Origin of the sequence: Sphingobacterium siyangense (genome assembly GCF_007830445.1) — a bacterium.
Taxonomy (GTDB): domain Bacteria; phylum Bacteroidota; class Bacteroidia; order Sphingobacteriales; family Sphingobacteriaceae; genus Sphingobacterium; species Sphingobacterium siyangense.
This window is the reverse complement of record NZ_VLKR01000003.1, coordinates 1-115,343: the sequence shown is the minus strand read 5'-3', so window position 1 is coordinate 115,343 and position 115,343 is coordinate 1. Positions and strand designations below refer to the sequence as shown.

General features: G+C 39.2%; 119 protein-coding genes (1 of these 119 running past the window's edge). 77 read left to right on the top strand and 42 right to left on the bottom strand.

Features of this window, described 5'->3' with window-relative positions:
• Nucleotides 1-790 carry the 3' portion of a glycoside hydrolase family 88 protein gene (locus IQ31_RS04405; protein ID WP_145327171.1) on the top strand. It extends 458 nt beyond the left edge of the window, so the window shows 790 of its 1,248 coding nt (coding positions 459-1,248); its start codon lies off the left edge, out of view; its stop codon occupies nucleotides 788-790.
• 195 nt (nucleotides 791-985) lie between these two features.
• On the opposite strand, the gene IQ31_RS04400 is transcribed toward IQ31_RS04405, so the two are convergent.
• A complete protein-coding gene (locus IQ31_RS04400; protein ID WP_145327170.1) occupies nucleotides 986-4,861 on the bottom strand; it encodes a hybrid sensor histidine kinase/response regulator transcription factor in 3,876 nt (1,291 codons plus the stop codon).
• A gap of 136 nt (nucleotides 4,862-4,997) precedes the next feature.
• On the opposite strand from IQ31_RS04400, the gene IQ31_RS04395 reads away from it, so the two are divergent.
• From IQ31_RS04395 to IQ31_RS04360, 9 genes are all read left to right on the top strand, one after another.
• Nucleotides 4,998-8,279 carry a SusC/RagA family TonB-linked outer membrane protein gene (locus IQ31_RS04395; protein ID WP_145327169.1) on the top strand — a complete coding sequence of 1,094 codons (3,282 nt, stop codon included), beginning with the start codon at nucleotides 4,998-5,000 and terminating at the stop codon, nucleotides 8,277-8,279.
• Between the two features lie 13 nt (nucleotides 8,280-8,292).
• Complete coding sequence (locus IQ31_RS04390; protein WP_145327168.1) at nucleotides 8,293-10,053, top strand: RagB/SusD family nutrient uptake outer membrane protein; 1,761 nt, start codon at nucleotides 8,293-8,295, stop codon at nucleotides 10,051-10,053.
• Between the two features lie 167 nt (nucleotides 10,054-10,220).
• Complete coding sequence (locus IQ31_RS04385; RefSeq protein ID WP_145327167.1) at nucleotides 10,221-11,489, top strand: DUF2264 domain-containing protein; 1,269 nt, start codon at nucleotides 10,221-10,223, stop codon at nucleotides 11,487-11,489.
• A 43-nt stretch (nucleotides 11,490-11,532) separates the two neighbouring features.
• Complete coding sequence (locus IQ31_RS04380; protein ID WP_145327166.1) at nucleotides 11,533-12,807, top strand: glycoside hydrolase family 88 protein; 1,275 nt, start codon at nucleotides 11,533-11,535, stop codon at nucleotides 12,805-12,807.
• 121 nt (nucleotides 12,808-12,928) lie between these two features.
• Nucleotides 12,929-13,057, top strand: a complete 129-nt coding sequence (locus IQ31_RS28050) for a hypothetical protein (RefSeq protein ID WP_280176844.1) — start codon at nucleotides 12,929-12,931, stop codon at nucleotides 13,055-13,057.
• 146 nt (nucleotides 13,058-13,203) lie between these two features.
• Nucleotides 13,204-15,231, top strand: a complete 2,028-nt coding sequence (locus IQ31_RS04375) for a CBM96 family carbohydrate-binding protein (protein ID WP_145327165.1) — start codon at nucleotides 13,204-13,206, stop codon at nucleotides 15,229-15,231.
• Between the two features lie 523 nt (nucleotides 15,232-15,754).
• Nucleotides 15,755-16,390 (top strand): hypothetical protein, encoded by a 636-nt coding sequence (locus tag IQ31_RS04370; protein WP_088160087.1) that lies wholly within the window; start codon nucleotides 15,755-15,757, stop codon nucleotides 16,388-16,390.
• A 158-nt stretch (nucleotides 16,391-16,548) separates the two neighbouring features.
• On the top strand, nucleotides 16,549-16,902 hold the full coding sequence (locus IQ31_RS04365; RefSeq protein ID WP_088160088.1) for a DUF7674 family protein: 354 nt from the start codon (nucleotides 16,549-16,551) through the stop codon (nucleotides 16,900-16,902).
• A 142-nt stretch (nucleotides 16,903-17,044) separates the two neighbouring features.
• Complete coding sequence (locus IQ31_RS04360) at nucleotides 17,045-17,998, top strand: helix-turn-helix transcriptional regulator (protein ID WP_075990871.1); 954 nt, start codon at nucleotides 17,045-17,047, stop codon at nucleotides 17,996-17,998.
• Between the two features lie 338 nt (nucleotides 17,999-18,336).
• Here IQ31_RS04360 and IQ31_RS04355 read toward each other — a convergent pair whose 3' ends face one another.
• Nucleotides 18,337-18,807, bottom strand: a complete 471-nt coding sequence (locus IQ31_RS04355) for a DinB family protein (protein ID WP_075990872.1) — start codon at nucleotides 18,805-18,807, stop codon at nucleotides 18,337-18,339.
• Nucleotides 18,808-19,146: 339 nt separating this feature from the next.
• On the opposite strand from IQ31_RS04355, the gene rplC reads away from it, so the two are divergent.
• From rplC to IQ31_RS04185, 34 genes are all read left to right on the top strand, one after another.
• Nucleotides 19,147-19,764 carry a 50S ribosomal protein L3 gene (gene rplC / locus IQ31_RS04350; RefSeq protein WP_046674864.1) on the top strand — a complete coding sequence of 206 codons (618 nt, stop codon included), beginning with the start codon at nucleotides 19,147-19,149 and terminating at the stop codon, nucleotides 19,762-19,764.
• 5 nt (nucleotides 19,765-19,769) lie between these two features.
• Nucleotides 19,770-20,399: a 50S ribosomal protein L4 gene (rplD, locus tag IQ31_RS04345; protein WP_075990873.1), complete on the top strand. Its 630-nt coding sequence runs from the start codon at nucleotides 19,770-19,772 to the stop codon at nucleotides 20,397-20,399.
• A gap of 1 nt (nucleotide 20,400) precedes the next feature.
• The gene (gene rplW / locus IQ31_RS04340) at nucleotides 20,401-20,691 is read left to right on the top strand and encodes a 50S ribosomal protein L23 (protein WP_075990874.1); all 291 of its coding nucleotides are present in this window, start codon (nucleotides 20,401-20,403) and stop codon (nucleotides 20,689-20,691) included.
• A gap of 6 nt (nucleotides 20,692-20,697) precedes the next feature.
• Nucleotides 20,698-21,525 (top strand): 50S ribosomal protein L2, encoded by an 828-nt coding sequence (rplB, locus tag IQ31_RS04335; RefSeq protein WP_046674867.1) that lies wholly within the window; start codon nucleotides 20,698-20,700, stop codon nucleotides 21,523-21,525.
• Nucleotides 21,525-21,791, top strand: a complete 267-nt coding sequence (gene rpsS, locus IQ31_RS04330; RefSeq protein WP_002997495.1) for a 30S ribosomal protein S19 — start codon at nucleotides 21,525-21,527, stop codon at nucleotides 21,789-21,791. Before rplB ends, rpsS begins: the two co-directional genes overlap by 1 nt.
• Before the next feature lie 6 nt (nucleotides 21,792-21,797).
• A complete protein-coding gene (rplV, locus tag IQ31_RS04325; protein ID WP_070570408.1) occupies nucleotides 21,798-22,232 on the top strand; it encodes a 50S ribosomal protein L22 in 435 nt (144 codons plus the stop codon).
• Between the two features lie 11 nt (nucleotides 22,233-22,243).
• Entirely contained in the window at nucleotides 22,244-23,035 is a 792-nt protein-coding gene (gene rpsC, locus IQ31_RS04320) for a 30S ribosomal protein S3 (protein ID WP_075990875.1), read from the top strand.
• A gap of 59 nt (nucleotides 23,036-23,094) precedes the next feature.
• A complete protein-coding gene (rplP, locus tag IQ31_RS04315; RefSeq protein WP_046674870.1) occupies nucleotides 23,095-23,517 on the top strand; it encodes a 50S ribosomal protein L16 in 423 nt (140 codons plus the stop codon).
• Nucleotides 23,518-23,609: 92 nt separating this feature from the next.
• Complete coding sequence (rpmC, locus tag IQ31_RS04310) at nucleotides 23,610-23,828, top strand: 50S ribosomal protein L29 (protein WP_046674871.1); 219 nt, start codon at nucleotides 23,610-23,612, stop codon at nucleotides 23,826-23,828.
• Between the two features lie 14 nt (nucleotides 23,829-23,842).
• Entirely contained in the window at nucleotides 23,843-24,097 is a 255-nt protein-coding gene (gene rpsQ, locus IQ31_RS04305; RefSeq protein WP_046674872.1) for a 30S ribosomal protein S17, read from the top strand.
• 1 nt (nucleotide 24,098) lies between these two features.
• Complete coding sequence (gene rplN, locus IQ31_RS04300; RefSeq protein WP_046674873.1) at nucleotides 24,099-24,467, top strand: 50S ribosomal protein L14; 369 nt, start codon at nucleotides 24,099-24,101, stop codon at nucleotides 24,465-24,467.
• A 2-nt stretch (nucleotides 24,468-24,469) separates the two neighbouring features.
• Nucleotides 24,470-24,814, top strand: coding sequence for a 50S ribosomal protein L24 (gene rplX / locus IQ31_RS04295; RefSeq protein WP_070570406.1), 345 nt, complete (start codon nucleotides 24,470-24,472; stop codon nucleotides 24,812-24,814).
• The gene (rplE, locus tag IQ31_RS04290) at nucleotides 24,814-25,383 is read left to right on the top strand and encodes a 50S ribosomal protein L5 (protein ID WP_046674875.1); all 570 of its coding nucleotides are present in this window, start codon (nucleotides 24,814-24,816) and stop codon (nucleotides 25,381-25,383) included. Before rplX ends, rplE begins: the two co-directional genes overlap by 1 nt.
• Entirely contained in the window at nucleotides 25,376-25,645 is a 270-nt protein-coding gene (gene rpsN, locus IQ31_RS04285) for a 30S ribosomal protein S14 (RefSeq protein ID WP_028071569.1), read from the top strand. The genes rplE and rpsN overlap by 8 nt, the downstream gene beginning before the upstream one ends.
• Nucleotides 25,646-25,784: 139 nt before the next feature.
• Nucleotides 25,785-26,183 (top strand): 30S ribosomal protein S8, encoded by a 399-nt coding sequence (gene rpsH / locus IQ31_RS04280; protein WP_046674876.1) that lies wholly within the window; start codon nucleotides 25,785-25,787, stop codon nucleotides 26,181-26,183.
• A 21-nt stretch (nucleotides 26,184-26,204) separates the two neighbouring features.
• Nucleotides 26,205-26,759 (top strand): 50S ribosomal protein L6, encoded by a 555-nt coding sequence (gene rplF / locus IQ31_RS04275; protein ID WP_088160090.1) that lies wholly within the window; start codon nucleotides 26,205-26,207, stop codon nucleotides 26,757-26,759.
• A 5-nt stretch (nucleotides 26,760-26,764) separates the two neighbouring features.
• The gene (gene rplR / locus IQ31_RS04270) at nucleotides 26,765-27,118 is read left to right on the top strand and encodes a 50S ribosomal protein L18 (RefSeq protein WP_088160091.1); all 354 of its coding nucleotides are present in this window, start codon (nucleotides 26,765-26,767) and stop codon (nucleotides 27,116-27,118) included.
• A 12-nt stretch (nucleotides 27,119-27,130) separates the two neighbouring features.
• Nucleotides 27,131-27,649 carry a 30S ribosomal protein S5 gene (gene rpsE, locus IQ31_RS04265; RefSeq protein ID WP_075990876.1) on the top strand — a complete coding sequence of 173 codons (519 nt, stop codon included), beginning with the start codon at nucleotides 27,131-27,133 and terminating at the stop codon, nucleotides 27,647-27,649.
• Nucleotides 27,650-27,654: 5 nt separating this feature from the next.
• The gene (gene rpmD / locus IQ31_RS04260; RefSeq protein ID WP_046674880.1) at nucleotides 27,655-27,834 is read left to right on the top strand and encodes a 50S ribosomal protein L30; all 180 of its coding nucleotides are present in this window, start codon (nucleotides 27,655-27,657) and stop codon (nucleotides 27,832-27,834) included.
• A gap of 119 nt (nucleotides 27,835-27,953) precedes the next feature.
• A complete protein-coding gene (rplO, locus tag IQ31_RS04255) occupies nucleotides 27,954-28,400 on the top strand; it encodes a 50S ribosomal protein L15 (protein WP_070570400.1) in 447 nt (148 codons plus the stop codon).
• A gap of 3 nt (nucleotides 28,401-28,403) precedes the next feature.
• Entirely contained in the window at nucleotides 28,404-29,741 is a 1,338-nt protein-coding gene (secY, locus tag IQ31_RS04250) for a preprotein translocase subunit SecY (protein WP_046674882.1), read from the top strand.
• Between the two features lie 9 nt (nucleotides 29,742-29,750).
• Nucleotides 29,751-30,533: a type I methionyl aminopeptidase gene (gene map / locus IQ31_RS04245; RefSeq protein WP_046674883.1), complete on the top strand. Its 783-nt coding sequence runs from the start codon at nucleotides 29,751-29,753 to the stop codon at nucleotides 30,531-30,533.
• 74 nt (nucleotides 30,534-30,607) lie between these two features.
• Nucleotides 30,608-30,826 (top strand): translation initiation factor IF-1, encoded by a 219-nt coding sequence (gene infA / locus IQ31_RS04240; RefSeq protein WP_002997456.1) that lies wholly within the window; start codon nucleotides 30,608-30,610, stop codon nucleotides 30,824-30,826.
• 45 nt (nucleotides 30,827-30,871) lie between these two features.
• The gene (ykgO, locus tag IQ31_RS04235) at nucleotides 30,872-30,988 is read left to right on the top strand and encodes a type B 50S ribosomal protein L36 (protein WP_013665024.1); all 117 of its coding nucleotides are present in this window, start codon (nucleotides 30,872-30,874) and stop codon (nucleotides 30,986-30,988) included.
• Between the two features lie 30 nt (nucleotides 30,989-31,018).
• Nucleotides 31,019-31,396 carry a 30S ribosomal protein S13 gene (gene rpsM, locus IQ31_RS04230; RefSeq protein WP_046674884.1) on the top strand — a complete coding sequence of 126 codons (378 nt, stop codon included), beginning with the start codon at nucleotides 31,019-31,021 and terminating at the stop codon, nucleotides 31,394-31,396.
• Nucleotides 31,397-31,406: 10 nt separating this feature from the next.
• Nucleotides 31,407-31,796 carry a 30S ribosomal protein S11 gene (gene rpsK / locus IQ31_RS04225; protein ID WP_046674885.1) on the top strand — a complete coding sequence of 130 codons (390 nt, stop codon included), beginning with the start codon at nucleotides 31,407-31,409 and terminating at the stop codon, nucleotides 31,794-31,796.
• Between the two features lie 60 nt (nucleotides 31,797-31,856).
• Nucleotides 31,857-32,465, top strand: a complete 609-nt coding sequence (rpsD, locus tag IQ31_RS04220) for a 30S ribosomal protein S4 (protein ID WP_046674886.1) — start codon at nucleotides 31,857-31,859, stop codon at nucleotides 32,463-32,465.
• Between the two features lie 96 nt (nucleotides 32,466-32,561).
• Nucleotides 32,562-33,554, top strand: a complete 993-nt coding sequence (locus IQ31_RS04215) for a DNA-directed RNA polymerase subunit alpha (RefSeq protein WP_046674887.1) — start codon at nucleotides 32,562-32,564, stop codon at nucleotides 33,552-33,554.
• Between the two features lie 108 nt (nucleotides 33,555-33,662).
• On the top strand, nucleotides 33,663-34,166 hold the full coding sequence (gene rplQ, locus IQ31_RS04210) for a 50S ribosomal protein L17 (RefSeq protein WP_088160092.1): 504 nt from the start codon (nucleotides 33,663-33,665) through the stop codon (nucleotides 34,164-34,166).
• Nucleotides 34,167-34,323: 157 nt separating this feature from the next.
• Complete coding sequence (locus IQ31_RS04205) at nucleotides 34,324-35,469, top strand: aspartate aminotransferase family protein (protein ID WP_088160093.1); 1,146 nt, start codon at nucleotides 34,324-34,326, stop codon at nucleotides 35,467-35,469.
• 144 nt (nucleotides 35,470-35,613) lie between these two features.
• On the top strand, nucleotides 35,614-36,576 hold the full coding sequence (locus IQ31_RS04200) for a Rossmann-fold NAD(P)-binding domain-containing protein (RefSeq protein ID WP_075990879.1): 963 nt from the start codon (nucleotides 35,614-35,616) through the stop codon (nucleotides 36,574-36,576).
• A 51-nt stretch (nucleotides 36,577-36,627) separates the two neighbouring features.
• Nucleotides 36,628-37,425 carry an acetylglutamate kinase gene (argB, locus tag IQ31_RS04195; RefSeq protein WP_075990880.1) on the top strand — a complete coding sequence of 266 codons (798 nt, stop codon included), beginning with the start codon at nucleotides 36,628-36,630 and terminating at the stop codon, nucleotides 37,423-37,425.
• A 27-nt stretch (nucleotides 37,426-37,452) separates the two neighbouring features.
• Entirely contained in the window at nucleotides 37,453-38,259 is an 807-nt protein-coding gene (gene proC, locus IQ31_RS04190; RefSeq protein ID WP_075990881.1) for a pyrroline-5-carboxylate reductase, read from the top strand.
• Entirely contained in the window at nucleotides 38,249-39,313 is a 1,065-nt protein-coding gene (locus tag IQ31_RS04185; RefSeq protein WP_088160094.1) for a M20 family metallo-hydrolase, read from the top strand. Before proC ends, IQ31_RS04185 begins: the two co-directional genes overlap by 11 nt.
• Before the next feature lie 35 nt (nucleotides 39,314-39,348).
• Here the strand turns inward: IQ31_RS04185 and IQ31_RS04180 are convergent, their stop codons facing one another.
• On the bottom strand, nucleotides 39,349-39,822 hold the full coding sequence (locus IQ31_RS04180; RefSeq protein WP_046674894.1) for an Lrp/AsnC ligand binding domain-containing protein: 474 nt from the start codon (nucleotides 39,820-39,822) through the stop codon (nucleotides 39,349-39,351).
• Between the two features lie 387 nt (nucleotides 39,823-40,209).
• On the opposite strand from IQ31_RS04180, the gene IQ31_RS04175 reads away from it, so the two are divergent.
• Entirely contained in the window at nucleotides 40,210-41,256 is a 1,047-nt protein-coding gene (locus IQ31_RS04175; protein WP_046674895.1) for a hypothetical protein, read from the top strand.
• On the opposite strand, the gene ruvC is transcribed toward IQ31_RS04175, so the two are convergent.
• Nucleotides 41,257-41,823: a crossover junction endodeoxyribonuclease RuvC gene (ruvC, locus tag IQ31_RS04170; protein ID WP_088160095.1), complete on the bottom strand. Its 567-nt coding sequence runs from the start codon at nucleotides 41,821-41,823 to the stop codon at nucleotides 41,257-41,259.
• Nucleotides 41,824-41,923: 100 nt separating this feature from the next.
• Here ruvC and IQ31_RS04165 point away from each other — a divergent pair, with 100 nt between their 5' ends.
• Together IQ31_RS04165 and IQ31_RS04160 are read left to right on the top strand one after the other, a co-directional pair.
• Nucleotides 41,924-42,898 carry a lysylphosphatidylglycerol synthase domain-containing protein gene (locus tag IQ31_RS04165; protein WP_145327164.1) on the top strand — a complete coding sequence of 325 codons (975 nt, stop codon included), beginning with the start codon at nucleotides 41,924-41,926 and terminating at the stop codon, nucleotides 42,896-42,898.
• A complete protein-coding gene (locus IQ31_RS04160) occupies nucleotides 42,882-44,012 on the top strand; it encodes a glycosyltransferase family 2 protein (protein WP_232475666.1) in 1,131 nt (376 codons plus the stop codon). Before IQ31_RS04165 ends, IQ31_RS04160 begins: the two co-directional genes overlap by 17 nt.
• 7 nt (nucleotides 44,013-44,019) lie before the next feature.
• On the opposite strand, the gene IQ31_RS04155 is transcribed toward IQ31_RS04160, so the two are convergent.
• Nucleotides 44,020-44,754, bottom strand: a complete 735-nt coding sequence (locus IQ31_RS04155) for a lysophospholipid acyltransferase family protein (RefSeq protein ID WP_088160097.1) — start codon at nucleotides 44,752-44,754, stop codon at nucleotides 44,020-44,022.
• A gap of 123 nt (nucleotides 44,755-44,877) precedes the next feature.
• On the opposite strand from IQ31_RS04155, the gene IQ31_RS04150 reads away from it, so the two are divergent.
• Genes IQ31_RS04150 through IQ31_RS04135 form a run of 4 tightly spaced genes read left to right on the top strand, consistent with a single transcriptional unit; the run spans nucleotide 44,878 to nucleotide 47,674 of the window.
• Nucleotides 44,878-45,177, top strand: a complete 300-nt coding sequence (locus IQ31_RS04150; RefSeq protein ID WP_088160098.1) for a DUF2089 family protein — start codon at nucleotides 44,878-44,880, stop codon at nucleotides 45,175-45,177.
• A gap of 45 nt (nucleotides 45,178-45,222) precedes the next feature.
• A complete protein-coding gene (locus IQ31_RS04145; RefSeq protein WP_088160099.1) occupies nucleotides 45,223-45,714 on the top strand; it encodes a hypothetical protein in 492 nt (163 codons plus the stop codon).
• Nucleotides 45,704-46,288 carry a hypothetical protein gene (locus tag IQ31_RS04140; protein WP_145327163.1) on the top strand — a complete coding sequence of 195 codons (585 nt, stop codon included), beginning with the start codon at nucleotides 45,704-45,706 and terminating at the stop codon, nucleotides 46,286-46,288. The genes IQ31_RS04145 and IQ31_RS04140 overlap by 11 nt, the downstream gene beginning before the upstream one ends.
• 12 nt (nucleotides 46,289-46,300) lie before the next feature.
• A complete protein-coding gene (locus tag IQ31_RS04135) occupies nucleotides 46,301-47,674 on the top strand; it encodes an alpha/beta hydrolase family protein (RefSeq protein ID WP_145327162.1) in 1,374 nt (457 codons plus the stop codon).
• Nucleotides 47,675-47,833: 159 nt separating this feature from the next.
• Here IQ31_RS04135 and IQ31_RS04130 read toward each other — a convergent pair whose 3' ends face one another.
• The 3 genes from IQ31_RS04130 to IQ31_RS04120 all read right to left on the bottom strand — a co-directional run bounded on the left by IQ31_RS04130 (nucleotide 47,834) and on the right by IQ31_RS04120 (nucleotide 49,878).
• Nucleotides 47,834-48,541 carry an SDR family NAD(P)-dependent oxidoreductase gene (locus IQ31_RS04130; RefSeq protein WP_145327161.1) on the bottom strand — a complete coding sequence of 236 codons (708 nt, stop codon included), beginning with the start codon at nucleotides 48,539-48,541 and terminating at the stop codon, nucleotides 47,834-47,836.
• Between the two features lie 2 nt (nucleotides 48,542-48,543).
• The gene (locus IQ31_RS04125) at nucleotides 48,544-49,458 is read right to left on the bottom strand and encodes a lysylphosphatidylglycerol synthase transmembrane domain-containing protein (protein ID WP_075990891.1); all 915 of its coding nucleotides are present in this window, start codon (nucleotides 49,456-49,458) and stop codon (nucleotides 48,544-48,546) included.
• A gap of 87 nt (nucleotides 49,459-49,545) precedes the next feature.
• Nucleotides 49,546-49,878, bottom strand: a complete 333-nt coding sequence (locus IQ31_RS04120) for a hypothetical protein (RefSeq protein WP_046674904.1) — start codon at nucleotides 49,876-49,878, stop codon at nucleotides 49,546-49,548.
• A 54-nt stretch (nucleotides 49,879-49,932) separates the two neighbouring features.
• Between IQ31_RS04120 and IQ31_RS04115 the strand changes: the two genes are divergently transcribed.
• From IQ31_RS04115 to IQ31_RS04105, 3 genes are all read left to right on the top strand, one after another.
• Nucleotides 49,933-50,487: a lipocalin family protein gene (locus IQ31_RS04115; protein ID WP_075994619.1), complete on the top strand. Its 555-nt coding sequence runs from the start codon at nucleotides 49,933-49,935 to the stop codon at nucleotides 50,485-50,487.
• A 248-nt stretch (nucleotides 50,488-50,735) separates the two neighbouring features.
• Nucleotides 50,736-51,887, top strand: coding sequence for a GDP-mannose 4,6-dehydratase (gmd, locus tag IQ31_RS04110; protein ID WP_046674906.1), 1,152 nt, complete (start codon nucleotides 50,736-50,738; stop codon nucleotides 51,885-51,887).
• A 99-nt stretch (nucleotides 51,888-51,986) separates the two neighbouring features.
• The gene (locus IQ31_RS04105) at nucleotides 51,987-52,913 is read left to right on the top strand and encodes a hypothetical protein (RefSeq protein ID WP_088160102.1); all 927 of its coding nucleotides are present in this window, start codon (nucleotides 51,987-51,989) and stop codon (nucleotides 52,911-52,913) included.
• A 297-nt stretch (nucleotides 52,914-53,210) separates the two neighbouring features.
• Here IQ31_RS04105 and IQ31_RS04100 read toward each other — a convergent pair whose 3' ends face one another.
• The 5 genes from IQ31_RS04100 to IQ31_RS04080 all read right to left on the bottom strand — a co-directional run bounded on the left by IQ31_RS04100 (nucleotide 53,211) and on the right by IQ31_RS04080 (nucleotide 61,445).
• Nucleotides 53,211-56,957: an ATP-binding protein gene (locus tag IQ31_RS04100; RefSeq protein ID WP_115047049.1), complete on the bottom strand. Its 3,747-nt coding sequence runs from the start codon at nucleotides 56,955-56,957 to the stop codon at nucleotides 53,211-53,213.
• Between the two features lie 169 nt (nucleotides 56,958-57,126).
• Nucleotides 57,127-57,900: a succinate dehydrogenase/fumarate reductase iron-sulfur subunit gene (locus tag IQ31_RS04095; protein ID WP_172840644.1), complete on the bottom strand. Its 774-nt coding sequence runs from the start codon at nucleotides 57,898-57,900 to the stop codon at nucleotides 57,127-57,129.
• A 14-nt stretch (nucleotides 57,901-57,914) separates the two neighbouring features.
• The gene (locus IQ31_RS04090; RefSeq protein ID WP_075990894.1) at nucleotides 57,915-59,849 is read right to left on the bottom strand and encodes a fumarate reductase/succinate dehydrogenase flavoprotein subunit; all 1,935 of its coding nucleotides are present in this window, start codon (nucleotides 59,847-59,849) and stop codon (nucleotides 57,915-57,917) included.
• A 57-nt stretch (nucleotides 59,850-59,906) separates the two neighbouring features.
• Nucleotides 59,907-60,677 (bottom strand): succinate dehydrogenase cytochrome b subunit, encoded by a 771-nt coding sequence (locus IQ31_RS04085; protein WP_046674909.1) that lies wholly within the window; start codon nucleotides 60,675-60,677, stop codon nucleotides 59,907-59,909.
• Nucleotides 60,678-60,848: 171 nt separating this feature from the next.
• Nucleotides 60,849-61,445, bottom strand: a complete 597-nt coding sequence (locus tag IQ31_RS04080) for a porin family protein (RefSeq protein WP_145327160.1) — start codon at nucleotides 61,443-61,445, stop codon at nucleotides 60,849-60,851.
• 87 nt (nucleotides 61,446-61,532) lie between these two features.
• Between IQ31_RS04080 and IQ31_RS04075 the strand changes: the two genes are divergently transcribed.
• From IQ31_RS04075 to pruA, 6 genes are all read left to right on the top strand, one after another.
• Nucleotides 61,533-61,742, top strand: a complete 210-nt coding sequence (locus IQ31_RS04075) for a hypothetical protein (protein ID WP_070561956.1) — start codon at nucleotides 61,533-61,535, stop codon at nucleotides 61,740-61,742.
• On the top strand, nucleotides 61,739-62,080 hold the full coding sequence (locus IQ31_RS04070) for a tRNA-binding protein (protein ID WP_075990896.1): 342 nt from the start codon (nucleotides 61,739-61,741) through the stop codon (nucleotides 62,078-62,080). Before IQ31_RS04075 ends, IQ31_RS04070 begins: the two co-directional genes overlap by 4 nt.
• Before the next feature lie 9 nt (nucleotides 62,081-62,089).
• Nucleotides 62,090-62,557: a nucleoside deaminase gene (locus IQ31_RS04065; RefSeq protein WP_115047051.1), complete on the top strand. Its 468-nt coding sequence runs from the start codon at nucleotides 62,090-62,092 to the stop codon at nucleotides 62,555-62,557.
• A gap of 101 nt (nucleotides 62,558-62,658) precedes the next feature.
• Nucleotides 62,659-63,267 carry a superoxide dismutase gene (locus IQ31_RS04060; protein WP_115047052.1) on the top strand — a complete coding sequence of 203 codons (609 nt, stop codon included), beginning with the start codon at nucleotides 62,659-62,661 and terminating at the stop codon, nucleotides 63,265-63,267.
• 155 nt (nucleotides 63,268-63,422) lie between these two features.
• Nucleotides 63,423-64,082 carry a peptide-methionine (S)-S-oxide reductase MsrA gene (gene msrA / locus IQ31_RS04055; RefSeq protein WP_115047054.1) on the top strand — a complete coding sequence of 220 codons (660 nt, stop codon included), beginning with the start codon at nucleotides 63,423-63,425 and terminating at the stop codon, nucleotides 64,080-64,082.
• Between the two features lie 168 nt (nucleotides 64,083-64,250).
• Complete coding sequence (gene pruA, locus IQ31_RS04050) at nucleotides 64,251-65,888, top strand: L-glutamate gamma-semialdehyde dehydrogenase (protein WP_075990900.1); 1,638 nt, start codon at nucleotides 64,251-64,253, stop codon at nucleotides 65,886-65,888.
• 65 nt (nucleotides 65,889-65,953) lie between these two features.
• Here pruA and IQ31_RS04045 read toward each other — a convergent pair whose 3' ends face one another.
• From IQ31_RS04045 to IQ31_RS04020, 6 genes are all read right to left on the bottom strand, one after another.
• Nucleotides 65,954-67,135 carry a metallophosphoesterase family protein gene (locus IQ31_RS04045; protein ID WP_115047056.1) on the bottom strand — a complete coding sequence of 394 codons (1,182 nt, stop codon included), beginning with the start codon at nucleotides 67,133-67,135 and terminating at the stop codon, nucleotides 65,954-65,956.
• Between the two features lie 19 nt (nucleotides 67,136-67,154).
• Complete coding sequence (locus IQ31_RS04040) at nucleotides 67,155-67,922, bottom strand: endonuclease/exonuclease/phosphatase family protein (RefSeq protein ID WP_075990901.1); 768 nt, start codon at nucleotides 67,920-67,922, stop codon at nucleotides 67,155-67,157.
• 191 nt (nucleotides 67,923-68,113) lie between these two features.
• On the bottom strand, nucleotides 68,114-69,139 hold the full coding sequence (gene recA / locus IQ31_RS04035) for a recombinase RecA (RefSeq protein WP_046674918.1): 1,026 nt from the start codon (nucleotides 69,137-69,139) through the stop codon (nucleotides 68,114-68,116).
• A gap of 67 nt (nucleotides 69,140-69,206) precedes the next feature.
• A complete protein-coding gene (nth, locus tag IQ31_RS04030; RefSeq protein ID WP_115049429.1) occupies nucleotides 69,207-69,884 on the bottom strand; it encodes an endonuclease III in 678 nt (225 codons plus the stop codon).
• A gap of 165 nt (nucleotides 69,885-70,049) precedes the next feature.
• Nucleotides 70,050-70,241, bottom strand: coding sequence for a hypothetical protein (locus tag IQ31_RS04025; protein WP_145327159.1), 192 nt, complete (start codon nucleotides 70,239-70,241; stop codon nucleotides 70,050-70,052).
• 80 nt (nucleotides 70,242-70,321) lie between these two features.
• Nucleotides 70,322-71,947, bottom strand: a complete 1,626-nt coding sequence (locus IQ31_RS04020) for a S8 family serine peptidase (RefSeq protein ID WP_115047058.1) — start codon at nucleotides 71,945-71,947, stop codon at nucleotides 70,322-70,324.
• A gap of 324 nt (nucleotides 71,948-72,271) precedes the next feature.
• Between IQ31_RS04020 and IQ31_RS04015 the strand changes: the two genes are divergently transcribed.
• Nucleotides 72,272-74,377 carry a S9 family peptidase gene (locus tag IQ31_RS04015; protein WP_115047060.1) on the top strand — a complete coding sequence of 702 codons (2,106 nt, stop codon included), beginning with the start codon at nucleotides 72,272-72,274 and terminating at the stop codon, nucleotides 74,375-74,377.
• 25 nt (nucleotides 74,378-74,402) lie between these two features.
• Here the strand turns inward: IQ31_RS04015 and IQ31_RS04010 are convergent, their stop codons facing one another.
• Nucleotides 74,403-74,666, bottom strand: a complete 264-nt coding sequence (locus IQ31_RS04010) for a hypothetical protein (protein ID WP_075990905.1) — start codon at nucleotides 74,664-74,666, stop codon at nucleotides 74,403-74,405.
• A 575-nt stretch (nucleotides 74,667-75,241) separates the two neighbouring features.
• On the opposite strand from IQ31_RS04010, the gene IQ31_RS04005 reads away from it, so the two are divergent.
• From IQ31_RS04005 to argC, 3 genes are all read left to right on the top strand, one after another.
• A complete protein-coding gene (locus tag IQ31_RS04005; protein WP_070561978.1) occupies nucleotides 75,242-75,958 on the top strand; it encodes a GNAT family N-acetyltransferase in 717 nt (238 codons plus the stop codon).
• Nucleotides 75,959-76,119: 161 nt separating this feature from the next.
• Nucleotides 76,120-77,304 carry an argininosuccinate synthase gene (gene argG, locus IQ31_RS04000; RefSeq protein ID WP_075990906.1) on the top strand — a complete coding sequence of 395 codons (1,185 nt, stop codon included), beginning with the start codon at nucleotides 76,120-76,122 and terminating at the stop codon, nucleotides 77,302-77,304.
• A 102-nt stretch (nucleotides 77,305-77,406) separates the two neighbouring features.
• Entirely contained in the window at nucleotides 77,407-78,420 is a 1,014-nt protein-coding gene (gene argC / locus IQ31_RS03995; RefSeq protein WP_145327158.1) for an N-acetyl-gamma-glutamyl-phosphate reductase, read from the top strand.
• Between the two features lie 186 nt (nucleotides 78,421-78,606).
• On the opposite strand, the gene IQ31_RS03990 is transcribed toward argC, so the two are convergent.
• From IQ31_RS03990 to IQ31_RS03975, 4 genes are all read right to left on the bottom strand, one after another.
• A complete protein-coding gene (locus IQ31_RS03990; RefSeq protein ID WP_145327157.1) occupies nucleotides 78,607-79,293 on the bottom strand; it encodes a pirin family protein in 687 nt (228 codons plus the stop codon).
• A gap of 10 nt (nucleotides 79,294-79,303) precedes the next feature.
• Nucleotides 79,304-80,026 carry a dioxygenase family protein gene (locus IQ31_RS03985; RefSeq protein WP_075990909.1) on the bottom strand — a complete coding sequence of 241 codons (723 nt, stop codon included), beginning with the start codon at nucleotides 80,024-80,026 and terminating at the stop codon, nucleotides 79,304-79,306.
• Between the two features lie 75 nt (nucleotides 80,027-80,101).
• Nucleotides 80,102-80,791: a LytR/AlgR family response regulator transcription factor gene (locus IQ31_RS03980; protein ID WP_075990910.1), complete on the bottom strand. Its 690-nt coding sequence runs from the start codon at nucleotides 80,789-80,791 to the stop codon at nucleotides 80,102-80,104.
• A 61-nt stretch (nucleotides 80,792-80,852) separates the two neighbouring features.
• Complete coding sequence (locus IQ31_RS03975; RefSeq protein ID WP_088160116.1) at nucleotides 80,853-82,007, bottom strand: sensor histidine kinase; 1,155 nt, start codon at nucleotides 82,005-82,007, stop codon at nucleotides 80,853-80,855.
• A 429-nt stretch (nucleotides 82,008-82,436) separates the two neighbouring features.
• Between IQ31_RS03975 and IQ31_RS03970 the strand changes: the two genes are divergently transcribed.
• A complete protein-coding gene (locus IQ31_RS03970) occupies nucleotides 82,437-83,729 on the top strand; it encodes a DUF3472 domain-containing protein (RefSeq protein ID WP_145327156.1) in 1,293 nt (430 codons plus the stop codon).
• A gap of 105 nt (nucleotides 83,730-83,834) precedes the next feature.
• On the opposite strand, the gene IQ31_RS03965 is transcribed toward IQ31_RS03970, so the two are convergent.
• Entirely contained in the window at nucleotides 83,835-84,671 is an 837-nt protein-coding gene (locus IQ31_RS03965; RefSeq protein WP_145327155.1) for a hypothetical protein, read from the bottom strand.
• Between the two features lie 272 nt (nucleotides 84,672-84,943).
• On the opposite strand from IQ31_RS03965, the gene IQ31_RS03960 reads away from it, so the two are divergent.
• The 4 genes from IQ31_RS03960 to IQ31_RS03945 are packed head-to-tail and all read left to right on the top strand — an operon-like array spanning nucleotide 84,944 to nucleotide 87,270.
• Nucleotides 84,944-85,459, top strand: a complete 516-nt coding sequence (locus IQ31_RS03960) for an RNA polymerase sigma factor (RefSeq protein WP_075990914.1) — start codon at nucleotides 84,944-84,946, stop codon at nucleotides 85,457-85,459.
• Nucleotides 85,460-85,500: 41 nt separating this feature from the next.
• Nucleotides 85,501-86,190 (top strand): hypothetical protein, encoded by a 690-nt coding sequence (locus IQ31_RS03955; RefSeq protein WP_145327154.1) that lies wholly within the window; start codon nucleotides 85,501-85,503, stop codon nucleotides 86,188-86,190.
• Between the two features lie 6 nt (nucleotides 86,191-86,196).
• The gene (locus IQ31_RS03950) at nucleotides 86,197-86,718 is read left to right on the top strand and encodes a DUF4252 domain-containing protein (RefSeq protein ID WP_120333165.1); all 522 of its coding nucleotides are present in this window, start codon (nucleotides 86,197-86,199) and stop codon (nucleotides 86,716-86,718) included.
• 6 nt (nucleotides 86,719-86,724) lie between these two features.
• Nucleotides 86,725-87,270, top strand: coding sequence for a DUF4252 domain-containing protein (locus IQ31_RS03945; protein WP_075990917.1), 546 nt, complete (start codon nucleotides 86,725-86,727; stop codon nucleotides 87,268-87,270).
• 93 nt (nucleotides 87,271-87,363) lie between these two features.
• Here IQ31_RS03945 and hemL read toward each other — a convergent pair whose 3' ends face one another.
• The 6 genes from hemL to IQ31_RS03915 all read right to left on the bottom strand — a co-directional run bounded on the left by hemL (nucleotide 87,364) and on the right by IQ31_RS03915 (nucleotide 94,601).
• Nucleotides 87,364-88,674, bottom strand: coding sequence for a glutamate-1-semialdehyde 2,1-aminomutase (gene hemL, locus IQ31_RS03940; RefSeq protein ID WP_145327153.1), 1,311 nt, complete (start codon nucleotides 88,672-88,674; stop codon nucleotides 87,364-87,366).
• Nucleotides 88,675-88,761: 87 nt separating this feature from the next.
• The gene (locus tag IQ31_RS03935) at nucleotides 88,762-89,154 is read right to left on the bottom strand and encodes a hypothetical protein (RefSeq protein WP_145327152.1); all 393 of its coding nucleotides are present in this window, start codon (nucleotides 89,152-89,154) and stop codon (nucleotides 88,762-88,764) included.
• Nucleotides 89,155-89,296: 142 nt separating this feature from the next.
• A complete protein-coding gene (gene hemB, locus IQ31_RS03930) occupies nucleotides 89,297-90,265 on the bottom strand; it encodes a porphobilinogen synthase (RefSeq protein ID WP_070561999.1) in 969 nt (322 codons plus the stop codon).
• A gap of 90 nt (nucleotides 90,266-90,355) precedes the next feature.
• A complete protein-coding gene (hemC, locus tag IQ31_RS03925; RefSeq protein ID WP_145327151.1) occupies nucleotides 90,356-91,942 on the bottom strand; it encodes a hydroxymethylbilane synthase in 1,587 nt (528 codons plus the stop codon).
• A 358-nt stretch (nucleotides 91,943-92,300) separates the two neighbouring features.
• Nucleotides 92,301-93,542, bottom strand: a complete 1,242-nt coding sequence (hemA, locus tag IQ31_RS03920) for a glutamyl-tRNA reductase (RefSeq protein ID WP_075990921.1) — start codon at nucleotides 93,540-93,542, stop codon at nucleotides 92,301-92,303.
• Between the two features lie 219 nt (nucleotides 93,543-93,761).
• Nucleotides 93,762-94,601: a flagellar basal body-associated FliL family protein gene (locus tag IQ31_RS03915; RefSeq protein ID WP_075990922.1), complete on the bottom strand. Its 840-nt coding sequence runs from the start codon at nucleotides 94,599-94,601 to the stop codon at nucleotides 93,762-93,764.
• Nucleotides 94,602-94,822: 221 nt separating this feature from the next.
• Between IQ31_RS03915 and IQ31_RS03910 the strand changes: the two genes are divergently transcribed.
• Nucleotides 94,823-95,221, top strand: a complete 399-nt coding sequence (locus IQ31_RS03910; protein WP_145327150.1) for a hypothetical protein — start codon at nucleotides 94,823-94,825, stop codon at nucleotides 95,219-95,221.
• Between the two features lie 136 nt (nucleotides 95,222-95,357).
• On the opposite strand, the gene IQ31_RS03905 is transcribed toward IQ31_RS03910, so the two are convergent.
• Genes IQ31_RS03905 through rbfA form a run of 4 tightly spaced genes read right to left on the bottom strand, consistent with a single transcriptional unit; the run spans nucleotide 95,358 to nucleotide 98,140 of the window.
• Nucleotides 95,358-96,008 (bottom strand): hypothetical protein, encoded by a 651-nt coding sequence (locus IQ31_RS03905; RefSeq protein ID WP_088160126.1) that lies wholly within the window; start codon nucleotides 96,006-96,008, stop codon nucleotides 95,358-95,360.
• A gap of 2 nt (nucleotides 96,009-96,010) precedes the next feature.
• A complete protein-coding gene (locus IQ31_RS03900; protein WP_145327149.1) occupies nucleotides 96,011-97,099 on the bottom strand; it encodes an aminotransferase class V-fold PLP-dependent enzyme in 1,089 nt (362 codons plus the stop codon).
• On the bottom strand, nucleotides 97,092-97,739 hold the full coding sequence (gene aat, locus IQ31_RS03895; RefSeq protein WP_088160128.1) for a leucyl/phenylalanyl-tRNA--protein transferase: 648 nt from the start codon (nucleotides 97,737-97,739) through the stop codon (nucleotides 97,092-97,094). The genes IQ31_RS03900 and aat overlap by 8 nt, the downstream gene beginning before the upstream one ends.
• A gap of 29 nt (nucleotides 97,740-97,768) precedes the next feature.
• Nucleotides 97,769-98,140, bottom strand: a complete 372-nt coding sequence (gene rbfA / locus IQ31_RS03890; protein ID WP_088160129.1) for a 30S ribosome-binding factor RbfA — start codon at nucleotides 98,138-98,140, stop codon at nucleotides 97,769-97,771.
• Nucleotides 98,141-98,813: 673 nt separating this feature from the next.
• On the opposite strand from rbfA, the gene argH reads away from it, so the two are divergent.
• Nucleotides 98,814-100,145, top strand: a complete 1,332-nt coding sequence (gene argH, locus IQ31_RS03885; RefSeq protein WP_075990928.1) for an argininosuccinate lyase — start codon at nucleotides 98,814-98,816, stop codon at nucleotides 100,143-100,145.
• Between the two features lie 84 nt (nucleotides 100,146-100,229).
• Here the strand turns inward: argH and IQ31_RS03880 are convergent, their stop codons facing one another.
• On the bottom strand, nucleotides 100,230-101,288 hold the full coding sequence (locus IQ31_RS03880; protein WP_145327148.1) for an aldose epimerase family protein: 1,059 nt from the start codon (nucleotides 101,286-101,288) through the stop codon (nucleotides 100,230-100,232).
• A 250-nt stretch (nucleotides 101,289-101,538) separates the two neighbouring features.
• Between IQ31_RS03880 and IQ31_RS03875 the strand changes: the two genes are divergently transcribed.
• Nucleotides 101,539-102,897 (top strand): deoxyguanosinetriphosphate triphosphohydrolase, encoded by a 1,359-nt coding sequence (locus tag IQ31_RS03875; RefSeq protein WP_075990930.1) that lies wholly within the window; start codon nucleotides 101,539-101,541, stop codon nucleotides 102,895-102,897.
• A 110-nt stretch (nucleotides 102,898-103,007) separates the two neighbouring features.
• The gene (locus IQ31_RS03870) at nucleotides 103,008-105,119 is read left to right on the top strand and encodes a type IA DNA topoisomerase (protein ID WP_088160130.1); all 2,112 of its coding nucleotides are present in this window, start codon (nucleotides 103,008-103,010) and stop codon (nucleotides 105,117-105,119) included.
• 32 nt (nucleotides 105,120-105,151) lie between these two features.
• On the opposite strand, the gene IQ31_RS03865 is transcribed toward IQ31_RS03870, so the two are convergent.
• The 4 genes from IQ31_RS03865 to IQ31_RS03850 are packed head-to-tail and all read right to left on the bottom strand — an operon-like array spanning nucleotide 105,152 to nucleotide 107,328.
• Complete coding sequence (locus tag IQ31_RS03865; protein WP_145327147.1) at nucleotides 105,152-106,042, bottom strand: TIGR01777 family oxidoreductase; 891 nt, start codon at nucleotides 106,040-106,042, stop codon at nucleotides 105,152-105,154.
• A 27-nt stretch (nucleotides 106,043-106,069) separates the two neighbouring features.
• On the bottom strand, nucleotides 106,070-106,450 hold the full coding sequence (locus IQ31_RS03860) for a hypothetical protein (protein ID WP_145327146.1): 381 nt from the start codon (nucleotides 106,448-106,450) through the stop codon (nucleotides 106,070-106,072).
• 4 nt (nucleotides 106,451-106,454) lie between these two features.
• On the bottom strand, nucleotides 106,455-106,817 hold the full coding sequence (locus IQ31_RS03855; protein WP_088160132.1) for a hypothetical protein: 363 nt from the start codon (nucleotides 106,815-106,817) through the stop codon (nucleotides 106,455-106,457).
• A 4-nt stretch (nucleotides 106,818-106,821) separates the two neighbouring features.
• On the bottom strand, nucleotides 106,822-107,328 hold the full coding sequence (locus tag IQ31_RS03850) for a GbsR/MarR family transcriptional regulator (RefSeq protein WP_075990935.1): 507 nt from the start codon (nucleotides 107,326-107,328) through the stop codon (nucleotides 106,822-106,824).
• A gap of 222 nt (nucleotides 107,329-107,550) precedes the next feature.
• On the opposite strand from IQ31_RS03850, the gene IQ31_RS03845 reads away from it, so the two are divergent.
• The 3 genes from IQ31_RS03845 (at nucleotide 107,551) to IQ31_RS03835 (ending at nucleotide 109,900) form a co-directional block, all read left to right on the top strand.
• On the top strand, nucleotides 107,551-108,534 hold the full coding sequence (locus IQ31_RS03845) for a hypothetical protein (RefSeq protein ID WP_088160133.1): 984 nt from the start codon (nucleotides 107,551-107,553) through the stop codon (nucleotides 108,532-108,534).
• A 115-nt stretch (nucleotides 108,535-108,649) separates the two neighbouring features.
• Nucleotides 108,650-109,054, top strand: a complete 405-nt coding sequence (locus IQ31_RS03840; RefSeq protein ID WP_157698359.1) for an energy transducer TonB — start codon at nucleotides 108,650-108,652, stop codon at nucleotides 109,052-109,054.
• A 78-nt stretch (nucleotides 109,055-109,132) separates the two neighbouring features.
• On the top strand, nucleotides 109,133-109,900 hold the full coding sequence (locus tag IQ31_RS03835) for a suppressor of fused domain protein (protein ID WP_198386028.1): 768 nt from the start codon (nucleotides 109,133-109,135) through the stop codon (nucleotides 109,898-109,900).
• Between the two features lie 60 nt (nucleotides 109,901-109,960).
• On the opposite strand, the gene lat is transcribed toward IQ31_RS03835, so the two are convergent.
• The gene (gene lat, locus IQ31_RS03830) at nucleotides 109,961-111,250 is read right to left on the bottom strand and encodes an L-lysine 6-transaminase (protein ID WP_145327145.1); all 1,290 of its coding nucleotides are present in this window, start codon (nucleotides 111,248-111,250) and stop codon (nucleotides 109,961-109,963) included.
• Between the two features lie 19 nt (nucleotides 111,251-111,269).
• The gene (gene amaB, locus IQ31_RS03825; protein ID WP_075990941.1) at nucleotides 111,270-112,799 is read right to left on the bottom strand and encodes an L-piperidine-6-carboxylate dehydrogenase; all 1,530 of its coding nucleotides are present in this window, start codon (nucleotides 112,797-112,799) and stop codon (nucleotides 111,270-111,272) included.
• Between the two features lie 125 nt (nucleotides 112,800-112,924).
• Here amaB and IQ31_RS03820 point away from each other — a divergent pair, with 125 nt between their 5' ends.
• Nucleotides 112,925-114,097 (top strand): acyl-CoA dehydrogenase family protein, encoded by a 1,173-nt coding sequence (locus IQ31_RS03820; protein WP_145327144.1) that lies wholly within the window; start codon nucleotides 112,925-112,927, stop codon nucleotides 114,095-114,097.
• Nucleotides 114,098-115,343 lie beyond the last annotated feature (1,246 nt).

Genomic DNA, 115,343 nt, shown 5'->3' with positions numbered 1-115,343 from the left:
CTATAGTCCAACTACCAAAACGATTCGTTCTTGGGATCACGGATCATGGCAGTATCCGGTTATAATCGATAATATGATGAACCTGGAGTTTTTGACACAGGTGTCTAAAATGACTGGAGATAAAAAATTCTATGATATTGCGGTATCTCATGCTGAAACAACCTTGAAAAATCACTTCAGAAAAGATTATAGCTCATACCATGTGATCGATTATGATAAAAACACAGGTAAGGCGATTGGTAAAAAGACCCATCAGGGCGCATTTGATGAATCGGCATGGTCAAGAGGACAAGGATGGGCGCTGTATGGTTATACCATGATGTACCGCGAGACAAAGAAGAAAGAATTTTTGAAGCAGGCCCAGCAAATCGCAAAGTATATCCTAAGCAATCCGAATTTGCCTGCTGATCTGGTTCCTTACTGGGATTTTGATAAAGATAAAATTGCGCAGTCAGATAAAATGTATCCGAATAAGGATCTGCGGGATGTATCTGCGGCGGCATTATATGCATCTGCTTTGTTAGAGCTCTCACAATACACAAAGGGAAGTGAAGCTTTGAATTATTTTGATAAAGCAGAAACGATTCTTAAGAACCTGTCGAAGGCACCTTATCTGGCACCTTATGGTCAAAATGGTGGGTATATCTTACAACACAGTGTTGGAGCGCTGCCATTAAATTCGGAAATCGATGTGCCGTTGACCTATGCCGATTATTATTATGTGGAGGCCTTGGTTCGTTATCAGCGCCTATTGTCCGGAGAACCTATGATCAAAGAGATCGCTAAATAAGGTTGTCAACAGTTAAAAGCTTATTTTAGTGGGATCAGATCGTTTAAAAAATGATTTGTTTTAAGTAAGGCTCAAACTTGATTAAAAACGTAGTTAAAGCTAAAAGACAGAGGTGGCTATGCCACCTCTGTCTTTTTATTGGGAATTACAGCGTTTATTGAGCATTACGGGGACCACAGTTCGATATAACAGGGTTTAGCTATTCTGGTTGGGCGTAGCGGTTTGTTCCGACGGATTGTATCCAAACTGTTTTTTAAATTCCTTACTAAAGTACTTCCTGTCCGAAAACCCGACAGTATAGGCGATCTCACTGATGTTCATGTCAGAATTCAGTAGTTCTTTCGCTTTGTTTAGCCTATACGTTTTAACATAATTATTGAGCGATAAATTGGATATTGCCTTCAGTTTACGATAGAGAATTGGAGCGCTCATTCCCATTTTACGTGATATAAAATTAACATCAAAGCCATCTGACTGGATATTTTCTTCGATCAACTCATTTAGGGATGAGATGAATTGCGCATCAAGTTCATTGTCGAATGAAGCTGTTTTGACCTGAAATTCTTTACTCTTTTTGTGGCTGATAGCCATGAGATTCTGAGCGGAGAGAAATAGTTGTTTATTGTCGAAGGGTTTTGTCAAATAGATATTGGCGCCCAGTTCTAGTGCTAAGGTTTGTGAATGGCTATCGGTTACGGCCGTCAGCAAAATGAACGGAATGTGGCTTGTTACCATATTTGTTTTAATGGCCTGACACAATTGAGCACCGTCCATGTAAGGCATCATGAGGTCTGAAATAATCAGATCAGGGATATATTCCAATGCTTTGGAAAGAGCCTCTTCACCATTGTTTGCTGTAATGATCGTGTAGGTATCCTGAAATAGATTGACAACTGTTGCTAATAATTCTTTATTGTCTTCTACAATTAAAATAGTTTGTTGTAAGGAAGTATCAAGCGTGCTTGGTACAGGTGTGCTAACGTCTTCTGTTTCCTTTCCAAGGAGGCCTATTGCTTGCAGCTCTACTTTCTCGCCAGCTTGTTTCGGTAAGGTTACCGTAAATACCGTCCATTTTCCTTTTTCATCGTCCTGTGAAAAACAACGAATGTCTCCCTTGTGTTGCAGCACAATTTGTTTGGTAAGTGCCAATCCAATGCCTGTGCCGATCGCATCATTAGCTTGTTCTTCACGATAGTATTCTTCAAATATTTTAAACTGATTGTCTGTAGCAATGCCAATGCCGTTATCAACTATGTTTATGGAAAACGAGTCATCACTTTCGATCAACTCCAAGTAAACTGTACCATAATCGGGTGTGTATTTGATGGCATTGGATAGTAGATTAAACATCACTTTATCAAACTGCAGGGTATCAATGGATTGTAATCCTACTGCGACCAACTGACGTATATAATAGTTGAGATGTTTTGTTTTGGCAAGGTCATTCAGTAGGTAGAACGTGTCTTCTATGTATTCTCTAAAAGAGATGTCGGTTTTCTTCAGTACAAAGTGTTTGTCATCGAATTTTTTAAAGTCCAGCAGCTCGTTGATAACACCAAGGAGCTTACTGGCATTCTTTTTTATCCGTTTTACTTTGTTTTGTGTAGAAGTCAGATTGGCCGTTTCGGAAATAATTTCGTCTAATGGAGCTGTAATCAAAGTCAACGGTGTGCGAATTTCGTGCGATATCTGTGTAAAGAATTTTATTTTCTTTTCCTGTTCCCGTTCTGAATTGATCAACATCTCACGTTCGACAACAAACTTGATGACAAAATGTACACCCAAGGTGAACAAGCCCACATACAACAGATAGGCCCACCAGGTTCTCCAAAAGGGAGGTTTAATATCGATGTTGATCCGTAGGGGGATACTGCTCCAAATGCCATCGTTGTTACTGGCGAATATGGTCAAGGTATGCATTCCGACCGGAATGTTGGTATATCGTATTGACGGAGTACTTGTTTCAACCCAATCCTTGTCAAAACCATCGAGCTTGTATCGGTATCTATTTTTTAGTGGTTTGATGAAATTAGAACCTGAGAAATTAATCGTAACAAAGTTTTCATCATGTCGGAGTTTGAGCTGATAGCTATTGGGATCTGTCGTTTTCTGAATCCGTCCGTAGTTCAAGGGTGTCTCTTCGAGAAAGATATTTCGGAAGAGTACCTCGGGTATAGTCTGATTGAAAGTTATTTTTCGGGTATCCAGGGCAACTACACCATTGAGTGTTGTGACGAATAGTGTTCCTGTTTTGCTGGCAAAGACTTTGGCTCCAAGTAGATTTTTGACCGGTAAACCGTCATATTGATTCAGGAGGTAGCTATGTTTTGTTTTGGGATTATAGCATATTAATCCATTTTTACTGGTAAGCCATACCTGATTGTTCACAAAGATGGGCCAGCCTAGCGAATTGTTCGGAAAGCGAGATACCTTGGTTAAGTGATCATGCTGATCAAAATGATATAAGTATTCTTTGGATGTCAGCCAGATGTCCCCGTTCGGATGAACATAAAATCCGCCTAGCGTCAATGTATCTAGCTGTTTTATTGGTTTTATGTTTGATTCATTCGGTTTTTTGCGAAAAAGTGTACCTCCTCTGAGCAAATAAGTATGCTGTTTATTGTCCGCTTGGATATCATCAATTGTACCTGTTTTTAATGCAGCGTTATATGCTGCAGGTTTTCCAGGATCGACGATGTAAAGCCCTTTATTGGTTCCGAGGTAAATGCGGTGAACGGGATCGACATAAATGCTATAAATATTGTTTTTGAGATTCAGGAGATCTTTTTCCAGGTAAAAGTGTTGTGTGTTTCCAGATTGTGCATCGATAATGGAATAGCCCCCGCCATACTGTGCCGCATAAATTTTGTTATCTCTAACGTATAGATCCTTGATCAGGTTTGACTGGGTTAATTTAGACAAAGGGGAGGTCATTTCTGTTCTTTTGTCAATTTTGTTTATTCCTTCTTCTTCTGTTCCAATCCAAAACGCATTTTCTGACTCTGCGAAACTGCCGGTGATATCGCTATTGAGGCTGAGACCTGGACGCGAACGTGTTGAATAATGCTGTATGGGGGTCAGATCGGGGTAGATGGCATTGATTCCTCCAAAATAAGTTCCTATCCAGGTGATCTGTTGTCGATCAATAAAGATATCATAGATAGAGTTTTGACTCAATGAGTTTTTGACGGAGGTATTATGTTTATAGTTTAAGAAATGTGGTGCCCCATTAAAGATGGAGAGTCCTTTTAATGTACCGATCAGTATGTCTCCTTGTTTAGTTGGGACAATTTTCCTGATGTTATTGCTGAGCAGATTGCTATTTGTTTCTGTTAGGTTATTCCATTTTTTATCAACGAAGTTGTATTGGAATATTCCATGCAATTTTGTACCAACCCACAGGATGTTTTTATGAAGATACATTGTGCTGAAAATCTGCTCTTTTAACGGCAGGGGAGATGCTATAAGATTCTGGTTCGTAGAAATTTGATTATTTTTCAAAGAAAAAGACGTTATGCCATTCATGCTCGCCATGATATAGGTTTCTGGTCCTGTCTGAATAATCGATTGTACTCGGGATTGGTTAATGAGTTTTTTGAGATTGTAGGTACCTGCTGTGGGGATAGCCTGATAGAGACCTTTGTCGGTGCACAGAAATATTTTGTCTGAAAGGAGCTGTATGTCGGCGACAGTAATTTTTTCTTGAAAAGGTTTTCCTTGTTTAAATACCGCTTTGCGTTTGTCGATATCGAAAATAAATAACTGCGTTGCTGTAGCAATGAAAAGGTCATTATTTGCGTTGATGGCAATCTTGTTAATGTAATCTACCTTTTTAAATACGGTATCCTGTACGAGAATATTAGTGATATTCTGGGAGTCGTATACAAAAAGGTTGGCTCCGCCGCCGAACCAAAGTTTACCTTGTTTATCTTGAGCAATTGTTAATACCGCCTGTTTATCCAATACGTTCTCCTGGCTTAGTGTCTCAAATTTTAAATTCTGTGCATGACAAAGGGAAATGATGGATATCAACAGCAGAAATTGTCGCGATAAAATAGGTAGTATGCTCATGGTTATGGGGTATTTGTGTCAAATTTAAGATTTTACCCCCAAATATTTATGAATTTTACCCCTCTTAATTTGCTCATAAACCCATCTTTGGCCTATTAAACAACCAATTTTTATTATAAAACTAATTTCCTAAAGTATGGCAAAGTTTTACAAAGTTGGACTGTCTGCTATGATGATGTTTACTGTGGGTGCGAGTATGGCACAACAGAAAATTTCAATTACGGGGCGGATTACAGACAGTCAAGGAGCACCTTTATCGGGTGTAACGATTCGAGAAAAGGGTGGAAGTGTTTCTACTTCTACAAATGCAAACGGTACCTATTCATTGTCAGTTGGCTCCAATGCAACCATCTTAGTTTCCTATATCGGTTATCAAAATCAAGAGGTTGTTGTCAATGGTCGCAATGTCGTCAATGTAACTATGAACGGTGCAAGTGCTGCCATTGATGAAGTTGTAGTCGTGGGGTACGGACAACAGAAGAAGGCGAAATTGTTAGGGTCGGTTGCGACGATTGATGGCAAGAAGCTTGAAAGTAGAGCGGTAACGAACGTATCTTCGGCACTTTCGGGGCTTGCAGCCGGTGTCCAAGTCAAAGTCGGTAATGGTAAGCCTGGTAGTGATGGAGCAACCATTCGCGTACGCGGTACAGGTACCATGAACAATAATGATGCTCTTGTCATTATTGACGGTATTCAGGGGGTAATGGATGCAGTAAATCCGGAAGATATTGAAACAATATCAGTATTAAAAGACGCGTCTTCGGCAGCTATCTATGGTGCGCGGGCCGCGAATGGAGTTATTGTCATTACAACAAAGAAAGGAAAAGGCGGACAAGCGCCGCAAATAAAATATTCAGGTTTGTTTTCGAGAACAACGCCAAGCGCAAAGCCTGAATTTGTAAGCGATTATTTGAGACATATGAGCTTGTTCCAAGAGGCCGCAGAAAATATCGGCGAGAAAGGCCCATATACGCAAAGTGCTATTGATACTTGGACGGCGGCAAATGCTGATCCAAATGGTTTGACTGCTCAGGGCATACCAAATTATGTCGCATATCCCAATACAAACTGGGGCGATTGGATTTATGAGAATGCCTGGTTAAAAAGTCATAATGTCAGTGTTTTGGGGGGGAGTGAAAATATCCGCTACAATCTATCTGGAAGAATACAGGATAACCCTGGCATTATGCACAATACAGGGATGAAACGCTATGAAGGGCGGGTGAATCTGGAGACAGATGTTACCAACTTCCTGACCGTGGGTACACAGACATTTGTTGTTAAAGAAGAACGTTCTATGGCTTCAGATGCCAATCTGTATAATTTTTTGCGGCAAACTACACCAGGTATTTACCCAATGTATGACAGTAAGTTTGGAAGCGCTGTGCTCAGCTCCGGAGAATCATCTCAGCTGAACAATTTATTGACCTACCTTTACGATAATAAAGGAAGTAATGAACGTACACGGCTCAACGCAACCTTATTTGCAAATGTTAAACTTTGGAAGGGTTTGACATTTGAAACGAAATTTAATTACCAGAGCCGATTTGATGAAGTGAAAACCTGGTCTGATCCGTCACCACGGTATGACTTTTCAACCATGACGATTACGTCGACTCCTGTTAACCTTGCGACCTCGACGACTGGACAGTCCTATAATAAAATTTACAGAAAATCTTTTGATAACGTATTGCGTTATAACACGACGATTGGTAAACATACGATTGGTGCATTAGTTGGTCATAATGAATTTTATTACAACGATTCTGGATTTAGTGCTTCTACAAAAGGATTGATAGATGCTACCATTACTAATATCGGTACAGGAACCGAGATGAATAGCATCTCCGGCGCAGAATCTGATAACTCCATGCGTTCTTTTTTCGGTCGCTTTAGCTACGATTATGATGGGAAATATTTAGCCGAATTTAGTTTACGCCGAGATGGTTCATCAAAATTTGGTCTTGGCAAGAAATATGGTACTTTCCCTTCTGTTTCGTTAGGATATATATTGTCTAAGGAATCATTTATGAAGGCGGTAGATCCTTATTTGCAAGATATTAAAATTCGTGGATCGTGGGGTAAATTAGGGAATGATGGCGGAGACGATCTGAACGTATATGGATGGCATGGTGTGTATGGCCAGGTAGGTTATTCTTTCAACGGCGCGCAGGCTAATGGTCTTAGATTGTCACGTTTTGGCAATAACTTGTTGCAATGGGAAGATTCCGAAAATAAGGAGCTTGGATTGGAATTTGCAACATTAAACCGACGCGCATCCGTGGAACTAAGTTTATACGATCGTAAAACTTCAAATATTATTCGTACAGCGCAGATGCCAATTACTGCGGGTACTGCTAGTGCTCCCTTTTATAACCAGGCCGCTATGCGTAATAAAGGAATTGAGCTTAACCTGAACTGGCGGGATAAGATCGGGGATTTCAGTTATAACATTGGTGGTAATTTCTCGTATAATAAAAATAAAGTTACGGAATACGAGGGTAAGCTGGTTCAAGGTATGGTTGATGACGGAACGGGAAAAATGGTATGGCAGACTAATTTAGGTGATGTATCTACAGGTGGTGTAAACCGAAGACTTGAGGGATACCAGTTGGATGAATTCTATTTACGTCAAGTATATAGAGGAAATGGTAGTTATTTTAATTCCGACGGATCCGTCAATGTTAACGGTGGACCTACTACAGGGATGATCCGTACGGATCAGGATTACGAGTGGGCAAAAGCGATGAAAGCTGCTGGTTATTCTTTTGTAACCTCATCCCAAGCCATTGCGGATAGCTATGGTTCGAATGCACGGATGTATTATGGAGACTTGATCTATGCCGATCTGAACGGAGATGGTATTTATGGAAATAATGCCGACCAGTACTTTACCGGAACGTCGACAAGTCCTAAATATATCTATGGATTTAATCTCGGATTCTCTTATAAAGGTCTTGATATGTCTATGATTTGGGCAGGAGAGGCTGGAGGACAGTATTATTGGACAGATGCTGGTTATAATAACAATGTGTTGATCCTTGGTAACCAGGTAACCACTCGTATTGCAGATGACCATTATTTCTATAACCCGGCGGCACCAAATGATCCACGTACCAATCAAAATGGATATTTCCCTAGATTGAAATACGGAACTTCTGCAGAAAATATCAATAATCAGGCAAGCGATTATTGGTTGTATAATGCAAATTTTTTAAAGCTTAGAAATTTGCAAATAGGTTATACGTTTGATAAGAAACTAACTGAAAAAGTTAAAGTACGTAGTTTAAGGGTATTTTTCTCTGGAGAGAACCTATTGATGTTTACTGATTTTCCGGGGTTAGATCCAGAAGTTGGTGCAGGAGCAGAATATCCAACAATGAAACAGTTTGCTTTTGGTTTGAATATTGGATTCTAAAAAGAGAAAGATTATGAAAAATAATATAAAAAAATATAATTTGTGGAGTAAAAAAATATTGCTTAGCGTGACTCTCGGTTCAGCAACATTGTTTTCTGCTTGTCAGAAGGATTTATTGGATACAGTACCTAAAACACAGGTATTGACCAATAATATGTGGCTAACTGAAAACCTTACGGACCAAGGTGTAAATGGTGTATATCAAGGTTTGCGCCTCGGTCAGATGCTTTATGTATATGATTCCTATGTTACTCTCCAAGGCCGGGATAATTCAACCTTGATGAATGCAACTGCCACAAGTTCATCCGGGATTTTTTCATCCACTTGGCAAAATTTATATGAAGGTGTTCATCGGAGCAATAATGCGATCTATGGGATAGCCAATGTGTCACCAGTGGGAGCAGAGAAAAAGGCTAAATTAACTGCAGAAGTAAAATTCTTACGCGCCTATTACTATTATCGATTGAATCAGTTGTATAAAGGAGTGCCTATTTATACCGATCCAATCGAATGGGACAAAGTTGATAAACCAAGGAATACTGAACAGGAAGTTTGGAGCTTTATCATTAAAGATCTCACGGATTGTATCAACGAAGCTCAGTTACCAAATCGCTATGATAAAGGAAATGCAAACTTTGGCCGGGTGACAAAATCTGCCGCTTATGCGCTCCGTGGTAAGGTTTATATGTATACGCAAGAATGGGCAAAAGCAATCGCTGATTTCGAACAAGTCAAAAGCCTGGGACACAGTTTATTTAGCGATTATGCATCTCTATTTAAAGGAGATAATGAACAAAGTCCCGAAATTATATTTAGCATCCAAAATATGGCTTTGGCAGGATATGGCTCCGATTACCAATTTAGATTCGGATCACGTTCAGCATTTGGGTCCAATTGGAATACTTATTTAGTACACCCTGATGCTGCAGACCGCTATCAACGCAAAGATGGATCTAAGTTTAATTGGGACGATTACTTGCCAGGCTATAATCAGATGTCACCGGGCCAAAGGGAGGTGTTTTTCCTTCGGAATAATTTGACCGCTACTGAAATATCTAATATTGACAAACGGACTACAAACAAGCTTGATATGTCTTTGTATTTGCCTACCGGTAATGAAGAACGCCTGAAGAAAGCCTATGAAGATCGTGATCCTAGACTAGCAAGTAATGTGATTTTACCTTACTCTACATTTGTGGGAGCCAATGGTGCAACAGATCAAACCTTTACGTCAAGATGGCCATATAGACAGGAGTTTGGTGGCGTATTTGATTTGAGAACGGATATCGTCCCTAATTTTTACTACTACCCACGTAAGTTTGTTTACGAAGGTGCTAATCCAGGTATACCAAATAGAGAAGCTGGCGCATATGATTATATCGTCATGCGTTATGCGGATATCCTTTTGTTATGGGCGGAGGCATTGAATGAGTCGAAAAAACCAGGCGAAGCTGTGCTTAAGGTAAATGAGGTCAGAAAGCGTGCAGGAGTTGGAGAGTTATCGTTAGGAATCGGTGAGCAGGATCTTCGGAAAGAAATTCGTGAAGAACGCCGTCGTGAGTTGATGTGTGAAGGTGTTATTTATTTTGACGAGTTGCGTTGGAAAACATTGAAAGAGACTTCTTTTTATACAGGAAATGGTATTAAACAAGCATGGGGAGGAGTCGTTTCTCCGTATGACTGGAGAGGTGATCAGCTCTATACATGGCCAATTCCACAAGTGGAACGGGAACGAAACACAGCCTTGACACAAAATAGTGGCTGGGACGATTAAGAAATAGGAGAAGATTTTTCTGTCTCCTGTAAAGAAGTTGTTATCAATCGCTCATGCAATCGTTTGCTCGAGCGATTGATTTCTTTTTGTTTGTTTTTTTTAGTTAAAATAAAGATTTTTAATGTTTTGTGTAACACTTCGATTGTGTTCGTTATAAACCAATGTCAATGAAAAGAAGACTCTTATTAAAACTATTGGGCGGTGCCGGAATGGGCGCACTGGCGACATCTTTTGCTGGTGAAGCGAATGCCAATGTTGCCGCGTCGGAAAGAAATAATTACAGCGAGAACGATCGTGCCTATTGGGTATCTATTTTACATAAGATGGCTGCTCCAATATTAAGCAATATCAGTAAGCAACAATGGCGTAAAAATATGCCGATGGAAGTGAGTCCTACTTTCGATAGTAGAGACCCTGGAGTCGGATACCTGGAAGCTTTCGGTCGTTTGTTGGCAGGTATGGCTCCTTGGTTGGCCTTACCGGATGACGCAACTGAAGAAGGTCAATTGCGTAAAAAATTACGTGACCAAGCATTACTGGGTATACAATATGGTGTAGATCCTAAATCGCCGGATTATTTTACCTGGCGAGGCCCTTCATCCCAAACACTCGTAGATGCGGCGCATCTTGCACTGGCTTTTTTGAGGGCCCCACAGGCTTTATGGCATCCTTTGGACCAAGGCACTAAGAAAAGAGTCGTTGAAGAATTCAAACTATTGCGCAATATTAAACCGAATGAGAGCAATTGGCTGCTTTTTGCGGCAATGACAGAAACATTTCTTTACAGCATAGGAGAGGAATGTGCACGGGAAAAGATCGATTATGCGGTCAATAAATTTGATCAGGAATGGTATGTGGGGGATGGCTGGTATAGTGATGGTGCCCATTTTAGTTTTGACCACTACAATGGTTATGTGATCCATTGTATGCAGGTGGAGTCACTGCGTCATAACATTTCAGCGGGAGGAAAATACAAGGAAATGTATGAGCGAGCTTATAAACGAATGCAGCGTTATGCGCATCACCTGGAACGCATGATCTCTCCGGAAGGGCATTATGTCGTTGTTGGACGCTCCTCAACTTATAAAAATGCCGCATTCCAGCCTCTAGCGACTGTTGCTCTAGAAAATAAGCTGCCCGAAGATATTTCGAAGGGTCAGGTCAGAGCCGCATTGACCACGATACTCCGCCATATTTATATTGACAAAACCTTTGCACCCTCAGGATGGCTGCGTATGGGCGTAGTGGGTGATAAACAATCCAATCTCGCAGATTACTATACAAACGCAGGCTCGATGTATGTGGCCTCTCTGTCATTCTTGCCATTGGGGTTACCGGCAGACGATGAGTTCTGGACCTGTGCTCCGCAACCCTGGACTTCCCAAAAATGCTGGAATGCTGAGCAATTTCCCAAGGACTATTATGTAAGTTATTAAACGAAAAAAGAATAAAAAAGCAAAAGATTAAGGACTGGATAAAATGAAGATACAACACTATATTACGGGGGCTTTAATGATCGGACTAGGAATGCAGGGAATTTCCTGTTCCAGTCAGCGAAACTTAGGGACAGTGAAATTGGGGCTTGACAAAGAATTTGTCCGTACCAATTTAGAAGATGCACACAAGCAGATCGCCTACCTCGCAGCATCGATCGATGAATCGGATATGCCTACAACCTTTAAAGATGGTAAATATGTGAATTGGGGTTCAAGCTGGTGGTGTTCTGGATTTTATCCCGGTACAGTGCTCTATCTCTATGAATATACCAAAGATGAGAAGCTATTAACGGAAGCCAAAAGTAAGTTGAAGGAACTCGAGAAGGAAAAGAACAATAAGGGGACACATGATTTGGGTTTTATGTTGTACTGCAGCTTTGGTAATGCATTACGCTTGACGGGAGATTCGGCTGCTTATAAGGAAATTTTAAGTACCGGAGCAGCCTCATTGGCGACCCGTTTCCACGAAGCACCCAAAACTATCCGTTCATGGGATGGGGGCAAAAACTGGGATGGCCAGCCTTGGACTTACCCAGTGATTATTGACAACATGATGAACCTGGAGTTTCTGACGGAAGTTTCCAAAATGACAGGTGATAAGCGTTATCGTGATATTGCGGTGCAACATGCCAATACAACGATGGTCAATCACTACCGAAAAGATTACAGTTCCTACCATGTCGTGGATTACAATCCAAAGGATGGAAGCATTATTTCGAGAAAGACTGCTCAAGGTGCGTTTGATGAGTCTGCATGGGCTAGGGGACAGTCTTGGGGACTGTATGGTTATACGATGATGTACCGCGAGACCGGCGACAAGAAATATTTGGAGCAAGCTCGACATATTGCACAGTTTTATCTGAATCATCCCAATCTTCCAAAAGATCTGATACCTTATTGGGATATGGACCAGAACAAGCTTACTCCGGATAGTAAATATTATAGCCAGAAAGATCTTCGTGATGTGTCGACCGCTTCGGTGACCGCTTCGGCTTTGCTGGAACTGGCGCAATACACAACAGGTGGTGAAAGCCAGCTGTATATCTCAAAGGCTGAGCAGATGTTGCGGTCTTTATCATCTAAACCCTACAAAGCAGATTATAAAGAAGCCGGTGGCTATATTTTAAAACATAGTGTTGGTTCGATTCCACATAAAACAGAGGTTGATGTTCCTTTAACCTATGCTGATTACTATTATGTAGAGGCATTGGTTCGGTATGATCGGTTGCTCCAAGGAGAAAAGGTAATCAAGCCATAGAAACTATCATAAGTGCCTAGTCTTTGAAACAATGTTTGATTTATTGTTTCAAAGACATGATAATAATTCTATTGAATACTACAATTTTTAGAGCGAATTTTTTATTAGGTCACAATAGATCATGAACCATAAACATATATCAAATCCTGCTCCTTTGATATGGAAAGATGGTTCAGTTCTTATCGTTTTTAAAGGACGTAGCCGTGGAAAGAACTATCCATTTCAGAGCGAGCTAAAAAGAGGTAAATAGCCAAGAGAAATTTTCATTGGGAGGATCTCTTGTTCAGGGCTGTTCCATTAGTAGCAATAGATAAACAATATGATCTACATCTCCCGGATGTATTAGAGGCATATTGTTCCAATTATAAACTACCAATATCATAAATCTAACAAAGAATGAGAACAACAAACAGTAAACTCAGATTCATTGCAGTCGCACTGATGAGCACACTTTCGGCAATGATGGCCTGTCATAAGGATATGCTAAAGCCCGAAAGCTCTATTGCTCAGCTGCAAAAAAAAGCAGCTACTTTTGATTCCGCAAATGAGGTCAGCCTTTTGCCCGTCGCAGATGCGTATGTTCAGGATGGGACTAACGCCAGTACCAATTATGGTGATAATAGTTGGCTGATTGCCAAAGATGATGCTCCAGGTTATCGAAGGGATATCTATCTGCGTTTTGATCTGACCGCATTGCCCAGCAATGTTGCTAGTGTACAGTCAGCACGTGTTGAATTGGCTGGTGGGGTTTCCAGTGCTGCGGATACAGCAAATGCCAAGTGGCTGTACTACACAACGCTTGAAAAAGATTGGGGTGAGAAAACGATCAATTGGAATAATGCGCCAGCGACAGGGACAAAGCTTGGAGAAGTCAATGGAAAACTAAAAGTTACAAATGGAATTGTCTATCTCGATATTCCCTCCTCAGTGATTCAAGAAGCTTTGGATTCGGACAGAAAATTGTCTATTAAGATTGTCGCACAGCGAAAAACCTCCGGTTCTACTTCATTTTATTCCGACTTTCAGTCTAAAGAAGCACAGGATGTGGGACTTCGACCAAAATTGAAAATTGATTATACAGCATCGGGGCCAAACTTTTATAGCAACCTAGTCATGGATAAAGTAACCTTTGACTCCATTCAGCTTGATCTAGCAACATTATCCGCCGCCCAAACGCTAATAAACAATCAAGTTACTGTTAAAGCAAATGATGCATTGAATACAGTTCCTGTTCCGGTTGCAAAAATTTCAGATCCCGATGGCAAGAATAAAGTGCAGACTGATGCAGCTAAGGTGTATTCGTTGGCGCTACAATATTTTTTGTTTCAGGAGCAGGCAAATGCAGGGCAATATGTTGATAAGGCGAAGGAATTTCTTCTTTCTTGGGCAGCCGTTAACGCAGCAACAAGCCAAACTCCCGATGAAAGTATATATCTTCCATTTCTTACAGGATATTCACTTATTCGTGCAAAAATTGATGCTAACAGCAGGATGACGATCGACAATTGGTTACGGACAAGATATAACTTTTACAAAACTCAATCGGTCAGAACCAATAATTGGGAAACTATCCGTAATCTGTTGATGATTGATATCGCTTATATACTGAATGATGGAGCGCTTATCAACCAAGCGACGTCAGATTTTAGTACTCATCATAATAAAAATTATCGTGCGGATGGGGCTAGCATAGATTTTCTTGGCAGGGATGCCTTTGCCTATCATGTGTATGATCTAGAGTTTATCGGACAGATTGGTCGCACTTTTTATATCAAACGAGGCCGGCATATGCTTGATAGTTTGGTAAATCACCGTGCTACAAAATGGGTTAATTTAAGAATTAATCCCAATGATACGCCAGTCTTGGGTGGATCTATTAGGGATGCGGTCTCTTTTATGGCCCCTTATGTCTTGGATCCTGACAATAATATTCATCTTGAATTTGTCAACACCGAATGGGCTCCTGACAAAACTAGAGCTGATTATAATAAACCGTTTAATGCGGCAGGATCCAGCTATGCTTTTGTCCAGATGGCATCCATTATGAAGGGCGAGATGTTCGGTTTCCTGAAAAAGTTAAATCCTAGTTTCAACAGATATACTGATTTGCGTTACTATATTAACTCTTATGGGCCATCGTTAAGTACTTCGCCTATGACCAATGTGACATTGTATGGTGATACTCCTTTCCGTGGCTGGTATAAACAGCTTGGCATTGGAAGTTACAGTCTTACTGATTTGCAAGGACTGGGTGTTACGAACGACCAACTGAGCAGTATTAGTATTCCAAAAGGTTTTAAGGTTACACTCTATGAAAATGGAGATTTTACAGGAGATTCTGCGCTATTAACTGGACATACCATTGATTTGTCAATCTTAAACTTTAACGATAAGACATCTTCGCTGTTGATTGAATATCTTTAGTCAATTTATCTAAATGAAAAGGTGTTTTTTGTAATTATAGTGTGTGCTTGACCTATGTCCATTTCTTCTATGTAGAAACATTGGTGCGATATGACCGGTTGCCCCTTGGAGAAAAGGTAATCAAGCAATAAGAGCTATTTTTTTGAGTTTTCAACAAAGTTATTAACACGATGTGGAAAAGTGAAGTATGTAAGGTACTTCACTTTTTTTGTTTTATAGGATTGAACCCGCTCTATCTTACGACATGTTTCTTCATGTCGTATTTGATCCTATTCTCTGTCAAATACAGGCTCTTTCGTCTAGTGCACATAACAATATCTAGCTTATATCAATTTCTATATTAACAGGGCTTTTATAGGGGTATAACAGGGGATTAGCAGGGGGTTAACAGGGGTATTACCCCTGTTAACCCCCTGCTAATCCCTAGTAAAAATAGTGTTACTCCTCTTTTAATAGGGAATTTGGTGTTATCTTGGTAATAATTTATATACCAATTAATTATAAACAAAAGGAGAGAAACTTTATGGCAATTTTACAAAATGGTCCGAACGGCCCTATTGTTGGGAAATTTGGTTCGGTGAATGCTTACCTATTGAATGGCCAAAATATCATACGCGGCGGTAAAAGAAAACGAACGTCTCCGCCTAGCGAGGCCGAGCTATTAAATAGAGAAAAACAGAAAATTGCAGGTAAGTTTGCCGCATGGAATAAAAGAATTCTTGAGTTTGGCTATCAGTCTCTAGCGAAAAAGGGAAGTCGTGTAGGTGCTTTCCAATTGGCACAGCGCCACATTTTTAAAGAAACTCTTGAATTAGATGAAGAGAATAAGCCTTTTGTTAACCTTGAAAAGCTATTGCTGTTTTCGGGTCCGCTTACCCCATTAGCCAACTGTCAAGTAAGCTTGGATGGCGACCAGATTGATCTTAGCTGGACTGTAGATGATCAGTATAAAAGTAGCATATATAAAATCAATCTGGGATTGATAAGCTTAGATGCCGAGTCGCATCTAAGAACCTCTATTGCCAATGTCAATCAGGGCACCTGCTCGTTGCAATTTGAGGAGATAAGCAGAAAAACAGGTGATCTCCATGTTTATGTTGGTGTGTGGGATACACTGGAGGGAGACTTCTCGAATTCCATCTATTGTGGGGTTATATAGTTGTTTTCGACGGAATCCATAAGCTGGCTTAGAAAGATGTTATGTGCAAAGATAAGATTAGTGGCAAGGCTTTATAATTTAAAGCTTTGCCATTTTTGAGATTATTCAACTTAAATAGAGCTAGAAGATATATGAATAATATGTTTTGATATTGTGCTATGAAAAATAAAGATTTATTTATCGCCGATTTGATTAGGATATTTCCAAATTTAGAAGAAGAAATTCTGGATGAAGATTATAGTTTTTCTATTACTTTACAAATGGGAAGTCTTAAACGGTATATTCAGAAAGCTATAGATGATGACAACTCAGATCTATTTGATGCTGTGGTAGCTTTTCTTAACGAAAATTTGCCTTTGGTTGATAAGAAGGTACAGAATACAATTTTTATTAGCTTTTTAGAGAAATTAGACTTCTCAGGTACACCCAAATTTAAACAGAAGCTAGTTGGAACCTTAAGAAGAGCTCATGGTTACTGGAAGTTACACGATCGGAAAAAAATACCTGGTTAAATTAAGATTGGACTATGGATATGAATTTAGAATATGATAGTTGTAATTGTAGTTTTCGAATAGCGAATTATCATTATGTTTGAGAGCTAACTTTGCACTTTAAAGCTTAAATCGGTGTATTTTTTGTTGTACTTTTATCCCAATGACCGATATTCAAAAGAGATTCGACCGCATACTTGCTATTTATATGCATCTACAGGCTAAACCTGTGGTCACTGCTGCTGCTTTGGCAGAACGCTATGAAGTAAGTCCGCGTACGATTTATCGTGATATCAGATCCCTGATGCAAGCAGGGATTCCGATTTACGGTGAAGCGGGAAGCGGTTATTCTTTGGTGGAGGGATATAAAATGCCACCTCTGCAATTTACCCGAGAGGAGGCATTGAGTTTTGTGGCAGCGGAGAAACTGGTGGAAAAGTATACAGATCGGAATCTTGCGCATCATTTTACAACAGCATTGCTAAAAATGAAAGCCATATTACGGGGTAACGAAAAAGAACAGGTAGCCTTAGTTGGGGATAACTTTCTGGTGCGCGGTGGGCGTCATCAATTCAATGAGAAGCTAACCCATGGCACCAATATACTGATCGAAAGCATCGCTGCTAAAAAATGTGTGGAAATCTATTATTCCAAACCTTCGGATAAAACTCCAGAAAGGCGTGAAATCGAAGCTGTGGGTATTTTTGTGGAGAGCAAGTTTTGGTATGTCCTCGCTTTTTGTAGATTACGACAAGATTACAGGCAATTCCGTTTGGACAGAATAAACAATATTAGAATACTTGCCGAAGATTTTGGAAAAGAGCATCCCGAGTTATCTTTCTTTCTGAATAAACGTCATGACGTTCCCACGACAAAAGTCGTTGTGCAAGTAGATAAGGATATGGCCCGCTATATGGAATGGGATCGTCACTATTTTGGTTTCCAAAAGGAAACTGTCACCGATAATTATGTAGAGATGCATTTCGAATGCATTAATATGGAGAACGGCTTTGCGCGCTGGTATCTGATGTTTGCTGATAAAGGAACAATTATTGAACCCGAATCGTTAAAAGAGGTCGTAAAGCGTCTGCTTTCATCGGCTTTGGAACAAATCTAAAAGATACTATCCATAACCTAATTTACAGTTGTTTTTTGAGCAACTGCGGATGCAGAGATTCGATATGCCTTCGGTATCTGTTCGAGCCTGCTTCGTGTCAGAGTAAGCTTGTATCCGCGGTGAGTCTGACATGAGTCCGTGGTGACTCCGAGTTTAACTCGGAGTCACCACGGTTGTACTTCTTTCTCACCCCGCATTTATGTGCGATAGGGCACGAATCAGACCAGAAAGAGGGGCGAATAGAAATCGAAGGATGCTCAAATAGTGGGAATAACACGGACTCAAGATCGGCGCAATGGATAATCGGTGCGAGTATGAGTTTTTGAGGAGGTGACTAACTACCCTCTTTCCCAAAAAAATGGAGGTTCTATACCAAGTAATCTTAGATAAACAAATCCTTGGCCACGGTGGTGGATTTCATTATCGATAAAATAAAGGATGCTGTGAATGACTGGCGATTTGTACTGGCCGAATAGGTTGAATTCTTCGGCAAAGCGTTCTTCTGGAATTTGATTGAACAATTCACTGATCTGAGGAGTAGCTTCATCCCAGGCCTGAAGCAATTGTGCTTTGGTCGAATAACTGAGATTCTCATTGAGTTCGCCGCTCTTGTTGGTGACAATTTCTTGGAGACCTGGCGCAGCAATACCTAATAGCTCCTTAATCATATCTGCAAAAGTGCGCATGCCTTCTACTTTGTAATTGAACAATCCTTCTTCTGGAAATTTTTCAATAGTCTGTCTTGTCAGGTTTCTGTGGCCTAACCAATGCTGAAGTAGCTCGTTTTTGGAAATGATTTCTGTTTTCATGATTCTCGTATTTTAAAGTTTTTATAGTAAGCAATACATCGCCTTCTGCGTTGTACGATAGTTCAAAATTAGGGTGATCTGTGACAACTGTATGGCAGCAGAAATAAATGCAAGTAATTTTATTTTTCTGGAGGTGATTTAATCGGAGCGGAGAGCTGGATAGGTATTATTCGGAAATTTGACGCGGATAAAGAAAAGATCTAGAAAATAAAAAAAATAATTCACTAATTATTTGACAGTTATAAAAATGTTTGTAACTTTGCAGTCCCTTAATGGGAATAGTATGTCTTGAGCGAAGCCCTACTGCTTCGAAGGACTTTTAATTAATTAATTTACAACATGTCAGGTATTATTGGAAAAAAAGTAGGAATGACGAGCCTGTTTAACGCTGATGGGAAAAATATTCCTTGTACAGTGATTCAGGCCGGGCCGTGCGTGGTTACGCAGATACGTACGGAAGAAAAGGATGGCTACTCGGCAATTCAACTTGGTTTCGACGAAGCTAAGGAGAAAAACACGACAGCTCCTTTGAAAGGGCACTTTGCGAAAGCAAACACAACGCCTAAGCGTAAGTTGGTAGAGTTTAAAACTTTCCCAGATGCAAAACAACTTGGTGACGTAGTTGACGTTACTCTTTTTGAAGAAGGTGAGTACGTAGATGTAGTCGGTACTTCAAAAGGTAAAGGTTTCCAAGGTGTAATGAAACGTCATGGATTTGGTGGTGTAGGTGGTGCGACTCACGGTCAGCACAACAGATTACGTGCTCCAGGTTCATTAGGTGCTTCATCATGGCCTTCACGCGTATTCAAAGGTATGCGCATGGCTGGTCGTACAGGTGGTGACAGAGTTAAAGTTCAAAACTTACAGGTGTTGAAAGTTTACGCTGAGCAAAACCTTATCGTTGTTAGTGGTTCCATTCCAGGAGCTAAAGGTTCTTATGTAATCGTAGACAAATAGTAGAGATGGAAGTTAAAGTTTTAAATTTATCAGGTAAAGAAACAGGTGCCAAGGTGCAACTTCCTGAGTCGGTATTTGGGTTAGAGCCTAACGATCATGCGATCTATTTGGATGTGAAACAATACTTAGCGAACCAACGCCAAGGAACTCACAAATCTAAACAACGTAACGAAATCGCGGGTTCTACTCGTAAATTACACAAACAAAAAGGTACTGGTGGTGCTCGTGCGGGTTCTATCAAATCTCCATTGTTTAATGGTGGTGGTCGTGTATTCGGTCCTCAACCTCGTGACTACTCGTTCAAATTGAACAAAAAATTGAAACAAGTAGCACGTAAATCAGCATTGTCTTACAAAGCAAAAGATAATAACATTGTGGTATTGGATGAAGTAAAATTCGATGCTATCAAAACTAAAAACTATGTTGCTTTAATCAATGCGTTGAATGTAGCTGATGAGAAAACATTGTTGGTATTGCCAGCTTACGATGAAATTGTTTATAAATCAAGCAGAAACTTGAAAAAAGCAAAAGTTATTGTTGCATCTGATTTAAATACATATGATGTATTGAACGCAACAAAATTATTGTTGACTACAGATTCTGTTAAATCTTTGGAGGAAGCATTAGCTAAGTAATATGGAAATTATTAAAAAACCTATCTTGACTGAGAAAGCTTCTATGTTAACGGAGAAATTAAACCGTTACGCTTTCAAAGTAGATCACAGAGCAAACAAAATCCAGATTAAAGCAGCTGTTGAGGCTATGTTTGGTGTTACAGTTCTTGCTGTAAACACTGCAGTAGTAGCTGGTAAAGCAAAAAGCCGTTACACAAAAGCAGGTTTCGTATCTGGTAGAGCTCCTAAGTATAAAAAGGCTGTCATTACTATTAAAGACGGCGAAACTATTGACTTTTACAGTACTATATAATAAAAAATGGCAGTTAAAAGATTCAAACCGGTAACCCCTGGTACTCGTTTTAGAGTAGGCGCTGACTACTCTGATGTTACTACAAACGTTCCTGAAAAATCGTTAGTAGTAAAAATCAACAAGAAATCAGGCGGTCGTAATAACTCCGGTAAAATGACTATGCGTTATCTCGGTGGGGGACATAAAAAAGTATACCGATTAATTGATTTCAAACGCGATAAAAAAGATATCCCTGCAAAAGTAGCTACTATCGAGTACGATCCAAACCGTACTGCTCGTATTGCCTTGTTGCATTACGCTGATGGTGAAAAACGTTACATCCTTGCTCCAGCTGGTTTAGTAGTTGGTCAAACTGTAATCGCAGGTGATAAAGTTGCCCCAGAAGTTGGTAATACATTACCATTAGCAAACATTCCATTGGGTTCTATCATCCACAACATTGAATTAAATCCTGGTCAAGGTGGTTCAATTGCTCGTTCGGCTGGTACTTATGCTCAATTGTCTGCTCGTGATGGTAAATATGCCATCATCAAATTGCCTTCGAGCGAAACACGTATGATCTTATTGACTTGTGTTGCTACAATTGGTTCAGTATCGAACCATGAAAGATCTAACCAAGTGTTAGGTAAAGCAGGTCGCAAACGTTGGTTAGGTCGTCGTCCAAGAGTTCGTGGTGTTGCGATGAACCCAGTAGATCACCCTATGGGTGGTGGTGAAGGCCGTACTTCAGGAGGTCACCCACGCTCACGTACAGGTGTATTAGCTAAAGGCTTCAAAACACGTTACAAGAAGAAAACATCGAATCGTTACATCATTGAGAGAAGGAAAAAATAATGGCTCGTTCAATTAAAAAAGGTCCTTATATCGATCACAACTTAGAAAGAAAAGTTCTTTCTATGAATGAAACTAACAAAAAGTCAGTTATCAAAACATGGTCTCGTAGATCAATGATTTCACCTGATTTTGTTGGCCATACCTTCGCAGTGCACAACGGGAATAAATTTATCCCTGTTTATGTAACAGAGAATATGGTAGGTCACAAGCTTGGTGAATTCGCGCCTACGCGTACATTCAGAGGCCACGCAGAAAAGAAAAAATAATAGGTAATGGAAGCAACAAAAAAACTTAAAAAGTCTGTCTTAATTAGACAACGCAAAGAGCAAGAGAAAGCTCAAAAAGGAGGAGCTTCGGATGCCAAATTATTGAACTGCCCTACTTCGCCTCGTAAGATGCGTTTAGTGGTAGACTTAATTCGCGGTCAACGTGTTGAAAATGCATTATACATTTTGAAACACTCAAGTAAAGAAGCTGCTGCTCGTGTAGAAAAATTATTATTATCTGCAATCAAAAACTGGGAAGCCAAAAACGAAGGTAAATCAGTGGAAGAAAGCGAACTAATTGTAAAAGAAGTATCAGTAGGTGGCGGTCGTCAATTGAAAAGATTGCGTCCAGCTCCTCAAGGTCGCGGATACAGAGTTCGTAAACGTTCAAATCACGTTACGTTGGTAGTTGATAGCAAATTAAACGTTGAACAAAACTAATTTATTGAGAAATGGGACAAAAAGCAAATCCAATAGGTAGCAGATTAGGAATCATCAAAGGTTGGGATTCTAACTGGTTCGGAGGTAAAAACTATTCCGATAAATTAGTTGAAGACGAAAAAATCAGAAAATATCTTTCTGTTCGTATTGCAAAAGGTGGTGTAGCTAAAGTTGTTATCGAAAGAACTTTAAAACGTATCACTGTTACAATTCACACTGCTCGTCCAGGTATCGTTATCGGTAAAGGTGGTCAAGAAGTTGACAAGATCAAAGAAGAGTTGAAAAAACTGACTAAAAAGGATGTTCAAATCAACATTTTCGAGATCAAACGCCCTGAGTTAGATGCTAAGTTAGTAGCTGAAGGTGTCGCTAAACAATTAGAGGCACGTATTTCATTCCGTCGTGCAATGAAAACTTCAATCGCTTCTACCATGCGTATGGGTGCAGAAGGTATCAAAATCATGTGTTCTGGTCGTTTAGGTGGTGCTGAAATGGCGCGTACTGAACAATACAAAGAAGGAAGAACTCCTTTACACACATTGCGTGCTGATATCGACTACGCTTTAGCTGAAGCATTGACTACATACGGTAAAATCGGTATCAAAGTTTGGATCTGTAAAGGTGAGGTTTACGGTAAACGTGACTTATCTCCAAACATTGGTCAAGCATCTGGTGTAAAATCACGTGGCAACCACGAAGGTGGTGGCGAGCGTCGTGACAACCGTAACAACAAAGGTGGTCGCGGTGGAAACAACCGTGGTGGAAACCGTGGTGGAAACAACCGTGGTCCGAAAAAAGATTAATAGTTATTTAGATTACAACAAAAACCTGCTGAAAAAGCAGATTTAAAAAGTATACGAACATGTTACAGCCAAAAAGAACGAAGTTCAGAAAGATGCAGAAAGGCCGCATGAAAGGTAACGCTTCTCGTGGAGCGGAGTTAGCTTTCGGTTCTTTCGGTATCAAAACAATGGAGCAAGCATGGATCACTAGTCGTCAAATCGAGGCAGCTCGTATTGCGGTTACACGTTATATGAAACGTGAAGGTCAAGTTTGGATTCGTATTTTCCCTGACAAACCTGTTACGAAAAAACCTGCAGAGGTACGTATGGGTAAAGGTAAGGGTGCTCCAGAATACTGGGTAGCAGTAGTACGCCCAGGCCGTATGTTATTTGAAGCAGAAGGTGTGCCTTTGGAAATTGCCAAAGAAGCTTTACGCCTTGCAGCGCAAAAACTTCCGGTTCAAACTAAGTTTGTGATTCGTAGAGACTACGTTGAAGCATAAAAATCTTGGTAATGTCATCATTTAAGCGTTAGGGCCGTTACCCCTAACGCTATATATAAAGCGATGATAACCCAAATAACAACTGAAAAAACATGAAAAATTCAGAAATTTTAGAATTATCTAATGAGGACTTAAAAGCTCGTCTTGTAGAAGAGAAAACAGCCCTTACAAAATTGAAATTTGCACATGCTGTTTCAGCTATTGAGAACCCTAACGTGATCAAAGCAGCACGCAAAACTATCGCTCGTATCAGTACAGAGATCAGTGCACGCAAAGCTGCAGCTAAAAATGAAACAGCCTCTGAGGCGTAAAATTTAAAGTCGAAATGGAAAGAAATTTAAGAAAAACAAGAATCGGCTTAGTAGTTAGCAACAAGATGGACAAATCTATCGTGGTATCAGTGGAACGTAAAGTGAAACACCCGATCTATGGTAAGTTCGTTAAAAAAACTACTAAATTTAAAGCTCATGACGAAACTAATACCTGCGGTATCGGCGATACGGTATTAATCATGGAAACTCGTCCGCTGAGTAAAACAAAAAACTGGAGATTAGTAGAAATTATAGAAAGAGCTAAATAACATGGTACAACAAGAATCAAGACTTAATGTAGCTGACAATAGCGGTGCTAAACAAGTTTTAGTAATCCGTGTATTGGGCGGTACGCGCAAGCGTTATGCATCAATCGGAGATAAGATTGTTGTATCGGTGAAAAGCGCTATGCCTTCAGGAAACGTGAAAAAAGGTTCCGTTTCTAAAGCAGTAGTGGTTAGAACGAAAAAGGAAATCCGTCGTAAAGATGGTTCATATATCCGTTTCGATGACAACGCCGCTGTATTATTAAATAATAATGATGAACCACGTGGTACACGTATCTTTGGCCCTGTTGCCAGAGAGTTGCGTGAGAAACAGTTCATGAAAATTGTATCATTAGCACCGGAGGTTTTATAATTATGGCACAGAAAACAAAAACAACTACGCACAAAATCAAAATTAAAAAAGGTGATTTAGTGAAAGTTATCGCTGGTAACTCTAAAGGTGTTCAAGGAAAAGTATTAACTGTTTTAGTGGATAAAAATAGAGCTATCGTTGAGGGCGCTAACATCGTAAAAAAACACACTAAACCAAGTGCAGCTAATCCTAATGGTGGTATCATTGAGAAAGAAGCTGGTATTCACATCTCTAATTTAGCTGTTATCGATCCTAAAACAGGTGCAACTACACGTGTAGGTCGTAAGTTAAATGCAGATGGTAAATTAGTTCGTTACGCTAAAAAATCAGGGGAGGAAATTAAATAATGACTTACGTACCAAGATTAAAAGTGAAATATGCGGAAGAAATCCGTAAAGCACTTCAAGAAAAATTTCAGTATAAAAGTATTATGCAGGTTCCTAAACTTGAGAAAATCGTTGTTTCACAAGGCGTAGGAGCTGCAACAGCTGACAAAAAATTAATCGATAACGCTATCGCTGAGTTGACTTTAATCACAGGTCAACAAGCCGTTGCTACAAAATCGAAAAAAGATATTTCAAACTTTAAATTACGTAAAGGTATGCCTGTAGGGGCACGTGTTACTTTACGTGACAACAATATGTTTGAATTCTTGGATCGTTTGGTAGCAGTATCGCTTCCACGTATTCGTGACTTCCGCGGTATCAACGATAAAGGTTTCGACGGACGTGGTAACTATAACTTAGGTATCACTGAGCAAATCATTTTCCCTGAGATCAACATTGATAAAATCAACAAGATCCAAGGTATGGATATCACTTTCGTGACTTCTGCTCAAAATGATGTTGAGGCTTTAGAATTGTTGAAACAATTCGGTTTACCATTTAAAAATCAAAATACTAATAACAATGGCTAAAGAAGGATTAAAAGCACGCGAAGTAAAACGCGCTAAATTGGTAGCTAAATATGCGGCAAAACGTGCAGAATTAAAAGCTGCTGGCGATTACGTTGCATTAGATAAATTACCTAAAAATGCTTCTCCAGTACGTTTACACAATCGTTGTAAATTGACTGGCCGTCCTAAAGGATATATGCGTCAATTCGGTATCTCTCGTGTGACTTTCCGTGAGATGGCTTTAGATGGCAAAATCCCAGGGGTGAAAAAAGCTTCTTGGTAATTAAAAAAAAATACTTAATTTTGCCCGGGCAATTCAACTGAGGATTGCCGGGGTTTTTGCATTTTAAAATTGTTTAACAGATAGAAGGTCCCATACCAATGGTTGGGAGGGAAACCGCTGTCACAAATTTTCATATATAATGACTACAGATCCAATTGCGGATTACCTTACACGAGTAAGGAATGCCATCAAGGCCAACCACAGGGTTGTTGAAATTCCTGCATCGAACCTAAAAAAAGAGATCACTAAAGTTCTTTTTGATAAAGGTTACATTGCTAATTACAAATTCGATGAGAATGGCGTACAGGGTACGATCAAAATCGCATTGAAATATAATCCAATTAGCAAAATTCCGGCTATTCGTACGTTGACACGTGTGAGTAAACCTGGTTTAAGAAAGTATGCAAGCGTTGATACTATGCCTCGTGTTTTGAACGGTTTAGGTATTGCTATCTTGTCAACATCGAAAGGTGTAATGACAGATAAAGAAGCTAGACTTCAAAATGTTGGTGGTGAAGTTTTATGTTACGTTTATTAATCTAGGTAAAAGCACAAAGAAATGTCAAGAATTGGAAAAGCGCCTATCGCTATCCCTGCTGGGGTAACTGTTACTATTTCGGACAAAAACTTAGTTTCAGTAAAAGGTCCTAAAGGCGAATTAACACAACAAGTTGACCGTGACATCACGATTGCTCAAGAAGAGGGCAATATCGTTGTAACACGTCCAACTGATCAAAAGAAACACAAAGCATTACACGGTCTATACCGCTCCCTGTTGGCTAACATGGTTCACGGTGTGACTGAAGGTTACAAAACTACGCAAGAGTTAGTCGGTGTAGGTTACCGTGCTTCAAGTACTGGTAATGTATTAGAGTTAACTTTAGGTTTCTCTCACCAGATTGTTTTTGTATTGCCAAACGAGGTTAAAGTATCAACTACTGCTGACAAAGGTAAAAACCCTACAATCACTTTAGAGTGTGCTGACAAACAATTGATCGGTCAGGTAGCGGCTAAAATCCGTGGCTTCCGTAAACCAGAACCTTACAAAGGAAAAGGTGTTAAGTTTGCAGGTGAAGTATTGAGAAGAAAAGCAGGTAAATCAGCTAAAAAATAATAATCATGGCAGGACAAAAAGCATCTCGTAGAGAGAGAATCAAAAAAGGAATCAGAAAAAACCTTGCTGGAACGTCTGAACGTCCACGTTTATCGGTTTTTAGAAGTAACAAAGGTATCTATGCGCAAATCATTGATGACAATGCAGGTAAAACATTAGTTGCTGCATCTAGCTTGTCAAAAGAGTTTGTTGCATCTGGTAACAAGGTTGATCAATCTAAAGCTGTAGGTAAATTGGTGGCTGAAAAAGCAGTAGCAGCAGGTATTAATAAAGTAGTTTTTGACCGTAATGGGTACTTATACCATGGCCGTATCAAATCTTTGGCTGAAGGTGCTCGCGAAGGCGGTTTAGACTTTTAATCATAGAAAGAAATGGCATTAAGCAATATAAAAAGAGTAAAATCAAGCGAAATTGAATTAAAAGATCGCTTAGTAAGTATCCAACGTGTAGCTAAAGTTACTAAAGGTGGTCGTACTTTCAGCTTCTCTGCAATTGTTGTAGTAGGTGATGAAAACGGTATCGTAGGTTACGGTTTAGGTAAAGCTAAAGAGGTAACTGAAGCAATCACGAAAGGTATCGATGACGCAAAGAAAAATTTGGTAAAAGTTCCTATTATCAAAGGTACTGTTCCTCACGCGCAATATGGTAAATATTCTGGTGGTTCAGTTTTGATTAAACCAGCTGTAGGTGGTACGGGAGTTTTAGCAGGTGGTGCAATGCGTGCAGTATTGGAGTCTGCTGGTATTAAAGATGTATTGGCTAAATCATTAGGTTCTTCTAACCCACACAACGTGGTAAAAGCAACTGTAACTGCTTTAGCAGAAATGCGTGATGCGTATACAGTAGCACAACACCGCGGTGTCGATTTGAATAAAGTATTTAACGGTTAATTATCATGGCAAAAATCAAAATCACCCAGATAAAGAGCGTTATCGACAGAAGCGAGCGCCAAAAGAAAACTATTGAGGCATTGGGTTTGAAAAGAATCAACCACTCAGTAGAAGTTGAAGCTACTCCATCAATTATTGGAATGGTACGTAAAGTAAACCATTTAGTAGCTATCGAAACTATTTAATATTAGCATATGGAAGAGGTCTTTGGGCTTCTTCCATTACTTGTTATTAATAATCATTATTTTTTAATCGCTAGTACCTGTTTAGTGAGAGCGAAGGGCTAGCACAATTTAGTTTAAAAATGAACTTAAGTAATTTAAAACCTGCAAAAGGTGCAGTAAAAAGTAGCAAACGTATTGGCCGTGGTACTGGTTCTGGTCGTGGTGGTACTTCAACGCGTGGTCACAAAGGTGCTGGTTCTCGTTCAGGTCACTCTACGAAAATCGGTTTCGAAGGTGGTCAAATGCCTTTGCAACGTCGTGTGCCTAAATTTGGTTTCAAAAACATCAACCGTGTTGAGTACAATGGTGTAAACCTAGATACTTTACAAGCGTTGATCGAGAAACACAATTTAACAGCTGTAGATTTCGACGCATTGAAAGCTCATGGTTTAGTGTCTAAAAATGACAAAGTTAAAATCTTGGGTCGCGGTGAATTGAAAGCTAAAGTTGAAGTAACAGCGCACGCGTTTACTGCTTCTGCTCAAAAAGCTATTGAAGCTGCAGGCGGTTCTATCGTTAAAATTTAATAAATGAAGAAACTAATCACAACCTTAACCAATATTTGGAAAATCGATGATTTACGTACGCGTATTCTAAATACCTTACTTTTTCTTTTGATTTACCGTATTGGATGTCACGTGGTATTACCAGGTGTAAATCCTCATGCTTTGGCCTCTGGTCAAAAAGAGGGTTTATTGGGCTTACTGGATATGTTTGCGGGGGGATCTTTCTCTCGTTCGGCTATCTTTGCTTTAGGGGTAATGCCATATATCTCGGCATCCATTGTTGTTCAATTGCTGGGCATCGCGGTTCCTTACTTCCAAAAGATGCAGAAGGAAGGGGAAAGTGGTCGTCAAAAAATGAATCAAATTACTCGCTATTTAACTTTAGGGATTACTTTGCTTCAGGCTTTTGCTTATGTACGTACTCAAATCGAGCCAAGTGCTAAGACAATAGCTGACCCATTATTCACTATTCTAACTGCTATAGTTTTGACAGGCGGTACTTTATTTGTGATGTGGTTAGGGGAAAAAATTACTGATAAAGGTATCGGTAATGGTATTTCTTTGATCATCATGACTGGTATTATCGCTCAATTGCCAAGTGGTATCACTGCGGAATGGGTTTCTAGAATGGCGAAAGGTGGTGGTGGTCCAATTCCATTGTTGCTTGAATTTGTAGCTTTGTTCTTTGTTGTGATCTTTACGATCTTGATCGTACAAGGTGTTCGTAAGATCCCTGTACAATACGCGAAGAAAATCGTTGGAAACAAGCAAGTCGGTGGAGTACGTCAGTATATACCGTTAAAGGTAAATGCTGCAGGTGTAATGCCTATCATTTTTGCGCAGGCAATCATGTTTGTGCCAATGAGTTTAGGACAGTTCTTCCCAAATCTTCAGTCGGAATTTTTGACTTCGTTGAGTAACTATACGTCTGTAGCATATAACGTGACATTTGCGGTGTTAATTATCGCATTTACGTTTTTCTATACAGCGATTATGGTGAACCCACAACAGATGTCGGACGACATGAAGAAGAACGGAGGTTTTGTACCGGGTATTAAACCGGGATTGGAAACTAGTAATTTTATAGACCGCGTAATATCAAATATTACATTTCCAGGTGCAATTTTCTTAGCGATCATTGCTATTCTACCTGCTATTGCAAGTTTGTTTGGTATTAATAATCAATTTGCGCACTTCTACGGTGGTACGTCATTATTGATTTTAGTAGGTGTGGTGTTGGATACTTTGCAACAGATCGAATCTCATTTATTGATGCGTCATTACGATGGATTAATGAAAACAGGTCGTATTAAAGGTCGTTCGGCCGCGTCTGTTGAGGGAATGGATCATTCGGCAATTTAATTTCTTTAGATGTCTAAAGTATTTTATAAGTCAGCAGAAGATATAGAGCAATTGCGGAAGTCAGCAGATGTGCTTTCGCAATTGCTTGGTGAAATCGCAAAAGTGATTAAACCTGGGGTAAAGACTATATCTCTTGATAAATTAGCTTATGAGTATATTCATGATAACGGCGGGACGCCTGCGTTCTTAAATTATCAGGGATTTCCATATTCTTTGTGTATATCTGTCAACGATCAAATTGTACACGGCTTTCCAAGTGATTATGAAATTAAAGATGGAGATCTTGTTTCGGTCGATGGTGGTGTCAATCTGAACGGCTTTATCAGTGATTCCGCATACACCTTTGGTGTAGGTGAAATATCTGAGGAAGCACAGTTGTTATTGGATGTAACAAAGGAATCATTGTACAAAGGTGTTGAACAGGCGGTGGCTGGTAAACGTGTTGGGGATATTTCTTCAGCTGTTCAGGAGTATGTGAGCAAATTCGGATTCGGAATTGTTCGCGAGCTGGTTGGACACGGAGTTGGTTATCACTTACATGAAAAACCTGAGGTTCCTAATTATGGAAAACGAGGTGCTGGTCCTAAATTGGAAGAAGGTTTGGTTATTTGTATCGAACCGATGATCAATGCGGGGCGTGCGGGTGTTCGTTTTTGGGATGATGGTTGGACAGTAAGTACAGTGGATGGGAAATTATCGGCGCACTTCGAACAGATGGTTGCAATCCGAAAAGGAGAACCAGATGTGTTGCTGACATTCGAACATGTAGAGAAAGTTTTGAACAAAAAGTAGTTGGTTTTCAATTATTTTTATTTATCTTTGCACTCCTGTTCGCAGGCTTTTAAATTAAATTTAATCGAGAATATATGGCTAAACAAGCCTCAATAGAACAAGACGGTATAATTAGAGAGGCACTTTCTAATGCTATGTTTAGGGTAGAGTTGGAAAATGGACATGAAATCATTGCCCATATTTCTGGTAAAATGCGCATGCACTATATCAAAATTTTACCTGGTGATAAAGTTAAATTGGAAATGTCTCCGTATGATTTGACTAAAGGAAGGATTACTTATCGCTATAAATAGCTGTAAGCCCTTGTATTAGCGCAAGCTTTTGAAAAAATAAATATCATGAAAGTAAGAGCATCAATAAAAAAACGTAGCGCGGACTGTAAGATCATCCGTCGTAAAGGTAAAGTTTTTGTAATCAACAAAAAGAACCCAAAGTTTAAACAACGTCAGGGTTAATTCATTAAAAAAATAATAGCTTAATATTATATGGCAAGGATAGCAGGTATTGATTTACCTAAAAACAAAAGAGGTGTGATCGGCCTTACCTATATTTTTGGTATCGGTCGTACAAGAGCTGAATATATCTTGGAAAAAGCTGGTATCAGCGAAGATGTGAAGGTACAAGAGTGGAATGATGAGCAATTGGCAGCAATTCGTACCATCATTAACGACGAATTGAAAGTGGAAGGTGCATTGCGTTCTGAAATTCAATTAAACATCAAACGTTTAATGGATATCGGTTGTTACCGTGGATTGCGTCACCGTAAACACTTACCAGTTCGTGGTCAACGTACTAAAAACAACTCACGTACTCGTAAAGGTAAACGTAAGACAGTTGCAAACAAGAAAAAAGCTACTAAATAATAAATAAGAAATGGCTAAAACTAAAAAAGCTGCAAAAAAGCGTATCGTTGTTATCGAACCTGTAGGTCAGGCTCACATTAACGCAACGTTTAACAATATCATTGTAACTTTGACAAATAATCAAGGTCAAACTATTTCTTGGTCTAGTGCTGGTAAAATGGGTTTCCGTGGTTCTAAAAAGAACACTCCATACGCTGCTGGTCAAGCTGCACAAGACTGTGGAAAAGTTGCTCACGACTTGGGTTTACGTAAAGTTGAAGTGTTTGTTAAAGGACCTGGTGCTGGTCGTGAATCGGCAATCAGAACATTGCAAACAGTAGGAATCGATGTGACTACTATCAAAGATATCACTCCACTTCCTCACAACGGTTGTCGTCCTCCAAAACGCAGAAGAGTTTAATTAATTTAAAGATAAGATTCATCGGCTATAGGCTGATAGATACTTTAATTGTAAAAGAAAATGGCTAGATATACAGGACCTAAGTCCAAAATTGCCCGTAAATTTAGAGAGCCGATCTTCGGCCCAGATAAAGCGTTAGAAAAGAAAAATTACCCTCCTGGACAACATGGAGCTTCTAAACGCAGAGGTAAACAATCTGAATATGCTATTCAGTTGTTAGAAAAACAAAAAGCAAAATACACTTACGGTGTATTGGAGCGTCAGTTCTCAAACTTATTTGTTAAAGCTGCCTCTAAACAAGGTATTACAGGTGAGATCTTCTTGAAATTGTTAGAAGCTCGCTTGGATAACGTAGTTTACCGTTTAGGTATCGCTACTTCTCGTGCCGCTGCTCGTCAGTTGGTATCCCATAAACACGTTACTGTTAACGGCGAAGTTGTTAACATTCCATCATATAGCTTGCGTCCAGGTGACGTTGTAGCAGTTCGTGAACGTTCTCAAACACTTGAAGCCATCACAAATTCAGTTGCAGGTCGTACTGTAAACAAATTTTCTTGGTTAGAGTGGAATGCGAAAGAATTGACAGGTACTTTCTTAAGCTATCCAGAAAGAGCTGACATTCCTGAAAACATCAAAGAGAACTTAATCGTTGAGTTATACTCTAAATAATAAATAAAATAGAAGAATGCATAGTCCAATTTTTGGGGTATGCATCTTCTGTTGTATTACAATTATTATTACAAATAAAACATTAAAAGAAAATAAATGGCAATTTTAGCATTTCAAAGACCGGATAAAGTTATCATGCAAAAATCTACGGATTTTGATGGTACGTTTGAATTTCGTCCATTGGAGCCTGGTTTTGGTGTAACCATTGGTAATGCTTTGCGCCGTATTCTATTGTCCTCTTTAGAAGGATATGCAATTACGTCGATAAGGTTTTCTGGCGTTTCGCACGAATTTTCAACGATCAAAGGTGTTGTTGAAGACGTAACTGAAATTATCTTGAACTTGAAACAAATTCGTTTCAAAAAAACAGGTGAGATTGGTGACAACGAAAAGGTATTTGTAGTAATCAATGGTCAAGAGCAATTCTTAGCTGGTGATATCACAAAATTCTCTAATAACTTTACGGTCTTAAACCCAGACATGGTAATCTGTAACATGGATAATTCAGTGACAATTGAATTGGAATTGAGTATTGCCAAAGGTCGTGGATACGTAAATGCTGATGAGAATAAAGTTGTTGATGCTCCAGTAGGTGTTATCGCAATCGATTCGATCTTTACTCCGATCAAGAATGTTAAATATACCATTGAGAATTACCGTGTAGAGCAAAAGACTGACTACGAGAAATTGTTGTTGGATATCTCTACTGATGGCTCAATTCACCCCGAAGAAGCTTTGAAAGAAGCTGCTAAGATCTTAATTCAACACTTTATTTTATTCTCTGATGAGAATATGCTTCTTGAGTCTCAAACGAAAGAAGAAACTAAAGTTGTTGATGAAGAAATCTTACATATGCGTAAGATCTTGAAAACAGAATTAGTAGATCTTGATCTTTCAGTTCGCGCATTGAACTGTTTGAAAGCTGCGGATATTCGCACATTGGCTGAGTTAGTAACTTATGACGTAGCTGATATGTTGAAATTCAGAAACTTCGGTAAAAAATCGTTAAGTGAAATCCAAGAATTGGTTAAATCGAAAGGTTTATCATTCGGAATGAACTTGGCAAAATACAAATTAGACGAAGAATAATAATTTATTAAGCGACCACTAGTCGTAATTCCTTTTGGCTGTCTGGATATGTGATGTTCACATAAATGACATATACAAAAACGGTACGATTAGTATAATAAAATCAAAATGAGACACGGAAAAAAAGTAAATCACTTAGGCCGTACGGATAGCCATAGAAAAGCAATGTTGGCTAACATGGCAACATCATTAATCCTACACAAACGTATTACAACTACTTTGGCTAAAGCTAAAGCTTTACGTACGTATGTTGAGCCTTTGATTACTAAATCTAAAAACGACACAACACACTCTCGTCGTACAGTATTCGCTTATTTGAAAGATAAAGACGCTGTTTCTATCTTATTCCGCGAAATTTCTGAAAAAGTAGCTAACCGTCCAGGTGGTTACACTCGTATCATTAAAATGGAAAACCGTTTAGGTGATAACGCGGAAATGGCTTTCATCGAACTAGTTGATTACAACGAAATCTACGGTAAAAAAGCTGCTGCTGCTGAGAAAAAAGCTACTCGTCGTCGTGGTGGTGCTAAAAAAGCTACTACTGCTGAAACTGAAGCTCCTGCAGAAGTTAAAGCTGAAGTAGAAGGTGAAGAAAAAGTAGACGGAGAATAGTCTTCTTCTGATCTAGCATAAAAAAGTCCTCTTTTTAAGGGGACTTTTTTTATTTTATGACCATTCCTACCGTTATAACTAATATATTTGTATTGCTAAAATCTGATAGCTTTTTCTATTACTAGCTATTTCGTTTATCAATCTATAATTCATTAAGATGAAACCATTTGATGTTTATCCCATTAATCCCATTAACATAGTAAAGGCTAATGGATCAACGGTGTGGGATGCCGAAGGAAATGCTTACTTGGACTTGTATGGTGGCCATGCTGTGATATCGATCGGACACACGCACCCACATTATGTACAACGCATCACAGAACAATTGAACCGTATTGGGTTCTATTCCAACTCTGTCGAGATTCCAATTCAGCGTGAACTTGCCCGATTGTTAGGGGAAGTTTCGGGAAAGGTTGATTATGATTTATTTCTTTGCAATTCTGGCGCGGAAGCAAATGAAAACGCATTGAAGCTGGCATCTTTTTACAATAAGCGAAAAAAAGTCATAGCGTTTTCAAAAGCGTTTCATGGAAGAACCTCATTGGCCGTAGCGGCAACAGATAACCCGAGTATCGTGGCTCCCGTCAACGAGACCGATAATATTGTATTTCTTCCTTTCAATGATGAAGCGGCTTTGACTGAGGCTTTCGCATCATATGGTAATGAAATTTCATCTGTTATCGTAGAAAGTATCCAGGGCGTAGGTGGAATCAGAGAAGCGTCAGTATCGTTTCTTCAGTTGATTCGCTCTCTTTGTGATCAATATAATGCTGTGTTTATTGCGGACGAAGTGCAATGTGGGTATGGAAGAACAGGCTTATTCTATGCGCAGGACTATTCAGGCGTTGAAGCCGATATTTACACGATGGCAAAAGGTATGGGCAATGGTTTTCCAATTGGTGCAATCAGTATATCGCCCAAATTTAAAGCGACTTACGGGAGTTTGGGGACGACATTTGGTGGCAATCATCTCGCATGTGCTGCCGCACTGGCTGTATTGGAGATTATCCAACAAGATAAACTGATGGAGAATGCGGCTCAAGTCGGACAATATCTTATTGATGAGCTTAAGCAAATCGAGGAAATTGTCGAAGTGAGAGGCCGAGGATTAATGATCGGTATAGAACTACCTGAATCTTTGGCCCATGTGAAGAAAGATCTCTTGGTAAAGAACCGTATCTTTACAGGGGAGGCTAAGCCTTTTGTGATTCGCTTGTTGCCTGCTTTGAATATTACGAAAGATCATGCTGATCAGTTTTTATCGGCATTGAAAGCACATATCAAAGCAGTAACGGTTGCATAGAACCTTAAAGCTGTCGATCAAATTATCCAATAGCCACACATTGGCTCATGTAAATTTGATTGCGCTGTAGTAGTTAGAATATATACTGAGTGTGACGGGCCTATTGATTGCTCGTTGAAAATGCACTCGAATAAATAAATATAGATGAAAAAGTTTTTCTCTGTTAAGGATGTGTCTAGTGTAGCGGACGTTGTTCAAGAAGCGTTAGCTTTGAAAGCGGCACCATATGACAATCAGGACCTTGGTCAACATAAAACGTTGGGACTTGTATTTTTGAATCCGAGTTTGCGTACGCGTCTGAGCACACAAAAAGCGGCAATGAATTTGGGCATGAATGTGATGGTCATGAATATGGATAAAGATGGTTGGGCGCTTGAAACACAGGATGGTGTTGTGATGAACGGGACAACTGTTGAACATATTCGCGAGGCCGCTGCTGTTATGGGTGAGTATTGTGATATTTTGGGACTTCGTTCCTTTCCAAAATTGAAAGATCGTGAAGAGGATTATAGTGAAGACCTGTTCAACAAATTCATTAAGTACTGTGGTGTTCCTGTTGTTTCCTTAGAGAGTGCAACACGCCATCCACTGCAGAGTTTGACAGATATGATTACCATCACTGAGTACAAGAAGACTGAAAAGCCGAAAGTGGTATTGGCTTGGGCTCCGCATGTTAAGGCATTACCTCAAGCGGTACCTAATTCTTTCGCAGAATGGATGTGCAAAGCACAAGAAGAGGGATTGGTCGATTTTACGATAGCTCAACCTATGGGCTATGAGTTAAGTGAAGAATTTACCGCTGGAGCAACCATATCTAATAATCTTGAAGAAAGTTTAAAGAATGCTGATTTTGTCTATGTGAAAAACTGGTCTTCTTATCAAGAATATGGCGAGGTATATGGTGTTGATGAAGATTGGATGATGGATAACAAGAAGCTCAATTTGACGAATGATGCCAAAGTAATGCATTGTTTGCCAGTAAGAAGAGATCTTGAATTGTCTTCTGAGATTTTAGATGGACCAAATTCACTCGTGATTAAAGAGGCTAGCAACCGTGTATGGGCTGCTCAGGTTGTTTTGAAACGTATGTTAGAGGATTTGGCATAGTCCAATCCTATAGATTATTGAAAAACTATTTTTATTGGGAAAAGTTGCGTAATGGCTAATAGTGTATTAAATATAATTAAAATTGGCGGGAATATTATTGATGATGAACGCCAATTGGATTCTTTTTTGGAAAAGTTCTCTGCATTGTCAGGGAAAAAGATTCTTGTACATGGCGGTGGTAAAATAGCGACTCGCCTGGCTAGTGAACTTGGAATTGAAGCCCAAATGATAGAAGGGCGTCGTGTGACAAATGAGGAAATGTTACGCATTGTAACAATGGTATACGCTGGATTGACAAACAAGACAATCGTTGCTAAGTTGCAAAATTTGAAATGCGATGCCGTCGGATTAACCGGAGCTGATGGGGATGTCATAAAAGCTATAAAGCGTCCTGTAAAAGATATCGATTATGGCTTTGTAGGTGATTTGTTGCATGACTCTGTAAATACCCTGGCCATCAAGAAGTTTTTGGAAGCAGGGTTTGTTCCTGTGTTTTCAGCTATTACACACAATGGCCTTGGACAATTGCTCAATACCAACGCGGATACTATAGCTTCTTCATTGGCGGTGTCTTTGGCTTCATTATATGAAACTTCTCTGGTTTATTGTTTTGAGAAGAACGGCGTTTTGCGCGATGTAACAGATGAGAATTCAGTAATCCCAACGATTAAGTCAGAAGAGTTTGAACATCTTAAGGAATCCGGCGTGGTGAATGACGGGATGATTCCTAAGTTGCAAAATGCATTCAATGCTATAAATAAAGGTGTTCAAGAGGTCTATATTGGAAATGCTAATAATTTGCATTTGTTTCAACAAGGACAATTTGGCACTTGCTTGACATTAAAATAAAAATCTAACCTAAACCCAACGATCGCTATGAAAAAGGTCACCATTATCGGAAGCGGTAATATCGGTCTTTCTTTGGCAAAAGGACTTGTAAAAAGTGAATTTGCCAATGCTGCCGATATTACATTGACGAGGAGAAATTTGAATGCACTGGCCGAAGAAGCGAGCCAGGGCTTCTCAGTAAGTAATGATAATAGGCTCGCTGTAAAGGGGGCTGATATTGTTGTTTTCGCAATACTACCTCAACAACTAAAAAAGGTATTGGTGGAAGTCGCTCCAGTCATTGACAAGACAAATCAGATTTTTGTCTCTATTGTGTCAGGAGTCTCTTGTGCTGATTTGAAAGCAGAGTTGGGTGCAGATGCCACAGTTATACGGGCAATGCCCAACACAGCAATAGCAATAGCTCAATCAATGACTTGTATCGCCAGCGACAATGCTTCGGACGATAGTTTGAAGGAGGTTGAGAAGATGTTTGAAACTGTTGGTTCAGTGGTTGTCATTAATGAAGACCTGATGACATCGGCAACGGCATTGTGTGCCTGCGGTATTGCGTTCTTCCTGCGTGCTATTCGCGCGGCTTCACAAGGTGGAGTTGAAATCGGATTTCATGCGCATGACGCATTAAAAATGGCAGTTCAAACTGCAAAAGGCGCTGCTGATTTGCTATTGCATACCAATGCTCATCCAGAAGGAGAGATTGATAAGGTGACGTCACCAAAGGGATGTACAATAGCGGGATTGAACGAAATGGAACATAACGGTTTTAGTTCTGCTTTTATAAAGGGAATTAAACTGTCTGCGGATAAAGCAGGAGGACTATACCATGAAGGATAAACAGCGTCTATTTGAAGATGCGCTGGCCCTTTTAAAACAATTAATTGGACTGTCGTCTTTAAGTAAAGAGGAAGAGTTCACGGCAGATTTAATTGATCGCTTCTTTCAGGAGCGTGATATAAAAACACATCGGAAAGGCAATAATGTCTGGGTGTATAACGCCCATTATGATATCACTAAACCTACGATATTGCTTAATTCGCATCACGATACAGTTAAACCAAATACGGGTTATACGAGAGATCCTTTGGCAGCAACTGTAGAGGAAGGTAAATTGTTCGGATTGGGAAGCAATGATGCTGGGGGCTGTTTGGTATCATTGATAGCTACATTTTTGTATTTTTACCAGCAGACGGAGTTGAAGTATAACTTCTGTCTGGTCGCCAGTGCTGAAGAAGAGATCTCAGGTAAGAACGGTGTAGAATCTGTTTTGGATGATATCGGTCCAATTGATTTTGCAATTGTGGGTGAACCTACCTTATTGGATTTGGCAATTGCAGAAAAGGGGCTGATGGTGTTGGATTGTACCGCTTTAGGAACTGCTGGACATGCCGCACGTAATGAGGGCGATAATGCTATCTATAAAGCGATCAAGGATATTGAATGGTTTCAAAATTATACATTTGAAAGGACTTCTTCAACTTTAGGCCCAATTAAGATGTCGGTAACCGTGATTCAGGCGGGATCACAGCACAATGTGGTACCGGCTACTTGTAACTTTGTTGTCGATGTCAGAACCACAGATGCTTATTCGAATGAAGAGACGTTGGATATTATCAAGTCTCATGTAAAATCAGAGGTCACAGCGAGATCGACGCGCCTGAAGTCTTCTTCTATTCCTGAAACGCATCCAATCGTCAAAGCAGGCATTCTACTGGGACGTAAAGTATATGGTTCACCGACGATGAGCGATCAGGCTCTTATTCCTGTCCCTTCTCTGAAGCTGGGACCTGGCAATAGCGCGCGGTCGCATATGGCAGATGAGTTTATCTATATCGATGAAATTAGAGCAGGGATCGATCTCTATATCGCAATGTTAGAAAAGATAGTATAAAAAAAGCTTCCATTTTTATGGAAGCTTTTTTTATACTAGACTAAGCTGATTTGACGTTTGATACTCTCCTCAAGAGAGATGATCGTCTCGGTACGTTGAATCCCTGGTACGGATTGAATATCTTCATTCAATACTTTTCTCAGGTGAACTGTATCTCTACAGATAATTTTTGCAAAAATACTGTATTGGCCAGTACAATAGTGTAATTCGACCACTTCTTTGATTTCTTTCAATTTATCTACCGCATCTGCATATTGTGAACCTTTTTCAAGATAGATACCCAAAAAGGCCGTGATATCAAATCCGACTTTTTGAGGATTGATAATTAGATTTGACCCTCTAATGATACCTAGTTCTTCCATCTTCTTCATTCTAACGTGAATTGTACCACCTGATACAATTAGCTTTTTTGCTATTTCTGTATAAGGAATAGAGGCATCGTTCATTAGAATAGACAAGATTTGGATATCCAAATTGTCTAGATCATAGTTTGCATATTGATTTTCCATTAACAATGGTTTTTGTGTTCATTAATTGGTCGTTGCATCAAGATCTGACCAATAGCTAAAATAATTAAATTTATTTCAAAATTACTAAGAATTTTCGGTTTATAGATGTAAATTTAATAAAAAATACTTATTCATATTGATAATGTTATATGTTTTTGATTGAAAGTGATTATAATTGTTTCATGATGATCTTATTATAGGTTAAGTGATTGTTTTCATGTTTAATATCAAGATTATGATAAATTAATTTAGTATTGCCTTTTTTAGAAGTAGGAAAAACAGTTGGCATATTGAAAATCTAATCAGTTCGAATTTAGCATATGATGGGGCAAAATGTAGCAGACTGTGTGATGTTTGAGTAAACGAAAAATAAAATACGGAATAGAGATGGAAGAAGTTCAAGATGTAAAGATTTCGAAAAAGAAACCAATTTTTGAAGTAGGGGAAGGACTTCATAAATACCTTAAGCTGTATCAGCGAGACGAAAAGTTGCCGATAGGATATAAAGATCTACTGAATTTTACGGAGACAGTACCTGTCATGGATAAATTTGGCAACGATACTTTTTGGGAGACTCCACTGTATCCGCAATATCTTATCGATCAATTGTATGACGGATTGAAGGTGATTTATGCTAAACTGAAAGCATCAGGTAATACGCGAATCGTCCAGCATAAGTATATTGATCGTGTAGAGTACTGTGGCTTTGGCAATACTAAACCATTTCGTATTCGTATCGTAAACCGTTTAAATGATGTGTACGATTATTTTTACATAAAGCAAGCCGATGCGTCGCGAATATATGGATTGGAGTTAGAAGAAATATTGTCGCCAAATCAGGTGAATTATATGGTAGACCATGATACTTTGGTTGAAGAACATATTGTTGGAATCCCCGGGGACACTTTTTCGAAAACACGTATGTTCTCGCCTGATTATAATCTGACCCGGATTTCCAAAGAATTTGTCAAGTTTAATGAACGATGTATTATTACCTTGTTGGGGGATATGAGGGCCTACAATTTTGTGATGCAGATTACACCAGATTTTGATGATTTCCAGTTTCGAATTCGGGCAATAGATTTTGACCAGCAGTTTTATGAAGGAAATCCGAAAGTATATATGCCTCAATTTTTTAAGGAGAATCTTCCCTACGTCAAATTAGCAATGGAGCATCTAAATGAAAAAACTGTGCTGCAATACCAACAGGAGGAGCGTTCTTCCATTGTGCATAGAGTCCGGAGTGAAAGACATCGGATCGCTGATCTAAGGGATGCTTCGCAAACGCAGGTCCTTTCTACGCAGGAGAATATCAAACAGTTACGTGAGGGCTACGCTGAATTTTATCAAAATAACTCTTACCTCAAGTGTAAGACGATGACGGATATTGTTGAGTTGAATGTGAAGAATGTGATTCGTCAGGTACAAATGTAATTACTTGATCCGATCTTTGTTGTCTTTGATAAAGGCGGACCATCCAGTGTACGACTTGCTGCTGCCTGATACTGCATTTTTCTGAAAGGAGTGGCAGACAGCGATTGCCAATCCGTCGGTGGCATCTAAAAATTGTGGTGTTTCCTCAAATTTTAATAGATTTTTTAGCATAGCGGAAACCTGCTCCTTTGTAGCATTTCCATTTCCTGTAACGGATTGTTTTATCTTTCTTGGAGAATATTCAAAGATTGGGATATCTTGCGCCAGCGCCGCCGCCATGGCAACACCTTGCGCTCGCCCTAATTTGAGCATGACCTGTATGTTTTTTCCATAAAATGGTGATTCAAGAGCTACGCAGTCGGGATTGTATTCCTGCATTAGAGCAGAAGTTTTTTTGAATATACGTTGTAGTTTTAGGGCATGGTCATCTAAATGTCCCATTTTGATGACCCCCATTGAGACCAAGGATATGTTATTGCCGACTTCTTTGATGATACCATACCCAAGTATTACTGTTCCGGGGTCTATACCTAAAATTATTCTTTCTTTCGCCTTTTCCTTCTGCATATACAATAATACAAATTTTGCGTTTTATTCACGGATTGCGTTCGACAAAACTTAATCATTTGGCTAAAATTTAGTAACATTGCTCTCTAATTATCAAAAGTTGACTGGAAGACAAAAAAAATACATCAGTCTTTTATTGAAGATACTGGTTTTCGCCCTAGCGACCTGGTATATCGTTGTGAAGCTATCCGATAGAAGCAATATTGAGAAGTTCAAAACCCTAATTGCCGGTTTGGAGCAGCATTCGGTTGTTGGGACCCTTATTTTAATTGTGGTTTTAATGCTTGTCAATTGGTTGCTTGAAGTTGTGAAATGGCGGTATCTTGCATCTAAACTGGAGCATATTTCATTTTGGAAGGCTTTCCAATCCGTTTTCTGCGGGCTTACCTGGGCTATTTTTACACCTAATAGGATTGGCGAATATGGCGGACGGGTACTTTTTCTACAGCCCCAACATCGAGCAAAAGGAGCCGTAGCGATGGGCGTTGGATTATTTGCGCAATTGGTGCTCACAAGCGTTGCGGGGTCACTAAGTATCGCTTGGTTTATCTGTAAATTTCTTTCTACTCCTTTAACAGTACAATTTGGGGTATGGCTACTTGCTATTATCTATGCTGGAGGATTTGTCATCTTATATTTCAATGTAAAATGGATCGATTTATTGGTCGGGAAAATTAAGTTTTTGACGCGAATTAAGCCCTTCTTTGAAGTATTGGAGCACTATTCAATGCGTGAGCTCAGTATTGTTCTTTTAAATTCTTTGGCGCGATTTGTTATTTTTACTTCGCAGTATATCATCTTGATGAAGCTAACTTTGCCTGAGCTACCACTTTTATCCATGATTCTGATGATTTTTATTCTGTTTTTTGTTCAGGCAGCTCTGCCTACATTGGATATTTTTGATTTCAGTGTGAGAAGTTTTGTTGCTAGCAATCTATATAGCTATGTTACCACACAAGAGATTGCTGTAATGGCTATTGTTTCCTGTATTTGGTTCGTTAATTTGATTCTTCCAGCTATATTTGGTTCTATTTTTGTTTTTAAGATTAATTTTTTCGGTGATACAAATTCTTAACTATTTATTGATCATTTTTGCCTGCGTATATGCAATTCTAGTTTTATGGATGCGCAGAGGCTGGTCCTTGATTTCAGAACCTAACCGTTCTATTAGGCCAACAATGACCGTATCTGTGATTATTGCTGCGCGGAATGAGGAGTTAAATATTAGACGCACCATTGAATCCATACTCGGGCAGAATTATCCTAATGAGCTCCTGGAGCTCATTATTATCGATGACCATTCAGACGACAATACGTCTTTGATTGTGAAAGAATATGAAGAGAAAGGTGTTAAGCTTATTCAATTGAATGAAAACGGGCGTTTGAATTCGTATAAGAAACTAGCAATTTCAAGGGCGATAGAATGCTGTCAAGGTGAAATTATTATTACCACTGATGCAGATTGCCGCATGGGGTCGAACTGGTTAGCAACGGTTATCAGCACATTTGAGAAAGAAGGTGCTTATCTACAATCTTCTCCAGTGGTGTATTCAGAAGAAAAGAGTTTTTTTGAACGACTGCAGACCCTGGAATTTTTGTATTTGATAGGTCTGGGCGCTGCAGGTATTGGTAACAAAAAACCAACGACCTGTAATGGTGCTAATTTGGCCTATCGAAAGGATATTTTTAAACAAATGGGCGGATTTAAAGGGATCGACGAGCTTGCATCCGGTGATGATGAACTTTTTTTACATAAGGTAGCAGAACAATATCCCGAGCGAATAACGTTTTGTAAATCAAAAGATGCTGTTGTTTATACGGATGCCAAACCGGATTTGAAGTCATTCATTAGTCAGCGCAGACGCTGGGCTTCAAAAAGTACCAAATATAAAAATAAAGGTGTCATCGCATTAGGGATTTCCATTTGGTTCTTTAATTTATTGATTTTGGTAGCTTCGGTTCTTGCTCTTTTCGGTGTAAAATTCGTTGCTTGGGTTGTACTTTTTGCATTGCTATTAAAGATGGTCGTCGAATTTATTTTTATTGAACCTTTGACAAGGTTCGCAAGCAGAAAGGAACTCTTATGGTATCTTCCTTTATTGAGCTTGGCTCATATCCTGTATCTGGCTTATATAGGCATATTGGGCAATGTAGGGAAGTACGACTGGAAAGGAAGGCAGGTCAAGTAGCTTATTCCTATTTTTCGACCTTTAATTTTATTGCTTCCTCAGCTAATTTAACGATCTCCTCAATATTCTTACCCTCCGTATCCAAAGGTTCTAGCACTTCCCAGGTCATATGAAGAAATGGGGTTAATGGATACATACCATATTGTACCATTTCATATGATCCTCTAATGGCAATAGGAACAACGAGTGCATTCGGATTTTTCTTTAGTAAAGTGGCAATTCCACCAACATGAAAGGCCTTCATTTTTCCGGTTTTCGATCTTGTTCCCTCTGGAAAAATAAACGCGGACCAGTTTTTGGTTTTCATATTATTGGCAAGTTTCAATATTTCAGCAATAGATTGTTTGGGGTCATTGCGATCTATATTTGCGGCACCACCATGTTTTAAGTTGAAGGAGATGCTAGGTATGCCACTGGCAAGTTCTATTTTAGAAATAAATTTCCCATGAAATCTACGCAAGAAATAGATCATTGGAGGAATATCAAAAGTACTTTGATGATTTGCTACAAAGACAATGGGTTGTCCTGTTGGAATATTTTTATTGTCGATAAATGTCACCCGATTAAATAGCGTGTAATAGCAGGCAACGAGGCAGGCATTTAATATATCTACACTCTTTTTATGTGCATTGTATCCACCCAGCTTTAAACATAACCACTGTATGGGGTGGAAAATAATTAGGGATAAACCAAAACAAAACCAAAATATAATAGATAGGAAATAGCCTAAAAACTTCTTCATAAACGTTATTTAATGATACAAATATATCATTAAGCAATGATTTTTGAAAAATATTGATTTTATAATCTTTTGTTTTAACATTATTAATATTATCTTTAATAATGTTAATGATGTTATTATTTAATGAAAAAAATACCGGTTGATTGCCCTTGTTGTGAAGCGAAGTTAAAAGTCGCTAAATTGGTGTGTGACTCCTGTGAAACCGAAGTTGTAGGTAAGTTTTCTTTACCTGTGTTGATGCAGCTTACTGTAGAGGAGCAAGAATTTGTTTTGAATTTTTTGATGCACTCAGGGAGTTTAAAAGAAATGGCAAATCAGATGGGCAAATCCTATCCGACGGTCCGTAATATTCTCGATGATCTGATTCGCAAATTGAAATCGCTTGATCATACAAACAATAATGGCAGAAATAGAAGTATTTAGCAGTCTGGGCAATCGAATGATTGATAAACAAAGAATTATATCAAGATGAAAAATAATACGCTTTATACCGAAAGCCAATCTTTTTTTAGCTGGTGGCTCTGTCTGATCCTTTTATCTGTCAGCGTGGCCAGTTTTTCTGTGCACTGGCATGAGCTCTTGCGGTTGAATTTTGCTCCATTATTTCAATTACCGGGGTTTTGGATCAATTTGGTATTATGGGGATTGTTTGGCGTTCTACGATTAAGAACTACTATTCGTGAAGATGGAATTGAAGTCTATTTTTTTCCATTTAATTTCTATCGTAAAAGAGCACGTTGGACAGATATTCGTGCTGTTGAAGTACGAAAATATAACCCGATTGGTGAGTTTGGTGGATGGGGTTTTCGGAGAGGGCAGAAAGGGCTGGCTTTTTCAGCTCGTGGTAATATGGGCTTACAACTTACCTTGGAAACTGGTAAGATATTACTTATTGGAACCCAAAATCCAGTAGAAATCGAACAGCTGCGCTTATCTCAATTCTTAAAAAATGAAAGTTAAACAGATTTTTCAGAATCCATTTGCGGAATTGCCGGAGTGGAAACTATTCTTTGCTGGTGTTATCGGATTTTTGTTATCAAGCTATATTATTTATTTATCGGGCCAGCAGTTCAATGGTTTTATGCATTTCTATCAACCGGATAGGGTGATTTCGATATGGGCTGTATTGGGCGTTCATGCCTGTATGGTTTTGGCTCCTTTTACACTTCTTTACGGTACTGGGATGTTATTGAACAGAAAGACCAGAATCATCGATGTCATAAATGTCGTTCTGATTATACCATTTCCGCTCTATCGTGCCTTATTTTTAGGGAAATTGTTAAACCAGGACAAATTTACGGATGAAGTCTTAAAGGCAGTGCAAAGCGACGATCATACATTGGTTGGAGTTGATAAAACGGAGATGCTCTTGTTTGGCATGTTTGGAATCATCAGTTTGTTATTGCTATGCTATCAGTTCTATTTATTGGTTAAGGGTATGAATGTAGCCGTTAATAATAAGAAGATTGGAATCAGTATGGTATTTGTGGCATTATATTTTATATTGGATTTATGCATACAGTTTAATTTCTAGTAAAAAACGACAATGAGAAAAATTTTATACCTATTTATCATTTGTTTTCATTTTTCATGTACCCATGCGCAGACATTTGATGGCTCATGGAAGGGCGAGGTTGAGGTTTCAGGGCAGAAGCTGCTGCTGGTGTTCAACATTCAAAAAGATAGCACAGGGAAGTGGAATGGAACCTTTGAGAGTCCGATGCAAACAGCGCAGAAATTTGCAATCACTCAAATACGTATAGAGCACGATTCCATTTGGATGGACGTTAGGAATATAGGTCTTCTGTATGCGGGCTTTTTAGACCGGGATAAAGATGTTATGAAAGGAGTGATGAAACAAGGTCCTTTTGAATCTGCTATGATTTTGGTACGAAGCGAGAACGAACAGAGTGGGCTTTCTCGTAAGCAGGATGTTTTCCCCCCTTATAGCTATATGGAAGAGGAAGTTTCGTTTAGAAATAGTGCAGGCAATGCATTTCTGACGGGCTCTCTGACTTATCCTAAAAATGGAGGGCCATTTCCTGCGGTGGTATTAGTCAATGGTAGTGGTCAACAAAATAGAGATTCTGAGGTGTTTGGTCACAGGCCATTTAAGGTGCTTGCTGATCATCTTACGAAAAACGGTTTTGCCGTATTACGTTACGATGACAGGGGAGTAGGTGGCTCCAAAGGAGAAGTTAATTTAGCGACAACGATTGACTTCGCTTCTGATGCTAACGCTGCAGTTGATTTTCTAAGCAAAAAAGCTGTAGTTGATGTGGATAAAATCGGGATGATTGGCCATAGTGAGGGAGCGCTAATTGCCGAAATCGTGGCATCCGAGAATAGTAAAGTAAACTATATTGCACTCCTGTCTGGACCTGTGATCAAAGGAGATTCTTTGCTGATTTTACAAAGCTATGCTTTAGGAAAAGCGGGCGGATTATCTGAAGCTGCATTGCAGACCAATAAAGCAAATAATCGAAAATTGTATAATATTCTATTGGAAGACGAGCCACCAAAGGCGTTGGCCGAATCGTTGGAAAAAGAACTTATTCAGCAAAATAACGGGAATCCACTGTCTCCTGATATGAAGATTAAACTTAGTCCAATGATGAGCCCCTGGTTTAGAACGTTTCTTCGCATCGATCCAGCTTATTATCTGAAGCAGGTGAAAGTACCGATTTTCGCTTCCTTCGGCGGAAAGGATGTTCAAGTCCCGGCGAATGAAAACATCTATTGTCTGCAACACCTGCATTTAAACACCACCGACGTCATCATTAAGGATTATCCTAATTTGAATCACCTTTTTCAAAATGCGCAAACAGGAAAAATTGAAGAATATTTTGAAAACTCAGAGAGCTTTAATGAACAATTGATGGATGACCTTACGAAATGGCTTAAACTGAAGACAAATTGATTTAATCAACTGAATGCCGCGAATCTTAATATTTTTTCCGGATCAAATAAGCTTAAAGAAATCGGGACCATTTAATCGTACATTAAATGGTCCTGACTATATTAGATCAACCTGACTGTATTAGAACAAGGGATATCTCTTTGAAGTGCGCTATTCCAGTTAGGGTGTTGTATTGGCGACAGGAAGTATTTTCCCATTGAAATAGTGATGCCCATTTTGAGCGAAATCTGCAATATAGCGTCCCATTTCAAAGGCTAAAGTACCCGCTTCAACGCCTGGAAAAGCAGCTTCGAACATTTCAGTCTGTGCAGATCCTAAGGCTAGACAGTTCACTTTAATTCCCTTTTCCTTAAATTCCTCTGCTAAGCATTCTGTAAGCACTGCTAATGCAGCTTTGCTGGTTGAATATGCCGAAAGTCCGGGAAACTTCATGGATCCCTGAAATCCGCCCATACTGCTAATATTGACAATATGTGAGCCTGATTGCATCATGGGAACAACGTGTTGGATCATATTGACGTGTCCCATCACATTGGTTTGTAGCATTTCAGCAAAATCCTTTCCATCAGTTTCCATAAATGGCTTATTGATGAGTGCTCCAGCATTGTTAATCAAGATATCAACCTTATCAAATTTTGATTGGATGAAGGGAACAAGTGTAGTATAGTCATCGTAGACAATATCAAATTGAGCCGGGTATAAGGTGCCGCCATCATAGTTGAGCTGACCTGCAATTTCATGAAGTTTTCTCAGTTTGTCTGCTGATCTAGCCAAAGCAATGACTTTGTTGTCCTTTTTAGAGGTCAAATCCAACACCGCTTCAAATCCAACACCACTGCTTGCGCCTGTAATAATAATATTTGCCATGTTTATTCTTCTAGTTTTTGACTTTGTTCAACTTCTTCTGCTGAAGGTAATTTGTCCTCTCCAATTGCCTGCGGATGAAAGATAAAATAAATTCCCGAAAGAGCAACGAGAGCGGAAATAATATAAAATAATAAGGTGATCAAAACCGCATTGTGAGAGTCTACCTGGAATATGCCAGCTCCCCACATAATCACAAGTTCACGCATGCCCAATCCCCCAACAGAAAACGGAATGATTGAAACCAAAGAAGATGCAAGGAATAAAAATAGGTACGGAGAGAACTTACCGCTAAAACCTAAGGCATAAAGAATGAGAATTGCTGCGAGAACCTGCATTGATTGTACACCAATAGCCTTTAAATGTGCTCTTAGAAATGTTGCCTTGTATTCCTTAAAGAACTTGGTTACGATAAAGTAATAGAGAACGCTCCCTATAATAAATAATATGATGGTCAGATAGTTTGGAATCCCTAGCTGTGGCATATAGGTAACCAGCGCTGCAATGATTAGGCATAGTGCCCATAGTCCGCTTAATCTATCTAAAAATAAGGCTGTAAATAATTTTCGTCCTTTAATATTGAATCGTTTCCTGAGGAAGAATATCTTATAACCATCTCCCCCAACGCCACCTGGTAAAATGAGGTTGTAAAATAAGCCAAGTTGGTATAGTTTTAAATTATATTTTTCCGTAACATCCAGACCGATTGCCTTTAAAAAGGTCAATAAGCGCGAAGAGGAAATAAAAATAGAGATACTATAAGCAACTAGAGCAAAGAATAGATAGAGCGGATTGGAGTTGATTACCGCTTCTTTCAGATCCTTTAGAGATACCTTGCTGAATACCCAGTATAAGGCGCCCACAGTAACGACAATCTTTGCTATATTTTTGGCTATTTTTAGCCCTTTTTTTTTATCCATATAAATTATACATCCAATCTTGTTCGGCTGTAATTAGCTTTTTGGAGAATCCAAAGTTAGAAACTTTGGCGAATTGTGCAATTACACTTAAGCAATCGTTGGGTAAATTCTTGAATACAATAATATCAAATATAAAATACCAAAGATAGTAGCAAGAGAAAATAGCCAATTTAGGTCAATTCTGTTATATTTGTGCTTGAGCACAGCGATCATTAATCCAATGATGAAGCAAAATAACAAGATAGGAGCGATGAGAGCTATCTTGTTCGTAAAAGCAAGGCTGATTTGATTCAATTTGCTTTTTGCTTCCTGTCCTAAAAAAAGCGGATAAGAAGCAAAGGCCAATAAAATGATAAATAACCTTAACAGCGTTTTTGCGATTATTTTGCTTATGGTATGATTTTTGGCTGTAATTTTCATGTTTTGTGGATTAATTTACCCCAAAAATACAATTTGAAATTAAAATTTATAGATATGAATCGATTCGTTTTATCATTAGCAACTATTTTTGCTACGGTGACCTTATTTTCTTGTGGAGCACAAAAGCAAGGTACATCAACTGGAAATCCTTCTTCCAACACGAGTGCAGCTTCTGGTCCAAGCGCTTCGGATTGGAAATCCGCTGTAAAAGGTACATGGACGTTGAATACAATCGATAGAGAGAATTTACCTTCTTCATTCACGATTAAAAGTGTATTTGAAGAAGCTCCTGCAGAATGTTTCGTAGGTAGTACATGGAATTTTATTGGAAATGGTAAAGGATCTATTACTTTTAATGCGCAAGGAACTTTATGTGCTCCGGGTGCATCACGTGAGATCTTTTGGTCTATCTATAATCCTGGAAAAGGCTTAGGAGAACCTCAGTTTCAATTTAAAAAGATTTATGCAGGCGATAAAGCGAAGAACGTAACAACAGGTTACCGTTTGGATTTATCTTATTCGGATGGGAATAAATTAGTTATGCGTATGCCATTGACTGTTGCTAACGGAGAAGCCTATTTAGTGTTTAATTTTACGCGTTCGAACTAAACGTAAACGATAAAAGAAGAATAACAGAAAGCTATAGGAATTCCTATGGCTTTTTTTGTTTAAAATTTAATACTTTTACACTCCCAATTCATTATGATTTATTCGTGTCATAGGCTGCGGAATTTACCGATACAGTGAAAAAGCCAACTATGCATGATAATCTTGTGGGCGGATAAGCTTATTTTAAGTATGAAAATGGGATATATACCTAACGATTTCGTCAGGTATTGCTTAATCTAGAGAGAAACATGGCTGAACAAAACACGAAAACTGCTTTAATAACAGGTATAACAGGACAAGATGGTGCCTATCTAGCAGAATTCCTATTGAAGAAAGGTTACAAAGTACACGGTTTAAAGCGTCGCAGTTCTTTATTCAATACAGATCGTATTGATCATCTTTATCAAGATCCCCATCTTGACAATAGAAATTTCACATTGCATTTTGGTGATTTGACGGATTCAACCAACTTAATCCGTATTATACAGGAAACACAGCCTGACGAGATTTACAACCTTGCGGCGCAATCTCATGTAAAAGTTAGTTTTGATACGCCGGAATATACTGCAAATGCCGATGGTATCGGTACATTGCGGATTCTTGAAGCAGTCAGATTATTGGGAATGATTGAGAAAACCCGTATCTATCAGGCTTCTACTTCCGAGCTTTATGGATTGGTGCAAGCGGTTCCACAAAGTGAAACGACACCTTTTTATCCGCGAAGTCCTTATGCTGTAGCAAAAATGTACGGTTATTGGATTACTGTCAATTATCGTGAAGCCTATAAGATGTATGCTTGTAATGGAATTTTATTCAATCACGAGAGCCCTGTAAGGGGAGAGACTTTTGTGACACGTAAAATCACCAGGGCTGTAGCAAAAATTGCGCTAGGACTTCAGGATAAATTATATCTTGGTAATCTGTCGGCACAACGCGATTGGGGGCATGCTAAAGATTATGTAGAAGCAATGTGGTTGATTCTACAACAAGAAACCGCTGAAGATTTTGTGATTGCTACAGGTGTGACAACAACTGTAAGGGACTTTGTTCGCATGGCTTTTGCAGAATTGGGAATTGAGATTGAGTTCAGTGGAAAGGGAGAGCAGGAGAAGGGGGTAATTATCGATATTGACGAGGAGCGCCTAGCCCAGTTAAATATTGATAAATCGCTGATTAAATTTGGTCAGACTGTTGTCAAAGTTGATCCAGCATATTATAGGCCAACTGAAGTCGATTTACTAATTGGTGATCCGACTAAAGCAAATACAAAACTTGGATGGACGCCAAAATATGATCTTCAGATGTTGGTAACAGATATGGTACAATCCGATCTTCACCTGATGAGAAAGGAAGAATACTTAAAACAAGGCGGATTTGAGACCTTGAATTATTTTGAATAATTCATAATTGGTAATAAAAAATAAAACTGGAATAATTTTTGTTTAAACATTCAATAGTATAAATTTATAGATTTATACCTATGAATATGACAGTATATTATGATAAATTCAGAAGTTGTTTCGAGTAAGAAAGAAGAAGAGAAGAAGAAAGATTCTTCGAAGATTTACTTCTTTATCATTGCGATAGCAGCATTACTTGCAACGAATATATATTTTTATGTCAAGTTTAAGACTAATGGTGAAAAGGTCTATACACTTACAGTAGAAAAAGAAAATTTGCAGGTACAAATCGATCGTATTGAAGCTGAATTGGATAAAATTGATGTAGAAAATGTTCAATTGACTCCAGAGATGTCCGTGCAGAAGGATGATTCTAGAGCTGAGATCGCAGAGCTTCGTAAAAAACTTGAAAATAAGAGTATTACAGCAAAAGATATCGATGAAGCACAGCACAAGATCAATCAGCTTAAGAAGCAGGTGGATACTTATCGTGTCAATGTGCAACGGCTGATTCAGGAAAATCAGATTTTATCGAAACAAAACTCCAACTTGAACGAATCTGTTGTCGAAAAAGAAAAACAGATTACTTCATTAGTTACATCAAATTCGGATCTGAAAGAGAAGGTTGCGACTGCTTCAGCATTAAAGGTTTCAAGCATCAGTATAAATGGCCTTGAAGTCAAAAAGAATGGAAAGGAATTTGTAGAAGAACGTGCTAAAAAAATCGATAAGTTAAAAATCAACTTTACCATTGCTGATAATCCGTTGGCTAAAAGTGGAGAACGTGATATATATGTTAGAATTATCGATCCACAGGGAAATCTGGTCGTGCAAGGTGATAATATTTTCTATGTACATGGCGAGAAATTACAATATACTTTTAAACACAATATTTTATTTACCAACAAAGGTGAAGACTATATCGTCTATTGGGCAGCAGAAGAAGGATTCTCTAAAGGGGCCTATACGGTTTTATTATATGAAGATAATGCAATCATGGGACGATCTACTGTTGTATTGCGTTAAAAATAGATACACTATAAACAAAAAAGCTCTTTGCATAATCGCAAAGAGCTTTTTTGTTTATAGTGTACTGTTCTTGTTATACTGATCCTTAAAGCAAAATAATAAGGCTATCGATTAACTGGTTAGTTTTATGCTATCAGTGTTTGAGTTATACCCTAATTGAACGCTATATTTTTATCTACATCAGTTGGTGTGACGCCCATTTCTTTACACAAATGCTTATTTAGAGACACTGAAGATGGAGCGCATATAAGCTTTCTTCGATGTCTTATTTTTGTTGATTGCTATCTACACATATTAAGACTCTATCTGTTGTAAAGGAAGCAGTATATGGAACGTTGTACCTTCGCCTTCTACAGTCTCAAAATAAATTTGCCCATTACTGGCTTCTATTGTTTTTTTGACAAGAACTAGCCCTAAGCCGTTTCCTGAACTCTTTGTCGTGAAATTAATCTGGAAAATTTTATCCTGCATCTCTTTGGGAATTCCATAACCATTGTCTTTGATGTCTATCTTGACAAATTTGTCTGAGTAGCGTTCAATGGAAATCTCGATCTTCATGTTTTTTCGCCCATAACCTCCTTCAATCGCATTTTTTATTAAATTATTGAAGGTTCTCAATAACTCATTACCATCAGCCTTAACAATAAGGGTTTTGTGATCGGCATTGTTAATGAGACGAATACTTACATTTGGTGTATTGTTGTACAAGGAAATGGACTTTGTTACCTTTTCTACAATATTGATGTTTTCCATTACTGTATTTGGGAATTTTGCGAAGTGCGAAAATTCTGAGGCAATATACGTCAATGCATCGATTTGTTCGATAAATGAAGTGGAGAATTTATTGAAGCGATCCGGAAATTTAGGGTCTTCATCTTTGTACGATCTACGGAGTTGCTGAATACCTAATTTCATTGGCGTCAGCGGATTTTTGATTTCATGGGCTATCTGTTGAGCCATCTCACGCCAGGTTGATTCGCGCTCAGTATCTTTGATTTTATTGGCATAGTCCTCCAGCTTTATGATCATGAGATTATATTCTTTGATCAATGTACCTATTTCATCATTTCGTTGCCAAAACAGAGGTTCGTTGGGTTGTCCCAGGCGTAGTTGTGAGATCTTCTTACTGATGATGCTCAATGGATTGGTGACACTGTTGGCCACAAATGTCGCATAAAAACCAAAGCCTATGATGATCAGCGAATAAATGTTCACTATTGTATTTAAAAGAAGATTCTTATTAATATTTTCTTCCTTCTGAAGCGAGAAGTTTGGTATACCTATATAAGCGAGTGTATTATAGTTTTTGTCCCTAATGGTTGCATAACTGGTCTCAAATTGAAAAGTGCCTATACGCTCATCTTCAATCGTCTCCGATTTTTTTAAGATAGAAAGATTCTTCAGTGCAGCTGGATTAATGAAAGTAGAGAAAAGTTCCAGATCGTAGATTCTACGTTGCGAGCTATAAAGCAACCTGCCTGATTTGGAATAAAGATTGAAGTCTTTGGAAATTGTTTCAGATAATGTCTTGAGCATGCTGATAAGCTGCGTCTCGGTGGATGTTTCATCTGTGTAGGTCAACATATTTTCCATCCGTTTGCCCAATTCGATAATAAAACGTTCCTTACTTGCTTTATTGTTATTATAAAGTTGCTTGTTGATACTTATATACGAAATTACCGCAGATATGAGGATAGCTAGTATTACCGATGAGATAATGGAGGTTTGAATACGTGTAGAGTACTGTATTTTATTTACTATTTTGTAGAACTGATATTTTAAATTACGGAAAGTTAGCTTGGTATTCTTAAGAAAGATATAGAATGATTTTATGAAATGGAAAAACATGAAAATCATAAAAAATACCAGGAACAAAAATGAAGTAGTCGCTAGATAGTCCCAAAAAGAAGGTTTTTGTTTACTGATAACATATGTTGAGAATTTATTGGCAACATAAGCCATATGTAGGTATGCATCACGGTCCAGTACTTGGATATATTCTCCTGGAACACCTTTCAGCCCCCTTAAATTGTTCTCGTAGGTATATTTCCCAAACTGTGTTATTAAAGAACCGCCTTTATAGAGGGCTATCGAATAATCCCCTTTATTATAATATTGCGAATTGTTGATCCGCATATCGGTGAGGATTTCGGGATAGGGAACCGTATAACTAAAATCTTTATTGGAAAGATTGATGATGACATTGACAATCCTATTTTGGTCAATGGTGACAGGAATAATGGAGAAGTATTCATGCGTACCCAATTCAGCGCTGGCACGGTAGAAGTTCTGCGTGACTTTTATCGACTTGTTGATTACCTTTTCTCGATATTCATTGATCTTATTCTGACTGGCTGGATTGAGCGGAATATTATTCTGATCATAATAATATGCTTTGAACTCGTACTTGGAAAGATAGCCACTAAAGTATTTTTTCTTGATAAAATCGTTGATCCCCTCGGTATTGGTATAGGGAAGGCTGATATTAAATAAGTGTTTTAATTCTTGATCGTTTGCTAAGCTACTTTCAATATCAGAGAATAATGAAACAGCATTGACATCATCTTCTGATTGTAGATTACTCAGCAAGATTTTCATGTCAATTAAGTTCCGTTCCTGATAGAAACGTGCGTGCGTGATCGCACTTATGATTGCCCAAAGTATCAGTACAGCAATATAATTTGTTAATATATGTCTGTCGAAATACTTCTCGCCAAATGATTTAATAAGGATGATCAGCGCGAGTAGCAAATTGACCAGGCTATTTTTCTCGATATAAAAGGAAATGATCAGGATGACAAAAATGACACATGCCAGTTGAATATTGAGTAGCTGCGTCGGTTTTAATTCTAATTTTTTAAGAAAAAATAGTACAAGATCAATGTAGATACTTAAAGCCAAAATACCCATGCCAACAATGCCTAGATCTACCCAACTTAAGAAATGTAAATCGACAAGTTTTGTGAAATCAAAATAGATGTTGTTGGAGTGTGTAATTAATGTACCAGCGATGTCATACAATAGACCGAACGATAGATATATACTTAGAATAAATCCGATTGCGATAGGAATTCTAAAGAGCCGGATGTTTTTTATTTTGTCAAAGTTGAGCTCTTTGCGAATTGAATAGATAAATAGAACCAACCATAGCACCAATATGGTGGTGGACATCACGGACCATATATTAGGGAAGAAGCGATTATAGGCGTAATTCCGTGAGTCGAAAATTGAAAATGTCGCATTTTCGGACAGCAGGTTCCACTTAAGATCGGCAAATTTGACAAGGCTAAATATCGACAATAGCAGTATCGCAGACCACCAGGCCCTTCCTGTCTTGGCCATATGTAAGCAGAGGCTATTGAAGAAGATCAGTAACGCGATCCAGGCAAGTAGCCAGCAGAAGAATTGCAAAATTGTATAGGCATTTTCATGCTCTCCATCTTTTAGCTTAACGGAGAACAGATAAGACCCCTCATTGCTATAGATATTTTTAATGGTGACCGTGTCTGTATAGGAGGCGATGTCAATATTTCTGGAGTCGAAGAAGTTTCTCCGCAAAGAGCTATTTAAATACGGGTTGTTGTTATTTGTATAGCCTTTTACAATAATATAGGCGAGTATACTGATATTGCCAATTGTTTTTTTTCGAACAACGTAAGAACGGTTATCATCCTGAATAAAATTGGATTTTTCTGGAAATCCCTGATCTGTAATAGGCACAAATAGATGCGTGCTCCACATCTTGGGTTCATGGTCCTTAAAAAGAAATAGAAAAACCTTTTCGTTGGTTTTAAACTTTTCGAAGGCCTGATATACTGCAATAGGATACTGATCGTAGTTTTTAAATGTTTTGAGCAGGAGTGAATCATTGAAAATTCGATCGACTTTTTTCTCTTGTTGAGCGATATAATCATTGAGTGATTTTGTATCAATGTCTAGTATTTCCTTATTGGTAACAGATTCTTTAATGGTTATAGCTGTTCCTATAAAGCATAAAGTCAAGATAAGTAGGAGTAATCGAATTTTTATACCAGAATTCACGTGCGTCAATTTACATTATTGTAAATATAAAAAAAAGTCCTTGCTTTCTTAGGGCAAGGACTTTTATATTATTTTTCTGAATTACCCATTTTCATGAGCCAGAAAGAATCTTCATTAGGTTTTCGTAGCTGTTGATGCTAGCGAAAACATGAAGGATTTAATATGCTAATTAAACGTGTGGTTCTTCTTGACGGAAGATTTTAGCAGTTAAATATTCACGGTTTAAGCGCGCAATGTTTGTTAACTTGATACCTACAGGACATTCAGCTTCACAAGCACCAGTGTTGGTACAGTTACCGAAACCTTCAGCATCCATTTGATCTACCATTGCCTGTGCACGTTCGTAACGCTCAGTTTGGCCTTGAGGTAATAAGGCAAATTGAGAGACTTTTGCAGATACAAATAACATTGCAGAAGCATTTTTACATGCAGCAACACAAGCACCACAACCGATACATGTAGCCGATTCGAATGCTTCGTCAGCAATACGTTTGGGGATAGGAATCGTGTTGGCATCAGGAACACCTCCTGTATTGATATTTACATATCCACCTGCTTGTTGAATGCGATCAAAAGCCGTACGGTCTGTTGCAAGGTCTTTCAACACTGGGAATGCAGCAGCTCTCCAAGGTTCGATGACGATTGTCTGTCCATCGTGGAAGCTACGCATGTGCAATTGACATGTTGTGGTACCTTCTTTAGGACCGTGAGGGCGACCATTGATTACTAATGAACACATCCCACAGATACCTTCACGACAGTCGTGATCGAAATATACAGGATCTTCTCCTTTACGAGTCAATTCTTCATTGACAATATCAAGCATCTCTAAGAAAGACATATCATCAGCGATATCGTTTGCCTGATAAGTTACAAATTGACCTTTATCTTTATCATTTTTTTGACGCCAAACTTTCAGCGTTAAATTCATATGTTGTGCCATGATAATTTTCCTTCTTATTTATAACTTCTTTGTGTTAACTGAACGTTCTCGAATACCAAGTCTTCCTTGTGTAATTCCTCAGGTACATTGTCTCCTTTGTATTCCCAAGCAGATACATAGGCGAATTCATCATCGTTACGTTTTGCTTCACCTTCTTCAGTTTGGCTTTCTAAACGGAAGTGACCACCACAAGACTCAGCGCGTTGCAATGCGTCAACAACCATTAACTCTCCTAACTCTAAGAAGTCAGCTACGCGACCAGCTTTTTCTAAAGAAAGATTTAATTCTTCGTTCTCTCCAAGTACTCTAACGTTTGTCCAGAATTCTTTTTTCAACTCTTGGATCAAACCTTGTGCTTTTTGTAATCCTTCAGCTGTACGAGCCATACCACAATATTCCCACATGATGAGACCTAGTTTTTTGTGGATATCATCAACAGTTTCTGTACCGTTTAAAGACAACAATTTGTTGATTTTGTCTTCAACTTCCTTACGAGTAGCTTCGAAAGCTGGATGGCTATGATCTACTGGCGCAAATGAACCTAATTTAGCTAAGTAATCACCCACAGTGTAAGGGATTACAAAATAACCATCGGCAAGACCTTGCATCAACGCCGATGCACCTAAACGGTTTGCACCGTGGTCAGAGAAGTTACACTCACCTAAAGCATACAAACCAGGGATTGTAGTCATCAAGTTGTAGTCAACCCATACCCCACCCATTGTGTAGTGAACAGCTGGGTAGATACGCATTGGTTGTTTGTATGGGTTCTCGTCGGTGATTTGGTAGTACATGTCAAATAAGTTACCGTATTTAGCACGTACTGCATCTTCGCCTAGACGACCGATCGCTTCTTTAAAATCCAAGAATACGGCGAAACCAGTTTTACCAACACCACGACCATCATCAACAGCTTCTTTTGCATTACGAGATGCTACGTCACGTGGTACCAAGTTACCGAATGAAGGGTATTTACGCTCCAAGAAATAGTCTCTGTCGTCTTCTTTGATATCATTGGCTTTGATCTCACCTTTACGTAATCTTTCTGCCATTTCTTGAGTTTTAGGAACCCATACACGGCCGTCATTACGTAAAGACTCTGACATCAATGTCAATTTAGATTGGTGATCTCCTGTTACCGGGATACACGTTGGGTGAATTTGCGTATAACAAGGGTTAGCAAAGTAAGCACCACGTTTGTGTGCTCTCCAAGCTGCTGTAACGTTACATCCCATTGCATTTGTAGACAAGAAGAATACGTTACCGTAACCACCAGTACACATCAATACTGCATGTGCAGCATGAGTTTCGATTTTACCGGAAACCAAGTCACGAGTTACGATACCTTTAGCATGACCATCGATCATAACCAAGTCTAACATCTCATGACGCGTATAAGATTTTACTTTTCCTTTTTTGATTTGACGGTTTAACGCTGAATAAGCGCCCAACAACAATTGTTGTCCCGTTTGACCGCGTGCATAGAAGGTACGGCTAACTTGCGCACCACCGAAAGAACGGTTGTCCAATAGACCTCCGTATTCACGTGCAAATGGAACACCTTGAGCAACACATTGGTCAATGATGTTGACAGATACTTCTGCCAAACGGTAAACGTTTGCCTCACGTGAGCGGTAGTCACCACCTTTGATTGTATCGTAGAATAAACGGAAAACAGAGTCTCCGTCGTTTTGGTAGCTTTTTGCTGCGTTAATACCACCTTGTGCCGCAATAGAGTGCGCACGACGAGGTGAATCTTGGTAACAGAAGGTAATTACATTATATCCTAATTCGGCTAAAGATGCCGCTGCAGATGCACCAGCAAGACCTGTACCAACAACAATAACAGTAAATTTACGTTTGTTAGCAGGGTTAACCAACTTAAGATTAAATTTATGATTTGACCACTTTTGGGCTAATGGGCCCGCTGGTACTTTTGAATCTAACATATCTCTTAATTTTATATTGATCGATAAAGCCTGAGCTTTATCTTAAAAGATTCTGAATTATTTAAAGAAGAAAAACAATGGCATTATTGCAAAGCCAATTGGAATTAATACCCCAAATACCCAAACACCGATTGCTCTGATGATTCCAATATATCTTCTGTGGTTAAAACCTAAAGTTTGGAATGCAGATTGGAAACCATGAATTAAGTGGAATGCCAAAGCTGCCATCGCAATAACATACAAAGCTACCAATGCAACATTTTTGAATGCAAAGTCAACTTGCTTGTACAAATCTCTCGCTTTTAAGATTTGAACATTGTTTTCTACCGTTTCTTGGTAGTCGTGGAATTCAGAAGCTTGAAGTTCTCTCGCTGTGGTTTGTCCAGTTGCCAAATCAGTACGGTATTCGATGTACGGCACTTCATCATTGTGAAACTTCCACCAAAAATTAGACATGTGCGTAGCTAAGAATACTAAAATGACAGTACCTAAGATACCCATGTTGCGTGAATTCCACTTGCTGTTTGCTTGACCATCATATTTGGCATAACCAATAGGACGAGCGGCCTTGTTTTTCATCGACAATGTAATAGCGTAGATGACGTGAACAATTACCGAAGCATACAATAAGTAAGAAACAACTTTGATTGGTGTAAAGTGAGTCATAAAATAGGCGTACTTGTTGAACGCTAGACCCGCATCATCTTTAAATAATTGCAAGTTACCAACCAAGTGAACAACTAGGAATAAACATAGGAAGATTCCTGTTAAGCTCATGATTAGCTTCTTCCCAATCGAAGAACTGAAAACTGGCTTTGATTTACTCATTATCCTTGTAATTTAATTTGAATTAGGCAAATCTACTATTTGCTATTAAATATGATACCATTTTGACAAGAAAAAGCAATAATTTAGAACGGTTCTAAAGTTTATTGAAATAAAAAGTCCGTTTTGAATAAAAACGGACTTTTAAACAGTATATGAACAAGGTTTAAAGAACTATAGGATACTGAATAATCTATAGCCTAAACCGATACTCCACATGTTGATTTTGGGATTTGCCTGACTTTCGTTGTTGACCTTGTTCAAGCCCATTTCATATCTTACATCGACACGTAAGCTTGAAATGTCAGCACCTACACCAAATGCCCAAGATGTACCACTTTTTTTGTAGTTATTTGGGTTCAATTGGTCAATGACTTTATCTTGCTTGTCATCGACTTTAAATGAAAATATTGGGCCAGTTTGAATCCTTGCTCCAATCGGACCTAAACCAAAACGTTTGCCTAATAATACCGGAACATCGACCGTTGTAAATTTTACATCTGTCGATTCGCCATTTTCTGCTTTCACTGTCGTGTTTTTACCTGTTAAGTAAACCTCAGGCTGAATATGGAATCCCAATACACCAACACGTCCATAAAGACCTGCTTGGTAGCCTGCTTTCGGGTCAGAATTGAAATATTTTCCATCACTTTTAAGTTTAGAGAAGTTCAAGCCTCCTTTTACACCCACCTCAAACCCTGGCAAAAGCTGCGCCTGTGCCGTTGCTACGCTACCACAAATCAAAAGTAATGCTGGTAAAATCTTTTTCATAATCTTTTATTTATGTATATATTGTATCTTTAAACAAACTTTTACAGTTCAGTAAAGATATACAAATTTTATACCTAAATCTGAGTTATGCTGAAAATTAACGAAGAACAGTGGCAAGTAGCCAAAGAAAAACTCCGTCGCAAGTACAACCACTTAAGTGATGAAGATTTAGCTTTTCAAGCAGGAGAGGAAGATAAACTGATCAATAGATTGTCTTTACGTTTGGGACGGAAGCCTTCCTATGTTTTATTTACGATAGGTAAAGAGATTCAGGATATTAGTAGCAACCGATTATGAGTGATGCCATTAGTTGGAGCGATTTTGAGAAAGTGGATTTACGGGTAGGAACTATTTTAGAAGCAAAAGACTTTCCAAGAGCTAAAAAGCCAGCATATCAATTGAAACTTGATTTCGGCGATGAAATTGGTGTATTACAGAGTAGTGCCCAGATTACAGTACACTACAACAAAGAGGAGTTGATTGGGAAGCAAGTTGTCGCAGTTGTGAACTTTCCCAAAAAGCAGATCGCTAATTTCTTTTCTGAGTGTCTAGTGACCGGATTTCCGGACGAAAATGGAGATATTATTTTGACATCTGTCGACAAAAAATTACCAAATGGATCTAAACTTAGTTAAGTTTGTACCATGACATTTATAGATTTTGAAGGAACACAACTCATCGATAGTGACGAGTCGTTCATGCGTATGGCATTGAATGAAGCTAAGGTCGCTTACCAAGAGGGAGAGGTGCCTATTGGGGCAGTTATTGTTCATCGAGGACGTGTTATAGGGAAAGGTCATAATTTGACGCAGCGATTAAATGATGTGACAGCTCACGCTGAGATGCAGGCTTTTACAGCAGCAGCAAATTACCTTGGGGGCAAATACCTGGATGAATGTACATTATATGTTACCATTGAGCCTTGTATCATGTGTGCCGGAGCGGCCTATTGGACACATATTGGTAAAATAGTCTATGGAGCCAAAGATGAAAAGCGTGGCTATTCCCATTTTCACGATAAAATATTACACCCCAAAACTGTCATTACACATGGCATTTTGCAGGACGAATGTGCTGATTTGGTAAAATCATTTTTTCGTCAAAAACGGTAGGGAAATAATGGATTTATTGTAACACATAAAAACATAACCGTGTATATTGTGTTATATTTGTATGTATAAACGAAGTAATAAACATTTAAATTAAAATAGATATGGCATTTGAATTAGAAGCGTTACCATACGCAGCCGACGCATTGGAACCACATATTGACAAAACTACAATGGAAATCCACCATGACAGACACCATCAGGCATATGTGGATAACTTAAATAAAGCTATCGCAGGAACAGACGCAGAAAACTTATCCCTATTGGATATTATTAAAAATGTAAGTAAATACAGCGCAGCAGTACGTAATAATGGTGGTGGTCACTATAACCACTCTTTGTTTTGGAAGGTTTTAGGCCCAAATGCAGGTGGAGCTCCAACAGGTGAATTAGCCGAAGCAATCAATGCTACATTTGGTTCATTTGATGAGTTGAAAAAACAACTTCAAGCTGCTGGTGCTACGCGTTTTGGCTCAGGATGGGCTTGGTTAATCGTTGGTGCTGATGGTAAATTGGCCGTAACTTCTACACCAAACCAAGACAATCCATTGATGGATGTTGCTGAAGTAAAAGGAACTCCTATTTTAGGTATCGACGTTTGGGAGCACGCTTATTACTTGAAATTCCAAAATAAACGTCCGGCGTATTTAGAAGAAATTTTTAATGTTATCAATTGGGATGCCGTAGCTGAAAATTATGCTGCAGCTAAATAGTTGATCATTTGATAGCGCAATAGAAAAGCGACAATAAGTTATTATTGTCGCTTTTCTATTTTATAAACAAAACCTAGTTGGTATTTGTTTATAGGGCATGAATTTAACTCCAATAATTCAGGGAACATAAAAGGAAAGAAGAAGGGTAATTATTTATGAGAAATATTCTGATACTTTTAACAGCACTTTTTGTATTGAACTCCTGCCAGGGGCAGCAGCAGGGGCATCGGGTAAAGAAACCTGATTTCACCAAATTACCTGAAAAAAATACGGCGAGTTTGGATACGGCGACATTTGCTGCAGGATGTTTTTGGTGTACTGAGGCTCAGTTTAAGGAGTTAGAGGGTGTTGTACATGTGGTTTCGGGATATACCGGTGGATGGGTAGCAAACCCAAGTTATGCGCAGGTTTGTACCGGGAGTACAGGGCATGCGGAAGCAACCAATATTATTTTTGATCCAAATGTGATCAGCTACGATAAACTATTGGAGGCCTTTTTTGTAGCACACGATCCAACGGAGCTCAATCGTCAGGGAAATGATGTTGGCACCCAATATCGTTCGGCTATTTTTGTGCACAATAAAGAGCAGCTTGATAAGACGCAATATTATCTTTCGACGTTAGAAAAGGAGCATGTTTTCAATAAACCTATTGTAACCGAAGTAGTTCCGGCAACCGTATTTTATCCAGCAGAGGACTATCATCAAGATTATTATAGATTAAATGGAAAAGAACCATACTGCCAATTGGTGATTAAACCGAAATTGGAAAAATTTAAACGTATCTTTTCCAAGGTGCTCAAAGAAGGACAGTAACTTTGGGTATTCATAAAATTTGAGGTAATTTTACTTCTATTAACGCTATTTAGTGTCATGCTAACAAGTTGAAACCATGGTTTCTGATGCAAATAATGGAATGAACAAACTTGATCCCTTCATGATTCATAAATAGTATTTTTTGGATGAATAATTAATAATTGTAATATGTCTAAAGGATTTTTTACAGTTCCTGTTCCTACCAACGAACCGGTGTACACATACGCTGTCGGAACGAAAGAACGTAAATTGTTGAAAGCAGCAATTGATGAGGCACGTTCGAAACAAATCGATATCCCAATGTATATTGGTGGTAAAGAAATCACTACTTCTAAAAAAGTAAACTTAGCTCCTCCACATGACCACCAACATATTTTAGGTCAATACAATCAAGGCGATAAATCTCATGTAACAGATGCAATCAATGCAGCTTTAGCGGCGAAAAAGGATTGGGAAAATCTTACTTGGGAAGATCGTGCTGCGATATTCTTAAAAGCTGCTGAATTGATTTCAGGTAAATACCGTTATGAGTTGAATGCTGCTACGATGTTGGGACAATCGAAGAACCCATATCAGGCAGAAATTGATTCGGCATGTGAGATTGTGGATTTCTTGCGTTTCAATGTACAATACATGAGCGAAATCTATAAACAACAACCTCCTATATCAGGTAAAGGTGTGTGGAACCGTGTAGAACAACGTCCTCTTGAAGGTTTTGTATTTGCATTGACTCCATTCAATTTTACAGCGATTGCGGGTAATCTACCTTCCTGTGTCGCAATGATGGGGAATGTTGTTGTATGGAAACCATCCAATACCCAAATCTATTCAGCAAATGTATTGATGAAAATTTTCCGTGAAGCTGGTCTTCCGGATGGTGTTATCAACTTGGTGTATGTTTCAGGTCCTGACGCTGGTGATGTGATTTTCCAACACCCAGATTTCGCAGGTATCCACTTTACTGGTTCAACAGGAGTATTCCAGGATATCTGGAAGACGATCGGTAACAATATCCACCGTTATAAAACGTATCCACGTATTGTTGGTGAGACTGGTGGTAAGGATTTTATCGTTGTACACCCTTCGGCCGATTTGAAAGCTGCAAATACAGCTTTGGTTCGTGGTGCTTTCGAATACCAAGGTCAAAAATGTTCTGCTGCATCACGTGCATACATTCCTAAATCGTTGTGGCCTGCATTGAAAGAATCTATGACTACTGACGTAAAATCTTTTACAATCGGTGGAACAGAAGATTTTACAAACTTTTTCAATGCTGTAATTGATGAGAAGTCATTTGATAAATTAGCGAAGTATATCGACAGAGCTAAAGAATCTAATGACGCAGAAATTGTAGTTGGTGGTACATACGATAAATCTAAAGGATATTTCATTCATCCAACAATCATTGAGGCTTCAAAACCAGATTACGAAACCATGGTTGAGGAATTGTTTGGACCTGTCCTGACCGTATATGTTTACGAGGATGCTAAGTTTGAAGAAACCTTAGATATTGTTGATACAACATCTATTTATGCCTTGACTGGATCAATCATTGCGCAAGATCGGTATGCGATTAATTTAGCAACAGATAAATTGAGACATGCCGCTGGTAACTTCTACGTGAATGATAAGTGTACAGGTGCTGTCGTAGGTCAACAACCGTTTGGTGGTGCTAGAGGCTCGGGTACAAACGACAAAGCGGGATCAATGATCAATTTGCTTCGTTGGGTGTCTCCTCGTACAATCAAAGAGACATTTAATCCAGATACAGATTATAGATACCCTTTCTTGGAAAAGGGAGAATAAGAAAGTTCGCATCGCAGCTTTCTTCAATCAAAATAGAAAAAAGGGCGCTTATCAAGCGCCCTTTTTTATTTCTTAAATAATCCCAGTTCTGTGCCATCGTCTCTAGTCATCCGTATGTTCAATGACTTGTTGTTGCCGGCTACATCGATGATAGTTCTTTTCCCAACTTTTGGACCTCCGCCTATAAATACAGGATAATTGTGATCTTTATCTGCAGGGTAGTAGCCATATTGATGTGTATGACCAGAGATCATGGCATCAATTTTATATTTCTGAAACAAGGGATGAAAACATGCTCTGTTATCCAAGGTACCATGCCAGTCATCCGAATGAAAAATCGGTATATGGCTAATGACAACAGTGTGTTGTGCACGCTTTCTTTCCTTGGATTGTAGAACCTTTTCCAGCCATTGAGCCTGTTCTTTTCTGTAGTTATCATAGTCGACTGTTCCGGCGTATACCTCATGATTGTCAGGCTTGTCTTCGCCACTGTCCAACATGATCCAAAAAATAGGACCTCTTTTAAAGGCCTGGTAATACTTGTTGTCAGGATAACCAAAATATCGTTTGAAATTACGCGCGAAGGATCCCCTTGTCTCATGGTTTCCCCGATTCATAATGAATGGTTTGCTTGTCGCAAAAAATTCAATTGGCTTTAGTAGTTTCTCTGTAATATCTTGCTGATTGGTGACATAATGAAAGGAATCACCATTCAGTACAAAAAAATCGTAGGGTGAAATATCCTGATGCGGAATAAGGTCACGATAGCTGCTTTTTTCCTCATGTACATCGTTATAGACCAGACAGCGAATCTGTTCTTGATTGTTCTTGGCTAATTTGGCCTCGAAAATAGGGGTTTCTATTTCTTGGCCGTATACGATTTTATAAGGATCGAATTTTTGCACTTCCTTCGCTTTGATGCGATAGCGAAATGAGCGCGGTGCGTCTTCAATTGTAAAATGAAAGAAATCAGTATTGGCATTGATCATCCCATCTTCGGATTGGTAGATCTTTTTTTGGACATTCCCTCCATTGTCCAGTATCTCGAGCCAAGCAAAGGCATCTTTGCTCAAAATCGTAAAAATACTGATTCCTGTTTCGGTTTGATTTTGTAGATAGGCAGGTACGACAAAGCTAAACTCGTTTTCAATTTCGTTTGAACTGTTTTCTTGAGCGATGCTGATATTGGGCAGTGTAATCCCAGCCAGTGCTAGGGCTTCCAAAAATCTTCTTCTGTTAAAATTCATATTTAAAGGTCACAAGTGGTTATTTAATGTTTATCTCGACATATAATGGCCGATGATCACTCGCATATTGTTCGTTCAGAATACGGTGGTTGGAGAACTTTGCGGCAGATGGTGTATTGATCATGATATAGTCGATTTCAGTAGTGGGTTTATCTTGAGGAAACGTAAATCCGTTAGCAATGCTGCTTTTTGTGAATATTTTGCTAAGTTCAGTAATCGCTGGATCATTGGGTTCTGAGTTTAAATCACCGACAAGGATAGTGGGTAACTTTTCGTTTTTGAAACGCTTGGTGATGAATTTTGCCTGTTCGATTTTGTTTTTGTCTTTCAGGTCAAGGTGTGTATTTGCAAATAAGATTTTCCTTTTGTGTATCGTGACTTCTATTACAGATAAACTACGTGTTTCGCTTTGCACAGGGGAAGGTAGAAAGTGTTTCTCTACACGTTCAATTGGATTTTTTGATAAGATGGCGGTACCATATTCACCTTTATCCAGGTCTATCCCTTTGGAAAAGATATAGTGCATGCCTGTTAATTCGGCTAATTTTTTGGCTTGATTTTCAAAGTATGATCTACCGAGATTGACATCGATTTCCTGAAGACCTACGAGGTCAGCTTTTGAATTTTTAATAATTTTGGCAATTGTGTCAAGGTTGACAACTGATTCTTTTTCGGTGGGTGGGTTTCCGTGGTGGATATTAAAGGAGAGTATGCGTATCGTTTGTGCATGTAGATGAAATACTGAGCCTAGCAGTATTAAAAGAAATAGAATTAGTTTACGATTCATTGTTTATATTAAGTTTAGCATTGGATGTCAGGCGTTTTTGGCTCGACCTGCTAAAATTAATAAAATCTATTAGTACAAATTGAAAACTTTGGACATGTAACAAAATAATCATCTAAGCACTTGAATTTTCGCAAAAAAAATAGCCATCCTAAACAGGATGGCTACCTACATTATACTAATTTTTACAGCAACTAGTCTTCGTTTTCCTCGATGTTAAGCATTGGATCTTCTCCTGTCACTTCAGCTCGGATTTTAGCTTCAAGTTCGTCCATTAAATCCGGATTGTCGAATAATAAGGCTTTAACAGCATCTCGACCTTGTCCTAATTTGGTCTCACCATAGCTAAACCAAGAGCCTGCTTTTTTAATAATACCATATTCAACACCTAGATCAATGATTTCACCTACTTTAGAGATACCTTCACCAAAGATGATATCAAATTCCGCTATGCGGAACGGAGGTGCAACTTTATTTTTTACAATCTTCACTTTTACGCGGTTACCCGATACTTCATCAGAATCTTTGATTTGTGATGTGCGACGGATATCTAAACGTACAGAAGCGTAGAATTTTAATGCATTACCACCAGTTGTTGTTTCTGGGTTGCCAAACATCACACCAATTTTTTCACGCAATTGGTTGATGAAAATACAACAACAGTTTGTTTTTGAAATTGTACCTGTCAACTTACGTAAAGCTTGTGACATCAAACGAGCTTGAAGCCCCATTTTAGAATCACCCATTTCGCCTTCGATCTCACCTTTTGGCACCAAAGCGGCAACGGAGTCAATAACAATAACGTCGATTGCACCAGAACGGATTAGGTTATCAGCAATTTCTAAACCTTGCTCACCATTATCTGGTTGAGAAATCAATAAATTTTCTACATCTACGCCTAATTTTTGAGCGTAATATTTATCAAAAGCATGCTCAGCATCAATGATTGCTGCAATACCGCCTTTTTTTTGTGCTTCGGCAACAATGTGAGTTGCTAAGGTAGTTTTACCTGAAGATTCAGGTCCATATATTTCAATGATACGGCCTTTTGGTACACCGCCAATTCCTAAGGCGATATCCAAGCCTAGAGATCCTGTAGAAATAGCTTCGATCGGCTCAACAGCAGTATCCCCTAATTTCATAATTGAACCTTTTCCAAAGTTCTTTTCCAATTTATCTAACGTCAGCTGTAAAGCTTTTAGTTTATCTGTGTTGCTCATATTTTTAGTATATATTTCTCAAAATTAAAAATTAAAAATCATAAACCAAATATTTTCACTAAAAAAATTAGTTTTTTGTCTCTGGTATAGCTGAGACACTTTTTATATGGTGATTTTTTTCAAAGTATTTGCACATATAAGTGATAGGGCATTTCTCACACAGTGGTTTTCGGGCCAGGCATATATAACGCCCGTGTAAGATAAGCCAATGATGGGCAATGGCAATCGTGTCTTTAGGTAGATTTTTTACCAATTGTTTTTCCACAGCTAATGGTGTTGTTGCACGATAAGTTAGCCCAAGACGGTTTGCAACACGATAAACATGGGTATCTACGGCCATAGCGGGATTATGATAAACAACAGAGGAAATGACATTAGCTGTTTTTCGACCTACACCTGGAAGTTTCACAAGATCCTCAATTTTTTCGGGTACAATATTGTCGAACTTTTCAATCAGTAGCTGAGCCATCCCCACAAGGTGTTTGGCCTTGTTATTCGGATAGCTTACAGATCGTATATAGCTAAACACCTCGTCTACGCTGGAAGCTGCCAAGCTGTGTGCATCTGGGTAGCGTGCAAACAACTTGGGCGTGACTTGGTTGATCCTTTTATCTGTACACTGTGCAGATAAAATAACGGCAACCAGTAATTCAAAGGGATTACTATAGTTGAGTTCTGTCTGTGCGTCAGGACTATTTTTGGAGAAATAATCTACGAAAGCCTTGTATCGTTCTTGTTTTAACATCGGTTCAAAACTAGCCAAAATTTCCATCAAAAAAGAAATTTTGAAACCTAGTAGAAGGAGAATAATCTGATTTTAGTTTGTGGAAGGTAAGGCGAGTCACAGCAGTTTTACACTATAGCTGATCATGGATGTCGTAAGGTGAAAAAGAAAGGCCTAATCTCCGGATTAGGCCTTTCTTTTTTCTAGTTGTTTAGAATATGCAAGGATATTCTCAACACATCTTCTGCTTGGATGAAGCAACATTTTTGGTAATTGAAGTTTCAATTCATTTTCTATGTCCTCGTCTGTCATTACCTTTTCGTTTTGGGTTAGCAAATTTTGAACTTCGTTTTCTGATTGGGTAAAGTTTTCTACCATAAGCATCTGTTGTTTTGTTTCTGTAAGTTAATTAATTAAACGGACAAAAGATAGTTTTGGTATAAAAAACGAGAAAATATTTATTTTTTCTTTCTGTTAGTATATTCCTCCGCTTTTATGATAGCGTTATATGCATTAACGATTCCTCCAGTGACCGAAATGTCTGCTAATCGAACCGTTTTGCTGGCATCTTCACCAACTTTTACCTGTACCAGTTGATTCGGCTTTTCTACCGATTCCATAATAATTTGTTTCGTTTCCACAGCGCTCAAATTAGGGTAATAAGAACGAATCATGGCGGCCAGACCAGCAACAACGGGCGCAGCCATACTTGTGCCCTGTTCTTCTTTATACTTGGAATCTGGTACCGTTGAGTTGATGTGGACGCCAGGCGCGAAAACATCGACCGTTTTTTTACCATAATTGGAAAAATCGGCTAATAGTTCATTGTCCAAATAAAGGCCGGTTGCACCCACTGTGATCCAAGCATTAGCAATCCCGGTTGTATCACCTTTTACATCCGTATAATACTTCATCGGAAAATTAGGCTCTATATCGTTATCTTCACTGTCATTCCCTGCGGCATGTACCATCAGGACATCTTTGGATTCAGCATATTTGATGGCATCGTCTACGGCCTGTTTATTATAGGCATAACTTTTTCCAAAGCTCATGTTAAGTACTTTAGCGCCATTGTCTGCTGCATAACGAATGGCATTTGCGACGTCTTTATCACGCTCATCACCATCAGGGACAAGTCTAACTGTGAGTATTTTAACATTGTCCGCTACGCCGTTGATACCAACATTATTATTACGTTTTGCACCAATGATTCCAGCGACATGGCTACCATGTAATGCGTCCGGTCCTTTTACATCTGCATTTCCGTAGTATCGCTCTGAAGCATCTTCATAATTATCTCCAACAATAGGTCGAGAATCGTATGCTTTGTTTAAATGATAATCAACTTGATTGTTGAAATATTTTGCACCTTCGGTGATATCATCAAAAAATTTGGCGAAGCCGCCGTTGTTGATTTCATCCTTTGCATAGGCAAGTGCGATACGTTGCGTGTTTGTGGTTGCTTTGAAATTGTCTATATCCTCCTGTGTGATATCTTCGGGCTTTTTACCTATTTCACGTACCACAGCGTATATGTTGCGTTTGAGCGCATCGTAGGAAAATTGGCCCATCTTAGCTTCTTCTAGCTTGTTTTTATATTTGGCAAGCATCTTTTGATAACTAGCGAAAGCTTTTCGATCAGTTTCATTGAGTTCTGTTGCTGCTGTGATGTTTGCAAACTTTTTGTCCAGAACCCTAAGCTGTCTTGTCAATTCCAGGTTATCGAACTGAACATCCTTTCCATCGGCGTTTCCAATAAAATTCCAGCCGTATTTATCATTGATATAACCATTGCCATCATTATCTATACCGTTTGCAAGACTATCCTTCACATTGATCCATACAACATCTTTGAGATCCTCGTGATAAACATCAACACCTCCATCCAATACCCCAACAATGACTGGAGTGGATTTTCTTCCTTTCAATAAAGTTTTATACGTTTTTTCGGTACTGATTCCCATGACCCCATCTGTTTTATAATCCAAATTGAACCAATTTGCTGGAATGGTATCGGATTGTCCGAAAGAGATAAGGGGCAATGCGCCCAAAGTAAGTAGATATAGTGATTTTCTTAAATTCATATGTACAAAATTCTTGATAGGTGTTCCGCTTTCATTTGTATCAAAGAACGCGTTCCACCTGATTATTCTCTCCTGTTTATTTAAATTTTCTTCATGAGCGTGTAAGCTCGCATATTCCTGCCTATAGCAGAATAGCAAAGATAATGCTAATGCCTCTTCTGAACTGTTAATTTTTATTAAAAGTATTTATAATCCATATCTCTTAGCAAATTGTTGACGAAATATCTTAAATTCAAACCATTTCAAGGAGTTTCCTGTGTTAGTTGATTGATCCAGGTAGCAGAATAAGAAAGTATGTATATTGAGTAGCATATAAGAAAACGAATGCAACAAAATAAGAAAATAGTTTGGCCTAATGTGATGGCCCCAGTGGCAGCAATTTACCCTCATGTCAGAAAGATACATGATGATACTGTGCAAGATGATTATTACTGGATGATTGATTACTTTAAAAAAGGAGAAAAATCGCAAGAAGTTATTGACTACCTGGAAGAGGAAAACAATTATACCAATTTAATGCTTCAAGATACCGAAGATTTACAGGAAAGTCTTTTTCATGAATTGAAATCCCGGATTAAGGAAAAGGACGAGTCTGTGCCTTATTACAAAAATGGCTACTTTTATTATAGCCGGACGGAAGAGGGAAAACAATATTTTAAATTCTGTCGGAAAAAGGGGACACTGGAAGGCGAAGAGGAAGTGCTGTTGGATGTAGATCAGCTTGCCGAAGGGCATGCATATTATACGGCAAAAGGATTTTCTGTTAGTCCGGATAATCGTTTGCTTGCCTTTAGTGTGGATACTGTCTCTCGGAGAGAATATACCATATTTATCAAAAATATCGAGACCGGAGAAATCTATCCGGACCAGATAAAGAATACAGAGGGAGCCGCTATTTGGGGAAATGATAATCGAACCTTGTTCTATACGGCCAAGAATCCTGTTACCTTGCTTAGTGAAAAGATTATGCGGCATACACTGGGGGGCGATCCTGCAGCAGATGTGCTTGTGTATGAAGAAAAAGATAACACAAATTATATCGGAGTTGGTAAATCCAAAAATGGAAAATATGTTATGATCAATTCTGAAGGGACATTATCCTCAGAAATTTGGTTATTAAATGCTGACTCACCGCAATCGGAATTTCGTATTTTTCAGCCTAGGATACAGGATGTTCTCTATTCGGTTGTTGCATTGGAAGATCGGTTCTTAATACTTACCAATGATGGAGCTATTAATTTCCGAATCATGCAATGTCCCTTAGATCGTACAGATCGCAGCCACTGGCAGCCATTCATAGACCATCGACCGGATGTATTGGTCAGCGATATTGAAGAGTTTAAGGATTTTCTGGCGATTGCTGAACGGAAAAATGGATTGACCCAATTGGCAATTTATAATTTAAAGAGTCAGCATCAGCACTATTTGGATTTCGGAGAAGTTGCCTATACGGTATACCCGGGTATTAATGTTGAATACAACAGTGATAAGTTACGATATGGCTATACTTCTTTAGTGACACCAAGCTCAGTCTATGAATATGATATGGCTAAGCAGAAGAAAATATTGTTAAAGCAACAGGAGATTTTGGGAGGGTATGACCAAACCGCGTATATCACCGAACGTGTTTTTGCAACAGCAAGAGATGGTGTTCAAGTGCCCATCTCTATTGTTTATAAAAAGGGAACCAAACTTGATGGTTCAGCTCCATTATTGCAATATGCCTACGGATCTTATGGTGCGTCGATGGATCCCACTTTTTCGAGCAATCGACTAAGTCTGTTGGATCGTGAATTTATCTATGCCTTGGCACATATCAGAGGCGGTGAGGAAATGGGGCGCCAATGGTATGAAGATGGAAAAATGATGCACAAGATGAATACCTTTTATGATTTTGTGGATTGTGGTAAATACCTGATTGATCAACATTATTGTATGCCCGAACATCTCTATGCGCAAGGGGGAAGTGCCGGAGGTTTGCTGATGGGTGTAATCGCTAATATTGCGCCTGAGCAATATCATGGCATAATAGCTCAGGTACCATTTGTAGATGTGGTGAATACCATGTTGGATGATACAATACCGTTGACTACAAATGAGTATGATGAATGGGGTAACCCCAATGAGAAGGAAGCCTATTATTATATGAAGGCCTATTCTCCATATGAAAACATTGAAGCAAAAGAATACCCTAATTTATTGGTCACAACCGGGCTGCACGATAGTCAGGTGCAGTATTTTGAACCAGCAAAATGGGTAGCAAAACTGAGAGCTACTAAAATAGGAGATGCGGTTTTACTGTTAAAAACAGATATGGATTATGGTCATGGTGGGGCATCGGGTCGATTTGACTATTTAAAGGAAATTGCATTGGAATATGCTTTTCTCTTTAAATTGGAAGGGATTATTCCAATTTATACAAATGAATAATAAAAAAGCGGCTAATGCCGCTTTTTTATTGTTGAGCATGATTAATGCTATCCTGTTGTTTTTGTAAACGCTCTTCCCGCTCGATCTCTCTAGAGTCGATCTGATGCTGTTGATAATTGTCCATGGCCACTTTACTGGCTTTCTGCGATACGTAGATCGCTAATAGGGCAACAATAGTAATGATTGCTATTCCCCAGGCATATTTATGTTTGTCCTGTTTGACGAGCCAATACATAAAGATAATGTAAGGGACGGCAAAAATAATATAGAAAATTAAACTCGGTGACATACTATTCTCCATTAAATGATCCCTACAAAAGTATCGTTTTTGACTAAAAATAACGAACCGATAGAAAAAACAACAATTTCAATTGATAAAGCCTTAAACCTTTATCCGTTTTATTGTCAAATTAATATCGCTAATGTGATGGTTCTATTGCCGACTTGTTGTGGATTAATTGCTTGAAAATGAAGCTTACAGGAAGGTTTTGACGGTGGATTGTAAATTTTTAATTTTTGCAAAAAATCAATGAGAATATTGTGGAAAAGAAAAAAATATTTTTATACATTTGCATCGTCAGAAACAATTGACAGAGCATAAAAAAATGAAACAGAACAAAAAGAACGATTATTCTTATATTCAAACTTTTGAGAAGTTTATGAAGAAGGTCTTTTGTGCTTTCATTTTTGTAGAAATACCTGTTTTACGCCTCCGACGACCTATACTACCTCGGGCTTGATTTGAGGTAGTGAATCTTTCCAAGCAAGACCATGATTGTCCGATGGTTTTGAATCCATTATTTTAATTTATTTAGTAACAAAACACGACAGTAGTTGTTGTTTTATTATTAGGGTCGTAAGTCAATGACTATATCAGATTTTTTAATTATCCCGGCTAAACCTGAGCATGCGCACTATGCAGAGGTTATTTGCGACGAAATGTTCGAGTCTGCAAAGGCTCGTGGTACTGGTATTGCGCGTCGTAAACCAGAATACGTTGCCAACAAGATGAATGAAGGTAAAGCAGTGATTGCTTTACATAGAGATGGCCGATGGGCAGGTTTTTGTTATATAGAAACTTGGGGGCATGGTGATTATGTCGCTAACTCAGGTTTGATTGTCAATCCCGAATTCAGAAAAGTCGGTTTGGCAAAAGCAATCAAAAAAAGAGTCTTTGAGCTTTCACGTGAGAAATACCCTAAAGCGAAGATCTTTGGTTTGACAACCGGATTCGCCGTGATGAAAATCAATTCAGAACTGGGCTATGAACCGGTTCCCTATTCCGAATTGACTTCCGATGATGAATTCTGGAAAGGCTGTCAAAGCTGCGTGAATTATGAGATCCTGATGAGTAAAGACCGTAAAAACTGTATGTGTACCGCTATGCTTTGGGATCCCGAAGAGAAAGAACGTGAATTGCGGGAGAAGATCCAGCGCAAGCATGAAGCGAAAGAACGTTTGGAAAGAATTACACAAAAACAGTCTCTGCTAAAGCGTATACAGGCGAAGTTTTGGAAATCGGCCAATAAATTTATTGCTGTCAATTTTCCGAAGCATAACAAAGTCGCAAAAGGATATTAAGCTAAGGCTGAGCGATTATATTGAAAATAGATGTAACAGGTAACTGAAGATGTTCATAATAACAAGATCAGTTCAAGGTTCTCTCAACATAATAATAAAAAACCGAGTGAGACGAGCTTAAATCAGCCGTTGAAAACAAACACTCATAAAATAACATTCTAATGAAAAAAGTAGTTTTAGCATTTAGTGGCGGATTAGATACTTCATTCTGTTGTATTTATCTTACACAAGATTTAGGTTTAGAAGTTCATTCCGTAGTTGTAAATACAGGTGGTTTTTCGGATGAAGAATTAAAAAATATTGAAGAACGTGCTTATGCTTTAGGTGTGAAATCACATACAGCTATAGACGAAACGGCAGACTATTACCGCGAAACTATTAAATTTTTGATTTTTGGCAATGTGTTAAAAAATGCGACTTATCCATTGTCAGTATCTGCTGAGCGTGTATGCCAAGCAACCGCAATTGCAAACTACGCAAAGAAAATTGGCGCTGAATGTGTTGCTCATGGATCTACAGGTGCAGGAAACGACCAAGTACGTTTCGATATGATTTTCCAGACCCTGATTCCAGGAGTGGAAATTATCACCCCAATCCGTGATCTACAATTGTCGCGTGAAGCCGAAATAGAATATTTGAATAAGCATGGTGTAGAGTATTCTGCTGAAAAAGCAAAATACTCCATCAATAAAGGTCTTTGGGGTACTTCTGTTGGTGGAGCAGAAACATTGACATCCAACCAATACTTACCAGAGTCGGCATGGCCAACTCCAGTGACTTCTTCAGAGCCGCAACAAATTACAATCGATTTTGAAAAAGGAGAGCCTATTGCATTAAATGGTGAGAAAATGGCTTCCGTTAAAGTGATTCAAGAATTACAGACAATAGCTCAACCATACGGTATTGGCCGTGATATCCACGTTGGTGATACCATCATTGGTATCAAAGGCCGTGTGGGTTTTGAAGCCGCTGCTTCTGTCATTTTAATCAAGGCACATCATGCCTTAGAAAAACATACCTTAACTAAATGGCAATTGTCCTGGAAAGATCAAATCGCTGCTTTCTACGGAAATTATATGCACGAAGGCCAAATGCACGATCCCGTTATGCGTGATATCGAAGCATTCTTGCAATCCTCACAGGAAACAGTGACTGGCCGAGTGATTGTTGAACTTCACCCATACCGTTTTGTCGTCATTGGTGTCGAGTCTGAACACGATTTGATGTCCAATAAATTCGGCAGCTATGGTGAAATGAATAAGGGCTATACAGGTGACGATGTGAAAGGTTTCTCCAAAATTTTTGGAAATCAAACCATCATTTGGCACAAAGTGAATAAAAAATAAACCGTGTTTTATGCCATGTATTTTTTCTTAAAGTAAACTTGATAAGAAAAAGTACATGGCATGATAGGTGATAATGCATACCTAAATTCTAAATTCAAAAAAATGATAAGAGTAGGAATAATTGGTTCGGCAGGATATACTGGTGGTGAATTATTACGTGTATTGATTTATCATCCTGAGGTGGAAATCGTATTTGCTAATAGCGCTTCCAATGCAGGAAATAAGTTATATGAAGTTCACAATGATCTATTTGGTGATACTGAATTGACCTTCTCTTCGGACTTTCACTCCGCGATTGATGTATTGTTCTTATGTGTTGGTCATGGTGATGCACGCAAATTTTTAGATGCAAATCCAATCGATGCATCCGTGAAGATTATTGATCTCTCACAAGATTATCGTCTTCGTGCGAATACAGCTTTCCAAGGTCAACAATTCGTGTATGGGCTTCCGGAACTAAACAAAGAGGCAATCAAAACGGCTCAGTATATTGCTAATCCAGGATGCTTTGCAACAAATATCCAATTGGCTTTATTGCCATTAGCGAGTAAAGGCTTATTACCTGATCAAATCCATGTTAATGCAACGACTGGATCAACAGGGGCAGGACAAAAACCAGGTGCAACAACGCATTTCTCCTGGCGTAACAATAACCTTTCTGCTTACAAATCTTTTGAACACCAGCATTTGCAGGAAATTTCAGAGTCCTTGGATCAGCTACAAGCGGGATTTTTGCCGGTGTCAGACGGATCATTGTTGGAACGTGCTGCTGCAAAAATTAATTTTGTTCCTCAACGTGGCGATTTTGCCCGCGGAATTTTTTCGGCAATTTATGTAGACACCGATTTGTCTGAAGAGCAGGCCTACGCATTGTATGACAGCTATTATGCCGCTCACCCTTTTACACATGTCAGTCCTAAAAATATTGACCTCAAACAGGTCGTTAATACAAATAAAAGTATTATCCACCTCGAAAAGCACGGAAATAAGCTCCTTATTTTAAATGCGACCGATAATTTGCTGAAAGGAGCATCTGGTCAAGCTGTACAAAATATGAACTTAATGTTCGGTTTAGACGAGCGTACAGGATTAAACTTGAAAAGCGTTGGTTTTTAGCCATTTTTAAAATATTAAACAGCAATATCAACAAGTTGTGAGTAACTTGAGGGATCACCTTAAAAGCGAAATGAGGTTTTCAACATTTTATTAACATCGTGTGGAAAAGTGAAGGGTAGACCCTTCACTTTTTTATGTTTATCGTGGTCGTTATTTTGGAAATCATCGTTTTTTAAATCTATTCCGTTAGAAACACAAAACCACCAAAAGGCCAGTTGCCGATAAGCATTCGATGTCTAAATTTTTTGAATCTGGTAGATAAAGACCATCAGATGGATAAAGAATACGTTCTTCAACTTCAAAATTACCATCTAATGCAAATGCAAATGCGCTTTTTTGGTCTTGGCCAATCTGTAATTCAAAATCATGTTTTCCGGCAAATGCACCGAAGTAGAACTGAAAATCAGTAGCTAAGTCGGTGCCTACAGGATACATCTTGTTTTTCTCAAACGAAGATGAAAGTGGAAGATTCACAATATGAGGTAGTGTAGGAGTGTTTATTGCCGAATTAAGCACAAATTCTTGAAAGATCGCAGGCTCCCCAACTTCGGATGATGCCTTTATGTGAATTGCCGTATTATTTTCAAAATTGTGTACTAAGATTGTTCCGACAGGAACGGTATAGGTTTGGCCATCCATCGTCACGAGTAGATCCCCAACCAAAGGAATCAAAAATGAGACTGTATCCTGATTGGTCGGGAGTTCCAAAGTCTCTTGAAGCGCGACTTGCCAGCTATTGACTTGTTGCAACCGGCCAATAGCCTCCCGGTGAGGAGCAGCAAAAGAGCCATAATTGAGTGTGCTCCTGACTAAATGTGTTCCGATTGATGTTTCCCCTCGCTGTTCCGCGATATAGATTCTAATATCCTGCATGATCAGGCTGTTAAGCATTAACATGAATCGTCATTTTCATTTGGAAACCTTCAGATAAGGATCCTGTGACCGTAGACATTTCTTTGGTAACACCATCGCTGAATACGTTGTCATTGGCATTATAGGTATATCCTGAAACACCTTTTTTGTAACCATAAGAAGAACCTGTGTTATTGACTTCAAGACACAGACTATCTTGAAAGGCGATTTGCGTCACTAATAGCGATTTACCTGTAGCATCATATACATGAACGTGAATATGTGTTGCTCGACCTTGATACCAGCCCGGAAAGATGGTTTGGAAAGAAACAAGTCCATTGGCATTCGTAACTTGTCTACCGCGGTACCAATTGACAGACTGGTAGTTGCTGGATTGCATCTGTGTTCCGCCATATTGGGAATAGTTACCTTCCACATCACAATGCCAAATATCCACTAAAGCTCCTTCTAGTGCCGCACAGCTATTGTTTGTATTAACAATGGTAATTAAACCGAGCATATTCGCCCCAATACCATCACCTTTGCGTATATCTGATCGGACATAACTTGAAGGTGTTTTTGTCGGAAAAGGCCCTTCGGTTTCCGAAGGTGTTACACTGCAGCTTGAATCGACATTTACGTCAGTGCCCTCATCTGTAATTGATGTGGTATCGTCTTTCTTGCAAGCTGCCCAGACCATTGGCCCTGAAAATGCGAGCAATGATAGGGTTTTTATAAAATTTTTGCGTTCCATATCTCTTCTTTTTTATTTATGGAAGCAAGGTAATAGACGGAGATGTAAAATAATGTTAAGTAACGATAAAGAGGCTTATTGCATCGACGAATCACGTAGACATTGGATAACCTCATTATAGTAACCATCGCCGACTTTCAATGTGAAGTTGGGTAATTGTACTTTACGCTGTGAAAATGTAATGATGTGTTTGACTGCGATAACAAAGCTGCGGTGGATACGGATAAACTGATTTTTTGGCAAACGCTCGAGCATGGCTTTCATTGTCGATAGAGTCAATATTGTTTTTCCGTGTATAAGGTGTATTTTGATATAATCTTGCATGCTTTCCAAGCACTCAATTTCGTCAAGATAGATCTTGATTCGTTGATATTCTACACTCACGATTAAAAAGGGGCGATGGCTCTGTGTAGCTGAACGTGTCATCGCTTTATCGATGGCCCGTTCAAAACGGACGAAGTCAAATGGTTTGAGAAGATAGTCTACTGAATCAAGTTCAAATCCATCTATCGCATACTCCTTATGTGCTGTGGTGAAAATCAATAAAGGTCTTGGTTTTAAGTTCTTTGCAAAATCAATACCATTGATCTCGAGCATATCAATATCCAAAAAAATCAAATCAACACTGTTATTGGCGAGATATAGCTTCGCTTCATGGGGGTTACTGAAGGTTGCAGCAAGCTGTATAGCAGGATGCTTTGCTGTGAACGTCGAAATAATACGAAGAGCCAGGGGTTCATCGTCAAGAGCTATGCAAGTTAACATCGATTAAATTAAGATAAACTGCTTTTGTATATATAATCGTATAGCCTAATATAGAAACAATTTATGAAGAAATGTAAAGGATAAGCTGAACGAAAAAAGAATGATCCTCCTGCTGGATCGTCAGGCGATGTTTGTTGGCATAAAAATGTTCCAATAGACGTTTAACATTTTTAAGACCTGTTCCTGTTCGGTGTTGTTCGGTTGACTGTGTAGCTATGCTATTCTTTACATTTAATACACAGGATGTTGGCGTTAGAATGACTTCAAAACTTAATTGGGAGGGCTCTATTGTGCTTAATCCATATTTGAACGCATTTTCAACAAAAGGAAGCAACACAAATGCGTGTATCGTTTTAGGGTGTTCTAGCCCCGCATAGTGTTCACTGATAGAACAATTTGGGCCAGTGCGTAGCTTTTGGAGATTGATAAAATCTTGTATAGCCTGTATTTCAATCTTGATGTCAATCGTATCACTATGCCGTTCATCCATATAATAACGCATTAATTGTGAAAGACGATGAATACTACTCGCGACGGCATCATCGTTGGTCAATGCTAATGCATAAATATTATTTAAGGTGTTGAACAAAAAGTGGGGGTGGACCTGGGCTTTTAAGAAGGAAAGTTCGGCCTTCATCCGGTCTTGTTCGACCAATTGCATCTTTTGCTGAGTTTCCATCCAGTAGGTTACGATTCTATAGAGTGCGGCAAGGCTAATGGTTAACAGGAAAATATACACGGAAGCAATATCGATGGGTTGTGGCCGTTGTCCCGGGGTCTGCCCCGGACCTCGGTCTGGGGAATGCCTAGCAGATGGCGGCGGTGGAAAATCAGGGTGATGCCTAGACGAAAATTCTCTTTCTCCAGGGGTAGGTAATTGCTGACGTCCAATATGCATCAAGCGATCGAAGGGCTGAAGATAACAGGCTAATAACAAGCCTGTCAAAATAATGGAGATTCCGTAACTGATAAATTTTCGTTTTCTTATCGCATAAGGAATTAGCAGGTAAGCATTGACATAGAATAGGATTAAAAAACAGCCTGTGAAAATCCAAAATGCCGGCGCAAAAAGTATTTCCTTAATTTCCAATTGACCGTTGTTAAAAAATAATACTGGAAAGGATAAGAAAATAAGCCAGGCGAGTCCATGGATCAATATGGAGATTTGTTTTTGTCCTAAGATACGTTTTGATGTGCTATCAGCCGATTTGTCCATGGAGCTTGCAATTTTAGCTTTTATTAAAGGGGACTCTGATCTTAAAAATACACAAAAAGATTAGATCGTATTTTTAAAATGTTAAAATACACATCTCATTTTATAATAGTTCATTTAAATGGAAAGGAATAATGGTCAATTATTGCTGTTTTTTTACACAATCGATTGATATACATTTCCTTTCTTTTTCTGTAAATCTAAGCCTTATCTTCATCAAATAATCCAGTTTCACAAACCGATACCATCTTTATTCAATAGTAAAGTGCAACAGAAAGATAGCTGATAAATTGAGTTTCAGAACAACTAAAGGAGTTTGGTTTCGTGAAGTATTCGAGTATAGCAGCATCTCGAATGCATGGCAAGCATTAATAACCGCAGGTAGTATAACTAGCCTAGGTTTGATATATAAATTGATAAAAAAAATAAAGTATGAAAAGAAAACACTTTATCCAGTATCTCTTTATGGGAGCTTTATCCTGTCTTTCGATAAGCAGTATAGCGCAAACAGTAGGGAAGACTTATGCCGTACCACTTGCCGGGAATGCTTTCATTACCGCAGGACAAGCTGGTGAAGCGGAAATTTCCGGTCGTAATGGCCTTGTAAAATGGTCAAGCGATCAGGAAGTGGTATCGGTTTATTTTAGGGCTCAAAAGGCGGGGAAATTGACTTTGAAACTGAAGGCAAAAAACGATGCTGGAAAATCCAAAATAGCAGTAGACGCTTTAGGAAAAAAGACGATCGTGAATGTGGAAAGTATTGAGCTGTCGGAAACAGCGCCTCTGTCGATTGATGTAAAATCGCCCGGTTACGTTCAGGTTAATTTAAAAGGCTTAAGTAAATCGGGAAGCAATTTTGCCGATGTAACCGAATTGCTTGTGAGCGGCGAAGCGGCTTCGGAAGGTCTTCTATTTTCCAATGATCCTGAGTATTACTATTGGTCCAGAAGAGGCCCTTCTTGTCATCTCAATTATACTGTTCCTACGGAGGGTAACGTTAGTTACTATTATAACGAAGTAACCGTCCCTCAAGGAGAAGATAAAGTTGGTTCCTATTTTATGGCGAATGGTTTTGGCGAAGGCTACTTTGGTATACAGGTTAATTCAGAAACCGAGCGACGTATCTTATTTTCCGTCTGGAGTCCATTCCACACAGATGATCCGAAAAGTATTCCAGATGAGCAAAAAATCCATCTACTAAAAAAAGGAAAGGATGTGCATTCGGGTGAGTTTGGAAATGAAGGGTCAGGCGGACAGAGTTACCGTAAGTACTTTTGGAAAGCAGGGGTAACCTATAAGTTTCTCTTGAAAGGCGTGCCCGATGGAAAAGGGAATACTGATTATACGGCTTGGTTTTTTGTACCCGAAGAGAATGCATGGAATGTGATCGCAAGCTTCAAACGTCCGCAGACAAACACCTACCTGAAACGATTCCATAGTTTCTTAGAGAACTTTAGTCCTAATCAAGGCTACCTGGGTAGAAAGGTTGAGTTTGGCAATCAATGGGTCTATGATGGACAATGGAAAGCTGTACAGGAGGCTTCTTTCAGTGTCGATAATACGTATCGTGCAAATCAACGCATTGATGCAATCGGCGGCATTACCAAAAACGGATACTTCCTTAGAAATGGTGGTTTCTTTAATGACGTTGTTAAGCCAGGAAGTAAGTTTGAATTCCGAAATAAAAATAATGCACCGAAAATTGATTTTGACAAACTGCCTTAATCAAAGAGGAATAAAGACAATGTCTTTTTGTCGCTCAAAGTTTGTCCTAAATACAAAAGAGTCACATTTTAATGCGACTCTTTTGTGTTTAGGACAGCCCTCAATTTATTTTTCAGACAGTTTGATATCACGTTCTACCGAAACATTATCTCCAGTAACAGCATTACCATCCTTATCCACTAGAGTCAATTTTACTTTATTGTTGCCCATTGGCAGCCCTTTTATCTCATATGGCCCCCATTTGTCCAATGTAAATGTCTGGCCATTGATATCTGCAATTACCTTGTTGCCGTCTGGAGCAAGTTTGGTATTGACTACGTAAAAATCTAACAGGAGATTTTTTGTTTCAGCTCCTTTATACTCACCTTTAGGTCGCGAATAGAAAAGTGATGGTTCCTTTGGTGTTGCATCTGTCGTCAATTTACCCGTTGCATCAATCTTAAATTTTACCAATTTAGAAGCTTCAGTGGTTTTTATGGATTCATGATAGGATCTTGATAAAAATGAGAGCAGGTAATGTTCCGAATTTAACGGTACTGTTACGGAGTTCTCGGGTTTGTAAAGAGCCGTGTAAGGTTTATTGTCTAAAATAAAATGGATATGTTGGCCATCATGCGAATTTGCCATATGGGCAGCATGGGCATCATCGGTCATCTCAGTCAATTTGAAATTCTTAATCGCATATTTTACAGTTACTTTTGCGGAGTCTGTTCCTACCTTTTCTGCAGTGATCGAGGCAATCTGCAGATCAGCTCCAGGAAATTCTTTCGAGTCTGCAATAGGACTAACGGTGATTGAGTCCATTTTTTGTGCAGTATTTGTGTCGATACTGCTGCTTGAGTCAGCTCCACCTGTACTTTTTGTAGAAGAGTTGTTACACCCAATAGCGCCTACCAATAGCGCTATTGCAGCAGTAATACCTGTAATTCTGTAATACTTCATAATTTTTTTGTTTAAATTTTTAATCATTCAGCATCTTAAGTAACAGTCTATGTTCCTATTTTGTTTGTAATAAGGTTAAAAATAGGCCGTTTGGGCTACTCATTGAAGTTTAATACACAATGAATTAAATATTTTTTAAAAAATAGTCATATTAGATGTAATAAATCGATCTGCTGAAATGTCTTGATTATATAAAAGGCACGGGTGATATTGAGATGGAGCATAAGCCGATTAAAAATTAAAATAGAGTAAGTCTCAATATTGACGATAACATGAATCAAGAGCAATTTAAAAATACCGTTTTCATCCATAAGGATAAGCTATTTCGCTTTGCGAAACGGATCTTGATTGATGATGACGAGGCTTTTGATGCGGTACAAAATGTGATGATGCGGTTGTGGCAATTAAAAGATCAGTTGCTTCAATACAAAAATATGGAAGCCTTCTGCATGCAGAGTGTGAAAAATGAAGCACTCAATCGTTTAAAAAGAGATAAGGTCCGGGCGGATTTTGTTGAACAGCATCAGGTTGTTGCGATGACCGAACATACCGTTGGGAATACGAAAGAAATTATTCTGGAGATGATCAATTCTCTTCCCGAAAAACAACGGCTTGTTATGCATCTGCGCGATGTTGAGGATTATGACATCGATGAAATCGGTGAAGTATTGGAGATGGGGGAGTCAGCAGTCAGAGTTAATCTGATGCGTGCAAGACAGAAGGTAAAAGAACAATTGACAAAATTATTCGATTATGAAACCACGCGGATTTATTCAGGTAAAAAATAAACCCGATTGTTTCATCTTCTTTGAAAATAAGATATACAGTGATGAAAGATAAGAAATTAAAAGAATTGGAAGAGAAGTACTTTAATGGCCAGTCGTCATTAGAGGAAGAAAGAGTATTGAAAAACTCGGATAATGCTTTTTTTCAATCATTGAATCAGGAAAAAAATAAGACAATGGACTGGTCCTTTGAGGACTTCCAAAGTGAGATCAATGATGATAAGAAACGTATTGTGTGGTGGAATAATAGCTGGATAAAATATGCAGCAGCAGCCATGTTGGTAATGGCTATTGGAATTGCACTATTCCTAAATCAGGAATCAGCAATACAAGGACCTGTGCTCGCCAAAAAAGAAATGAGTGAGTCGAAGCCTGCCGATAAGAAGCTGCTTGACGATCAAAATATAGAAATAACAGCTCCCAAACTTAATGATGAGGTAAGTGCGGAGGACAGTGGAAAGGCGATGCGAACAGCAGAAACTTTTAAACGTCCAAAAGTAAAAAAACAGGCCAAAGATTGGATAGTGAAGAAAGAAGTCGTGACTGAAAGTTCGGAATTGACAACAGAAGAGTCCTACCGGGCAGATTATGTTGTTTTAAATGGGAAACCTGTCGCGAATGAACAGGAAGCTGTTGAACTGACCCTAAAATCTTTGGGCTTACTGGCAAATAATCTGGAAAATGGTGTAGATAAAGCAATGAATATAAAACAAATGTCAATAACGATTAACTAAAATAAAATGAAAGGTTTTTTAATAGCTTGCCTTCTACTTGTAGCAAGTATGGCAAATGCACAAATTTCAAAATTGGATAAACTTTTTGAACAATATCAAGGAAAGAAAGGTGTAACGACACTCAAGATTGGGGCGCCGATGTTCAAACTATTGGGTAATTTGAAAATAGACGATGAGGATATGCAGACAATTACACCACTGCTTAAGAATGTTAAATCGTTGCGGATGCTGATTGTTGAGGATGGAGAAGATAAAGCTTTAACAGGTATTATTCGGGGGGCGGTGTCTAATTTAAAATATGAAGAGCTTATGTCACTCAACAGTGATGGACAAGATATCCGATTCATGGTAGAAAATATGTCCGCAAATGCCGATATCCTAAACAATCTGTTACTTACAATCAATGGAGATGGGCAAAACCTATTTATGATCCTGGACGGGGCTATACCGTTGAAAGATGTGACTAGCTTGGTCAACGAAGGGAATAATAAAGTGAATAAGAACAAAGGAGATAACAACAAAAAGTAGAAAATTATGAAAAGATTACTAACCTTGTTGTGCCTAGTTGGCGTTCTTTTCTCCATGCAATCATGCATGATAAAAAAAGCGTCCAATATGGACTTCGTCAGTCGGTCTAATGTATCTGACGATGCTGAGATTGTTGCGATTAATTTACCGATGTGGTTAACAAAACCCTTTATGAAAAAAGCCTTAAAGGATGATAATGATGAAGATACTCGTGCAATGGCCGAAATTGTAAAGAAATTGAAGAAGTTCAGAATGCTGACACTGTCAAATAATGATAAAATAAAGAATGCGCGTATTTTGGACGATTACCATAAGTTTTTAAAGAAAAATAAATTTGAGGAACTTCTGGTTATTAACACCGATGGCCAGGAAATTTCGCTAAATGCTCGTATTGATAAGAACAATGTCATTCAGCGGGTTTCTTTATTGGTCCATGATGATGAAGATGAAAGTGTATTTATGGATATCAAAGGTAAGTTTTCGTTGGATGAACTTATCGCCGGATTAAATAAGATGAAATCCAAAGATAAGAAGTTGGCAAACAAACTTTAATAAGTACGTTGATTCAAACCGAAACTTCCACTAACCTATAAAAAAAGCCCTCCAGTAATATACTAGAGGGCTTTTTTTAAAGTAGTTTGATTTTTATGCGCTAAAGACAATGTCCAACGCATCAAAAATATGTTTTTTTGCCAGGTCAAGATCCGCTGCTGTATGTGCATCAGAAACAAAACCTACTTCATAGCCTGAAGGGCCAAAATAAACGCCGCGATTTAACAACTCGCGGTGCATAATTTTATAAGATTCCATCGATTTAGGATCGATTTCACTCGCTTTTTTAATTTCTTGCTGTTCTGTAAATGCAAACCAAAAAATAGAAGCAACATGGAAAAGTTGAACTTTATATCCTTTCTCGGCAATATAAGTACGCATATCATTGACGAAAGCCTCTGTTTTGGCATTTAAATTTGTGTAGAAATCCTTTTGAGCCAAGATACCCAATGCAGCAATGCCGGCAGCCATAGCAACTGGATTTCCGGATAAAGTTCCTGCTTGGTAAACTGCACCATCAGGAGATATACAGGCCATCAATTCTTTTGAGGCTCCATAAGCACCGACAGGCATTCCGCCACCAATAATTTTACCGTAGGTAATAATATCAGGTTGTACATCATAGTAAGCTGAAGCACCTTCAAAACCAACACGGAATCCTGTGATCACTTCATCCATAATCAACATTGCACCATGTTCTTTGGTGATATTACGTAAGAAGTGAACATACTCCTTAGATTGCAACAATAAGCCATTGTTTGCAGGTATACCCTCAATGATAACTGCCGCAATCTGATCTTTAAACTCTGCAAAAGCAGCTTCTAAAGCTTGCTTATCGTTTAATTCGATAACAATGGTTTCGTCTGCAAATGCTTTAGGTACACCGGCCGAAGATGTCTCACCAAAGGTTACCAGGCCAGAACCAGCTTTTACCAAAAGAGAATCGGAGTGCCCATGATAACAGCCATCAAATTTGATGATCTTATCACGTTTCGTATAGCCTCTAGCCAAACGGATAGCAGACATTACAGCCTCGGTGCCAGAACTGACAAAGCGAATTTTCTCAATAAATCGATTGTTTTCGATAATCAACTCAGCTAGTTGGTTCTCCAACGCAGTAGGAGCGCCAAAACTTAAGCCTTTCCCGAGTTGTGCCGCTACTGCTTCACGAACTTGATCATTATTGTGCCCTAAAATTAGGGGACCCCATGAACAACAAAAATCGATGAATTCATTGCCGTCCGCATCCCAAAGATGTGCCTTATCGCCACGTTCAATAAATAATGGGGTACCATATACGGATTTGAAGGCCCTAACAGGAGAGTTTACGCCTCCAGGGAAATATTGTTTTGCTTTTTCAAATAGCTCAGCAGATTTTGCTCTTGAAATATCAGGTGCTTGCATAGTCTATGTATTTGAATGCGAAGTTATCTTTTTTTGAGAAGATAAGTCTCATAGAAACGTAAGGAATCCATAATAGCCTGATATTAGCTATTTAAATTGAGTAATAGTTTCCTTTTTTAGCAATTGTATTTCCTGTTGATTGACAAACAGGATAATCTCATTGGCTGACTTAATTTCAATCTCAAAAGCCGTCTTGTTATCATTATATTTTCCAAAAAGGTTTGGACTAAAAAAGTACCCACTGAATTTTTTGCTATCTAATATTGCAAAATTGCCCACTTTTTGATGAACTGAAGTTGGGGGACTTTGATGGTTTGAATTTGAAAAGGTGAAAAAGGCGTCGCCATTCTTATTAAATATGATTGATTTCAATTTAGCGTTGGCCGCAATCCAATTGCCTTCTAAAAAGGAGTAAAATGTATGTTCATGTACGGAAGGAGCCGATAACAGGAAACTGCTGATTATAATACTTTTTAACATAATAAGGTGGATTATAATTTTCTGTTTGACCGCAATGTAATAAAAAGGTTTAAATAATATTTTAAAAAAAGCAGAAGCTCGGAAATGAATTCCCGAGCTTCTGTTAGTTATATTCCGATTATCGAAGATAATTTGGAAGTTGTTAAATAAAACCTTTCTCCAATACTTCTTTGGAATGGTAGGATAAGATTGCAGTAGCGCCAGCACGTCTGAAGCTCAATAACGTTTCTAGAATGACACGTTCGTCTAACCAGCCGTTTTGAATAGCCGCCTTTAACATCGCATATTCTCCGCTGACATTATATACCGCAATTGGCAGATCGAAGTTGTCTGCAAGAAGTTTAACGATATCTAAGTAGGGAAGTCCTGGTTTTACCATCAGAAAATCTGCTCCTTCCTGTGCATCGAGCTGTGCTTCGATAAGCGCCTCTTTTGCATTGGCAGGATTCATCTGGTAGGTCTTTTTATCGCCATGCTTGGGCGCCGAGCCTAAGGCATCTCTAAAAGGACCATAATAGGCCGAAGCATATTTTGCCGTATAGGACATCAAAGAAACGTTTGTAAAACCATTATGGTCCAATAGCTCACGGATGTAACCGATGCGACCATCCATCATATCTGATGGAGCAATGATATCTGCACCTGATTGCGCATGTGCCAAAGCCATCTTGCCCAATACCTCTAATGTCTCATCGTTTAGGATCTCACCGTTTTCGACAATTCCATCGTGCCCATCACTGCTGTAAGGGTCCATAGCAACATCCGTTACGATACAAGCTTCCGGAAAATTTTTCTTTACAGCTGCAATCGCACGTAAGTATAAACTTCCATCACGGTAGCTTTCTGTAGCATATTTGTCTTTTAAGGACTCTTCAATGTTAGGGAAAAGATCAAATGAGCGTAAGCCCAACTTTAGGCAACTTTCCACTTCTTTCAATAGATTGTCTATTGAATAGCGATAGATGCCAGGCATCGATTTAACCTCAGTTTTTTGATTTTGCCCATCGACGATAAAAAGTGGGAAAATCAAATTTGACGCGTCTAAACGTGTCTCTTGAATCATGTCGCGAATCACGGCAGATTTACGATTTCTTCTCGGACGTTGTAACATTATATTAAGATTATTTATGATCTATGTTGTTTATTTCAAAGTCAGTGGAATCGTTTACCGACGTTGAAATACAAACTACTTTATACGATTCTAATACTCCAATCCAAAAACGGCTTCAGAAAGACCTATTTCATCTGGAGAATAAGGAAGTGTATAAGGGACATTCATCTCATCAAACTTTGCACCGGTAGAGCGGCCAATACAAATTACTTTCTGGCCCGGTTCCAACAGATTGTCCGCAAAATAAGCTTCCACGTTGCTTGGACTGGTAAAAACCAATACTTCCGCATTGGATGGATCTACATTTTCTTCTAAGACCGTTTCGTATACCGGTATATTGATGATTTTCGTCTCCGCGCTTAACGCTTTTTGGATTGTTTCCAAAGATTCTTTCGCACGTGGAATAAGCACGGTACCACCATTGGCCAATTCAGCAAATTTCTTCGCAATTTCCTCCATATTGATGCCCTCACTGTCGCCAGAGAAATCAGCAACGCGGTCATATTTACGCAAAATCTCTTCCGAGCCGCGGCCAATGACACCGATCTTGGTCTTTTTGCTCAAACGAGGCTCTAAATTGAAAAAGTGCTCAATACCATTTTTGCTTGAAAATATAATCCAGTCAACGTGTTTTAGGATAAAAGGATCCAGTTTATTGATAATAGGGAATATTTTGATTAAAGAACGGCCCTCAATAGTAATATTATGCTTGCCCATTGCTCTTGCGAAATAGGAATTTTCGTCTACCTCCCGGGAGATAAATACAGATTGTGGAAGCTTTCTATCCTTTGCATACTTATTGAAAATTCGCTCCGCTAAACGTGTCGCATCGGTATCTCTAAGGTAAACACGATCAGGGAAATCTTCACTTGTTTCAGCAATAGAGGCCCAAGCTTCGTATTCATCGCCGCTTTTGCGGCAATAACAGCCAAGTGGCGCATGACAGCCGGCGTCAAATTTATTTAATACCAAACGTTCTACGGAGATTGTTTTTGCCACTTCTTCATTATTCAGGGGCTGTAAAGCTCCAAAAAGTTCCCTGTCAACCTCACGGATCTGAATAGCAAGTACCCCTTGCGCTGGTGCCGGAATAATTTCAACAGGAGGAATCTCCTCCACATGAAAATCTGTAATATCCATTTCAATACGGCTAATACCTGCTTTTGCAAGTACTATGGCATCATATTGCTCATCACGTAGTTTTTGGATTCTTGTCTGCAAATTACCACGGAGATCGTCAAATTCTAGATCAGGACGTAGTGCCGAGATCTGCGCTTTTCTACGGTTAGATGATGTTCCAACTGTCGCATTGTGCTTTAATGAAAGACGTTTTTTGATGTCTACACAATCTTTGTGGATAATCAATAATTCAGCTGGATCTTCGCGCTCAGAAACCGCTGCAATGATCAATCCTGGAGGATTGACCGTAGGTAAATCTTTGTGTGAGTGTACAGCTAAATCAATGGTCCCGCTTAAAAGCTCTTCCTCAAGCTCTTTAGTGAAAAATCCTTTGCCTTCTAATTTATCCAAACGAAGGTGTTGAATAATGTCACCTTGTGTTTTAATGACTTTTAATTCTGCTTCAATTCCGATTTCTGCCAATCGATCTTTTACAAAATTTGCCTGCCACATGGCAAGAACGCTTCCCCGGGTACCGATAATTAGTTTTCTATTCACGTTAATTTTACTTTACCTATTAAAACAATCACAAAGATGCTCCACCGGTAGCTACGTATTCAACTAGCACAGAATGTGTTTCAATTCAATTGAGCCCCGGAAAATGAACAATTTCGGAAAAATGTGTTTAATACCATTAATCAGAGCAAAAATAAATAAATAGAAGGAATATGTTGACACGTTACTGTCATTATATGTCAGGAAATAATTGATAAACCGAAATTTATGGGAAACAGTCAAAGGGTAGCTCCATGGGATGTGAGCAGAGCACATTCAGCGAGCAGAATAACCTTAGTACAAAACCTAGGGTGATAATAAAAAGTAGAAGGAAATCACTGCTCCAAGAGCAGGTTTAGTATTAGTTCTTTTCCGTTTCTGGAGTTTTAACCAAAATTTCTTTCGCCATAACCATTGGAACCTTGATGTATTTCTTTTCCATATAGTTGATGACTTTTTCCAAGACCTCTCTCGCTTCGGGGGTTAGGGCTTGAACCTCTTGAGCAAAAACCTCATTTAGAGCGAATGATTTAATTTCTTTAATCTTCTCAGGAACCTCACGCATAGCAACTTCTACGCGTCGCTGTTTGATTAAAGGTAAAAATTCTTGGATATTGTCCTGGATAATCTTTTCGGCACTCTCCAATTCATTATAACGCTCTTGGATGTTTTTCTCCGCAATAGCTTGTAAGCTGCTCACTTCGATATAATGAATCGGATTATTTTGGAGAACTTCAGCATCAACATCATTCGGAACGGCTAAGTCAATGATAATTTTCTTATCAGTCTCTCCGTTTAATAACGATTGGTAAAGTGTGTTGTCAATAATGGAGGTAGGCGCACCTGTACAAGTAATCAGAATATCAAAGCCTTCTTTGTACTGATCAATATCAGCCAAGGGGTAAGCTTCAGCATTTAATTCTTCGGCTAGGGCCTTTGCATTCTCCACTGTGCGGTTGAAAATAACGAACTTAGCTTTTTGGTTCTTCTGGAAATATTTTGCTAAATTCTGATTGGTTTCTCCAGAACCAATGATGACGATTCTAGGGTTTTCAACCAGTTTTAATTCGCGTAATTTGCGATAGGCAAGAGAGACAACTGAAATTGGGTTTCTGGAAATTTTAGTATAGGTGTATACTTCTTTAGCAGTTTTTACGAGACGATCCATCATCAGACGTAGAAAATCTCCAGTAAAACCAGCTTCTCTACAACGATCATATGCGCGACGTACCTGTGCCAAAATTTCTTTTTCACCAACAACAAGACTTTCAAGTGAACATGACATCCGAAGCAGGTGATTTAAAGCATCCATACCCTCGTATTTGTTGACCTGTCCCAAGTAACATTGTAGTCTTTCCTGAGGTACACAGAAGTTTAATTTCCCCATAAAATCAGCAATGAATTCATGGGTCAATTCATGAGCACCATAAAATACAAACTCTACTCGGTTACAAGTACCAATATAAAAGATCTCTGGAATGTCTAGGCTATGCTTTAGATTGATGAGGCGACTTTCTAAATCCTCATTGCAGATCACTAGATTACCTAGATCTTTTAGTTCGACATGTTTATGAGTAAACGCTAATACTTTAAGATTTTTCAAAGCTCTAATCCCTCGCTTATATTTAACGGTACAAATGTAGCTTAAAAGCTTTGTGCTTGTGTCAAAAATCTGTCAAAGGGATTAATTTAGAAAGATTTTAAATAGCTGTTTTTTCTATTTAATAATCTGTTTTATAATTACTTATGTTATAGCTTGATGCTAAATGATTTTCGTCACGATAGATCGTGACGAAAATTTTAAGCGATAAAATACGATAATCTATTCTTTAATACCCGTATTTGTGCTTGCAGAGTCGATGGTAACATCTTCCAATTCTTCCACATAAGGTTCTTCTTCAGAAGTAGTAGCTTCTTGAATTTCACTATCACTATATTGATAATAGCTGTCGAAGGTCTTGCTGCTTTTATTGTAAATTAATGCGTACTTGGAGTTTTTGTTCTTGACAATAATTCCATCGGCAGGAGCAGGTACTAACTTCATCTCGTCCATAAAAATTTTCTGTCCCTTTTTGAAGCTGTTAATGAGTGGCAGTTCGCTTGAATATTCCTTCCAGAATAAAATATCGCCTTTTGCCGATATGATCCAGATGGCACTACTCTGGTAGTCGTTCTTTTCTACTAGGAAAGCCATTTCTTTATTCCAACTGTCTGAATCGTTGCGATCTGTAAAGTTTCCATAGCAGAAAACAGATTTAGCCCGATCTTTTATCCGGGTAAACTTGTATATAGGTTTATCATCTACGGGCTCTAGGTAGCTATTGCCCATAAATATCTTTGTAATCCCCCTTCTGTAGCGTAATGGAATGTTGTCGTATTCCGGAAGAGTGAAGATTGCATTATTCCAATGTTGATAGTCTTCTAATGAACTCCATCCATCAGCATCTTCCAGGTCTTTGGGATCGGCATTGTCAAATCCGACGGCAGCCGTGGCGGCACTGTCTACCTGCAAGCCGTCGAAAGCTTGTCGCTGGCTATAATTGTAATACCCGCCACCCGCTAGAATAACCAATAGGACGGCGCCAATAATGATATATACCCTTTTCTTTTTATTTGGCTGTGCGGGTTGTTCTGCAGCGATTTCTTCAACTTCTCTTTTCATGTTTATTGTTCGGCTTAATGCTAAAAATTATACTCATCTCTTTTAAACAAGAGAAAAATAAGGTTTAAATTACTGATATTCTTTTTGTTAGCTTTGTTTTTTATTTGTTCTAAGCGTTAATTGCGCTTAAAAATAGAATAATTTTTCAAAAAGTGAAATACAAGTTATATATGTGTCAATATTCAACTTATATTCGTAGCAGTTTTAAAGGAATTTGAATCATGATTATTATCAAAAAATACGTTGCCATCGTTGGACTAGTCATTTCTTTTTTGTCCAGCATGACGCCGTTCTTAAAAGTGCCTATTAAAGGAAATTGGAATTTATATCAGGTAGATGCCTATTTATTCTTTATTACATTACTTATTCTGGGGGTAACTGCCCTTTTATTTTTTGTTCGTGCAGTTCGAGCTTATCAATGGATGACTCGATTAGCCGCCTGTTGGTACCTGTTGAGTATAACAGCGGTCTGGTTTAAGATCAATAACTATTTCGGTTGGGGATTTGCCGATAAATTGCTTTCTAAATCCTTGCACATGCGCTGGGGCTGGGTTGTCTATTTGATTGGAATTTTAATGTTATTGTTCAGTACCAAGAAGGTTTCTGCGACAACTGAATAAAATAAAGCCGTTTGTCCAAATAAAACTTTCATGACTTCGCAGACACCAACAGCAATCAAAGCGGACTGGAGGTTCTTTCTGGCCAATAAGATCAAGCAGTTTCAGAAAAAAATAAGCTAGATGAAATTCATCTAGCTTATTTTTTATTTGGACGATGCGGTACGAAATGACTTTTTAGCTTGTCCAGTCCTAAATCCTCTTCAATCTTATCCAGTTCGTAAGACCATATTTTTTCATCCAAAATTTCGTTAAGGACTTTTGGATTAGTAAGATCTACAGGACGTACACGTTGTTCTCTGTTGATTGGTGAGGTCAGTTCCTGCAAACTGCCGCTATGACGTATGATCTGAAAACGGAAGGTAGGCCATTTACCAACATTTGCAAAGTTGCCTGTGTAAAACTGCATAGAGTCATGCGGTGGTATCTTATTACTGAAAATACCTTTCACTTTATTCGCTGTAGCTTCAGCGACGGATACCAGAAGCTCAAAACTCGTTTCATTGATGATGTGTAATTTGGCAAGTCCATCTTTGTGATCTCCCGAGATGGCCAAAAGTATTCCTTTTTCGATAAATCGATGTGGTGTCAGTGGTGTCGCATGTTGGTCAAGTTCATCATCTGCACGGCGCATATTACCGAAGACAAGGGTAATTTTATCCATGGGTACCGGAATCTCAAAACCAGTGTCGTCTGTAACGCCTACAATATCGTTGGGCTGCATGGATGTGATATGCCCCTCAATGGGTTCATCGACAAACCGTACTAAGTCGCCTATTCTAAATTTCATGTTTACTTTACTTTTGTGTCAATAATATATAGTAGCTTCTCAAGGTCCGCGTGATCATTGTATAAATGAAATCCGACACGGATTCCCGAACCTCGGGGAAAGCATTTTATGCCCTCATCCAGGAGTGTTTGATAATTGTCGGGGTTGATCTGAATATTGAAAATATTACTCTGTGGACGTCTATTGATGATGCTGTCCAATAACAGTTTTCTGTCGGCAAGTTCAGTGCGGGCATCTTCGATCAATTTTTGGGTATAGGCCACAGTTTCGGCAAAGCCCCATTCCCCCAATTGAAGAAGAGACTGCTGTAGCGTTCCGTGCGATAGTGTGTCCAAATGCCCTGGTTCAAAACAGAGTTGTACCACAGATTTATTCATCCATTGATTGTTGAGGAAGCTGTAATTTTTTTGGATATCTGCATAAAGCATCGCTTTGAGTCTTTCACTTAAGAGGACAAAGCCATTACCAAAGCCAGCCATAAGCCATTTGTATCCACTTGATAATACGGCGTCAAAGCCAGAAAGTGCGAAATCAAAAAGATCTGTCCCTAAGTATTGGGTGCCGTCGCCTACAATCAACAACTCGGGATGCTGATGCTTTAATTCCTGTATGAAGGATAGATCTATTTTTAACCCCGAAATATATTGAACAATGGAAAGGATGAGAACATCTGGTTTGAATGTTGCTATTGTGTCCAATAAATTCGTTTCCAATTGTTCGTCCATCGTGACAAATTGGTGTTCAAAACCACTTAATATCGTCGGAAAATTAACGGAAGGATAATCATTATTCAGTAATAAAACCTTAGCTTGTTTTGGTAAACCTGCCAATAGCGCATTGAAGGCAAAGGAAAAACAACTTGATAAGAAGACATTTTGGGAAGGGCAATTGAAAAATTTACCGAGCGTATCCCGACAGGCATCTAAAGTTGCACCTTGCTGTTCACGTAAGGTGCTGTTCGCGTCGAAGAAATCTTGGTCTCTTTTGGCGCGCCAGGCCTTTGTTTCACGTGAAAGTAAGCCGGATCCTGGTGTGGTGAGGTAAGTTACCGCTGAAGCGATGTCAAAATGTTTACGATAGGGATTACTCATGTCTTTGGTCTTTTGTTAGTATTGCTAAATAATCTGTCAAGGAGAGGTATTCTCCGCCCATGCTTTCCAAATGATCCGTGTGAAATTGGCAATCAATTAAACGAAGTTCAATTTCTTGGGCGATGTAAATCAGAGCCGCTTTCGAAGCGTTGGCGACTTTTGAAAACATGCTTTCGCCACAAAAGACCCCATTGATTAACACGCCATAAAGCCCCCCAACCAGTATACCATCTTGCCAAACTTCCACCGAATGTGCATAACCCAGCTCCGCAAGTTTACTATATGCTTCGATCATGTCCTGTGTTATCCAGGTTCCAGTCTGATCTTTTCTATTCATAGTTGCGCAAAGCCGAATGACTTCTTTAAAGCTGCGGTCTATCGATAAGGAAAATGTTTTTTTCCGGAGAACACTCGCCATGCTCTTGCTGATCTTGATCTTGGACGGATCGATCACAAATCGGGGATTTGGGGCATACCAAAGTATCGGGCTATCATCACTGAACCAGGGGAAAATTCCGTTACTATAGGCCAGTAGCAAACGATCTACCGAAAGATCTCCACCTACGGCGAGTAAACCATCTTCTTCTGCATAGCTTGGGTGTGGAAACTCCAGTCTTTTCGTATCCAGTTCAAATACCATGGTTATTTAACATGCTGCGATAGATGGTACTATTCTGGTTGACGCGGTTCTTTGCCTATCTCTTCAAATAGTTTATCCATGTGTTCAACATATTCGTTGGTATCATCGAGGAAGAACTCCAATTGAGGAACAATCTTTACCTGGTTCTTAATTTTTGCACCCAGTTTGTAGCGTATTTCAGATGTTTTGGAACGAATGGCCTTAATATCCTCCTGTGCCGTTTTTGTGTTTAAAAAGCTCACGTAAACGCGGGCAATCGCTAAATCCGGCGTAACACGAACCCGTGTAACCGTAATAAATGCTCCAGGAGCCCATGAATTACCTTCGCGTTGAAATAATGCTGCTAAATCCTGTTGAATCACCCCAGCAAAACGTTGCTGTCTCTTGCTTTCTGTTCCCATCGTATACGTTTCTATGTTGAATATTCTCAATTATGTCAAACAAAAATAGCCAAAATTTCAATTAAAAGAGAAATTTGGCTCGACCTCTTATCGCTTACTTGACAAAAAATATACAATAAACCATCGATTGGTAGCGAACGGATTACAGCTTTGAAAACAATAAAATAAGCAGCACAAGAAAAAAGGCACATCTTGGTTTGACGTGCCTTTAAATTTCGATTCACAATTGGTTAGGTAATTTCTTTCAAGTTTTAAGACTTTGGGGTCTATCATATTTGGTTTGAAATTTCGGTGTATTTAAAGCGGTAAGTATTTACTAACCTTACCATCTTCTATTTTTTCATCTCCCTTACACTACAAACATAGGAATACTTAAAAAACTGACAAAATAACTTTTAAAAATAAAGTGAGTGGTTACTTATAATGTGTGTTTATCGCGATTTAACAAACTTTTAACATTTAATTTTTTTTGTAACGGCCCTTTTTTTTCACGAGATTTTTTGTTTTTCATCAAATTGTCCGAGCAAAATGTATGCAATCTTTGCATTGATATAACCATTTGCAATTGGTATTTTTGTAAAAATTGTATGTGATAGAATTATCAGGAGCTTCAATCAACGCTAAACCGACCAAAGGCTTTTGATAATAACGGGATCAAAAAGAAATTATACGAATGAAAATCTGGCAAAAAAATATAGATGTCGATTCTTTTGTAGAATCGTTTACGGTGGGCAATGACCGCGTAATGGACCTGCAACTTGCTGCTGCGGATGTTTTGGGTTCATTGGCCCATACACGCATGTTGAATAGCATAAATCTGATGACCGATGAGGATCTAGTGCTTGTACAAAAAGAACTGAAAAATATCTATAAAGAAATTTTAGCCGGTGACTTTCGTATTGAGGACTCGGTAGAAGATGTGCATTCACAGGTCGAAATGCTGCTTACACAGCGTATTGGAGAGGCAGGTAAGAAAATTCACTCCGGCAGATCCCGTAATGACCAGGTTTTGGTCGATCTAAAATTATACTTCCGCTCAGAGATTCAGCATATCATCCAGAATACAGAAGCTCTTTTTAATGAATTGATCCAACTCAGCGAGCGATATAAGCATATTCTGATTCCGGGATACACGCACTTGCAGATTGCAATGCCTTCATCTTTTGGATTATGGTTTGGTGCTTACGCAGAAAGCCTTGTTGATGATCTGGAGATGATGCGTGCCGCCTGGAAGGTTTGTAATAAGAATCCTTTAGGATCTGCTGCAGGCTATGGATCATCTTTTCCATTAAATAGAACGATGACGACGCAATTGCTGGGATTTGAAGACCTAAATTACAATGTGGTTTATGCACAGATGGGGAGAGGTAAGACCGAACGTATCTTGGCACAGGGCATGAGTTCCATCGCGGCGACATTGGCCAAATTTGCAATGGACGTATGTCTGTATATTAATCAAAATTTTGGCTTTATCTCCTTTCCGGCACATTTAACGACGGGATCGAGCATCATGCCGCATAAAAAGAATCCAGATGTCTTTGAGTTGATCCGTTCACGCTGTAATAAGATACAGGCATTGCCAAATGAAATTGCGTTGATGACTACCAACCTGCCGTCTGGTTATCATAGAGATCTTCAATTGTTAAAGGAAAATTTATTCCCGGCTTTTAAATCGCTGAATGAATGTCTTGAAATAGCAACTTTCATGTTGGAAAACATTTCCGTTAAAGAGAATATCTTGGACGATCCAAAATACGATTATTTGTTCTCTGTTGAAGTCGTGAACAACGAGGTTCTGAAAGGGGTTCCTTTCCGGGAGGCCTACAGGACTATCGGCATTGATATCGATGAAGGCCGTTTCAAGCCATCAAAAGAGGTAAACCATACGCACGAAGGAAGCATTGGAAATCTATGCAATGATCAGATTCAACGTATGTTCGGAGAGGTCAAAGCAACTTTTGGTTTTGAAAAAGTCGAATCAGCATTGGATGATCTTTTAAAATAAAAAATGTGCTGTGACCCTACAAAGGAAACAGCACATCAACATAAAACGGCCGGTAAGCACATGCTTACCGGTCGTTTTCTTTTCTTATTTTTTTATAGAGAACTTAAAATGTGTCTCGGAGTCGAACGATTCGCCCGCTTTTAACAGGGTTGAAGGAAATTCCGCCTGATTGGGCGTATCCGGAAAATGCTGTGTTTCCAGACAGAATCCGGCATAAGGCAAATATTTATAACCTCTTTTGCCAAAATCATTTCCCGTCATCCAGTTTGCTGTATAGAGCTGTACACCAGGCTCCGTTGTAAAAACATCCAGCTGAATGCCTGTGTTTTTTGAATAGACTGTTGCACAAGGCTGCGAAATAGGCTGGTTGTTGACATAACAATGGTCATAGCCTTTGGCAGCGATCAATTGTTCGTTATTTGCAGTAATATCTTGAACAATAGGTTTGGGTATGCGGAAGTCGAAGGCGGTGCCCTCCACAGGTACTATTGCATTTGGTATCTGGTTGTCGTCTACAAATAAGACCTCATCTGAGTTGATCTGAAGGATTTGCTGCAATACGTCGCCACTGCCTTCCCCATCCAGATTGAAGTACGTATGATTGGTCAAGTTGACGTGCGTATCGGCATCCGATTGCGCATGATATTTGATAATGATCTCGTTATTTCTGGTCAGGGTATAAGAAACCATAACTTTTAAGTTTCCTGGGAAGCCCTCTTCACCATCTGGGGAAACATAATAAAATTCGACGTGCGATTGATAAGTTACCCTTCTGTCCCAAACCTTATCATGAAAGCCCGAAATACCACCATGAAGACAATTATTGCCATTGTTTTGCGGAAGCGTATAGAGTTTTCCGTCGATTTCAAATTTACCCGCAGCAATGCGATTGGCGAAACGCCCTGCTGTGCATCCATGGTATTTCTCATCAGAATCTAGGTAGGCCTGAATTGAATCGAAGCCCAGTGCTACATCCACTAAATTTCCCTTGTTATCAGGTACCAAAATACTGACAATACGTGCACCGTAATCCGTTAAGAGTACCTGCATCCCTCCTTCGTTTTTTAATAAGAGCAAATGCGTGTTTTTGCCTTCGATTGTACCTTCAAAATGTTTTGGAATAAGTGTTTGATATTTCGTCATGATGGATCCCTATTGGTATTTAGGTTAAAGATACAGAATATAACCTGTATAAAAATGACTTTGATAACAGCTGTTTGTAAAATTTGTCATTTTGAAATGCAATCATGGATACTGTTGCAATAATGACTCCTGAATAGGTGAATAACAGGAGTAAAATATAGCGATATGCGGACAGTCATTCGGATAATTTCCGAAGCTGTATCCTATGATTATAATTGTATTTAAAGGCAAATTTATCTAAGTTTGCGCTATGTCTGAAAAAATGAATTGGAAAGATTTGCTCTCTGCAAAGCGCTGGGGTTACGAAGATCGGAGCGTAGATAGTTACCTTGTGGCCCGGTCGGAATTTCAACGGGATTATGATCGTTTGATCTTTTCATCCCCATTTCGGAGATTACAGAATAAGACGCAGGTTTTTCCACTTCCTGGTGCTGTATTCGTGCACAATAGATTGACACATAGTTTAGAAGTTGCCAGTGTGGGACGCTCTTTGGGGCGTATGTTTTATGCGCAGCTGAAAGAGGAAAATCCAAACCTGGATAATGATTACCCCTTTCTGCAAGAAGTCGGAAATATTATCTCGGCGGCATGTCTTTCACATGACTTGGGCAACCCAGCCTTTGGCCACTCGGGTGAATCCGCCATATCTACGTATTTCACAGATGGAGATGGACGTAAATACCAAGAGCAGGTCACAGCCGAAGAATGGGCAGATCTGACCCACTTTGAAGGAAATGCAAATGCCCTGCGGATTTTGACGCATGCCTTCCAGGGCAAGGATCCCAAAGGTTTTGCATTGACCTATACTTCGCTGGCTTCCATTGTAAAATACCCCTGTTTGGCAATTGATGGCCACCTTAAGAAGAGCCATCACCGCAAGAAATATGGCTTTTTTACAGAAGAACAAAAGGCGTTTGAGAAGGTTGCCAATGAATTGGGACTATTAAAAGATCCCTCTAATCCAAAGGGCTATCTGAGACATCCCCTGGTTTATCTCGTGGAGGCTGCAGATGATATCTGTTACAATATTATTGACTTAGAAGATGCTCATCATCTTAAAATATTGTCCTATCAGGAAGTCGAAGAATTACTATTGCCACTATGTGGTAAAGAAAATCTTCGTGACAGACTCGATGGATTGCTGGATACCCCAAGCCGCGTAGCATTGTTACGTGCCAAAGCGATCAATACCTTGATTAAAGGATGTGTTGATGTCTTTGTACGTGAGCAGGACAAGTTTCTGTCAGGAACTTTCGCATCAGCGTTGATGGATGCCCTAGATGAAGATATTGTTACACAAATGAACAAAATCTCGAAGATTTCCATTGCAAAAATCTATAATGCACCCACAGTTGTACAGATTGAGATTGCTGGCTACCGGGTGATGGATGCCCTATTGAAAGAATTTGTTCCGGCATACCTGAAGAAGAACAAGAACAATTACGATAAAAAGCTAGTTGCGTTAATTCCTGAACAATTTTATACGGACAAACAAGATTCGTATTCGAAAATTCGTTGTGTATTGGATTTTGTTTCAGGTATGACTGATGTTTATGCGATAGAGCTGTATCGTAAAATCAAAGGAATAACGATACCATCCATAGAATAGGGACGTTTAAGGTAAAGGGTTAAAACATCAATATTAAATTGAGACTAGCTGTAATACCCTCGGGCATTACAGCTAGTCTCGGATCGAAAATCTAACATCTCATATCTAAAATGAAGGTTGTAATTGCTGAAAAGCCCTCCGTGGCGCGTGATCTAGCTCGAGTGATGGGGGCGAAGGAAGTCAAAGACGGTTATATCGCCGGCAATGGCTATGCTTTTACGTATGCTTTTGGTCATTTGGTTCAACTCTGTACGCCACAGGCTTACGGATACAATTCGTGGACAATCTCGAACTTGCCGATCATTCCACCAACATTTAAGCTGGAGTCGAAGAAGGTGAAACGTGATGGCAAGCAGATGGATGATAGCGGAGCAGTTAAGCAACTCAACACCATAAAATCCCTTTTAGAACAGGCCGAAGAAATCATTGTGGCTACCGATGCTGGACGGGAAGGGGAGTTGATCTTTCGTAATATATACTATTTTTTGGGTTCTAAAGTTCCTTTTAAACGTCTTTGGATATCGAGTCAAACAGATAAGGCCATTAAAGAAGGATTTGCCAATCTGAAAGCAGGTGCGGAATACGATAGCCTATATATGTCTGCCCGCTCACGTTCGGAATCAGATTGGCTCATCGGTATCAATGCGACGCAGGCCATCACCTTGGCGGCGGGAAATAAAGGATTACTTTCTTTGGGCCGTGTACAGACGCCAACTTTGGCCATGATTTGTTCACGCTATCTGGAAAACAAAGATTTTAAACCCCAGGCATTTTATAAAATCCAGGCCGGGTTTGAAAAAGACAATATCAGTTTTAAGGCAACCTCCAATAAGATCGATAAAAAGGATGTTGCCGAGCAAACCATTGCGCGATTGACCGTTGGTTCCAATGCCCGTGTGGCAAAGGTGGAAGCCAAAGAAACAAAAGAACAGCCACCCTTGCTATTTGATTTGACATCGCTGCAACAGGATGCAAATAAAAAATATGGTTATTCGGCAGATCAGACACTGAGTATTGCGCAAACACTTTACGAAAAGAAGGTCATCACTTATCCGCGTACGGGCTCCCGTTACATCGGTGAGGATGTTTTTGAAGAAATTGGCGCACTTTTTCAACATTTAGCAGATACCGCAGATGAATCCATCGCGTCTATTGCAAAAAATCTGATCGGCGCAAAATTGAACAAACGTTCTGTCGATGACAAAAAGGTAACTGATCACCATGCCTTGTTGGTGACGGATGAAAAGCCGGGGCCCATGCTCAAAGAGCAACAGAACGTTTACAATATGATTGCCAAGCGTATGGTGGAAAGTTTCTCGGAAGTTTGTATAAAAGATATTACCACCGTGACAATTGATGCGCAGGGAGTTGAACTTATCGCCAAAGGTACTGTGATCAAGCAATACGGCTGGCGTCTTTCCGCGGAGCAGATCGAAGCGCCTGATGAAGATAAAAACAATGACGATCAGGATAACGAAAATGCGCAATTACCGAAGCTATTAGCCGAGGAATTATTGCAGATTCTGACCCTCGAACTTGCCGAACGTTTTACCAAAGCAAGACCCATACATACCGAAGCTTCGTTATTGAAGGCCATGGAAACCTCGGGAAAGGAAATTGAAGACGATGAGATGCGACAGGCTATGAAGGACTGTGGACTTGGTACACCTGCTACGCGTGCTGCAACCATCGAAACACTTTTCCAACGTGATTATATTAAGCGCGACAAGAAAAAACTGATTCCAACGGAAAAGGGGCTTGCGGTATACAATCTTGTAAAAGATCGTTCCATTGCCAAAGTAACTTTGACCGGTAAATGGGAGCAGAAGCTGGAGGAAATGCGGGCCAATAAGGTGTCTTATGATGTTTTTATGAAACATATTAAGGACTATACGGCCAAAATCACAAAAGAATTGTTGACACTGCGGATTTCTCTCGCACAAGAGGAAGTTAAACCTCAACAAAAAGGAAAGATAAAATGTCCGAAATGTGAGAAGGGATTGATTTTGCTCTACGATAAAGTGGCCCAGTGCGACCATTATGCCCGTGGATGTGATTTTAAGATCTGGCGGACATTAAATGGTATCTTTCTGGACGAAAAAGAGATGAAGAACCTGCTGGAGAAAGGAAAAACCTCCGAGTTTAAAGGCGTAAAAAATAACGAGGGCGCTATTGTCACTGCGCCGCTTGTATTTGAAAATTTCAAGGTTAACGTGGGATAATGGTTTACCCCACGTATTTATCTTTTCGGTTTTTATCCCCGCTGCAAAATATCCTGCAAAGCAGTTGAAATCGTTGGAAACTTGAAGGTAAATCCACTGTTCTCCAACCTTTCAGGTAATACCCAACGGCTTTTTAAAAGCAGCTCTGTCTCCGTGCCAATTAAAGCCGCACCTATTTCCAGTAGCCATTTTGGAGATGGTAGGCCAATTTTACGGTTCATTACCTGTCGAAAAGTTGCCATAAAAGTCTTATTCGTAATCGGGTTGGGTGCCGCACAATTTATGATACCGGCGATGTCATCACGACCCTGTAAGAATAAAATGATTTGAAATAGATCTTCAATATGAATCCAGCTAAAATATTGCTGACCATTTCCCTGTATTCCACCGAGGCCAGTACGAACGAGGTTTTTAAAAGGAAGGATGACCCCTCCATCTGCGCCCAAAACTATCGCCATCCGAAGCGCCACCTGTCTTGTCTTTTCCGATTTGAAGTCGAAAAAGGTTTTTTCCCATAATGTTGCAACATCAACGGAAAAACCTGTTCCGATCTCCCCCGAATTTTCTGTCATTGGACGATCTTCGGCGTGACGATAGATGGTGGCGGTACTCGCGTTTAGCCATAGCTTTGGTGGATTGGTACAGCCTGCTGTGAGCTCGCCGAGAAGCGTAGTCGTTGCTGTTCGTGAGGAAAATATTTCGGCCTTATTTTTTTTGTTATACCGACAGTTGACAGATTTTCCGGCTAGATTGATTAGCATCGCTGCATTTTCCAGTGAATCGGAAATAGCGGATCGATCGGTCCAAAGGATATTGCCCGGCCGACGGCCAATGATGATCACCTGATAGCCTAATGTACGAAATCTCTCGGAAAGATATTGTCCAACAAAACCTGTTCCTCCAGCGATGACTATTTTATTCATGGCAAGTGTATTTACAGTCTGTTTTAATTATGCATTGAAGGTTGTATCCATGTTTCTTCGTTGTTTTGCAATCCGTTTGCCTCTAAAGAAGAGAAACATATTAAGAAAGAGCATTACACCAAGATATATGCTAAATCCACCGATTTTATAACTCAGGCGCTCAATAAGTTCCTGAATGTTAGGCTTGTACAGGCTGATTTCAAGTATGTAGAGTGCAAATCCCAAATTCATGAGGTAGAATCCAATGCGAAATAAATTATTCGTCGCATGGGCTACCTCCGGCCTACCGGCAAAGATATCATTCATGTAAACAATGCTATTTTTAAAAAGCACGTAGGCAACATAATAGGTTAATCCTATTGCAATGGGTAAGTAGATAAAGTACCCGATAACTGTTAAATTTCCCATGATATTAATGTTTAATGGTTAATGAATTCTTTTTTTTTGCGAAGAAGTAAATACTGAGCATATTGAAGTAATGTAACCCAACAAGGACAAAAAGTAATCGTCCTGTTTTAAAGGCAATGCTGCAGATCATTTCATCAAATGATTCAATTTGTCGCCAATAACTAAATTGCAGGATTGCATAGCCGATGTTGAGTAGGTAATATCCAAGCAGCAATAGATTATTTGTCGTATCGGCCAAGTTGACCTCCTGGCGGAAAAGCGATAGGATGAAAATCCGGCCATTTTTATGGAATAACCGACCGACCCAAAGAATAATATAACAGGTGAGCAGGCCGTAGATTGCGTACGCTAGGATATTGAAGTTCATGACGCTACATCATTAGTTTGATCAATTTGATTAATAAATCTCCACCGCTTGTATTGAAAATCTTGTTGGCAATAGTTTCGAGTTGATCCGTCAGATTTTGGATGTCCTTTACCGTTTTATGGAACTCCTTACCTTCTGCAGTCTGGTCCTTTTCGGTATTCTGGCTTATATCCTTTAGAATATCCATTACGGGGTCAAGCTCTTTCTGCTTACGCATCACTGCAATTTTCATCGCCCATTTTAAGACCTCTTTCTCTGCGACGAAATATTCCTTTCGATCACCAGCAATATGTTTTTTGTAGACAATACCATAATCGATCAATTGCCGGATACTCATATTGGCATTCCCGCGGGAGATCACTAACTTTTCCATAATCTCATCTGTAGACATGGGATTGCTTGCAGAAAGGAGTAGGGCATGAACCTGAGCAACAGATTTGTTGATCCCCCATTCAGAACCTAATGCGCCCCAGGTGTCTATGAACTGTTGTTTTGCTTCTTGTAATTCCATCGTGCTTTTATTTTGCCAATACCTCAATTTATTTTTATCGGACTATTGAACCGATCGGCTTTCCCATCCTTTTTGTGATTGCCTATATCAAAGGTATTTAAAGTTTTTGAATTTTCAATAATTTCTGAAAATAAAATAAGTTTAAGAATGCAAGTCACCATATCGTAATAAGAATTTGCTTTTCTTGCGGACTTTTCGATTTGTTTTAACTTTGCCAGCATTATGGCGACAACTTTGTATAATCCATTCAAACAATTTCAGTTTGATTCAGATATTTGTTTTTTAACAGGGAATAAGCTTCAGTCGGAAGAAGAATCCATTCAGGTGTTTCCTGTATGGATGATGAAATCTTTTCAATTGGAAGATAAACCTTTTAAAATGCTGGATGAGAATCTGGTTACTTACAAATCGTTGAAACTACCGTGTTCCATGGCTGCAGCCGAAGCTATTGAGCAAATGGAGCGTGCGGTAGAACAGTCGTTTGAACAAGGCTATGAAGCCGTCAAACAGCTGGATCCATTACTATTGTTTCAATGGATGACAAAAATCATCTATGGGGTGGTTTTTAATGAAATTCTTGCGGGAATTCAGCAGCAAAAAGCTTCTGGTGAAGATATGAACTTTTCTCAGGCGCTTGCACAGCGTTTTACGAATCTACATGCGATGTTACAGTCTCTGGTTGTACCGATGGAGTTTGAAAATACATTCCCATTTTCATTGGTTGTTGTACCTGTTGAGAATGCACCGGATACATTTATGTATCGTGATGAAATCAATACATTGATCTTCTCGATCCGTATGAAGGACTTTGCTGTAGTTGCCTGTCTTCAAGATAATGCGACAAACAATATTTATCACGAAGATATTCTCAAAGTCATTGCGGGCAAAACATTACACCCGATCCAGTTTGAAGAATTGTGTGCACGCTATTTTTATTCAGCCTACTTATTTAATCGTCTGCCAGATTATACCTATCTAAACACCCCGCAAAAAGTCTATGTTGAACCTATGCCATTAGCGGATATGTCGATGAAACCTATCTTTGATCATTGGCAAAATAAGACTTATGGCCAAGTTTTGGAAAATTTTTGGAAACCTTGGGGATTGACTTTATTCGAGATTATTAAAAATCCGGAGCATCCGATCAGTTTTCTTGTTGATGAAACAGGGGCGTTTAATGCAGAGGTTGCTATGCCGCTCAATTAGTCCGGAGGATTTAAAGCAATAAATTATCTTATACAAGCGTTAAATGGTACGATTATGGATAGGATAGATTATGTATTTAACTGGATTTAAGACTTTTTTTTCAATTCTACTTTTTATGGTATTGTGTACTTCTGCAAGTGCACAAGTGATTGCTAAACGGGATATTCCTGCAGACAGTATTGCACAGCACGTTGATGATTTTCCCTATTTCAAGGGCGGGGTGGTGGCCTGGTCCAGATTTTTGCAAAATAACCTGGATTTGTCGGGAACAATCAGGGCAATGGACAGTGTGGCCTATGCAAAATATGGATCTCGGCAGACGGCAATGCTGAAATTTATTGTTTGTGAAGATGGAGCGATCTGTAATATTGAAATCGAGAATCCCGATAAAGTGAGTCCCGAGTTTGCAAAGGCTGTGTTGTCTGCTATGCGCAGATCGCCACAATGGATGCCGGGACAGGTCAAAGGAAAACCAGTTAAAACAAGATTTAGACAGCCTGTAGTAGCTGTAATTGAATAAATTTGAATAGAAAATAATCGCTAAAATTTTCACCATTTATAAGATAATATGTCATTTTGGGATAAAGTCAAAAAAATTATGAGCGGCGAAGAGGAAGAATCTCCGTCCGAAAAAAAAGATACAGAAATTACTGCTGGAGGGTCTACGGTCTACCGTTATGAAGATCAATCTGATGATAAGGATCCAAAAAACCTATTTCCGGAGGTACAATGTGTTTATCTGGATGAAATCGAGGAGCATTTGACCAAATATATTGCCGAACCCGATATGGTGTTCCATGAAATTATCTCCGAACTTGTTCATATCGATGTGCATTGGATTAAACCAAGTGCAAACTATCCATTCCATATATTGGTTACTTCAGGCATGAGTGATTTGGCTATGCATGTTCCAGATGAAGTGGAAAACAAAGAGTCTTATGAACGGGCGGAGCTGATGGTCGTGTTGCCCGCAGATTGGAAGATCGGAGAAGAGGAATTTCAGGATGACAACAATTATTGGCCGGTCTACTTTTTGAAAAGATTAGCGCGGTTTCCACATGAGTACAAAACCTGGTTGGGATATGGGCATACCATTCCCAATGGGATGGAAGCCGAGGATATTGCAAATACAGGTTTCGGTTGTATGTTGCTGCTTCCACCTATGCTAAGTTTTGATGAGGAATTTTTGGAGTTAAAGACCAAAGATGGTAATCTGATCAATTTTTATGCAATGATCCCTGTATATAAAGAAGAGATGGATTACAAACTTGAAGAGGGTACAGATGCACTCTTAGACCTGTTTGATGAGTATGGAATTTCAGAACTGGTCGATATTGACCGTCCCAATGTATGTAGAGATAGATAGTTTATAAAAAAATAAGCAATACTATAGGCTACATTGAAGCTTTTTAGCATTGCTTATTTTTTAGGAAATACTCTTTTCTATAATTGCTATCGTTTTATTGATATCCTCATAACTCACATTAAGGTGCGGTCTAAAACGTATACTTTTCTCTCCACAGCCTAACATAATCAGTTTATTTGCATAGGCATTTTTGATAAATTCATTGCGTGCAGCTTCCGATGTGAAATCCAATGCAACGAATAAACCCTCTCCTCGTAAATTGGACAGCTGCGGTTTTTTCACTAGCAGTTCCTGGAGCTTATCTTGTAGATAGTGCCCTTTTTCTGCTGCATTTTGAACGAGATTTTCTTGTTCTATGACTTCAAGAATTAATTTAAAGCGGAGCATATCCATAAAATCACCACCAAATGTTGAATTGATACGACTGGACTCTTTAAAGACATGATGTTCCACCTGATCAAATTTTTCCTTACTCGCCAGTATACCACATACCTGTGCTTTTTTGCCGAAGGCAATGATATCGGGAATTACGTTGTAATGTTGGTAAGCCCACATTTTCCCCGTAATACCCAATCCGGTCTGTACTTCGTCAAAAATCAATAGGATCTGATTTTCATCACAGATTTGACGAAGCTGTACGAAAAATTCCTTTCGAAAATGGTTGTCGCCACCTTCGCCCTGTATCGGTTCAATAATGATACAGGCGATATCGTTGGGGTTGGCGGCAAGGGCTTGGCGTATTTCTGAGACAGCCTTTTCCTCCAAAGTAATGGTCTGCTCAATATGTTCGCTTGTTAAGGGGTAGCTCAACTTCGGATTGGTAATGCGTGGCCAGTTGAACTTTGGAAAATAAAGGTATTTTCTGGGGTCTTGTGTATTTGTTAAGGACAGGGTATAACCGGATCTGCCATGAAAAGCCTGTTTAAAGTGAATGACCTGGCTGGCTTCCTTTTGTATTCCCTGTGCAAAATTAAGCCTTGTTTTCCAGTCAAAGGCAGCTTTTAAAGCATTTTCCACGGCGAGTGTTCCGCCTGATATGAAAAAGGCATAGGAGAGTTCTTTCGGTATGGCTACGCGGTCAAAAGTGTCGACAAAATCAGCAAACTCTTTTGGGTAAATATCAGACATGGCTGGCTTATTGACGGCCATTTTGCCTAAGAAGTCACGTTGTTTGACCAAATGTGGATGATTGTAACCCACGGCCATAGAAGCAAACATACTGAACATATCGAGGTATTCATCCCCATTTTCATCCACGACATAAGAACCATGGGATTTTTCCATATCCATAACCAAAGGAAATCCATCGGCCAATATATGTTTGCTTAATCTTTCATGTACGTTGCTCATAATTTTGTGTGTAAATGGTTTATAAATCAAATTTGATACCTTGTGCCAAAGGTAGGTCAGTCGTATAATTGATGGTATTTGTCTGACGGCGCATATAGGCTTTCCAGGCATCTGACCCAGATTCCCGACCTCCGCCAGTCTCCTTTTCGCCTCCAAAAGCACCTCCGATTTCGGCTCCTGATGTGCCGATATTGACGTTGGCGATACCGCAATCAGAGCCAGCAGCACTCAGAAATAGCTCGGCTTCCCGTAGGTTGTTCGTCATGACGGCAGAAGACAATCCCTGTGCGACGCTGTTTTGTAGGTCTATGGCCGCACTGATATCTCCCTTGTATTTGATTAAGTAAAGGATAGGGGCAAAGGTCTCATGCTGTACGATTTCATAATGATTTTCGACTTCGGCAATAACAGGCTGTACATAACAGCCACTTTCATAGCCCTTGCCTTCAAGTACCTTTCCCTTGATCAGCATTTTTCCCCCCTGTGTTTTAATTTTGTCCAGTGCGTTTAAGTATGATTTTACGGCGGCTTTGTCAATCAATGGTCCTACATGATTTTTCGTGTCCAAAGGGTCACCAATTTTTAACTGACCATAAGCTTTGGTCAGTTGTTTTTTGACATTGTCATAAATGTGCTCATGGATAATAAGTCTTCGGGTGCTTGTACAGCGTTGTCCGGCTGTACCTACGGCACCAAATACAGCACCGATGATGGTCATTTTTAAGTCTGCGTCTGGAGTAACGATGATTGCATTGTTTCCACCGAGTTCCAAAAGTGTTTTACCGAGGCGTTGTGCTACGGCGACGGCGACTTCTTTTCCCATGCGCGTGGATCCTGTTGCAGAAATCAAAGCGATGCGGTTGTCTGCCGAAAGCCACTCGCCAACTTCTCTGTCGCCCATGACGAGGTTGGATATTCCCTCGGGCAGCCCGTTGCTGTGTAGGATTTCTGCAAGTAATTTTTGGCAAGCTATGGCACATAGCGGTGTTTTTTCGCTGGGTTTCCAGACGACAGTGTTGCCGCAGACCAGTGCGAGGGCGGTGTTCCATGCCCATACCGCCACCGGAAAGTTAAATGCTGTAATAATACCTACAACGCCCAAAGGATGATATTGGTCGTACATGCGGTGCCCGGGGCGTTCCGAATGGATGGTGTTACCATACAGTTGGCGAGATAGGCCTAACGCGAAGTCGCAGATATCGATCATCTCTTGCACTTCCCCCATGCCTTCTTGGTAAGATTTACCCATTTCATAGGAAACTAATTTTCCGAGAATGGGTTTAAGTTCACGGAGCTTGTCACCCAATTGGCGAACGATATCTCCTCTTTTTGGGGCAGGTAGTAGGCGCCATTGTAAAAAAGCATCTCCGGCTTGCTTAATGACCGCTTCGTAGTCCTGACGATTGCTGCCTTTTATTTTTGCGATGAGCTTTCCATCGACAGGTGAAAAGGATTCGAATTCTTTACCCTCGGAAAACCATTGTTGTCCAGTTGATGATCCTAAATTCTGAGAAGATATTCCAAGTGTTTTAAGCGCTGCTTTTATCATAATGGTTTATTTTATTCGTGGAATAGTTTAAATATATGAAATAAATTTTTTATTGACAAGTTTGTGCTGAATATTGTTCAGTGAAAAATAATCGTTATCTTAGATAAGCTAATGTAGACTATATCATGATCAAACAAATTAATATCGATTATTACCAGGTGGACGATTTATTGTCCGAAGAACATAAACTGATACGGCAGTCTGTCCGTGATTTTGTGAACACAGAGATTAAGCCTTTCATTGAAGACGCGGCGCAGGAGCACCGTGCTATTGCGGGATTGATGCCTAAATTGGGAGCAATTGGAGCTTTAGGGCCTTATATTCCTGCTGAATATGGCGGGGCGGGATTGGATCAGATTTCCTATGGCTTGATTATGCAGGAATTGGAAGCCGGTGATTCGGCAATTCGTTCGGCGGCATCGGTGCAATCCTCTTTGGTGATGTTTCCGATTTATACCTATGGCAGCGAGGAGCAGCGTCGTAAATATTTACCAGGGTTAGCATCGGGCGAGTTGGTCGGTTCTTTTGGGCTTACTGAGCCTAATCATGGATCTGATCCGGGGGGAATGGAAACGAAATTGACGGCAAAAGGAGATGGTTTTTTATTGAATGGAGCCAAAATGTGGATTACAAATTCGCCTGTCTGCGATATTGCTGTCGTTTGGGCACGAGATGAGGCCGGAAAGGTGCGGGGAGTAATTGTTGAACGTGGAATGGCTGGTTTTGAAACGCCAGAGACCCTGCATAAATGGTCTTTGCGCGCTTCCAAAACAGGGGAATTGGTTTTTCATGATGTTTATATCCCTGCGGAAAATGTGCTTCCTGCTGTAAATTCAATGCGTGGACCGCTTTCCTGTTTGAATTCGGCCCGCTATGGAATTTCATGGGGAGTGATCGGAGCAGCAATAGACTGTTATGAAACTGCGGTTCAATACGCTTTGGAGCGACATCAGTTTGATAAACCAATTGCTGGTTTTCAATTGCAGCAAAAGAAGCTAGCGGAATTTCTGACGGAAATTACCAAGGCGCAGTTGTTGTCGTGGCGTTTAGGGCAGCTCAAAAATGAGGGACGTGCTACTCCACAGCAAATCTCCATGGCAAAGCGGAACAATGTGAATATGGCGCTGCAGATTGCGCGTGAATCCAGGCAGATCCTTGGCGGAATGGGGATAGTGGGTGATTTTCCTATTATGCGGCATATGATGAACCTAGAGTCTGTAGTTACCTATGAAGGGACACATGATATTCATTTATTAATCACGGGACAAGATATTACGGGGTTGAACGCTTTTTCGTAATGTAAACTTTTGTTGCGGAACGGAGCTTTTAGGCTCATGTATCCTATGCGAGTCCGAGTGTCTGGTGTCTTTCGGCAATACTTCGATATTTCTGGGGGCAAGCGGTTGAGCTGCTGTTGAGCTCGCGTTCGACTCTTAATGGGTCCTGAATTGGCTTAACTAGGTCTTAGGTTCGCCCTGTGAGCAAGGTGTGTCCATCGTAAGCGGGTTCTGTCTCCATGTCGGGGTCGGACGGAACACGGACTCAACACGGACAAAACACGGAGTCAGTGCAAATCTTCCCCGAACATGGTACGAAGCCGATGGGGAGAGCGGAACAGGAGGTTCCCGCAGACCCTGCGCGGCAGCCGGAGGCCTACCTCCGAGCAGACCCCTAGTTACCCTCTCGATAAAAATAATTCTGAACTTCTTATTCTTTAGTTTAGCTTTTGTTTATACTTAGCTTAGCATTAAGTTAGGTTTTGATTAGCTTATACCTATACTATACCTAAACTAACCCTAACTAAACCCTAAACTAACCCTAAGTAAACAGGTAAGAAAGTATAGCTATAAATAATGTATTCCGGCCTCCTGTGTTCTGCCATCTTTCCGCTATCCCCGGTCCCGGCTGCTTATGTTTGCCCCTGCCGCCGGTACAGAAATCCCTCCGTTAAACCTCGGGGGAGCCCATTTCACGGTACCTTGGACTTCCCTGTACCCATTTCGGGTGCAGGATCAGCCTTTTTTCGCCTCCCTCTGCAGCTTCCGTCGCTAAAATGAAAAAGAATCTCGCACCGTTACAGGCAGTTAAGGGCAAAATGAAAATAATAAGAACAAAAGGCTTGGAAGTTTGCCCGAAAACTCCCTATCTTTGCACCACTCCGCAAGGGAGGGACGGTTACTTCGAAAGAAGGGATCATGAAAAAAGAAGGGTTTAACGAGAGTTAAACGCGGAAATCGAAAAAAGAGAAAAGAAAAAAAAACTTCAAAAAGTTTTTGGAAGTTCAGAAAAGATTTCTACCTTTGCAGTCCCGACGGAAACGAAGGGAAAAACAAAACGATAAAGAGGGGCGCAATGCCTATCGGAATAAAGCGGATACGGAAGTTGAAGCGAGAAAAGTTCTTTAAGAAAACACAATCATGTAAGCGTGACGAGTAGACAAACGAAAGTCATGAACAAATTCAAGTAATTCGTTCAATTCGATCCAAGATCAGAGATATAAAAAAAGAATTCTGATTATGTAAATAGTTGGAATCAAAAACTTCA

Coding starts and splice junctions, on each gene's coding strand:
- IQ31_RS03935 (WP_145327152.1), bottom strand. CDS start 89,154: ATGTTAAAAAGTATTATAATCAGCAGTTTCCTGTTATCGGCTCCTTCC.
- rpsN (WP_028071569.1), top strand. CDS start 25,376: ATGGCTAAAGAAGGATTAAAAGCACGCGAAGTAAAACGCGCTAAATTG.
- IQ31_RS04175 (WP_046674895.1), top strand. CDS start 40,210: ATGGAAGAAGTTCAAGATGTAAAGATTTCGAAAAAGAAACCAATTTTT.
- IQ31_RS03985 (WP_075990909.1), bottom strand. CDS start 80,026: ATGGAACGCAAAAATTTTATAAAAACCCTATCATTGCTCGCATTTTCA.
- IQ31_RS04040 (WP_075990901.1), bottom strand. CDS start 67,922: ATGAATCGTAAACTAATTCTATTTCTTTTAATACTGCTAGGCTCAGTA.
- IQ31_RS03850 (WP_075990935.1), bottom strand. CDS start 107,328: ATGGAATTACAAGAAGCAAAACAACAGTTCATAGACACCTGGGGCGCA.
- IQ31_RS03840 (WP_157698359.1), top strand. CDS start 108,650: ATGGTATTGTGTACTTCTGCAAGTGCACAAGTGATTGCTAAACGGGAT.
- IQ31_RS03845 (WP_088160133.1), top strand. CDS start 107,551: ATGGCGACAACTTTGTATAATCCATTCAAACAATTTCAGTTTGATTCA.
- IQ31_RS04085 (WP_046674909.1), bottom strand. CDS start 60,677: ATGAGTAAATCAAAGCCAGTTTTCAGTTCTTCGATTGGGAAGAAGCTA.
- rplX (WP_070570406.1), top strand. CDS start 24,470: ATGGCACAGAAAACAAAAACAACTACGCACAAAATCAAAATTAAAAAA.
- hemB (WP_070561999.1), bottom strand. CDS start 90,265: ATGTTACAACGTCCGAGAAGAAATCGTAAATCTGCCGTGATTCGCGAC.
- rpsH (WP_046674876.1), top strand. CDS start 25,785: ATGACTACAGATCCAATTGCGGATTACCTTACACGAGTAAGGAATGCC.
- IQ31_RS04145 (WP_088160099.1), top strand. CDS start 45,223: ATGAAAAATAATACGCTTTATACCGAAAGCCAATCTTTTTTTAGCTGG.
- rplN (WP_046674873.1), top strand. CDS start 24,099: ATGGTACAACAAGAATCAAGACTTAATGTAGCTGACAATAGCGGTGCT.
- secY (WP_046674882.1), top strand. CDS start 28,404: ATGAAGAAACTAATCACAACCTTAACCAATATTTGGAAAATCGATGAT.
- IQ31_RS04125 (WP_075990891.1), bottom strand. CDS start 49,458: ATGGATAAAAAAAAAGGGCTAAAAATAGCCAAAAATATAGCAAAGATT.
- IQ31_RS04090 (WP_075990894.1), bottom strand. CDS start 59,849: ATGTTAGATTCAAAAGTACCAGCGGGCCCATTAGCCCAAAAGTGGTCA.
- IQ31_RS04385 (WP_145327167.1), top strand. CDS start 10,221: ATGAAAAGAAGACTCTTATTAAAACTATTGGGCGGTGCCGGAATGGGC.
- IQ31_RS04045 (WP_115047056.1), bottom strand. CDS start 67,135: ATGAATTTTAACAGAAGAAGATTTTTGGAAGCCCTAGCACTGGCTGGG.
- argC (WP_145327158.1), top strand. CDS start 77,407: ATGATAAGAGTAGGAATAATTGGTTCGGCAGGATATACTGGTGGTGAA.
- rplV (WP_070570408.1), top strand. CDS start 21,798: ATGGAAGCAACAAAAAAACTTAAAAAGTCTGTCTTAATTAGACAACGC.
- IQ31_RS03855 (WP_088160132.1), bottom strand. CDS start 106,817: ATGAACTTCAATATCCTAGCGTACGCAATCTACGGCCTGCTCACCTGT.
- infA (WP_002997456.1), top strand. CDS start 30,608: ATGGCTAAACAAGCCTCAATAGAACAAGACGGTATAATTAGAGAGGCA.
- IQ31_RS04395 (WP_145327169.1), top strand. CDS start 4,998: ATGGCAAAGTTTTACAAAGTTGGACTGTCTGCTATGATGATGTTTACT.
- IQ31_RS03945 (WP_075990917.1), top strand. CDS start 86,725: ATGAAAAGATTACTAACCTTGTTGTGCCTAGTTGGCGTTCTTTTCTCC.
- IQ31_RS03835 (WP_198386028.1), top strand. CDS start 109,133: ATGAGCGGCGAAGAGGAAGAATCTCCGTCCGAAAAAAAAGATACAGAA.
- IQ31_RS03960 (WP_075990914.1), top strand. CDS start 84,944: ATGAATCAAGAGCAATTTAAAAATACCGTTTTCATCCATAAGGATAAG.
- rpsD (WP_046674886.1), top strand. CDS start 31,857: ATGGCTAGATATACAGGACCTAAGTCCAAAATTGCCCGTAAATTTAGA.
- lat (WP_145327145.1), bottom strand. CDS start 111,250: ATGAGCAACGTACATGAAAGATTAAGCAAACATATATTGGCCGATGGA.
- aat (WP_088160128.1), bottom strand. CDS start 97,739: ATGGTATTTGAACTGGATACGAAAAGACTGGAGTTTCCACACCCAAGC.
- rplO (WP_070570400.1), top strand. CDS start 27,954: ATGAACTTAAGTAATTTAAAACCTGCAAAAGGTGCAGTAAAAAGTAGC.
- IQ31_RS03900 (WP_145327149.1), bottom strand. CDS start 97,099: ATGAGTAATCCCTATCGTAAACATTTTGACATCGCTTCAGCGGTAACT.
- IQ31_RS03910 (WP_145327150.1), top strand. CDS start 94,823: ATGATTATTATCAAAAAATACGTTGCCATCGTTGGACTAGTCATTTCT.
- IQ31_RS04060 (WP_115047052.1), top strand. CDS start 62,659: ATGGCATTTGAATTAGAAGCGTTACCATACGCAGCCGACGCATTGGAA.
- IQ31_RS04025 (WP_145327159.1), bottom strand. CDS start 70,241: ATGGTAGAAAACTTTACCCAATCAGAAAACGAAGTTCAAAATTTGCTA.
- pruA (WP_075990900.1), top strand. CDS start 64,251: ATGTCTAAAGGATTTTTTACAGTTCCTGTTCCTACCAACGAACCGGTG.
- rpsE (WP_075990876.1), top strand. CDS start 27,131: ATGGCATTAAGCAATATAAAAAGAGTAAAATCAAGCGAAATTGAATTA.
- IQ31_RS04065 (WP_115047051.1), top strand. CDS start 62,090: ATGACATTTATAGATTTTGAAGGAACACAACTCATCGATAGTGACGAG.
- IQ31_RS03880 (WP_145327148.1), bottom strand. CDS start 101,288: ATGACGAAATATCAAACACTTATTCCAAAACATTTTGAAGGTACAATC.
- proC (WP_075990881.1), top strand. CDS start 37,453: ATGAAAAAGGTCACCATTATCGGAAGCGGTAATATCGGTCTTTCTTTG.
- IQ31_RS04200 (WP_075990879.1), top strand. CDS start 35,614: ATGAAAAAGTTTTTCTCTGTTAAGGATGTGTCTAGTGTAGCGGACGTT.
- IQ31_RS04150 (WP_088160098.1), top strand. CDS start 44,878: ATGAAAAAAATACCGGTTGATTGCCCTTGTTGTGAAGCGAAGTTAAAA.
- IQ31_RS04095 (WP_172840644.1), bottom strand. CDS start 57,900: ATGGCACAACATATGAATTTAACGCTGAAAGTTTGGCGTCAAAAAAAT.
- rpsS (WP_002997495.1), top strand. CDS start 21,525: ATGGCTCGTTCAATTAAAAAAGGTCCTTATATCGATCACAACTTAGAA.
- IQ31_RS04215 (WP_046674887.1), top strand. CDS start 32,562: ATGGCAATTTTAGCATTTCAAAGACCGGATAAAGTTATCATGCAAAAA.
- rplB (WP_046674867.1), top strand. CDS start 20,698: ATGGCAGTTAAAAGATTCAAACCGGTAACCCCTGGTACTCGTTTTAGA.
- IQ31_RS03980 (WP_075990910.1), bottom strand. CDS start 80,791: ATGTTAACTTGCATAGCTCTTGACGATGAACCCCTGGCTCTTCGTATT.
- IQ31_RS04010 (WP_075990905.1), bottom strand. CDS start 74,666: ATGTCACCGAGTTTAATTTTCTATATTATTTTTGCCGTCCCTTACATT.
- IQ31_RS03965 (WP_145327155.1), bottom strand. CDS start 84,671: ATGAAGTATTACAGAATTACAGGTATTACTGCTGCAATAGCGCTATTG.
- ruvC (WP_088160095.1), bottom strand. CDS start 41,823: ATGCAGAAGGAAAAGGCGAAAGAAAGAATAATTTTAGGTATAGACCCC.
- IQ31_RS04140 (WP_145327163.1), top strand. CDS start 45,704: ATGAAAGTTAAACAGATTTTTCAGAATCCATTTGCGGAATTGCCGGAG.
- IQ31_RS03820 (WP_145327144.1), top strand. CDS start 112,925: ATGATCAAACAAATTAATATCGATTATTACCAGGTGGACGATTTATTG.
- IQ31_RS03990 (WP_145327157.1), bottom strand. CDS start 79,293: ATGCAGGATATTAGAATCTATATCGCGGAACAGCGAGGGGAAACATCA.
- rpsQ (WP_046674872.1), top strand. CDS start 23,843: ATGGAAAGAAATTTAAGAAAAACAAGAATCGGCTTAGTAGTTAGCAAC.
- IQ31_RS04155 (WP_088160097.1), bottom strand. CDS start 44,754: ATGAAGAAGTTTTTAGGCTATTTCCTATCTATTATATTTTGGTTTTGT.
- hemL (WP_145327153.1), bottom strand. CDS start 88,674: ATGCAAGCACCTGATATTTCAAGAGCAAAATCTGCTGAGCTATTTGAA.
- IQ31_RS28050 (WP_280176844.1), top strand. CDS start 12,929: ATGAACCATAAACATATATCAAATCCTGCTCCTTTGATATGGAAAGAT.
- rpsM (WP_046674884.1), top strand. CDS start 31,019: ATGGCAAGGATAGCAGGTATTGATTTACCTAAAAACAAAAGAGGTGTG.
- IQ31_RS04120 (WP_046674904.1), bottom strand. CDS start 49,878: ATGAAAATTACAGCCAAAAATCATACCATAAGCAAAATAATCGCAAAA.
- argG (WP_075990906.1), top strand. CDS start 76,120: ATGAAAAAAGTAGTTTTAGCATTTAGTGGCGGATTAGATACTTCATTC.
- rplE (WP_046674875.1), top strand. CDS start 24,814: ATGACTTACGTACCAAGATTAAAAGTGAAATATGCGGAAGAAATCCGT.
- IQ31_RS03860 (WP_145327146.1), bottom strand. CDS start 106,450: ATGGGAAATTTAACAGTTATCGGGTACTTTATCTACTTACCCATTGCA.
- rpmD (WP_046674880.1), top strand. CDS start 27,655: ATGGCAAAAATCAAAATCACCCAGATAAAGAGCGTTATCGACAGAAGC.
- IQ31_RS04355 (WP_075990872.1), bottom strand. CDS start 18,807: ATGAAAACAGAAATCATTTCCAAAAACGAGCTACTTCAGCATTGGTTA.
- IQ31_RS04130 (WP_145327161.1), bottom strand. CDS start 48,541: ATGGCAAATATTATTATTACAGGCGCAAGCAGTGGTGTTGGATTTGAA.
- rplP (WP_046674870.1), top strand. CDS start 23,095: ATGTTACAGCCAAAAAGAACGAAGTTCAGAAAGATGCAGAAAGGCCGC.
- IQ31_RS03875 (WP_075990930.1), top strand. CDS start 101,539: ATGTCTGAAAAAATGAATTGGAAAGATTTGCTCTCTGCAAAGCGCTGG.
- IQ31_RS04005 (WP_070561978.1), top strand. CDS start 75,242: ATGACTATATCAGATTTTTTAATTATCCCGGCTAAACCTGAGCATGCG.
- IQ31_RS04375 (WP_145327165.1), top strand. CDS start 13,204: ATGAGAACAACAAACAGTAAACTCAGATTCATTGCAGTCGCACTGATG.
- rplR (WP_088160091.1), top strand. CDS start 26,765: ATGGCAGGACAAAAAGCATCTCGTAGAGAGAGAATCAAAAAAGGAATC.
- argH (WP_075990928.1), top strand. CDS start 98,814: ATGAAAATCTGGCAAAAAAATATAGATGTCGATTCTTTTGTAGAATCG.
- IQ31_RS03970 (WP_145327156.1), top strand. CDS start 82,437: ATGAAAAGAAAACACTTTATCCAGTATCTCTTTATGGGAGCTTTATCC.
- gmd (WP_046674906.1), top strand. CDS start 50,736: ATGGCTGAACAAAACACGAAAACTGCTTTAATAACAGGTATAACAGGA.
- recA (WP_046674918.1), bottom strand. CDS start 69,139: ATGAGCAACACAGATAAACTAAAAGCTTTACAGCTGACGTTAGATAAA.
- IQ31_RS04365 (WP_088160088.1), top strand. CDS start 16,549: ATGAAAAATAAAGATTTATTTATCGCCGATTTGATTAGGATATTTCCA.
- rplD (WP_075990873.1), top strand. CDS start 19,770: ATGGAAGTTAAAGTTTTAAATTTATCAGGTAAAGAAACAGGTGCCAAG.
- rplC (WP_046674864.1), top strand. CDS start 19,147: ATGTCAGGTATTATTGGAAAAAAAGTAGGAATGACGAGCCTGTTTAAC.
- rplQ (WP_088160092.1), top strand. CDS start 33,663: ATGAGACACGGAAAAAAAGTAAATCACTTAGGCCGTACGGATAGCCAT.
- IQ31_RS03975 (WP_088160116.1), bottom strand. CDS start 82,007: ATGGACAAATCGGCTGATAGCACATCAAAACGTATCTTAGGACAAAAA.
- IQ31_RS03905 (WP_088160126.1), bottom strand. CDS start 96,008: ATGAAATTTAGAATAGGCGACTTAGTACGGTTTGTCGATGAACCCATT.
- IQ31_RS04070 (WP_075990896.1), top strand. CDS start 61,739: ATGAGTGATGCCATTAGTTGGAGCGATTTTGAGAAAGTGGATTTACGG.
- IQ31_RS04015 (WP_115047060.1), top strand. CDS start 72,272: ATGCAACAAAATAAGAAAATAGTTTGGCCTAATGTGATGGCCCCAGTG.
- map (WP_046674883.1), top strand. CDS start 29,751: ATGTCTAAAGTATTTTATAAGTCAGCAGAAGATATAGAGCAATTGCGG.
- rpmC (WP_046674871.1), top strand. CDS start 23,610: ATGAAAAATTCAGAAATTTTAGAATTATCTAATGAGGACTTAAAAGCT.
- IQ31_RS04105 (WP_088160102.1), top strand. CDS start 51,987: ATGATAAATTCAGAAGTTGTTTCGAGTAAGAAAGAAGAAGAGAAGAAG.
- rplW (WP_075990874.1), top strand. CDS start 20,401: ATGGAAATTATTAAAAAACCTATCTTGACTGAGAAAGCTTCTATGTTA.
- IQ31_RS03865 (WP_145327147.1), bottom strand. CDS start 106,042: ATGAATAAAATAGTCATCGCTGGAGGAACAGGTTTTGTTGGACAATAT.
- rbfA (WP_088160129.1), bottom strand. CDS start 98,140: ATGGGAACAGAAAGCAAGAGACAGCAACGTTTTGCTGGGGTGATTCAA.
- IQ31_RS04180 (WP_046674894.1), bottom strand. CDS start 39,822: ATGGAAAATCAATATGCAAACTATGATCTAGACAATTTGGATATCCAA.
- ykgO (WP_013665024.1), top strand. CDS start 30,872: ATGAAAGTAAGAGCATCAATAAAAAAACGTAGCGCGGACTGTAAGATC.
- IQ31_RS03950 (WP_120333165.1), top strand. CDS start 86,197: ATGAAAGGTTTTTTAATAGCTTGCCTTCTACTTGTAGCAAGTATGGCA.
- IQ31_RS04185 (WP_088160094.1), top strand. CDS start 38,249: ATGAAGGATAAACAGCGTCTATTTGAAGATGCGCTGGCCCTTTTAAAA.
- amaB (WP_075990941.1), bottom strand. CDS start 112,799: ATGATAAAAGCAGCGCTTAAAACACTTGGAATATCTTCTCAGAATTTA.
- rpsC (WP_075990875.1), top strand. CDS start 22,244: ATGGGACAAAAAGCAAATCCAATAGGTAGCAGATTAGGAATCATCAAA.
- IQ31_RS04205 (WP_088160093.1), top strand. CDS start 34,324: ATGAAACCATTTGATGTTTATCCCATTAATCCCATTAACATAGTAAAG.
- IQ31_RS04370 (WP_088160087.1), top strand. CDS start 15,755: ATGGCAATTTTACAAAATGGTCCGAACGGCCCTATTGTTGGGAAATTT.
- msrA (WP_115047054.1), top strand. CDS start 63,423: ATGAGAAATATTCTGATACTTTTAACAGCACTTTTTGTATTGAACTCC.
- IQ31_RS03915 (WP_075990922.1), bottom strand. CDS start 94,601: ATGAAAAGAGAAGTTGAAGAAATCGCTGCAGAACAACCCGCACAGCCA.
- argB (WP_075990880.1), top strand. CDS start 36,628: ATGGCTAATAGTGTATTAAATATAATTAAAATTGGCGGGAATATTATT.
- IQ31_RS03955 (WP_145327154.1), top strand. CDS start 85,501: ATGAAAGATAAGAAATTAAAAGAATTGGAAGAGAAGTACTTTAATGGC.
- IQ31_RS04390 (WP_145327168.1), top strand. CDS start 8,293: ATGAAAAATAATATAAAAAAATATAATTTGTGGAGTAAAAAAATATTG.
- rplF (WP_088160090.1), top strand. CDS start 26,205: ATGTCAAGAATTGGAAAAGCGCCTATCGCTATCCCTGCTGGGGTAACT.
- nth (WP_115049429.1), bottom strand. CDS start 69,884: ATGTTAAAACAAGAACGATACAAGGCTTTCGTAGATTATTTCTCCAAA.
- rpsK (WP_046674885.1), top strand. CDS start 31,407: ATGGCTAAAACTAAAAAAGCTGCAAAAAAGCGTATCGTTGTTATCGAA.
- IQ31_RS04400 (WP_145327170.1), bottom strand. CDS start 4,861: ATGAGCATACTACCTATTTTATCGCGACAATTTCTGCTGTTGATATCC.
- IQ31_RS04020 (WP_115047058.1), bottom strand. CDS start 71,947: ATGAATTTAAGAAAATCACTATATCTACTTACTTTGGGCGCATTGCCC.
- IQ31_RS04380 (WP_145327166.1), top strand. CDS start 11,533: ATGAAGATACAACACTATATTACGGGGGCTTTAATGATCGGACTAGGA.
- IQ31_RS03870 (WP_088160130.1), top strand. CDS start 103,008: ATGAAGGTTGTAATTGCTGAAAAGCCCTCCGTGGCGCGTGATCTAGCT.
- IQ31_RS04115 (WP_075994619.1), top strand. CDS start 49,933: ATGAATCGATTCGTTTTATCATTAGCAACTATTTTTGCTACGGTGACC.
- IQ31_RS04135 (WP_145327162.1), top strand. CDS start 46,301: ATGAGAAAAATTTTATACCTATTTATCATTTGTTTTCATTTTTCATGT.
- IQ31_RS04080 (WP_145327160.1), bottom strand. CDS start 61,445: ATGAAAAAGATTTTACCAGCATTACTTTTGATTTGTGGTAGCGTAGCA.
- IQ31_RS04075 (WP_070561956.1), top strand. CDS start 61,533: ATGCTGAAAATTAACGAAGAACAGTGGCAAGTAGCCAAAGAAAAACTC.
- IQ31_RS04360 (WP_075990871.1), top strand. CDS start 17,045: ATGACCGATATTCAAAAGAGATTCGACCGCATACTTGCTATTTATATG.